Consider the following 115343-nt stretch of genomic DNA (forward strand, 5'->3'; position numbering starts at 1 on the left):
TGGTTAATCATCCCGAAAAGGAAAATCTGAAAGCATCTCATCTGGTACAAACTGCACCAAATACCATTACCGAAAATGACGGTCTGAAAACAGTTTTGGAAAAAATGGAGCAGGAAAATGTATGGATTTTGCCTGTGTTAACCATAAAGAACCAATATTTAGGCTTTGTTTCTAAAACAGCAATCTTTAATAAATACAGGGCTTTGCTGATGAGACAGAATGATTATATGGGATAGATGTTATTTTAATGTTGGAGGGTTGAAACGTTGTAAAGTTGATCAGTTCTATAAAGATGAGTACCTTGATTAATCTTTAAATTACTTTTGAAAATTTGGACCTAAAAACAAATGTTGGAATGCTGTCCGGATAACCTTCAAACATTCCAACTTTTAAACTTTTCAACATAATTAGTGCTATTCGGCTCTTTTCAAACCAAACTTTTCTATTTTACTATATAAATGGCTTCTTTGAATATCAATTTCATCAGCTGTTTTTGATACATTCCAGTTGTTTTTTTCCAATTTGAACTTGATGAATTCGCGTTCTGCATAATCTTTATAATCCTGGAAATTATTGAACGAATCGAAAGAAGAAGCAAGGCCGTTACCTCCGGCAGCCGCAATCTGCGTACTGGTTGCAGCACCAATGTTTGTACCACCCCCCGGATTAGCAAAGGCACGGACATCATTTTCTGTAATAACCTTGTCGCTCAAAATAATCAGGCGTTCAATCATATTGTGCAGCTCGCGTACGTTACCTGTCCATGGTAAAGCTTGCAAGGCCAGCATACCGCCTTCATTTATTTTTTTAACAGGCATTCCATAATCGCTGCAAATGCTTTCTAAAAAGCTCTGGGCAATAACGGGGATATCATCCGTACGTTCAGTTAAATGTGGCACATGGATATTGATTACATTTAAGCGGTGATACAAGTCCATACGGAAGTTACCATCCTCAATTTCTTTCAGTAAGTCTTTATTGGTTGCAGCTAAAACACGAACGTTTACATCAATTTCTTTTTCACCACCCACACGTGTAATCTTATGCTCCTGTAAAGCACGTAAAACTTTTGCCTGGGCAGAGAGGCTCATATCGCCAATCTCATCTAAGAATAACGTTCCACCGTTGGCCAGTTCAAATTTACCGATGCGTTGCTTAACTGCAGAAGTAAAAGAACCTTTTTCATGTCCAAACAGCTCACTTTCTATCAGTTCTGAGGGGATAGCCGCACAGTTTACCTCAATTAAAGGGCTATCGGCACGATTGGATTTTTCGTGTAACCAACGGGCTACCAACTCTTTACCACTACCATTAGCACCGGTAATCAATACCCGGGCTTCGGTTGGCGCAACACGCTCAATGGTCTCCTTAATTTTAGAAATACTTTCCGATTCACCTAAAATTTCCCGGGTTTTACTGGCTTTACGTTTTAGGACCTTGGTTTCGGTAACCAAATTTCCACGGTCTAAACCGTTGCGTACGGTAATTAACAAGCGATTTAAATCAGGTGGTTTCGAAATAAAATCGAAAGCGCCTTTTTTGCTGGCTTCAATGGCAGTTTCAACTGTGCCGTGACCGGATATCATAATAAAAGGCAGATCTGGTTTAATGATCTGTGCCTGCTCCAGCACTTCCATACCATCCATCTTATTCATTTTGATATCGCAAAGAACCAAATCGAAATTTCCTTTTTTGATCATTTCGAGGCCATCGATACCATTATCTATATCTTCAACATCGTAATTTTCATATTCCAGAATTTCACGTAAGGTACTCCTTATTGCCCGCTCATCGTCAATTATTAATAATTTAGCCATTAGAGATGTATTCTTTAATTTTTAAAATGCGAATATATTGTTTTTTAATTAATGTATAGTTTTTTATACAATAATAGGCTATAAAACCTAAATTGAGCTGAAAAGTTTTAATCTCATCAGAAATAATCTTCTAAATATCTATTCCAATCGGTAATGCGTGTTTCCTGAACATCAATTCAACTTCTAAAAACGACTTTTCATTAAGCAAACACAGGGATAATTGTTAGTTAAAATTGTATTTATACATCCATTTTGCATATTGGTTAATTTTATTACTTTTGCGGCGCTTTTGGTTCCCGGTCTTACACCCGGGATTAAAAGGGAATACAGTGTAAATCTGTAACTGTCCCGCAGCTGTAAGCTCCTTAACGGATTTTCAATCAATTTGCCACTGTCCCGATATGTAGGGATGGGAAGGCCGGAAAACCGGGAGTAAGTCAGAAGACCTGCCTTGAGCGATTAATTTCATAGCTTTCGGGGATTGAAGCTAGGATTGAGATATCAACGTTGTTCGTATTTTCATTTCCTTTTCTGATCTGTTGGCTGTGGGCAAAACTCACAATCAAATGAACAAAAAATGTATGCTAACTGTAGCCGGGCTAGGGCTCGCACAGTTAATGATCGGCCAGGTGGCCAATGCGCAAACTCAAGATAGTTTGCAGCTCAAAGATGTTGTCATTTCTGCAACCAAAAACGACCAGAAACAATCACAGACCGGAAAAGTGGTCACCATTATCAGTCGGGAAGTGTTGGAACGCAGTAATGGTAAATCATTGCCGGAACTGATTAGCGAACAGGCTGGAATTATTGTGGCGGGAGCAAGCAGCAACCCAGGATTAAACAAATCGATTTTTTTTAGGGGTGCAGGAAGTGCTTATTCGATAGTTTTAATTGATGGTATCGTTCAGAACGATCCTTCAGGAAACGGAGGTGCTTTCGATTTAAGGTTGATTTCTATTGATCAGATCGATCACATTGAAATTTTAAGAGGCGGTCAGTCTACCATTTATGGTTCTGATGCTGTTGCAGGGGTAATCAATATCATTACCAAAAAAGGTGGCCCAAAAGGAAATACCATTTATGGTGTAGCCAGTGCAGGTAGTTATGAAACCTATAAAGGAACCATTGGGTTAAACGGTGGCGTGGAAGGCTTTTCTTACAATATTAACTATACCCATCATAAAACTGATGGAATTTCTGAAGCAGCTAATCCAAATGGAAATACATCCGTATTTGATAAAGATGGTTTTAAAACCGACGCCTTGAATGCAAACTTCGGAATCAAATTGGATAATCATTTTTCTATAAATCCATTTGTACGTTACTATTATGGCAATTACCAGTTCGATGGTGGTGCCTTTACGGATGCGAACAATTATTCTATTCTGAAAAACTTTGCTACAGGTACCAATGCTAAATATGAATTTGCTACCGGTAAAGTAACGTTAAACTACAGCTTTGAAAGCACCAGGAATGATGCACACAGCCAGTATCCAAGCCTAAATGAAGGCAGGGCATCGTTATTGGATTTATTCTATAACCAGAAATTGGGCAGTAAACTGGATTTATTGTTGGGTATAGATAACCGGGTGATGAAATTATCATCAGCCACGAATAAACCCGAAACCAACATTTTTGCTGCTTATGGATCGTTATTCTTACACGATTTAAGTGTATTTAACCTAGAAGTTGGCGGACGTTATAACAAACACGAACAATATGGCGAAAACTATACCTATTCAGTTACCCCAAGCATCAATATCATCAAGGAAATAAAACTATTCGGAACGGTTTCAACAGCATTTAAAGTACCTACCTTAAACATGCTTTTTGGTCAGTTTGGTGCTAACCTGGCTTTAAAACCAGAAAAATCACAGAATTATGAAGCTGGAGTTAACCTTAGCTTTGCAGATGATCAGTTCAGCTTGCGCCTGGCTGCTTATAAACGTGATTTAACCGATGCAATCATTTATGCTTACCCTAACGGATACATAAACCAGGTAAGTCAGAAAACCAAAGGCTTTGAGATTGAACCGGCTGCTAAATTCAGTGTGTTTAATATCAACGGTTATTATGCTTATGTAGAAGGTAATGAATTCAACTTTGTGGATAATGCCATTGCCGACTATCTTTTCCGCAGGCCAAAGCATACATTTGGTATCACGGCAGGTGCACAGGCTACCCGTAATTTATATGTGAGCGCTAATTTCCGCTATTTCGGTAAACGTACTGACGGTAATTTTGCGACTTATACTGTTGATAATCTACCTGCTTATCAATTGTTAAATGCCTATGCAGAATATGCATTGGCTAAAAAACGTGTAAAACTGTTTTTCGATGCAAAAAATATCCTGAATAAAAAATACAACGAGATTATTGGTTACAATAGTTTAGGTTTCAACTTTAATACAGGGGTAATTTTTAATATACACTAATAAAATTTACCTTTGCACCTTAAATAATAACCAAAATAAAATGGCTCATTTAAAATTTAATCCCCGCACTTTAATATTGCTTTTGATGATCCTTGCCATAACGGCTTTCCGTTTGCTGGTAACATTCAACTCTGATGAATTACAGTTTGCCAATTTTTCATCAATCGGAGCGGTGGCTTTGTTTGGAGGCGCCTATTTTAAAGATCACCTAAAGGCTTTCGCATTTCCTATACTAAGTTTGTTTTTAAGCGATTTCATTCTATCAATCACTATTTTTAGTAAATACAGTAACGGTTTTCTTTACGAAGGCTGGTATTGGACATATATTGCATTTGCTTTAATGGTGTTGGTAGGCAGAATGCTGCTTAAGAACATAAATGTAGTAAATTTATTGGCTTCAACATTGAGCATTGTGCTAATTCACTGGTTGGTTACCGACTTAGGTGTTTGGATTAACAATCCTGCATATACTCAGGATTTGCCTGGTTACTGGAGCTGCCTGATAAAAGCTATTCCGTTCGAAATCAGGTTTTTAGAAGGAACAGTAATTTATGGTACTTTACTTTTCGGAGCTTTTGAGATCTTAAAAGCAAAATATCCGGTATTAAAATTGCAAATGCAAAAGTCATAGTATTTGATTTGGTAGCTCAGCAACCAATCGAAAAATAAACAGAAATCCTCTTTTGATTCGATTCAAAGGGGGATTTTTTTTTAACTTTATAAATCCCGTCATGCTGAATTTAGTTCAGCACCTAATAGAAAGATCCTGAAACAAGTTCAGGATGACGATAAAAAATAATATGAAAGTTGTTTCCTTTTTACCCGCTGCTACGAAAATGATTTATGATATGGGCCTTCAGGATTACCTGTATGGGGTAACTTTTGAATGCCCGAAAGAGGCGGCCGAACAACCGAAAATAGTAAGGTGTATTTTGGAAGGTAAAAACTATTCCAGTATAGAAATCGACAGGATTTTTTCGGCATCCAAAGCGCAGGGGAAAAGTCTTTATTGGGTAGACGATGCCCTTTTAGAAAGCATAGCACCCGATGTGGTTTTTACACAGGACATCTGCGAAGTTTGTAATATCGACACGGTTTGTACCGAAACGGCTGTAATGAAACTGACTAAGCAGCCAACTCTGGTTCCGCTTTCGCCAAATAATCTGGAGGATGTTTTCGAATGCGCGGTTACCATTGCCAGGGCTTTGGGAAAGGAAGAAGTTGCTTTCAGTTATCTGGCAGGTTTACAGCAGAAAACTGATCAGATTCTGGATCGACTACGTGCAAATAAATCACCATTAAAACGGGTAATGCTAATGGAATGGATCGAACCGATCTATAATTGCGGACATTGGATTCCTTTTCAGATTGCTGCAGCTGGTGGTGTTGATATGCTTTCGAACCCTGCGGGAGACTCAATTGTTACGCCATGGGAAAAAATATTAAAATACAATCCCGAGGTTCTGGTAATTGCACCATGTGGTTTCGACCAAAAAAGAAGCCTGGAAGAAATGCCGCTCCTTACTTCAAAACCGGGTTGGGATCATCTTGCAGCAGTAAAAAACAATCAGGTTTATATTGCCGATTTTGACATGTTCACTCAGCCAAGTATTGGTACTTTGGTTGAGGGTATTGAGGCGCTAGCTTGTATGTTTCATCCTGAAATTTTTAAGGCTGATAAAAATATTGCAGATAAATTTATTAATTACGCCCGACTTGTTCGATCGCCACAATCTGTTTAATCATTATATGAGGTTAGTAGTATTAACAGGCGCAGGAATCAGTGCCGAAAGTGGATTAAAAACCTTTAGGGATGCCGACGGTTTATGGGAAGGTTATAATATATATGATGTAGCAACGCCCGAGGCCTGGGAAAGGAATCCGGAATTGGTGCAGGAATTTTATAACGAAAGAAGAAAGCAGGTTTTAGCAGCAAAGCCCAACCGTGCGCACCAGTTGCTGGCTGAACTCGAAAACGATTTTGATGTTGAAATCATTACCCAGAATATCGACGATCTTCATGAAAGAGCGGGTTCAACCAAGGTTACTCACCTCCATGGCGTGATTACCCGGTCGCAGTCCGATCTTAAACCTCATTTAACCTATCCCGTTACAGGTTCAGAAATAAAAATGGGCGAATTGTGCGAATTCGGGTCACAATTGCGGCCCCATGTAGTGTGGTTTGGTGAAGCTGTACCGATGATTGAGGTTGCAGCTAAAATTTGCGGGAAGGCTGATTTATTTGTGCTGATCGGCACTTCATTGGCGGTTTATCCTGCAGCCGGACTTATCGATTTCGTACCGCGTCAAGTCAAAAAATATATTATCGATCCCAAAACTCCGGACGTGAAGCGCTATCAAAACGTGATAAGCATTGAACAAAATGCGGTGACTGGAATGGAGCAGCTAAAAAGCATTTTAATAAATGGATAAAAAAATCTGCATTTTTAACTGGAGTGGTGGTAAAGATAGTACGCTGGCATTACATTACGCTCTCCAAGATCCAACGCTCGAAATCCGTTATCTGGTTACCACCGTCACAGAGCAATATAATCGAGTTTCAATGCATGGAGTAAGGGAAAATTTGCTCATTAAGCAGGCTGAAAGTATTGGCATTCCTTTATATCAGATCCGTTTGGGTGAAATGCCGGATATGGAAACTTACGACAATACCATGCGTATTCATCTGGACAAATTTAAATCAGAAGGAATTTCATATGCTATTTTCGGAGATATTTTTCTCGAAGATCTGCGTAAATACCGGGAAAGCAGGCTGTCTGAGATTGGCATGAAGGCCATATTTCCACTTTGGCATAAAGATACCAGAGCTTTGATCAGCGAATTTATCAATCTGAACTATAAAACCATCATTGTCTGTACCCAGCATAATCTAAAAGACCTATGTGGGAAAATAATTACTGAAGACTTAATCGATCAGCTCCCGCCAGAAATTGATCCCTGTGGGGAAAACGGCGAGTTCCATACTTTTGCCTTTGAGGGGCCAATCTTTAAAGCAAAAGTTGATTTTTCCTTTGGTGAACAGGTATTCAGGACATATAATTCACCTGCAAAAACTACCTCAGTAGATGATGATTCTTGTGCCAAACCTGCACTTTCAGGCTTTTGGTATGTCGATCTGATTGACTAATTTTTTGATTTGCAAAACATTTTGGCATCATTTTTTCTTTAGTAGTGATAATTAACTAAATCATATATCACAAATGAAACTCGTTTGAGTGAGGTTAGGTAGCTAAATGAGTGTCATGCTAAAATTAAAAATTATGAAAAGGATATTGGTAGTAATCGCATTAAGTTCTGTTATGTTTGCTTGTAATAACAAAGCAAAAGAAGAAGCTGCATTGAAACAGCAGGAAGCAGAAAAACAATTAGCCATTAAAGCCGTAAAAGATAGCTTACGCCTGGACAGCTTTAAAAAAGCTGAAGTGGCCAGGGTAGAAAAAGAGAAAGAAGCCCAACACCAGGCAGAATTGGCAGCTGCAAGAAGATCAAGTACTAGCGCCAGAAGATCATATGCCAGTTCTGGCGGAAGCTCAACCAGTGCTTATGGCGGTACACAGCCAACTGCAAAGAAAAAAGGCTGGAGTGATGCAGCTAAGGGCGCGGTAATTGGAGGTGCTGCTGGTGCAGTTGGTGGTGCTTTAATTGATAAGAAAAAAGGAAGAGGTGCTATTATCGGTGGTTTGGTTGGTGCTGGCGGTGGTTACCTGATCGGTAGAGGTGAAGATAAAAAATCCGGACGAGTACAAAACTAAGAAGGTTTCAATCATATTTGAAAGCGTTTCGATTCAAAATCGTAACGCTTTTTTTGTACACCAAAAAATCATTTCTATATTGCAAAAAATAAAATTCGTTATGACAGATCATACTACTGCAGATAAAGGTCAGATTCAGCATTTTGTGATGTTTTGGTTAAAACCACAATTAACCAAAAACGAAATTGCCGATTTTGCCAATTTTTTCGAAAGCTTAAAGCCAATCAAATACATTAAAACATTAAGTTATGGACTGGCGGCCAATACACCGGTACGTCCGGTTACAGACAACTCTTTTACTTATTCACTTACCATTACCTTTGCGAACATTGCAGATCATAATGCCTACCAGGAGGATAAAATACATTTAGATGCGGTAGAAAAATTTTCTAAAAACTGGTACAGGGTAGTGGTGCATGATACGGTAGTTTCTGTTTAAACCCGTTTTTTATTTCTGTTCCAACCGATAAATCTGCTGTTTAACCACAGATGTATACAGGTAACCACAGATTTATTGATCTACAACCTGGCGATACCGTGAAGTCAGGTTTAGAAAAACAAAAAAATCTAATGAGATAAGTACAGATGGATTGTCATTTCGACTGAAACGCATCGAAACGGCTGCCCATGCATGCTGCAGGCACTGCGGTCGAAAGGACGATCGGTGCTGTAGGATAATCTCAACGGTCTTCAATCCTGAACTTGTTTCAGGATCTTTAGACTAAAATATTTGTGGTATCAGATGTCGCCATCTGACGCTCAGAAAATTCGAGTTTAACTTTCGGATGGTAACTTTCAACAGCACGGTAATTTCCCCTGGAATCGTCATCCTGAACTCGTTTCAGGATCTTTGGACTGAAGTAACCGATTACCGATCGTGATAGAGGAGAGGCTGGATTAAGGCAATGCTTCGGTTACTTTCATTTCACAATTCGAGATTTTGACGGCAGCGGAAAATTATCAATTAAATTTCCCCGTTCCATTGCGTTCCAATCGATGAACTATACATAAGTTTTTTTGAAATATTTAATGCTTGTTTCAACCCAAAATCGCTAAACCTCCCATTTATTTGGTTAAATCACATGCCAAATTATATTTTTTGCAGAGATTCAAAATTCTATATATCAATTATTTATGTGGATTTATCTTAATAAAAACTGTCGATAACAACTCCGTTTAGCTCAAAAAATGTATTGAAACTCAGAATATTATTTTGAATGTTGAAATAATACGCTGAATATCAGTATATTGAATTGATTGTCTAATATTGATGCCTGTTGTAAGCTGCAGTAAAATCAGAACGCATCGATTTGAAGCGGGCAATAACGGTCTGGATAAATTCTTCATCAATAATTTCAAAAACATCATTTACGCCACCGCCACTCAGGTCTAGTTCAGCAAGTTTATAACTTTGCTCAAAAGTACCCTGTTCAAATTTTACAATGTATTTTTGGTTCATTGAAAAAATGGTGATCTTACATTCCGGATGCGGAAGTTCTGCTACAACTCTCATTTAGGATATATTTTATTTATAATTCAACTGATGTTCCGTTAAGTGTTCCCCAGCTATCAATAATGGAGAAACGGGCAAAAAGTTCTTCTTTGTACCACTCTCTCGCCCTGGTAAGCTTAATCACATCGGCATGGTCGAAAGTTTTATAGGCATAGTTTTTTACACTCTCAGCATCGTCCCATATCGAGAAAGTGGCCTGGTCAAAAAATGGATTTTCTCCCATACCGGCAGATAGGACAAATCCTGGTGCCGTATGCATCGCATCTGCCGCCCTTTTAATATTATGCCTGAACTCTTTTAGTCGGTTAAATTTAATTGCAGCCCTGGTAATTACAGCAATTTTCACAGAGGGAACTTTGTTTGTCTTATCAACTTTAAAAGGTTGTACTTTTGACCATAAGCCATGACTTGTTAAAGGATTGAGTAAGATGGTAAAGCTTTCTACTGCAAAAAAATTAAACCATTTCATCACTATAGAATTTTGGTTAAAATGATCATAATCTTTATGGTCATTCCAGGTCGTTAATACAGCCCAATGCTTGTAATCCGGAGATAAGTCAACCCTTGCATCTTTGCCACTTCCCATTAATTTCCAAAAACTACACTTTTTATTTAGCCATAAGGGTAACCTTAAAACCGCCATTCCTATAAATGCGAAGGGGATAGTTAGGCCACGGAATTTAGTAATGGTTAAGGCTACGATCATAATAAGCAGTTAAGCGGTCAAAACTAAGCATTTTCAGGATAGGTTCTCATTCAAATTTTTGTCATTAAAAACCATGCTGTCTTACAACTCGCATTTCATTATTAACTTTGAATTTAGAAATAAAACAAATGGCAGAAGATTTAGTTATTACGAGAGATACTTCTAAAGAAGCGCAGTATCAATCCATCATCCCTCAAATTAAAGCGCTATTATATGGCGAAACAGATTTTGTTGCCAATATGGCAAATGTTGCCGCTGCACTTAAAGAGCAGTTTGGTTGGTTTTGGGTTGGCTTTTACCAGGTAAAAAACGATGAGCTTGTTCTTGGACCTTTTCAGGGGCCTGTTGCTTGCACAAGAATAAAAAAGGGTAAGGGCGTTTGTGGTACTTCCTGGGCTGAAGCTCAAACCATTATTGTGCCAGATGTAGAAGAATTTCCTGGCCACATCGCTTGTGCATCAGCCTCAAAATCTGAAATCGTTCTGCCGCTTATTATTAACGGTGAAGTAATCGGAGTGCTAGATATCGATAGTGAAGTGTTGAATAAGTTTGATGAAACAGATCAACTTTATTTAGAGCAGGTTATTGCGATTTTATTAAACAGATAATTTAGATTACAAATTGAAATTAAGTCCTGAATATTATCAGAATGAGGATGTGGTAAGCCTTGCGAAAGATTTACTGGGTAAGGTACTCTATACCAAAATTGGTGAAGAAATTACTGCCGGTATCATTGTAGAAACAGAGGCTTATTTCGGGGTGAAAGATAAAGCATCTCATGCATATGGCGGTCGCCGTACCCAGCGCACTGAAACCATGTATGGTGAAGGCGGTGTTGCTTACGTATATCTCTGTTATGGTATGCATCATCTTTTCAATGTGGTTACATCAGTTAAAGACGACCCACACGCGGTTTTGATCAGGGGGATAGAACCAATGCTGGGATTAGAAATTATAGAACAGCGAAGGAATATGTCTCGTTTAAAAGGTGCTATTTCCGCCGGACCTGGTTCGGCAGCAAAGGCATTGGGGATCGATAAGACTTTTAATGCCAAAAATCTTTCCGATGAGGAAATCTGGATTGAGGACCAGGGTATCCGGTATGCAGAAGAAGATATTGCAGCAACACCACGTGTTGGCATCGCTTATGCCAAAGAGCATGCATTACTACCATGGCGTTTTTTTGTAAAAGGCAATAAATATGTAAGTAAACCAAATAAGGTTTAATTTATAGAAACCTTTTAAGGCGCTTGCTGTTTTTCTCTATAAACAATCAAAAACATGAAAAACGAGAAAAATATAGCCATCTTAAAAGAGATGGCAGAAAGTGTAAGAACCTGTATGTTTACTACCTTTTCTTCAAACGATGAATTTGGAAGCAGGCCAATGGGTACTGCGAAAATTGAGGACGATGGCACCCTGTGGTTTTACACTAACGAGTACTCTTTGAAATCGAAAGAAATTTCAAAAGAAAATAATGTATTGCTGGCTTATAGCGATCCTTCTAAAAATACTTATTTAACGGTAAAAGGTAAAGCTGAACTTGTAGACGATAAAGTACGCAAAGAGGCTTATTTTTCTCCATTTGTAAAAGCCTGGTTTCCTGATGGCGTTGAAGATCCGAGATTAATTTTGATAAAGGTTACCCCTGAAGAAGCAGAATACTGGGATTCATCTTCATCAAAAATTGTGGTGTTGTTTAGTATTTTGAAAGCGGTAGTTACGGGAGATACGCCAGATTTGGGTAAACATGATACAATGAAATTCTAATAAATTTAAAAGAATTGAAAGGCAGGATTGGAAACAATACCTGCTTTTTTGTAATATTGGCTGATGAATTTCGAAAACACACTATCGTTTGCCCAATTACAGGATGAGGCTGATCAGCTTCATCACTTCAGGTCTCAGTTCATATTTCCAAAACATAATGATAAAGATTTTATCTATCTGTGTGGCAATTCATTAGGTCTTCAGCCTAAAGTGGCTGAAGAAGTCCTGAAGGGACAACTTAACAATTGGGCTAACTACGCTGTTGAAGGTTGGTTTGATGGAAACGAGCCCTGGATGTTCTACCACAAGGCGCTTAAAAAGTTAATGGCTCCGATTGTAGGTGCGTTGCCCTCTGAGGTTTGTCCGATGAATACCCTGACCGTAAACCTTCATTTGTTAATGGTTAGCTTTTATCAGCCCAAAGGCAAACGCTTTAAAATCATTATGGAGGGAGGTGCTTTTCCATCCGATCAATATGCAATAGAAAGCCAGGTGAGGTTTCATGGTTTTGACCCTAAAGAAGCGATTATAGAGGTTTTTCCTAAAGAAGGTGAGGAAATACTCCATACCGAAGATATCATAGCTAAAATCAAAGAAAATGATTCTGAAATTGCTTTGGTTTTATTTGGCGGAATAAATTACTACACCGGACAATGGTATGATATGGAAGCCATTACCAAAGCAGGACATGAAATAGGCGCAGTAGTAGGCTGGGATCTGGCGCATGCTGCAGGTAACGTCCCGGTAAAATTGCATGACTGGGATGTTGATTTTGCATGCTGGTGTTCGTACAAATACCAGAATTCAGGTCCTGGTGGAATAAGCGGAATCTTTGTTCATGAAAAACATTTTGGCAACTCCGAACTAAACCGGTTTGCGGGATGGTGGGGCTATCAGGAAAGTAAGCGTTTTAAAATGGAAAAAGGCTTTGTTCCTGAAGCCGGGGCAGACGGGTGGCAAGTAAGCTGTACGCAGGTAATGCCGATGGCATTATACCATGCTTCACTTCAGATTTTTGAAAAAGCAGGATTCATTGAGCCCTTAAGAAAAAAAAGTATCACTTTAACTAAATATCTGGAATTTATTATAAATGAAGTAAATAAAGAAATAGAATTTGAGCAGTACAAAATTATTACGCCAAAGAATCCTGTAGATAGAGGCGCTCAGTTATCCATTATTGCACAGCGCAATGGTAAAGCGATTTTTGACGGCTTAATGGCGAATCACGTACTTGGCGATTGGCGCGAACCTGATGTAATCCGTTTAAGTGCCGTACCGCTTTATAATTCCTATGAAGATGTTTATTTGGCAGGGCAAGCGTTATTAAAAGTTAGTAAAGATATTTTAACGTAGAAAAGAAAAACAATGATTAACTATAACCCTAAAGACTGGAGTACGTTCATTTTTCATATCGATAAAAGTGACACCTTTAGAAAGCTTTGGCCTTTAATGCTTGGTGTAGCTGTATTTTCGGGGCTGGTTGCCTATGCCGAATTGAATTACTTTCAGCTTTCTAAAACGAGCAATGTAACCAATATTGGCATGATGCATAGTTTATTGGGTTTTGTATTGTCGCTTTTACTGGTTTTCAGAACAAATACGGCTTACGACAGGTGGTGGGAAGGCCGGAAATTGCTTGGGTCATTAACCAATGTAAGCCGTAACCTGGCTATAAAGATTAAGGCACTTAAACTGACAGATGAGGATGTTCGCTTTTTTGAATACGGCATCCCTAAATATGCTTTTGCATTAAAAGAACATTTAAGAGAAAAGATGTATTTTGGTAAGAATAGCTTGCTGATCGAAGTTGAAGAAGGTAAACACATTCCAAACCAGATAGCAGGCAGTTTAACCAACAGATTCTATGGACTGCTGGAAAAGGGGGCGATTTCGCAGGAACAGTTTATTGTTCTTTCCAGTGACTTTAATCAGTTCACCGATATCTGTGGTGCCTGCGAAAGAATTAAAAATACGCCAATCCCGTTTTCTTATAGTGCATTTATTAAAAAGTTTATTTTTGTTTATGTGATTACTTTGCCGTTTGGCTGGGTGTTCAGTTTGGGTTATTTTGTGGTGCCAATTGTTCCTTTTATCCTCTATGTATTAGCGAGTTTAGAGCTGATAGCTGAAGAAATAGAGAACCCCTTTGGTTACGATGCGAATGATCTTCCGGTGGATCAGATCTGTACCAATATCGAAAAACACGTAGGAGAAATTTTAGGCTAATGATCAGAATTGCCTGGCATCCGCTCTACGCCCATCCTTTGCCTGAGGGGCACCGTTTTCCGATGCTGAAATATGAACTGATACCGGGGCAGCTTTTACATGAGGGAACTATAACGTCTCAGAATTTATTTAGTCCAGAACCCGTTTCGGAAGAGATTATTCTTCTCTCTCATGAAAAAGCATATTGGGAACAACTGAGGAACTTAACACTTTCTGCTAAAGATCAGAGACGGATTGGATTCCCGTTAAATGTGCAGCTTTTAGAGCGGGAGCTAAGGATTACACAGGGCACAATTGACGGAGTTCATTTCGCTATAGATAATGGTATTGCTTTTAATGTTGCAGGTGGCACCCATCATGCAGGAAGCAATTGGGGTGAGGGTTTTTGTTTGTTAAACGATCAGGCTATCGCTGCTAATTATCTGTTAAACAAAAAATTAATTAATCGCATATTAATAATTGATTTAGATGTACATCAGGGAAATGGTACGGCCGAGATTCTCCAACATGAGCCGAGGGCATTTACTTTCTCCATGCATGGCGAGAAGAATTTCCCGTTTAAAAAAGAAATTTCAAATCTTGATGTCCCTTTAGATGATGGAATAGCTGATGATGAATACCTGTCCATATTAAATGTCAATCTGAAGAAGGCTTTTGAGATAGCCAAACCTGATTTCGTATTTTATCTATCGGGAGTGGATGTACTTTCAACAGATAAGTTGGGTAAACTGGCTTTAAGCAAAGCAGCATGCAAAGAACGTGACAGGATGGTGCTTCAGGCGTGTAAAAATAAAAATCTGCCTTTGCAGGTAAGCATGGGCGGAGGCTACTCAGCAGATATCAAGGATATTGTAGATGCACATTGCAATACCTATCGTCTTGCTTTTGATTTATTTGGATGAGCGCTTTTGCAAAGCCATAATATCATTATCTTCGCGCCTATATGTTGGAGATTATTTATCAGGACGAAAATCTAATTGCGATTAACAAACCTCATGGCTTGTTGGTGCACCAGTCTTCCATCGCCAGAGACGCGACAGAATTTGCCCTGCAATTGTTAAGAGATCAGGTAGGGAAGCATGTTAGTCCCGTACATAGGCTAGACAGAAAAACCAGCGGTATATTGTTGTTTGCTTTTGATAAGGAGTCTGAAGTTGCTATGCATCAGCAATTTATGAATGCTGAAACCGATAAGAAATATTTGGCCATTCTGCGTGGTTTTACACCCGATCAGATGGAAATTGATTATCCTTTAGCCAAAGAAAACGGAACCATGCAGGAAGCTTTAACGTCATTTCGTACACTTCAGAAAGCGGAGGTAGCAGTAGCTTTTGGTAAACATTCAACCTCCCGATATTCACTGGTAGAAGCCACACCTAAAACCGGACGGATGCATCAATTGAGGAGACATTTTAGCCATATCTTACATCCGATTATCGGCGACAGGACACATGGTTGTAACAAACAGAACAAATTTTTTAAAGAACAGTGGGATATGACGACCATGTTGTTACATGCATCAGAGTTAACCTTCGTTCATCCAGCTACAAAAGAAAAAATCCATTTAAAAGCAGGTTTACATGACGAGTTTAAAAGAGTGATGGATTTCATGAAAATGGAACTTTAGCACAATTTTTAACGCCAAAATCTGTTTATATAAACATCTATGATCAAATACCTACGTTTTACACTCCCAGTTTTAGTGCTTTTTGCAGCCAGTTGTTCTTCCGTATATATGCCGAACGTTCCAAATACGCCCATGTTAAGTAAACAGGGTGAATTTAGTGGTGGTGCGCACATCTCTTTAAAAGGCAATGCCAGCGTTAATGGTGCTTATGCGGTTTCTGATCATATAGGCGTGTTATTTAGCGGCTCAAGGATGAACAGTGAAAGAAAAACCAAAGATTTCGGGCACAAACTGATTGAAATCGGAGGAGGTTATTTCGATACTTTTGGTCCGGATGATAACCGCATTATCGAAATTTATGCGGGTGTAGGAAAAGGTTGGAGCGATATTACATTCCGTGATTATAAAAATGATATCCTCGTTAGTTCTGAACTGCAGGAAGTTGATTACAGAAAAACATTCTTGCAGGTAAACTACAGCTCGAAGAAGAAAAATAATTTGCGCTTGTTCGGAACCGATTTCCCCATTAATTATGGTACCGCTCTGAGGATTAGTCATATTAAAATGGATCGGTTCTTTTTAAATGGTGCAGTGCAGCCTAAAGAAGATAATATTTTCTTTGAGCCGGTTTTTTTTACGCGGATGGCGCTCAGCAAAACTTTTCAGCTTCAGTATACCACAAGCAGCAATATAGGCTTAAAGAATCGCAAATATATGTCGGCTGGTAACTCCATTTTTACCATAGGGGTTGTGGTGAATGTTGGGGGAAAATAATTTAGTTGTTCCTTTTTTCTAAAGTCACTTGGTATGACATCAAATAAACGTCGTTATTGCACGCCACAATTACCGTCATTTCGAGTGAAGTGCAACGGAGTCGAGAACCCGAAGGCTCCGAGAAGCTAAATCGATCTCTAGGTTATCTTTGATTATAAGATCTCTCCATTGCGCTGCGCTTCAGTCGAGATGACGATCGTTTAATTCAAACTCCTCGTCTTATTCTGAAACCTTAAAAACAACAGGATAGAGGCTGTTAATAAGCCCAATGTTAATCCATACCAGATTCCATTAACGCCTAAGTTGAAATGAAATCCCAAAACATAGCCAATCGGGATCCCAACTACCCAATAGGCTAAAAAGGTAATTAAGGTTGGCATGTTTACGTCACCCATACCGCGTAAAACCCCCAATCCAACCACCTGTGTGCCATCAAAAAGCTGAAAGAAGCCTGCGATGATTAATAGTTGTGCCGCAATTGGAATTACTGTGGCATCTTCGGTATAGATAAAAGGCATCAAATCATTAGCAATTACAAAAATGACCGCGGTACATGACATAAATAGCAATATTACATGATAGCTGGCGATTGCCGATTTACGAAGGTCATCGAAATTATTTTTACCAAAGTTATTTCCGGTTTTAATGGTTGCTGCCGATGCCACGCCACTGGCGATCATATACGTCATAGCCGCTAAACTAATGGCAATCTGGTGTGCGGCCTGTTCAATCGCACCAATGGTACCGATTAATAGTGCAGCACCACTAAAAGCACTGATTTCAAAAGAATATTGCATCGCTACCGGCATTCCGATTTTAGCGATTTTAACCGCCCTCATCTTATCAAAAAAAGTTGCCTTAAAACCGGTCAGATACTTTTTAAAATGCTTCGAGCGTAATACATAAAAGCACATCACAGCAGCCATCAAAATCCTGTCTATCAGCGTACTTAAACCCACACCGCTAACGCCCATAGATTGGACGCCAAACATGCCTTTCACGAAGATAATTCCTAAAATAATATTAATGGCATTTCCCCAGATGGAAACAAACATGGCTTGTTTGGTAAAGCCTAAACCTTCGGCAAATTGCTTAAATGTCTGGAAAATCAACAAAGGAATAATCGAAACAGATAAAAGGTTGAGATAAGGTTTTGCATAGCGTACTACCTCGGGCGTCTGGTTCAGGCGATCAATAACAAAAAATATCCCCACTTGCACCAGCAAATATAATAATACGCCAACACAAATGTTAATGATCAAACTGTTTGACAAAAGCTTCCCGCATTCATCATAATGTTGCCGGCCGTTTTCCTGTGCAATAAGCGGGGTTAAACCATAAGAGATGCCAAGGCCAATTACGAGAATGAGCATAAAGATACTGTTCACCAGCGAAACAGCAGCTAACTGAATGGTATCGGTAAAATGACCCACAATGATGCTATCGGCCATATGCACCAAAGTATGGCCAACCTGCGAGCCCACAATTGGCAAGGCCAAATGAAGATTTTCTTTATAATAGGGCTTATACCGGTTGTAAATTTTAGAAAACATGAGTTTGCAAAGATCGGTTTTTTAAACCTCATAAAATAGGGATGTAGAAAAGTTAATATATGATGGCCGACCTGGTGACTGAAGTACTTTGAATTTGGAAATTTAGAGAGATAGATTTTTCTTCCGAATTTTCTGGATTGTGCTCAGTTAGAATACTTAGCAAGCGGATCGTCATTCCCAACTTGCTTGGGAATCTTAATGCAATAAGTCTAAAGATTAAGATTCCCGCCTGCGCGGGAATGACGACTAACCTAATTAAATCAACTTATAAAGATACTTAACTACCTCACGGCCGTAAAATACTCTTCCTTTTCGGTGGTATGCGATTTGATTACGTTAGTTAAAATTAAATTAACCAGTACTTTCTGGGCCTTGCGGTACGAACTCCGCAAAAGTTTGCTAAATTCTTTCAGGGTAATCTTTCCATTTTGCTCGAGGTATTCGAGCAATTTTTTTTCATTATCAGAATAGGAGATGAGTACACCATTGTTTTTATCCTCCTGTTTAAGCACTTCGAGAATAATCCGGCTGGCTAAAACGCTTTTATCATCAATGCGGATATATGCCCACCATTTTTTTTGATGATCAAGTGCATAGTGCGGTTTGGTATCACTTTCAGGGATTTCAACCACCAAAACGAGCTTATCATCTACGTAAATCTCTTCAAAATGAGGTTCAATAGCCGGTTTGCAGAACTGATGTGCAGCAGTTAAAATCATGTATTTCTCTTCCTCTTCAGATTTCACTCCCTTAACGGATCCATTATCTGCAATGCCAATTAATAATTTGCCACCTTTATTATTGGCGAAAGCAACCAAACTCTTAGCTATTTTTTCGGTACTCGTAATGGTTTTTTTAAAATCCAGCATCACGCCCTCACCCTGCAAAATTAAATTCTTAATACTCGGCATAATCTAAAAATTAGTAAGCAACTCTTGGTGTTTCGCCCTGGTGCAGGTTTCTGATGTACACTTCATTCATTACGGTTGCACACAATTCGCCTTTTTTATTGGTGATCTCCATAGGGTAGGCTTTTACGAACTTTCCAATGGTTCTTAAAGCATGCTCAGCTTCATTAAGCATGTCATCAGTTACTGTAATGGTGAAATATAAAGTAGAACGTCCGGGTTTTAAATATTGTATAGAAGCACTCTTAAGCCAAACCCGGACTTTAAATCCCCGACGCTGCATCAGCTGATCAAATAAAAGCGCGTAAAATGGATCTGTAGCTGCGTAAATAGTTCCTCCAAAAATAGAACCATTGTAATTTTTATTCAGAAAACTCTTGCTCAGTTTAACCGTACAGCTTCTAAAGTCGTTGTCAAATTTCTGAACCCAAATGCGTTGAAAAAATAGGGGTGGGTAAAAACGCATTACCCATTTAAGGGTGTTTTGAGAAATAATCATATTTACTAATATCAGAAAGTTTTATCACCTTTTAAAGTTTTACCGATCTTGTTTTGGTCATATTTTTCTGAAATGACAGATTCCCTTTTTATGGCATCTCGATCAAGACTTTTGGTTATATAGTTATTTTTGTAGCAGCTTAGCTTATGGTTAAACAGTATTTAGGGAAATAATATACTGGAATGTATGATGATATTATCTCGAAAATTAAAAATGACAATAAATACCGTTTGATCTTCTTCGTTAACGCTCAATAGCTGGTGTTTATTCGCGAAAATATTATCCTTTATCGGATAATATTTAAAACCAAATGATTGTAAGGTTGTTTTGGATGATAGATAACATTAAAAACTATGAAAAAGATAATTTTAAGTCTTGCTTTTGCTGGTTCTCTTATGATAGCCACATCAGCATGCAATTCGTCAAAAAACATGGCTGGTTCTTCAGACAGCACAACAACGGATTCGACAACAACGGCGCCAATGGATACAACATCCAAATCAATGCCAGACACGACAACAAAAATGCCACCCGACACGACAAAACAAAATCCTCCTATGTAGGATCTTAAAAGCCACCCACACAGAGGTGGCTTTTATTTTAGAAATCTATTTTAAATATTTGTGTTAATGCGTACTTTCAGCGATTAAACCAAATAGTTAAATGGATCATCAAGCTAAAACCAACAGCCGTAATGTAATTTTTTTAGTTATTGTAGCTGCTCTGGGCTATTTCGTCGATATTTACGACCTCGTTCTGTTTTCGGTAGTGCGCTTAAAAAGTTTTACCGATATAGGGGTTTCTGCAGCACATATGCGTACCGAAGGGGAATACGTCATCAATATGCAGATGTTTGGCCTGTTGCTTGGAGGCTTACTTTGGGGAATAATAGGCGATAAATTCGGGCGGATCAAAGTATTATTCGGATCAATTTTGATGTATTCATTGGCAAATATAGCCAATGGTTTTGCTACTGATGTGCATACCTATGCCATGATCCGGTTTATAGCAGGCATTGGCTTAGCGGGCGAATTGGGTGCGGGCATTACCCTTGTTACGGAAACCATGGATAAAGAGAAACGTGGTTACGGTACCATGGTGGTGGCTGGCATCGGTTTACTGGGCGCCGCGGCAGCAGCTACCATTGGAAAGCATTTTACCTGGCAAACGTCTTATTTTGTAGGTGGCGGTATGGGCTTGCTGTTATTGCTTTTGCGTGTAGGCACTTTCGAATCGGGTATGTTTAAACATGCTGAGCAGGATAAACAGGTTTCAAAAGGTAATTTCTTTATGCTATTTTCTGATCGGAAAAGATTCTTAAAGTACTTGGCCTGTATCTGTCTCGGCCTTCCGCTCTGGTTTATTGTCGGGATTTTAGTTACCCAGTCACCAGAAATAGGTAAAGCATTGGGCGCTAAGGATGCCTTGAATGCAGGAACCGGCATTATGTATACCTATTTTGGTATTGCCATTGGCGATGTGGTTTGTGGTATTTTAGCACAGGTTTTAAGATCGCGTAAAAAAACAGTACTTATTTTTCAAAGTTTATCGGTAATCACCGTCCTGGTTTATTTAAATAGTACTGGTTTAACAGAAAGTAATTTTATCCTGATCTGCCTTTTTATGGGTTTTGCAGTTGGTTATTGGGCAACGTTTGTGACCATTGCTGCCGAACAGTTTGGTACAAACATCCGCTCAACAGTTACCACTACAGCGCCCAACTTTGTGCGTGGCGCTTTGATTCCGATCACGTTTGTTTTCGAATTTTTTGTGCATCGCTACAACATTGTATCTGCCGGTTTTATTGTGATGGGGATTGTAACTGTCATTGCCATGATTTCTGTTGCCTATTTAAAAGAAAGCTTTAATAAAGACCTTAATTACCTGGAACATTAGCCGCAGGATTCAGGACAGCGGAGATGAAAGACTTCTGGCTAAAAAGCAATGTCAACGCAATGTACTATATAAACATAAATCAATATAGCTGCCTTATTAGCTTTAAATTTGTATGGAAATAGAAAAAATCATCATGTTCAAAGAAGAAGTAGCAGTAAGATATAAGCAAATACAGGATGAAATTTGCAGGGGACTGGAAATTGCAGATGGCAAAGGAAAATTTGAGGAAGAGCTCTGGGAGAGAAATGGCGGGGGAGGCGGGCGTACCCGGATTATGCAAAATGGCGCAATCATCGAAAAGGGTGGCGTTAATTTTTCTGCTGTACATGGTAAGCTGCCGGAAGCGGTAAAAAAAGCCTTCAAGGTTAATGAGGATGATTTTTTTGCTACAGGCGTTTCTATCGTAATCCATCCAAATCATCCACTGGTACCAATCATTCACATGAATATCCGTTATTTTGAACTCAATGAGGAAACGCGTTGGTTTGGTGGTGGTATCGATTTAACACCGCATTATGTTTTCGAGAACGATGCACGTTTCTTTCATCATAAATTAAAGCAGGCATGCGACGATTTCAGCACTGAATTTTATCCAAAATTTAAAACACATGCTGATGATTATTTCTTTATTAAACACCGTGAAGAAACACGCGGTATTGGCGGCATTTTTTACGATCGCTTGAAACCTGAAAACACCAATCTGTCATGGGAACAGATTCTAGATTTCTCTATCAACATTGGTGAAACGTTTTTACCGATTTATACCGAATTAATCGACCGTAACCGGGATAAGGAATTTACCGAAACTCAGAAAGAGTGGCAATACCAACGCCGTAGCCGGTATGTAGAATTTAATTTGGTATACGATTCAGGAACAAAATTTGGCTTGGAAACCAACGGTCGGATCGAGTCGATTTTAATGAGTTTACCGCCACAGGCCAATTGGGGCTACAATGTGCAGCCAGCAATAGATTCAGAAGAATACAAAACGCTGCAATTGCTTAAAAAAGGGATTAACTGGATTTAGGTTGATCGTGTCGTCACCCTGATCCGATAGCTATTGTATTTTTTCAGGGGCTTTCATGCAGAAGATGCTGAACGAGTGCAGCATACTGGCTTTGAGTTAAAATAGCGTTAAGGGTGCAGATACTTCATGAAAACCAGCTTTCAGTTTACCGGTTCTGAAATCGTTTACAATATTGTGCGCCATACGTGTTGGCTCAGGGATTCGGTAATTCCCCACGCAGTTTTTTACAATTTCCAGGCTTTGATAAGCGGTAATTAAATGACCAGCAGATACGTAAACCGGCGCACACTTGATCTTTGTGCGTAAAGCGAAACCTAAGGTTTCGCCATGACTGATAATTTCTGTAGTGCTTAATTTTTTATTTTCAGGAACATGGTTTTCACCGTATAAAAGGCTCTTGGCACAACCTATAGTTGCTTGATTGGCCAAAATCCCAAAATGTGAAGCAACGCCCATTCGCCTCGGGTGTAAAATTCCATTTCCATCCAATACCACAACATCTGGTTTATTTTTAATCAATTCCCAAACTTTTAATAATGCAGGCACTTCTTTAAAACCTAAAAAACCAGGCTTATAAGGGAAACTGGTTTCATAAGTTGCTAACGAGAAAGATTTCAAAACCATATCCGGATAGGTGAGTATTACGATTCCCGCATACATGGTATCGCTGTTTTTGTTAAAAGAAATATCAGCCCCGGCAATCGTTTCAATATTTTGGAGCTGCTGAAACTTTAATTCTTTGGCGAGTTCGGTCTGATAAGCGGTAGCTTCCTCGAAGCTGTAATGGTCGTACATAATTTTAGTACAAGTTGAGGCCATAATTGTTTGCATTAACCTAAAGACAATGAAATTGGGAAGAACTCAAAACAATTTTAATGGTTGATAATCAGCTAAATTAACAGCGTGCGTTCTGGGCGAATTTCTCCAGGTTATTAACCGGTTTTTCTTTGATCCTTCACGATATTGACCATCTACCTGTTCGCTTAAAAAGGAAAATAAGAAAAGATGGTGCTTCGGAAAAACAACTTCCTCATCTTTGATCAGAGGAATTTCATTTAACTGTTTACTGATTTGGCCGATCAAATGAATTGGCTCAGCGCTAAAAATTGGTATATCCTGAAAATGGAGCAGTTTTGCGCGGTCATCGGCAAAAAATTCTACCAAATGATCTGCTTTGTAGTCCAGGGATATTCCTGATCCCCAGAACGTGGTGGAAATATCGTCCCGCTCATTGCCAATAGTTTCCTCTAATGCTTCAATTGCGATTTTTAAATCTTCTTCACTGAAAAATTGGCTGAATTGTTTTACCGTATCCTGAAAATCCTGTTTACGTTGTTCCAGGTTCTCGTGTTCTTCTGCTATGATTTTACCCAAGATTTTATCATATAACTGTACATCTGTTTTCTCGGAGAGAAACGGTATAGGTCCTAAGCCTTTTAGTGGCAATAATTCCCAAAACGAATGTAAATCTAGTTGATCCATAATTTAAATGTAATTAATTAGCGGCGTATGGATTTTTATTTTTTAAAAAGCTTAAATAAAGGTCTAATAACTATTAAAGTAGTATTAAATTTCATTACTTTAACTATTTTAGGAATATGTACCAGAATTAAACCTGAAAATGAACAATATAGCCTTCTTTGATATAGAGCTAAATGCCTCGGGCAAACAATTGCTTGATATTGGCTGTGTGTTGTCAGATGGGCAGGGCTTTCATAAAAATCACCCGGAAGAATTTGTAGATTTTATCAGGAAGTGCGACTTTATTTGTGGACATAATATTGTAAAACATGATCTGGCTTACCTGCAAAAGTATTTTGGTCATGCTGAATGGGGCTTCGATAAAGCTATTGATACCTTGTTATTATCGCCTTTATTGTTTCCGAAACTACCTTATCACCGTTTGTTAAAAGACGACAAAGTTCAAACCGAAGAGCGCAATAATCCTTTTAACGATGCGAAAAAAGCAAAAGACTTATTTTACGATGAATTGAGGGCTTTTACAACGCTTGATGAGCGCTTTAAGTTGATCTTGTATGGTCTGTTGCATGATCAAACCGGTTTTGATAATTTCTTCAGATATTTTAATTATTCCGCACCAGTTAATAAAGAACAGCTTAATACTAATATCAGTATTTTATTTCAAGGTAAGGTTTGCAAAGAATTTGAACTAGATCATTTTATCGATACAACTCCTGTTGCTTTGGCTTATACGCTGGCTTTACTCCATTGCGATGATCGTTTTTCGATTACACCACCCTGGGTATTAAAAAACTATCCAGATGTAGAGCGCCTGCTTTTCCTGATGCGGAACAATCCGTGCTTGCGTGGATGTGATTATTGCAGACTTGCCCACGATCCGATATTGGCATTGAATAAGCATTTTAGTTTTTCCGGGTTTCGTAAGTATGGCGATGAGCCGCTCCAAGAGGATGCCGTTAGGGCTGCTATCCAAGGCGAATCTATTCTGGCAGTATTTCCAACGGGTGGTGGTAAGTCTATTACCTTCCAGGTACCTGCGTTAATGAGCGGCGAAAATGCAAAGGCCTTAACCGTAGTAATTGCTCCCTTACAATCTTTGATGAAAGACCAGGTAGATAACCTGGAAAAGAAAGGGATTACAGAAGCGGTAACCATCAACGGAATGTTAGATCCGATAGATCGTGGCAAAGCGATAGAACGTATAGAAAATGGCTATGCAAGCTTACTTTACATTTCGCCTGAATCGCTTCGTTCAATTACTATCGAAAGGCTGCTGCTTAAAAGGAAGATTGCCAGATTTGTGATCGACGAAGCACATTGTTTCTCATCCTGGGGGCAGGATTTCCGGGTAGACTACCTATATATTGGCGATTTTATCAAAAATCTGCAGCAAAAGAAAGGACTTAATCATACCATTCCGGTGTCGTGCTTCACGGCCACAGCAAGGCAGAAAGTAATTGAAGATATCAGGTCTTATTTTAAAGAGAAATTACAACTTGATTTAAAAGTATTCAGGGCTGATGCTTCACGCACAAACTTATATTACCGTGTTTATCAACGGGATAATGAGGATGAAAAATATAATCAGCTTAGAGATATCATCGAGGAAAAGAATTGTCCTACAATTGTTTACGTATCGCGTACAAAAAGGGCCAGGAATTTGGCCCACAAGCTAACCAAAGATGGATTTGTTGCCAAGGCCTATCATGGCAAAATGGAAAAAGACGAAAAGTCTCAAAATCAAAATGCTTTTATGCGCGGTGAAGTCAACATTATGGTGGCCACTTCCGCATTTGGTATGGGGGTAGACAAAAGTGATGTTGGCGCCGTTATCCATTACGACATTTCCGACTCGCTGGAGAATTATGTACAGGAGGCCGGTAGGGCAGGGCGTGATGAGCAGCTACAGGCCGATTGTTTTGTACTTTTTAGTGGAGAAGACCTGGATAAACATTTCATCCTACTCAACCAAACCAAAATTAGCAGCAAGGAAATAAACCAGATATGGAAAGCCATAAAGGAGTTAACCAGATCAAGGGATAAAGCTTCTAATTCAGCGCTTGAGATAGCAAGGAAAGCAGGCTGGGACGATGGCATCAGTGAGATTGAAACCAGGGTAACCACCGCTATTGCAGCATTGGAAGATGCCGGTTATTTAAAGCGAGGACAAAATATGCCTAGGGTTTTTGCGACCAGCATATTGAGTAAAAATGCACAAGAAGCAATAGAGCGGATTTATGCATCAGAAAAATTTTCCGAAGGTCAGCAGAAACAAGCGGTGCGGATTATTAAAAAACTTTTTTCGAGCAAAAGCAAAAGATTATCAACAGATGAGGTTGCTGAGTCGAGAGTAGATTATATATCCGATCAATTGGGTATGTGCAAAGAAGATGTAATTAGGGCAATTGAATTGATGCGCGAGGAAAAAATACTGGCCCATACCAAAGACCTTACAGCTTTTATTAAAAAGACAGAGTCTGCCAGCAGATCATTGGCCATTGTAGAAAGTTTTAGGAAACAGGAAGAACTCTTGCTGTCACAATTAAAAAACGGGGAAGGAGCTTACTATTTAAAGGAAATCATTGAGGTATTTTTTAATTCCGGTATCAAAGATAGTTCGCTTAACCAGTTAAAGACGATCATTAACTTCTGGGCGATAAAAAAATGGATCAATCGCCGCAATTTAGAACACACGAAAAACCATATGCAGATCGCTTTACTGGTGGATAAAGCAATCTTTAGCGGAAAGCAGGAAAAGCGGCATCTTCTTGCAAGGATGATTACAGAATATCTGCACAGAAAAGCATTGGCACTTGTTAAATCTGATAACAATGAAGAAGAAGAGGTCTTGATTGAATTTTCTGTACAGGAACTTAAAGAGATGGTAAAGAAGGAGCAAGGCATGTTTTCTCTACAAGCTGATATCGATGATATTGAAGACAGTCTTTTTTACCTGTCGCGCATAGACGACATAAAGATAGAAGGCGGGTTCATGGTTGTACATAATAAGCTCACCATTGAGCGGATTGAAAAGAACAACCGTATACAATATAAAGAAAGTGATTACGACAAACTGAAACTGTTTTATCAGCAAAAAGTGCAACAGATCCATATTGTTGGAGAATACGCCCAGAAAATGATCCGCAACTATAATGAAGCGCTAAAATTTGTCGACGATTATTTTAAACTAAACTATCCTTCTTTTCTCTCGAAATATTTTCCCGGCAGCAGGCAGGATGAAATAAAACGCAGCCTTACGCCTGCAAAATTTATGAAATTATTTGGTGCGCTTTCACCAACACAGCTAAAGATCATTAATGATACAAGCAGCCAGTACATCGTTGTAGCTGCCGGACCCGGAAGTGGCAAAACAAAGTTATTGGTACATAAGTTAGCCTCTTTACTAATGGCTGAGGATGTAAAACATGAACAGTTGTTAATGCTTACATTCTCGCGTGCAGCGGCAACAGAATTCAAGAAACGGTTGATGGAACTCATTGGTAACGCTGCCCATTATACCGAAATCAAGACTTTCCATTCGTACTGCTTTGATTTGTTAGGCAGGGTAGGAAGCCTTACGGCTTCTGAAAATATTATCCAAGCGGCGGTTGACAAAATTAGGGTTGGGGAGATGGAGCCTTTCAGGATTACAAAATCCGTATTGGTGGTGGATGAGGCTCAGGACATGAATAAAGAAGAGTATGAACTGGTACAAGCCCTGATGCAGCAAAATGAAGATATGCGGGTAATATTGGTTGGCGATGATGACCAGAATATATATGGTTTTCGCGGAGCAGATGCCGCCTACATGCAAGCCTTTATTACTGAAAAAGATGCTGTTAAATATGAGCTTACGCTAAATTACCGTAGCAAAAACAATATCGTATCGTTAGCCAACCAGTGGGCAGAAACCATCAGCGGCAGGCTCAAAACTGAACCTTGTTTTGCAAGCCAACATCAAAACGGACTGATCAATATTATTGAGTATGCCAAAAACCCAATTATCGTTTCCCTGGTTGATAATTTAAGCGCAGCGGAACTTTCCGGATCTACCTGTGTGCTTACACATACCAATGAAGAAGCCGTGTTACTCTGTGGCCTGCTTTTGCAAAAAGGAGTAAAGGCTCAGCTAATACAGTCAAACGATGGCTTTAACTTGCAAAATCTTTACGAGCTACGCCTTTTCTCTGATATGATCAATGCCTTTTCAGACAGTCCACTGGTAGCAGATGAAGAATGGAGTGAGGCCAGTCGGCGTTTAATGGGTTATATTGAAACAAGTGCCCAGAAAAACATTGCTATTTCTGCAATACGTAAGTTTGAGGAGGTGAATAATGCTAAAAAATATAAAAGTGACTGGAAAGCTTTTCTTTTTGAATCTAAAGTAGAAGATTTCGTGGATATTGATGCAGTAGTAGTATATGTTTCTACGATCCATAAAGCCAAAGGTAAAGAATTTGACAATTTATATCTATTATTACAGCATTTTAAACCCCTTAATGATGAGTAGAAGCGACAATTTTATGTAGCCGTTACCAGAGCTAAAACCAACCTTAATATATACTATCAAGGCAGTTATCTCCGGCATTTTGTCGCAAACGGACTTATATATGCCAAAGATGATAACCAATACCCTGAGCCGCAACAAATAACCATGCATCTTACGCTTAGAGATGTACAGCTTGGTTATTTCGAACATATACAGAATCGCATTAATTCAAGCTTTAGCGGTTTACGTCTGCAGCCGTCAGATCAAGGATTAAAAAATGGTCATGGTGAACTCATCGTGAAATATTCACAAAAATTCAAAAACATTCTACAGGAGCGTTTTGACCAGGGATTTAAAATAGCTGCTGCGAAAATAAATTTTATAGTGTACTGGAAAGACGAGGAGAAACAAAAAGAATCAAAGATTGTGTTGCCATCATTATTGCTGAAAAAAGGATGAGGATGATATATTTAATTTTGTGGAGATCAAAAACGATTTACTTTCTTACAATTTATATGTCTTATAATTAATATTATGTTAAGTTGTATATTGCAACAGTACCCTATCGCTTTAAATTTAAAACTCTTCTATAATTCCTGAAGTCTGCGGTTAAGTTCCTGTACTTTGTTTGTTGCTCCTTTTTTATTGTAGATATCGATCAGCAACTGCACGGTTTTTTTATCGTTCGGATTAATTTCGTTGGCGCGCTGCAAAGCAAACTGGGCACGGTTAATTAAACCTTTATATTTTTCGGTTTTATCTGCGTCGCTTTTACGCAGCGTTTCATTTGCGGTATTGATGTAGGCCAGACTTAATTGGTACAAAGCGTCAAAATAATTCTGATCGGTAGACAATGCTTTATCATATGCTAAAATTGCCGTAGCGTTATTGCCGCCAATCTGCTGCAGGTATCCATAAAGGAAATAAAGTAACTTATTGCCTTTTTCTACCTTTAAATTGCTTTCGATTAATCCCTGTGCTTTACTATAGTTTTCGGTATCCAGCAACAGGTTGATATAGTCGTTGGTTAAAAAACGGTTAAAAGGATTAAGTGCCAATCCTTCTTCAAGGGTTTTAATGGCGGTTTCAGTTTCCGATTTAACAACATACATCTGTGCCATTTTCTGAAAAACTGATGGATTTTTGATCCCGTTTTCTTTCGCACGTTTAAAATAAGTTAAAGCTTCATCGTAAGCCTGGATGTTTAAGGCGCAAATGGCGGTATTCAGTGCCAACGTGGTATCAGCAGGGAAATTATCGCCTACCTCCTTCAAATCTGCAAATGCCTCCTTAAAATCGTTGTTAAAAAAAGCTTCATTGCCCTTTTCTTGTTTTTTGATCAGGATATTGTGGTTGGAAGCCTTAATTAAGCCTGAATTGTCGTCGTAGCGGTCGAGCGATTTTGCCTTTGCAGCAGCATCAATCGCATTATCATAATACTTATTGGCATTATTCGGATCGGTATCTATTAAGCTCGCGAAAGACATCAGATAAGATTTGATCGACCAGGTTTCTGCCCATTTTTTTGTTTTATTATCTTTTTCTGCAGATTCAATAGCTTTTAAACCTTCGTTAATAATAGCCAATTGCTTTTTTTCATTTTCTTTATTGGCGATAGATGCCTGCAATTTACCTACTGCGTTTCGGGCAATCAGGATCTGACTTTTTTGGGCAACAGCATTAAAAGAGACGAAAATTAAGACAATCAATGATATTTTAAAGCAATTTTGCATAAGCTAGATATGTAGTAAACCGTAATAAACCATAAAAATAAACATAAAAAAAAGAGCCCCGAAATTTCAGGGCTCTTTTTTTAAATTGGTATCATAATTATTCTTTAGGCAAAGCGTCTAAACGTTTTTTGATATCTTCGTAATTTTTAGTATCGTTTCTGAACGCATAGATGGTTTTCAACGTTTCCAAAGCTCCTTGATTTTTAGCATCAATTTCTAAAGCTTTTTTGTAAAAAGGAAGAGATTTATCCAACAAAGCATTCATTTTACCCGTTACTTCGTTAAATTCTTTCACTTTTTTGGAGTCGATTTTATTTCTGTCGGCTTGTAATTTTAACGCCTGACTGAAATAGATATTGCCTAATAAAACCTGATAACTGGCATTGTTTGGCTCCTTAGCGGCCAATGCTGTTAACATCTGCTCAGATTTTGCTGCGTCACCCCTATCAATATAAATCTGTGTTTCAGTTTTGATCCAGTCAGTATTTTCAGGAAATTTTGCAGTAGCTTCCTTGATTAGCGCTAATGCGGCCGTAGTATCTTTTTGCTTACTTAAAGTAGCATTCAGTATCTCAGAATATAAATCTTTAGATTGAGGTGAATTTAAAGAGATCACTTTTTTAAACTGAGTAATCATCGCGGGATAATCCTCTATATTTCTCGCTGCAATACCAGCGTTCAGATACATCGCAGTATCTTGTGGGTTAATCACAGTTGCTGCCACAAATTTCTCGTAAGCAGTTTTGTAATCTTTTTTATTATAGGCAATTACGCCAGCATTTCTGACAGCGTTGCTGACATTGGTTTCTGCTAAGCTGATGTTATCTTTTTCATTACCCTTGGTATCTAATTTCTTTGCTTCAACAATTGCATCCTGGGCAATTTTTAAATTCGCATCAGCATTTGCAGCACTGGTAGAATCCAAAATTGCTGCAGAGGAAGCAAATAGTGCACGGTATGACCATGCTTCAGGCATTACTTTAGATTTCTCATCAGCAATAGCTTTATCTGTATGGGCTAAACCTTTTGCCAAAGCTTCAAGTTTCTTAGCTAGTGGAGTTGTTGAACTGGAATTGGTGATCTGGAACAAATTCCAATCGTTTTTTGCGGCATTAACTTCACTTTTCTGAGCAAATGCAGCGCTTACCGCACCTGCTAAAACTATACTTAGAAATACTTTTTTCATAATTTTTATGCTAATCTTATTTTTAGTTTAATTTTCTTCTTCTTCCGCTTCGTTATCTGATTCCCCCTCTTCTTCTTCAGTCTCAGTATCATCAGTGTCAGGTGAAGTATCCGCTTCCAGCTCTTCGCCGTCTGTAACTACCACATCAGTTAAATCTACTGTTTCCTCTTCATCTTCCTCATGGTCGATTTTTGTTACTGAAGCAATCTCGTCATCGCCTTTTAATGAGATTAAACGAACCCCTTGTGTGGCGCGTCCCATTACCCTTAATGCTGAAACCGGAATTCTGATGACAATTCCTGAGCGGTTAATGATCATCAGATCTTCGCTATCAGTAACGTCTTTTATAGAAACCAATTGTCCGGTTTTTTCAGTAACGTTAATCGTTTTTACCCCTTTACCACCACGGTTGGTTACACGGTAATCTTCAATATCGGTACGTTTACCATATCCTTTTTCTGATACTACTAACACCGTAACCTCAGGATTGTTTACAGCAATCATGCCAACAACTTCATCCTGATCATGCGCAAGCCTGACACCACGTACACCGGTAGCGGTTCTACCCATCGGACGAACGGTTTTTTCGTTGAAACGGATGGCCCTGCCTGAACGCAATGCCATTACAATTTCGCTTTCGCCATTGGTTAAACAAGCCTCCAGCAAGATATCGCCTTCGTTAATGTTAATGGCATTGATACCATTAACACGCGGACGTGAATATGCTTCAAGAGAAGTTTTCTTAATGGTACCTTTTTTAGTACACATAATGATGAAATTGTTCTCTAAATATTCCTGGTCTTTAAGGTTTTTAACTTTGATATAAGCTTTGATTTTCTCTTCTTTCGGAATATTAATGATATTCTGTATCGCTCTTCCCTTACTGGTTCTTGAACCTTCCGGAATTTCGTACACCCTCAGCCAGAAACACCTTCCTGCTTCGGTAAAGAATAACATATAATTGTGGTTGGTGGCCACCAGCATGTGCTCAATAAAATCTTCATTTCTTGAGGTACTGCCTTTAGAACCTTTTCCGCCCCTGCCCTGTGCTTTAAATTCGCTTGCCGGCGTGCGTTTAACATAACCTTCATGAGATATGGTAATCACCACTTCTTCGTCATCGATGAAATCTTCCATGCTCATATCTTCAGCCGAGTGAACGATGGTGGTTTTACGCTCATCGCCAAACTTCTGTTTTACTTCTTCCAGCTCGTCTTTAATGATTTTCATCCTTAAACCTTCATCTGCTAGGATAGATTTCAAATATTCGATGGTTTTCATCAGTTCGGCATATTCTTCTTTGATCTTATCACGCTCTAGTCCGGTTAAACGGCGTAGAGTCATATCAAGGATAGCACGTGCCTGAAGGTCGCTCAGCCCGAATTTCTCCATCAGGCCTAAACGGGCCTCATCTGGTGTTTCGGAAGCACGTATTAATTTAATTACTTCATCTAAATGATCCAAAGCAATTAAATAACCCTCTAAAATATGTGCCCGTTTTTCAGCCTCAGCCAGTTCGTATTTGGTACGACGAACGATTACATCATGGCGGTGATCCACAAAATGTACAATCAAATCCTTAAGATTCAACATTTGTGGACGTCCCTTTACCAGTGCAATATTATTTACGCTGAAAGAGGTTTGTAAGGCCGTATATTTATATAGGTTGTTTAAAACGATTGAGGCATTGGCATCGCGTTTAATTTCGTACACGATACGGATACCATCTTTGTTCGATTCGTCTTTAATGTTGGCAATGCCCTCCAGTTTTTTCTCGCCTACCAATTCAGCAGTACGCTCAATCATCTGGGCTTTGTTTACCTGGTAAGGAATTTCGGTAACTATAATAACCTCCCGGTCTTTAATGCTTTCTATTTCAGCTTTTGCACGCATTACAATACGTCCGCGGCCGGTTTCGAACGCTTCTTTAACGCCGGTATATCCATAAATGATACCGCCGGTAGGGAAATCAGGAGCTTTTACAAACTTCATTAATTCCTCTATGGTAATATCCCTATTGTCAATATAATTTACCACCCCATCAATTACTTCTGTTAAATTGTGTGGTGCCATATTAGTGGCCATACCTACTGCAATACCAGAAGATCCGTTAACCAATAAGTTAGGGATTTTTGCAGGTAAAACGGTTGGTTCTTGTAGCGTATCATCAAAGTTTAACTGAAAATCTACCGTATCTTTGTTAATATCGGCAAGCATTTCTTCAGCGATTTTCGAAAAACGCGCCTCCGTATAACGCATTGCCGCCGGAGAATCGCCGTCAATGTGGCCAAAGTTTCCCTGACCATCTACCATAGGATAGCGCAAGCTCCAATCCTGGGCCATACGTACCATGGTAAAATATACTGATGCATCACCATGTGGGTGATACTTACCTAAAACCTCCCCTACAATACGGGCAGATTTTTTATGTGGTTTATTGCTGGTTACACCAAGATCAAGCATACCATATAAAACACGGCGGTGTACCGGTTTTAATCCATCGCGTACATCAGGCAATGCCCTCGATACGATAACCGACATTGAATAATCAATGTAGGCCGATTTCATCTGCTCTTCTATGTTAATTGGAATGATTTTGTCGTTCTGCTGATTCTCTAAATCTTCTGCCATAAATTATTATTCTCGCTACTTGAAACGATATTAAAAAAGGGTGTTATTATAACCTTGCGAATTTAGCAAAATTTAGCCGGATTAAGGCATTGTGGAAAATTTTTGACCGTTGCCATAGGTTTTTTACTCTCGGCCGGATTTTAAGTTATTGAAGGCCAGTTTAAGGGTTTTTAATCTAAAACCTGTCAGGTTTTGAAATCTGACAGGTCTGCCTGCTTGGATTGATGATTTTTTTGAAAATGTAGGGTGCTGTTTTAGCGGCGGTCTGCAGTCCTGCTACCACTTCATGTCCTCGCTCGTAGCTCGCTGTGGGCTATCCGCTATATCAGGTTTATAAACAGTGATTGTGTATGATATGCTGATTTAGACCGCTCAGTTTTCTGGAACTAAAATTTACATTCTTAAGTAATTCTGATACTTTTGTTTTTCAACCTTTTAAAGATGGCAAACAATAAGAAATCTGCAATGAGTTTCATTATGGTCACCCTCCTGATTGATTTTACAGGTTTTGGGATCATTATCCCTGTGTTACCGAAGCTTATACAGGATTTGACCGGCAGCGGTTTCGGTTTGGCCGCAGAATACGGGGGCTGGCTTACACTGGCCTATGCATCAGTACAATTTATAAGCGCTCCAATTATCGGTTCATTGAGCGATCGTTACGGAAGAAGACCCGTATTGTTAAGCTCTTTGTTTGGTTTAGGTATCGATTATATCTTTTTGGCCTTCGCTCCTTCCATTATATGGTTGTTCGTAGGACGTATCATTGCAGGTATTACAGGTGCGAGTTTTACTACCGCCCAGGCATACATTGCAGATATTTCAGCTCCCGAAAAAAGGGCGCAGAATTTTGGGTTGGTTGGCGCTGCATTCGGTGTTGGTTTTATTTTAGGTCCCGTTTTAGGTGGTATTTTTAGCCATTTTGGCACCCGGGTACCATTTATGATCGCTGCAGGCTTGTCCCTAGTGAACTGGCTTTATGGTTATTTTATATTGCCGGAATCGTTACCTGTTGAGAAACGCAGGGCTTTTGACTGGAAAAGGGCCAACCCCATTGGCTCATTACGGAGTATTGGTAAATATCCGGCATTGGCGGGCTTAATGGCTACCTTATTTTTGCTGTATTTTTCCAGTCATTCAGTTCAATCCAACTGGACATTTTATACCATGGAGAAATTTAACTGGGATGCGGCATGGGTGGGTTATTCATTAGGCTTTGTGGGGTTGGTTATCGGAATTGTACAGGGTGGATTAATCAGGATAATTTTACCAAAAATAGGTGAAAAGAAAGCAGTTTACTTCGGTCTTATTTTATATGTAATCGGCTTTGTAGCCTTTGCCTTCGCATCTAAAGGCTGGATGATGTTTGCGTTTATGCTTCCTTACGGTTTGGCCGGAATTGGCGGACCTGCTATGCAAGGACTGATTTCGAATCAGGTGCCTGCCAATGCGCAGGGCGAAATGCAAGGTGTTTTAACCGGTTTACAAAGTTTGGCAGCCATATTTGCGCCCTGGGTAATGACACATATATTTGCGTATTTTATAGAAGGGAAAGCACCGGTTTATTTCCCCGGGGCACCGTTCATATTAAGCGCGGTGTTAACTTTGATTGGATTGTTTATTTGTTTGAGAAGTTTGAAGAAATATCATTAATTGCAAATGAAGCTGTATATCTAATAAGAAAAATCGTCATCTCGACTGAAGCGCAGTCCCGAATATTCGGGAGAGAGATCTACCTCCTAGATAGATTTCTCGACTTCGTTACACTCCGCTCGAAATGACGATCATTTGGTTGGGAGTAGAAATATTACAATAACTCATTTGCCAGATTAGCCAACTCGCTCCGCTCTCCTTTTTGTAAGGTAATATGCGCATATAGCGGATGTTTTTTTGCGTTTTCGATTAAATAAGATAACCCATTACTTTCCGAATCGAGGTAAGGTGTATCAATCTGATAAATATCACCAGTGAAAACAATTTTAGTATGCTCCCCTGCCCTTGAAATGATGGTTTTAACTTCGTGCGGTGTTAAGTTCTGTGCCTCATCAATGATGAAGAAGATTTTGGTGAGGGTTCTGCCCCTGATAAATGCCAGGGGTGCGATGGCTATTTTTTCAGTTGTAATCAGTTCATCAATCTTTTCCGACATTTTATCATCTCCAATAAACTGCTCTTTAATAAACCGCAGATTATCCCAAATGGGTGACATAAAAGGATCTGTTTTAGATTTTGCATCGCCCGGCAGGAAACCAATATCTTTATTGCTCAGTGAAACAATGGGCCGGGTGACATAAATCTGCCTGAAATTTTTACGCTGTTCCAGCGCACTGGCCAGGGCCAATAGTGTTTTACCAGTTCCGGCATTGCCCTGTATGCTTACCAGTTTAATTTCCGGATCTAAAAGTGCGTGGATGGCAAATGCCTGCTCGATATTTTTCGGTTTTATTTTAAAGATTGCATCGGTTGAGACAGCCGAAATCGTTTTTAAACGATGGTTATAAAATACACTGGCCGTTTTTCTTTTGTTTTTTAGAACGTAAAAGTGATTGGCGTTTTTGGGTGGTAGTGTTATTTCGCCTGCATCGATAAATGATTGTTTTTTTACCTTCTCAATGATGTCAATAGGAAAATTATCCAATTCGGTCTTGCCGGCGTAGAGTTCATCTACATTTTTAATCTTGCCTGTTTCGTAATCTTCAGCATTTAAATCCAAAGCCTTTGCTTTTAACCTCAGGCAGATGTCTTTAGATACCAGTATTACTTTTTTATCTGGGTATTCTTCTTTTAAACTTAATGCTGCGTTTAAAATTTTATGGTCGGTTTTGCCTTTTCCATAAACCTCTTCTGCATTTACAGTTAATGACTTTTCATTTAAAACGACCTTAAATTTACCTAAATCGTGACTTTTTAGTGAAATCCAATCGCTGATGAGTTTTTGCTTTGAGGTTTCATCAATAAGGCGGATAAAACTTCTGGCTTCGAAATTTCGGGTATCATTACCACTTTTAAAATGATCGAGTTCTTCTAAAACCTGGATGGGAATGGCTACATCATGCTCCTGAAAGTTGTTGATCGCGTCATGATCGTATAAAATAACCGAGGTATCAAGAACGAATATCTTTTTTGACAGACCGGAGAATGATTTACCTTTTTTAGCCATTTGGTAAATTTAATGTTTAAGCATTAAATAAAGGAAATTCCTTGATTTTTATACAATGGATGCTACCTCAGGATGCGCCAGCACCTGGGTTCAAAATAAAAACGGGGACCTTCTTCTTTCGATTGAGTTCCCCGTTTTAACTTTAAAATAACCGTAGTTACATTTAAAGCATCAAATCTTATTTACTTTGATTTTTCCGTTCTCGTTAGGTTTTTCAACTTTTACGATTCGTGAAAATTTATTTCCAGCTCATCCGTCCGTAAACTTCGTAGCTTTCTATAAGCGCTGTTTGGGCCTGTGCGATTTTCTTATTGTCCAATCAATCGATGTTAATATATATTCTTACTCGGTTTTACCCTTTCTGAAATTAATCGTTTTCCCTGTAAACGATCCGAAATAATTCTCCTTTCGGTTCTTTATCTCTTTTGGATTGTTTTGTCAGCATTCAAAGTACTCCGTATTTGATATGATCTAATTTAGGACATAAAACCTTAATTATCAAGTATAAAGTAAATGTTTTTATGAACAATGTTATCCACTTAAAAACACTGGTTATCAACAGGTTGAATTTAACTAAACTTCGAATTTATGGTTGCTTGCGGCATTTTTTGAGTTTGTCAACAATGGACATTAATGCACTTATTAACATCCTTGCAGGTGTTTAGTAATCAGTTGATTATCGTTTTTCTGCCCAAGGATAGTAAAAAAACAAAAAACTTAATTTTAATCCCAACAAAAAACATCCCTATTATGTTATTTTTGTAACATGCAGATCAGGCAACCCATTAGAAATATACAAGACTTTTTATTGAGTACGTATTTTGCCGATGGTCTCCGTATTACCATAGGTGTACTACTCCCCTCTTTAATCTTTGCCCAGTTTAGCTTATTAAAATACGGCATGACTCTATCTTTGGGCGCTTTATGTGTCAGTGTGGTTGATAGTCCGGGACCGATGGTACACCGCCGAAATGCCATGCTGATTACCACGGCACTCATTTTTACCTTCTCCATCATCACTGGCCTAACCAATAAAAATCATTACTTTATAGGCTTTTTATTGGCCGTATCAAGTTTTGTATTTTCAATGTTTTATATCTATGGCATCAGGGCGGCATCAGTAGGTACCGCAGTATTGTTGATTATGGTACTGAGTATTGATGATATCCGGCCATGGCAGGAGGTATTGTTACATGCCGCTTTCGTGCTGGCTGGTAGCCTATGGTATACAGGTTTAAGCTATTTTGTGTATCGTTTACGTCCTTTTCGTTTGGTACAGCAATCGCTAAGTGATTCTATTTTAGAGGTGGCAGAATTTCTTCGCGAAAAAGCCAAATTTTATCATCAGAATAATAACTACGATAAAACCTATTCAGAACTGTTACAACTTCAGGTCTCCGTGCATGAAAAGCAAGATGCGGTAAGGGAATTATTATTCAGAACCCGCGAAATTGTGAGGGATTCGACTCCTGAAGGCAGATTTTTATTATTGGTGTTTGTAGATATGGTAGACCTGTTTGAGCAGGTGATGTCTACCTATTATAATTACCAGCAGTTACACGACCAGTTTGATAAGGCCGGTATCTTATCAGATTATGAAATGGCCATCAAGCGGATTTCGTATGCCCTTGATGATATTGCATTTGCCCTGAAAAGCGGAGGCATACCTGTTATTTCGAAGCGTTTACTGATTGAGATCGAAAGGTTAAAGATCAAAATCAATCATCTGGAAAAAAACAACCAAAACCAGGAATACAATACCCTGGGCATTATCGCCTTGAAAAATATCGAGGTGAACATCGAAAATATCCTGGCAAGGGTTAAAACTATTTTCAGCTACTTTAAAATCAGAAACAGCAAAGATATCAGAAAGGCTGAGGTAGATACAGAGAAATTTATCACCAGGCAAAAATTCGATTTCAACCTGTTTACAGAGAATTTAACCTATACCTCTTCTACCTTCAGGCATTCGTTACGGGTTACCGTGGTGATGTTGCTGGGTTTTATTGTGGCTCAGATTCTTGATTTTTCACATAGTTACTGGATTCTTCTCACCATCCTGGTGATTTCTAAACCGGGATTCAGTTTAACCAAAGAGCGTAATTATCAGCGTTTAATCGGTACCACGGTCGGGGCTTTTATCGGTATGGGGGTAATTACCTATATCCATGACCGGAATACACTGTTCGTTATTCTTTTAATCTGCATGATCGGCTGCTACAGCTTCCAAAGAAAAAATTATGTAGTCAGCGTACTCTTTATGACGCCTTATATCTTAATTCTGTTCGATTTTCTGGGAATGGGATCAATCGCTTTGGCACGTGAGAGGATTTACGATACCTTTATAGGCTCTGGTATTGCTCTGTTAGCCAGTTATTCCTTATTCCCAACCTGGGAACATGAAAAGCTGAAAGAAGCTATGGTAGACATGCTGAAAGCAAATAAAGCGTATTATGAACATGTGATTAAACTGTATTTTGAAAAAAATTACAACAGAACGGAATATAAGCTGGCCCGTAAAGAAGTGTATGTAAGTACTGCGAATTTAGCTTCATTATTTCAAAGGATGTTCTCTGAACCCAAAAGCAAACAGCTGTTTATTAAAGAGGTTCATCAGTTTACCGCACTAAGCCATTTATTGTCATCTTATGTTGCAACACTTTCGCTATATAATAAAGAACACCAGTTTATCTTCGAGAGTTTCGAGACCTTAAAGCCGATCGCCAATAATACCAACTATTTATTAGATGCATCTATTGATAATCTGGAGCAGGGAAAGGACGCTATAGATAATGTACCTTTGATCAGGTTAAACGATAATGGAGTTGCAATAAAAAAAGGAGAAGACCTGGTTCCTGAGCAGTTTGACCTGATCCAGAAAGTGGCTTACGATATTTACAAATTATCGGTAAAAATACGGCTTTAATTGATAACCGGAATTAACTTCCAATTTCACCCTTAGACGTTTCAGCAGGCCGTATTTACGGATGCCTGAAACAAAGGCCAGTATAATTTGTTAAACCTAATCAATTAAAAAAATGATGATGGAAAAGTTATATACGGCTGAAGTTACAGCTACCGGAGGAAGAGACGGACACATTAAATCGGGTGACGGAATTTTAGATTTAGATCTGAGAAAACCAAAAGAGTTAGGTGGCCAGGGTGGAGCAACGAATCCTGAAGAATTATTTGCAGCAGCATGGGGACCTTGCTACTTAGGTGCCTTAGGCTCTATTGCCGAACGCGAAGGCGTTGATGTTAGCGGAGCTAATGTTAAGGTACTTGTTTCGTTTAATAAGGATGGAAATGCATTTGCACTTTCGGCAGATCTTGATGTTCACATTCCAGGGATTTCGCATGAGGAAGCCCAGGCGCTAGCAGATAAAGCTCATCGTGCCTGTCCATATTCGAAAGCAACCAAAGGTAATATTGAGGTAAGGGTAACAGCGGTATAGACAAATTTCCCTCGTGCTGTCGGATGTTACCATCCGACAGGTAGATAGATTTCAGACCAAAGTATTATAAACAAGAAAGTCCAGGATTAAAATCCGGGACTTTCTTGTTTATAGCATTATTTGCATTTTCAGTTGGAAACAACTGACAGCACAGATGTTTTATGAATTATGTTAAACGGCTTCCTGTTCAATTATGGTATTGGCAGGTCTGCCATTTTTAAACGCATCGCGGGTTTTCAATCCTAATAATTCAAACATGGCCATATCGTCAACAAATGCCGGATTTGGCGTGGTTAATAATTTATCGCCTGCAAAGATAGAACTCGCACCAGCCATAAAACAAAAGGCCTGTTCCAGTGTAGTCATTTCATTTCTGCCAGCTGATAAACGCACGACCGAATTTGGCATTACGATACGAGCAGTTGCAATCATCCTGACCATATCCCAGATCGGAACACGTGGCTGATCGGCTAAAGGTGTTCCTTTTACCGGTACCAAAGCATTAACGGGTACTGATTCGGGATGTTTTTCCATGTTTGATAAGGTTTGCAGCATCGAAACCCGGTCCTCTACTGTTTCACCTAGACCGATAATACCGCCACTACATACGGTTAGTTTAGCTTTCCTTACATTTTGGATCGTATTTAAACGGTCATCATAAGTTCTGGTAGATATAATCCGCTTGTAATCATCTTCAGAAGTATCGATATTATGATTATAGGCATACAAACCCGCATCAGCTAAGCGCTGTGCCTGGCTTTCAGTAAGCATGCCCAATGTGCAGCAAACTTCCATATCCATGTCATTCACGGCTTTAACCATTTCAATCACACGGTCAAAATCGCGGTTATCGCGTACTTCGCGCCAGGCAGCGCCCATACATAAACGAGATGCTCCACCCTCTTTGGCTTTAACGGCAGCGCTAACTACCTGGCTCACCTGCATCAGGGGCTGTACTTCTAAATCAGTATGGTAGCGGGCTGCCTGCGGGCAATAGCTACAATCTTCTGCACAGCCACCGGTTTTAATGGAAATTAATGAACTCACCTGAACTTCATTATAATCTTTATTTTCGCGGTGAATGGTTGCGGCTTCATAAACCAGATCCAAAAACGGTCTATTATAAATTTCGTATATTTCTTCTTTTGTCCAATCGTGTCTTGTTGTTTGCATCGGGATCAGATTTTGCAGATAATTTTGTTGTTTTAATTAATTAACAGCCATTCCAGTTTGGTTTTGCCCTAATCCTGGTCTTGCTGGTTTATAGTAAAAGTTTGCTGGCCAATCCTAAAATTAACAGGAATCCAAAAACATCGGTAAAAGTAGTAATAATTATAGATGATGCAATGGCAGGATCAATACCTACACGTTTTAAAATAAGCGGAATACCTGCGCCTGTTATACCTGCAATAATCAGATTACCGGTCATAGCCAGGAAGATAACCAGACCGAGCATGGGATTTCCATCAAAAAAGAAAGCAAAAATAAATACGATCAAACCATTAGCTGCACCGTTAATTAAGCCTACCGTAAATTCTTTCAATACCGTTCTGTAAGCTTGCTTATCCGTCAAGTCATAGAGCGATATACGTCTCACCGTTACCGCAAGTGCCTGGGTAGCTGCATTTCCGCCCATGCCGGCAATAATGGTCATGTACGCCGCTAATGATGGAATCAGCTTAATGGTGGGGTCGAAATAACGTACTACTGAAGAAGCAAGGAAAGCCGTGCCCAGGTTGATAATTAACCAGGGTAAACGTGATTTTACAGCTTCAACCCAGTTACCGCTCAATTCCTCATCTTCCGATACCCCTGAAATTTTCAGGATATCCTCGGTACTTTCCGCTTCCATCACATCAATCACATCATCGAAAGTTACCCTGCCAAGCAGTTTTTGATTTTCATCTATTACCGGGATACTGGTTAAGTTATACTGTGAAATCAAATTGGCTACTTCTTCCTGATCTGTATTAGGATGTACATAAACCGCATCTATTTTAACCAGTTCCGTTATTTTGGCATTGTGTTTTGCCTTAATGATATCTTTTAAGGAAACAATGCCTTTAAAAGCTTCCTCATCATCCACCACATAAATGGTATAAAACTCCTCCATTTCCTCGCTCTGGCGGATAATCTCATCAATAGCATCCTTTTTGGTGAGGTTAATGTTTACACAGATCAGTTCTGTGTTCATTAAACCACCTGCAGTTTTTTCGTCGTAGGTTAAGAGGTTTCGGATTTCTGAAGCATGGTCTTCGGTCAGGTCTTCCAGAATTTCTTTCTGCTCATGGTCTTCCAGTTGCGAAATAATATCTGTAGCATCATCATAATCCAGCTCTTCAACAATCTCTGTACGTTTGTCAGGGTGAAGCTCAAAAAGTAGCTCCTCTGGATGGGATTCTTCATCCATTTCCGAGATAATCTCGGAAGCAATTTCTGCAGGAAGAAGGTTTATGATATGCCGTTGTTCAGATTTATCCAAACGTTCGAACAAAATCGCGATTTCGGAGGCATGGTACTCCTCTAAAACCATTTTTAAAGTTTCATCGCCAGCTAAAATTGCATTTTTAACCTTGAGTACGTCGCTTTTATCTATTTCGAATGACTGCATCTATAACCTAAACCAAAATGCCCTAAAGCTACGAATATTAACAATTGATTTTTACAGAAACTGACATCTAATATTCTTCATTTACAGGTATAACTAAAGGTCTGTCAAGTTAGCTCTTAAATCCATCTTATCATGTAAAATCCTAACTATTTCGATTTCTACATTATCAATTATCAGATAGAAAATGATATATTCGCCAGCTTTGAATCCTAATATGTTTTGGTTCGTCTCTCTATAATTTCTACCTTTTTCAGGTTTCTTAGCAATCTGATTACAAAATTCAATGAATAACTTATAATATTTGTCAGCTTAATTTTCTGACCAAACATCATAGGTACAATCCCAAATTTCACTTAAGTCTTGAAGTGCTTTATTACTAAAAAAGAACTTAGCCATTTGTCCTCTTCTTGGCTTTCAAAATTTCAATATGTTTTTTCGGATCGAAATCCTTTACCCTTCCACTATCAATTCCTACCTGAAGTGCTTCTCTTAAAATTTTGATTTTGTTTTCTTCATCTTCCAGTAGTCTTAGTCCCGCCCGAATAACCTCGCTTGCATTTTTAAATCTTCCTTCAGAAATTCTTTCCTCAACAAAGTTTTCAAAATGATCTCTCAAAGCCATAGAGGTATTTCGTCCCATTGTCTTAATATTTTAATATTATTAAAGTTACCAAAAAAGGTATATTATTAAAATAATGTTTTATTTAAACCATCCTTTACGCCAAAAATAAATCACCTGTATAATGGCAATCACTGCCATTACCAGCCAGGTGTATAAGTATCCATGCTCTGCATACAATTCTGGCATATTATCCTTCAATATCTTTCCTGTTGCCGGATCTTCTCTGCTGAAATTCATTCCATAAATTCCGGCAATAAAAGTTAACGGAATAAAAATGGACGAAATAATGGTCAATACTTTCATGATTTCGTTCATTCGGTTACTGATAATCGATAGATTCATGTCGATATTGGCAGAAGCAATCTCCTTTAAGGATTCGATGAAATCGATAATCTGGATGCAATGGTCGTAAGCATCTTTCATATAGGTTTTGGTCAGATCTGATATTAATGGACTGTCTGAGCGGATAATGTCATTTAATTTATCCCTTTCTGGCCAGGTTACTTTTCTAATGGTGATCAAAGATCTTTTAATGGCCTGTGTATCGTACATGATCCTTCTATCCGGATGGTCGTATAACCGGTCTTCAATCGCATCTAATTCTTCTCCCCAAAAATTCAGAAGTGCAAAATAGTTATCTACAATTACATCCATGATGGCGTACATTAAGTAACTACTGCCGCCAATTCGGATGTTGCCCTTTCCTATTTCCAAACGTTTCCTTACCGGCTCAAAACAATCTGCATAGGTTTCCTGGAAAGTGATTAATGTACGCTCTGATAAGATAAAAGAAATCTGATCATTACAGAGCACATTTTCATCGCTTAAATATAAATGCCTGCTTACTGAAAAAATGTATTTATCGTTATCATATTCATCCAGTTTGGGCCGCTGATAAGAACTGGTAATGTCTTCCAGTACAAGCCTGCTGATATCTAATTTAGCATATAAAGTTTCAAATATATTGGGGTCAGCCAGGCCTTTAATATCAAACCAGTAAAAAAAATCTTTGTTTTCGATCAGTTTATCGATGTTATTGATGTTTTCCAGTTCTGTTTTCTTATAACTCTTATCGTTATAAGCATGCAGTACAATAACTGGCTTTAAGGCATCTTCATCAATGGCGTATAAACCCGGACTGGTGCCGGGAGCTGGGACTTTGTAGTGCTTATGACGGTTACGTGGCTTGCTTTTTCCCATATGTTATAAATATAGCCGGGCTTGTGGACCCTGGTTAAATAACAGATCAACAATACTTAAGTTGGGTAAAAATTGATGTTTATCTTCAAAAACCTGATAATAGGGTTTATTGTTTACAATATCTTCAGGTTTTTTAGGGTTCATGGCTGAGCGGAAATCAAGTGCAGGTTGGATGTTATCAAAATACTCGCCTGTGAGTTCAAAGCGTTTATTTAGTTTTAATTTTTTATTCAGCCACATTAAAAGTTCGAGGTTGTAATCGAACAGAAATTCAAATTTATCGGTATAGAAACGATTAAGTTCATCTTCATAAAACTCAAAATAGGCAGAGCTGCGGTAACAGCTTTCTAGGCTTAACCAATGTAAACGTTGCCAGTTAAAATCGTAACTGATCCGAACATCTTTCATTTTTGTATGTGTTTTTGAACCTTTAACCAACGGAACAGTAATATCTAATTTGCCATTAGGTGAGTAAATGCTGGCCCTGTTACGGTAAGTCTGTTTGGCTAAATGCTCATGTTGTTCTATTAAAAAATCTTCTCCCAGCTGTTGCAATAAACTAAAATAACCTACTGGTGGAAGATAAAATAATGGAAGTATAGCTGTATTCTGCATTTGAAAATTTATGTTTGTAGCTGAAACGTTTTAAAAATAATGATTAAGAAAGGGATTGCGCATGTAGGCGTATTTTTTTTGTACCTGTTATCGCTGCTCCCCCTGCCCTTTTTGTTTTTTTTTGCAAGATTACTATATTATCTTCTTTATTACGTAATTGGCTATCGAAAAAAAGTTGTCAGACAGAATTTGACGCAATCCTTTCCTGAAAAATCTGCTGCCGAAATAAAAGTCATTGAGAAAAAATTCTTTATATACCTGGCAGAACTCATCTTTGAAATCATCAAAATGACGAGTATTTCAAAATCGGAAGTTTTAAAAAGGGTAACGTTTACGGGATTGGAACAATTAGAGTCGCATTTTAAAGCCGGAGAAAGCGTACTGGCCTGCACCGGTCATTACGGAAACTGGGAATTGGGTACCCTGGCGCTTGGATTAAGCATATCTGCCAAAACCCTGGTTATTTTTAAGCCCATCAAAAATAAAATCTTCGAAACGTGGTTTGACTGCATGAGGACAAAGTTCGGTAATGTTTTTATTGCCATGAGGCAAACCCTGCGGGGAATAGCTGCTTATAAAAACGAACCTACCCTATTGTGCTTTGCTAGCGACCAGTCGCCCACCAGGGAGGAAGCCAGATACTTTACAGATTTTTTAAATCAACCCACAGCTGCACTTTTGGGCGTAGAAAAGATTGCAAAATCGACCAGAAGACCGATATATTATTTCAAAGTAAGTGTAGTCAAAAAAGGTTATTACCATGTAGAAGTAATACCCATGTGTCTCGATCCGGAAAGCATACACGAATTTGGGATAACTGACCTGCATTTTAAATTTTTAGAAAACATTATAAAAGATCAGCCCCAATACTGGCTATGGAGCCATAAGCGCTGGAAATTTAAACCCGAACAAAAAGAATGAACCCATCAGTAGCCGTTGTAATTTTAAACTGGAATGGAAAGGCATATTTAAAGCAGTTTTTACCCGGAATCCTGCTTTCCGAATATGACAACCTGCAGATTGTTGTGGGCGATAATGCTTCGACCGACGATTCAGTTTCATTTTTACAAGAAAACTTTCCAACTGTTAAAATTATTCAGAACGACCAGAATTATGGATTTGCGGGAGGCTACAACAAAGTTTTAGAACGCGTTGAAGCAGATTATTTTGTTTTGCTTAATTCTGACGTAGAAGTAACTCCAAATTGGATCAAGCCTGTGGTTGATTTGATGGAAAGCGACATGCGTATTGCTTCGGCACAGCCTAAAATTAAATGGCAGTTAAACAAAAAACAATTTGAATATGCAGGTGCTGCGGGCGGATATCTTGATATTTATTCGTTTCCATTCTGTCGCGGCAGACTTTTTAATGTATATGAGCTTGACAATGGTCAGTACAATGACGCAAGGGAGGTTTTTTGGGCAAGCGGGGCGGCATTTTTTATCAAAAGTAAATGCTGGATTGAGGCCGGAGGATTGGACGCCGATCTTTTTGCACATATGGAAGAAATAGATCTTTGCTGGCGATTGAAAAACCTCAATTATAAAATCATGTACTGTCCGGAAGCTGAAGTATACCACGTAGGCGGCGGAACGTTACAAACTGAAAATCCTTTTAAAACTTACCTTAATTTCAGGAATAACCTGATCATTATGCAAAAAAACCTCCCGGCAGGTGATGCAATTTTTAGGATTACCATCCGGATGTTTATTGATTTTGTTGCCTGGTGGCATTTTTTACTGACCGGAAAACCAAAATTTACGATGGCCGTGACCAAAGGCCACTGGCATTTCCTTAAATCACTTTTAAAAACCAGCAAAAAACGGAAAGCGTTTCAGAAAGATTATGCTAAACATACCGGGGTGTATAATAACAGTATTGTTTGGGCATTTTTTATTAAGAAAGTTAAATATTTTTCGGAGTTAAAATAAAGCATTTCGTCCTTTCGAGTGAAGCGAACAGATATTCATCAATAGCGAAATATTTAAACTTGCTTAAAAGATTTCTCGACTACGTTGCACTTCGCTCGAAATGACGAATCGATCTTCCCAATATTACCTGACGCTACCTGTGATAGTTTTAAGACTAACAAATTATATTACGCCAATAAACTTTCAATAGCCAGGCGGTAGCCTTTCATGCCAAAGCCGGTTAACACCCCCTGGCAGTTTTTTCCGGTTAAGGAAACATGGCGGTATTCTTCACGGGCGTAAATATTAGAAATATGGACCTCAACCACCGGCGTTTTAATAGCGGCAATGGCGTCTGCAATGGCAACCGAGGTATGTGTATAACCGCCAGCATTTAGCACTACTCCATCATAACTAAAACCAACCGCATGTAATTTATTGATAATCTCACCCTCAACATTACTTTGATAGTATTCGATTTCGATATCCGGATAAGCCGTTCTTAGTTCTTTAATATAATCTTCTATACTGGTATTTCCATAGATAGATGGCTCACGGACACCTAATAAGTTTAAGTTTGGGCCGTTAATAATTTGTATTTTCATCATATAATGTTGTAACGTTGCAATGTTATAAAAAATCTCAAATAAAAGCATGCTTTGGTCATCATATATTAAAGGATTTAAATCGTATTTGAAACTGGAACGGTCATTATCTGGAAATTCAATTGATGCCTATCTCAACGATCTCAATAAACTGATCCAGTATTTTCAATCGTTAAATGCAGAACCAAAACTTAATGAAATTACAATAACCCATCTAAAATCTTTCATTTCATGGTTAAATGAACTTGGGATGCTACCGAGTACGCAAGCCAGGGTAATATCGGGTTTAAAGGCTTTCTTCGCCTACTTAATGATTGAAGATTTGATTTTAAATGATCCGACAACATTATTGGAAGCGCCAAAGCTCAGCAGAAAATTACCGGATACGCTGAATATTTATGAAATTAATGCGCTTATAGCTGCTATAGACGCTTCCAGACCTGATGGGATGCGCAACAAAGCCATTATAGAGGTACTGTATGGTTGTGGTTTAAGGGTAACTGAATTAACCGAATTAAGGATATCAAATGTGTTTGATAAAATCGAATTTATCAAGGTTATTGGGAAAGGTAATAAAGAACGTCTGGTACCCATCGGTAGTGTAGCGCTTAAACTAATTAATATTTACCTGAATGAAGTTCGGGTACATGCTAATATTAAAAAAGGAAACGAAGATTTTATTTTTCTAAACCGTTTTGGGGCGAAACTTTCACGTATTTCGATATTTAACCTTATTAAAAGCCTTGCTATCTCCGCAGGAATAAAAAAGACGATCAGTCCACATACGCTAAGACATTCATTCGCGACTCATTTAATTGAAGGTGGTGCTGATTTACGTGCGGTACAGGAAATGCTGGGTCACTCGAGCATTACCACTACCGAGATTTATACACATATTGATCGGGATTATTTAAGGGAGGTGATTACTCAATTTCATCCGAGAGCTTAATTATAGACAAATTTAAATATGATTAAAGTTACAGTTCCATTTGATAAAAGCATTTTCATTAAAAGTAATAAACTCAAATTTAGATTAGAATATAAGCAGAGTTATATAAAATTGCTCGTTTATGTTATGCTAACAATGGGATTAATAATTTTAGTTATTACAGATAAAGGGCCATCCTCATCTTTTTATGGGGTAGCTGGAATGATACTTTTCATATTGACCTTTAATTATATCTTAAGAATTATAAATTTAAGAACAATTTTTTTTAGAGAAATGGATGCCCTGAGTGAGAAACATGAGAAACAGAATTTCATTTATACTTACGAATTTACTAATGATGAATTTAGTTATTCTGATAATGAAAAAAGATTTCATTTTAATTGGGGAGCCTTCTCAAATTATTCGGTTATCAATGATTTCTTTATATTGTTTATTGACAAAAGAATATTTCTCATGCTGCACAAATCTGAAACAAGTGAGTCACAATTTAACAATATCATTGAATTAACTAATTCAAAGCTGGGTTTTAAAAAAAATTAGTCATCATAGCCTTACCTAAAACAGCTAATTTTCCGTGCATTATTTTTAAGCACTACGGCATAAATTTGAATTAGAGTGTTTTTGCTGCTTTATGTTTCTTGACTTTCGGACGCCTGACTTGGTGATATCTTCCTTATCATTAAGAAGTTGAGGATATTAAGAATTCTGGATGAGTCCTATAGCTATAGAAATTGATCATTGTTATTGGTTTAGATTCCATCATCCATTTTTCATCGCATCTCTAACATCAAGCCCTGCTTTTACCATCCTATCTTTACCTTGCATGTCTTGTCTTAACTCTATATTTATAAAACCTTTATCTTCCAGCATCTCGATAGTTTCTTTACCAAGATATTCGTTTATTTCGAAGTAAAGTTGTCCGCCAGGTTTTAGGTTTGTTTTTGCAAATGCTGCAATAGCCTTGTAAAATAGCAGCGGGTTGTCGTCACTTACAAATAATGCCAGGTGTGGTTCGTGTAGTAACACATTGTGATGCATATCTTCTTTTTCTAAATATCTGATATAGGGAGGATTACTAACGATAATGTCAAATTTTTTTTCAGACTGGAAAGTTAAAATATCAGCCTCCTTAAAATTAATTTCGACACCAATTGTATTGGCATTCTGTTTGGCGACTGCGATAGCTTCAGGGGAAACGTCAAGGGTAGATACTTTAGCATTTGGGAGGTATTTTTTTAAAGTAATGGGGATGCAACCAGATCCGGTTCCAATATCAAGTATGCTTAGGGCTTTGGAATATGCCAAGCCATTAACTGAAAACTGTTTACTGCAAACCGAGATGATCCAATCTACCAATTCCTCCGTTTCGGGCCGGGGTATCAACACATTTTCATCAACTTTAAAAACCAGTCCATAAAAATGTGCTTCTGCCAAAATATGCTGAATTGGCTTTCCAATCTGCAAATCGTTTAAGATACTCAAAAGTTTTTGCTGATTGATAAAATCGACTTCCCGGTCTTTTGCCATCATCAGTTTACTGCGAGACAGGTTTAAAACCTGTTCGGCAGCCAGACTAAAAAGCCATTTGGCCTCCTCGCTGTCGTAAAACGGCACCAATTCCAATTTATAATGCTCTTCAAGCGATCCTATTTTCATGTCAGACAAAATTACTTATTTGCGACGATAACCATTCTCTTTTGATCGGCCTGTGATGCTTTTTTTACTACTTTTGCGCTAATGAGTGATGAATTTTATATCAAACGATGCCTTGATCTGGCTACCTTAGCTTCACGGAATGTTAGCCCTAATCCCATGGTTGGTTGCGTGATTGTTGCAGACGGGAAAATTATCGGGGAAGGTTATCATCAGGAATATGGAAAGGCACATGCAGAACCCAATGCGGTTAAAGCTGTATTTGATGCTTATGGCAAAGAGGCCGGGAAGCTATTAAAACGAGCTACAGCGTATGTTAATCTGGAGCCTTGTGCACATTTTGGCAAAACTCCCCCATGTGCTGATTTATTGGTAAAACATCAGCTAAACAAAGTAGTTATTGGCAATAGAGATCCTTTTTCAGGTGTTGACGGCAAAGGCATAGAGCGACTCAAAAATGCAGGTATTGAAGTGGTGAGCGGGATTTTAGATGATGAATGCCATCATTTCAACAGAAGATTTTTTACCAGGATAAAAAAACAAAGACCTTATATTATTTTAAAATGGGCCGAAACCGCTAATGGCTATTTCGCTACGAAGGATGGTCATCAGAAATGGATCAGCGGTGCCCTGGCTAAACGTCTGGCACACCAATGGAGAAGTGAAGAGGATGCAATCCTGGTTGGCAAGCAGACCGCGATAATGGATAATCCGCAGTTGACGTCCCGCGAGTGGCCGGGTAAAAATCCTGTCCGTTTGGTAATTGATAAAAACCTGCAGGTACCACTGTCCAATCATATTTTTAATAATGAAGCCAAAACCATCATTTTTAATGAAATTAAAACCGATGTTGTTGATAATATTCATTATATCCAGATGGAAGATATGCACTTTTATCTGGCACAAAAAATAGCTTTCCAGCTTTACCTAATGGATATACAGTCGGTTATTATTGAAGGTGGTGCCAAGATTTTAAGTCAGTTTTTAAGTACTAACCTGTGGGATGAAGCCCGTATTTTTACCTCATCCAGCAGTTGGAGCGATGGCGTACCTTCTCCAAATATTAATGGAAACCTTCAAGAAACCGTACAGGTTGGAGACGACAAACTCTCGATCTATTTAAACGACATCCGATAAAATGATTTATATTATTTTAAGCATTTGCTGCAGCGTTACGGTAGCTGTTTTATTAAAGCTGGCCAAACGATACCATATTAGCGTTATTCAAGCCGTTACGGTCAATTACTTTATCGCATTAAGCTTATGTTTACTTTTTTTTAAGCCTGATGTTAAGCTGATCACCTACGCCGCCCCATGGCCCATTTATATTGCACTGGCTATTCTACTGCCATCCATATTTTTGTTTCTTGCCGCGTCAGTAAAGAAACTTGGTATTGTTAAAACCGACATTGCCCAACGTTTATCGCTATTTATTCCGATACTGGCGGCTTATTTTCTCTTTAAGGAGGATTTTAATCAGTTCAAAGTTATTGGCCTGGCGATAGGGTTCGTTGCTATTGTTTTAACATTCCTCCGAAAATCTGATCATCAGAAAACCGGGAAAAAAAGTTTGCTCTATCCGATTATGGTTTTTGTTGGTTTTGGCGTCATTGATGTGCTCTTTAAACAAATTGCGCTTTACAAAGAATTACCCTATACCGCCTCACTTTTTACTGTTTTTGGTCTGGCCTTTATTGTTTCGATAATATTGGTAATTGCCATGGTGGTGGCTGGTAAAACAAAACTGCAATTGATAAATGTAGTTTGTGGATTCATTTTAGGCTTGTTTAATTTTGGCAATATCCTTTTTTATATGAAAGCGCATAAGGCATTGGCAAACAATCCATCTACCGTTTTTGCCGCGATGAATTTGGGGGTAATTATTGTAGGCACTTTAATCGGGCTGATTGTGTTTAAAGAGAAACTGAGTAAATTAAATTATGCGGGGATAATTTTGGCCATTGCGGCTGTTATCTTCATTACCTTATCACAACATGCTGTTCGATGATTCTTATAAAACAATCGAAAATACTTCAGAGGGTATATTTCGAGATAAGGGGAGCAAATTTATTGCATATGCCTACCCCATCCGTGGCGAGGAAGAAGTAAAACCGATTATAATGAACCTGCGGTCTGCAAATCCTAAGGCCAATCATTTTTGTTATGCTTATCGTTTAACACCAAACCGTTCGGTTTTTAGGGTAAGCGATGATGGTGAACCATCCGGTACTGCAGGCAGGCCAATACTGAACTGCCTTTTATCTGAAGATCTTACCAATATACTCATTGTAGTGGTACGTTATTTTGGCGGCACCCTACTGGGCGTTCCTGGTTTAATTAATGCCTATAAAAATGCTGGCATAGAGGCTATTAAAGCTTCAAAGATCATTTCCAAAACGGTTAATGATGTGTATGAGGCTCACTTTGAATACCTGCAGATGAACGATGTAATGAAGTTAAGCAAAGAAGAAAATCTGCAGATTTTAGCACAGCAATTTGATATCAATTGCATCTTGAAATTTGAAGTGAGAAAAGCACAACTTAATCAGGTTTTAAGTAAATTTGATAAGATTGATGGTGTCAAGCTAAAATATTTATACACCAGTTAGTCACCACAGGTATTAGCCCACCGAAATCTGCATGAAAAATACCATGTAAAGAACTTAATCAGTAGCTGCAGATTTGGATATTACAGCGATAAATCTGTTTCAGCCAAATCTGTTGGGATAAAATAAACCAAATATGAAAATATCAGAAAGCGACCTAATCATCAATCCTGACGGCAGCATATATCACCTCAATCTTTTACCAGGAGATATTGCCGAAACCATCATCACTGTTGGTGATCCTGACCGCGTTGGTGAGGTCAGTAAATATTTTGATCAGATAGAATTTAAAAAAGGTAAACGGGAATTTGTTACCCACACCGGGTATGTAGGCAAAAAACGCGTTACCGTACTCTCAACAGGAATCGGAACGGATAATATAGACATCGTTTTCAATGAGTTGGATGCACTTGTTAATGTTGATTTTGAAACGCGTGAAGTAAAAAAATCGCTTACTTCTTTAAATATAATCAGAGTAGGTACATCTGGTGCGGTCCAGCCAGATATCCCGATGGGAACCATTTTAGCTTCATCGTATGGCTTAGGAATGGATGCTTTAATGAATTATTATGTTCATCAATTATCTCCTGATGAACAACTGTTGCTGGATGACGTAAAAACTCACTTTGGTCAACTTAAACATATTAACCCTTATCTAACTGCTGCGGATGATGGCCTGCTACATACCATTGGTAAAGACATGATTCACGGTATCACCATTACTGCTCCTGGTTTTTACGCGCCACAAGGCAGAATCGTAAGGGCAAAAAATTCAGTTACAGATTTCATTGGTTTAATTAACAGTTTTCAGCGTAACCAGCACCGTATTACTAATTTAGAAATGGAAACTGCCGGTATTTACGCTTTAGCTAAAGTTTTGGGGCATAAAGCACTGTCAATTAATGCTATTTTGGCCAGCAGGGTAAAGTTTGAATTTAGCAATGAACCGAATAAAATTGTAGAGCAAGCAATTAAAATGGTACTGGAAAGGGTTTAGTTATTATCGTTTAATATTAGTTTTTCGATCAGCTTAAGTATTTTTAAATTAAGCCGGGCGTCACCCTGACCTGTCAAGCGGAAAGCTACGCAGTAAACCGAGCCTTCTGCGAGCTCACCGAAGGTAATTTATTTCAGGGTCTCCCCAGCTAAAAGATGTTAACCACGGGTGCTGAGCTTGCCGAAGTATCAAAACGCTTTTAGGGAATTTCAAACATGATCCTTCGACAAGCTCAGGATGACACTTTTACTTAAAATATAGTCTTTGTATATTTCTAAACCGCAGGAATAGTTTCCTTTACCAGTTCATTTCCCTCGGCATCTAAATAAGTACAGGTCATTTCATCCAGGTCTGTAACCCATTTTTCTACACCCGCGTCTGCCGCCTGTTTACAAAAGCTGATGTAATCTGTTTCACCTTGTTGATGTACTTTTAAAGCGTGCTCCAATTTTCCTGCAGAAGACTCCTCATTAATGACCAATGTTGGATATTCATCAGGACTTACCTGCTGTGCATTGTCTTCATCATCGAAATAGATCGATAAGCCATTGCTGACGTAAACATCATTCCGTTTAACCCCCAATTTCTTAATTTCCTTTATAAACTTCGGAAAATCTGAACCGGATTTGATTTTTGACGCTGCGGCCTGTATATGTTCAATAGTAAACATAAATTATTTATTTAATGAAACTTTGTAAATGGTTGTTTGCGTATACAATTCATCCGGCCTTAAAATCGTATTAGGGAATGTTGGGATATTAACTGCATTTGGATGATGCTGGGTTTCGACACAAAAGGCATCAAAGCTGTTGTAATCCTTACCCCCCTTTCCATTCTTTACATCTAAATATTTCGCAGTATATAAATGAGCTACCGGTTCTGTGGTGTAAACGCTTAATACTAAACCGCTTTCTTCTTCAATTGTTTTGCTTGCCAGCGACAAATCGCCATAAATTTTATCCAAAACGAAACTCTGATCATAACCTTCATCCTTATTCCAGTCTTGCCCTATTGCTTTAGGTTTGGTAAAATCCAGAGGCGTGCCCGCAACAGCGATAAGGTTGCCCGTTACAGAATAATTATCATCCTGCTCTAAATAGTGTGAAGCAAAAATCTGTTGTTTATGATTTTCGACACTTCCCCCATTAGAAGCCAGATTAAAATAACCATGATGAGTTAAGTTTATTGCGGTGGCCTGATCTGTTTCTGCTTCATAACTTAAAATCAACTCATCATTTTCGGTGAGTTCGAATGTCAGATCAATCACCAGGTTTCCAGGAAAACCCTCTTCTCCATCCACGCTTTCATATTGCAAGGTAACCGAAGGTTGAGCGCCATCATTGATTTCAATAATATCCCAAACCTTTTTATCAAAACCTACAAGGCCACCGTGCAGCGTATTATCACCGGCATTTTGGGGCAACTGATAGTCCTCCCCGTCTATACTGAATCTTCCATTTTTTATCCGATTGGCATATCTGCCAATTATGGCCCCTAAATATGGATAATTTGTAAGATAACCCGGACTCAGGTATTCATCAAATGTATCGAAGCCGAGAACAATATCCTGCTTTTCACCCCTGGCATTTGTGACTATAAATTTATTGATAATAGCACCATAATTAAATATTTTGACGTAAGTGCCTTTGCTATTGGTGAGTTCGATTGCGATAACTTCATCGCCATCAATAATTTTTCCGGTGGGTATTTGCTGTACGCTCATAAATTGTAACTTAGGGCTTTTGTTTTCAAAACAAACATAGCATTATTAATGCTTTTTATAAATATATTTTAACCCAATGAACATCAGCCTGCAGGAAAAATTCGCCCAGCAATACCATAAAAATGCCGAAGCTATTTATTTTACACCTGGACGGGTTAATCTGATCGGAGAGCATATTGATTATAATGGCGGTTTGGTTATGCCCTGCGCCATCTCTTTAGGAACCTGGGTAGCCATTGCCCCGAACAATGATGGGCAGTTCAGGTTTAAAAGTTTAAACTTTGATATTGAAACGGTAGTAACCAGTAATACGGTTAATGAAAAGAATGGCAGCACCTGGACGAATTATCCTATTGGGGTAATCAATGAATTTATAAAAGACGGTAAGGATATCAACGGCCTGGATTTTCTATTTTATGGAAATATTCCAATCGGATCTGGACTATCATCTTCAGCTTCAATAGAAATAGCCACTGCTTATGCCCTGAATACCTATTATAATTTAGGCTACGATAAATTAGCGCTTGTTAAAATCGCCAAGCGTGTTGAGAATGATTTTATTGGTCTAAATTCGGGCATTATGGATCAATTTGCGGTTACTTTCGGAGAAAAAGACAAAGCCATTGTGTTGGATTGTGAAACCGTAAAATACAAAATGGTTGATGTTGACCTGGGCAATTATGTGCTGGCCATCATTAATACCAATAAACCGCGGGAACTGGCAGATTCAAAGTACAACGAACGGGTTGCAGAATGCCAAATAGCCCTGAAACAATTAAACAAAGAAATTACGCTCAACTATCTTTGTGAACTTAATGCAGAAAAGTTTGCCCTGCACAGTCATTTAATCAGTGATGAAACCATACTAAACAGGGCTACACATGTGATTAAGGAGAATGATCGTGTACATTTAGCCGCTAAAGCATTAAATGGAGGAGATTTAACAATATTTGGCCGCTTGATGTACGCTTCTCATGAATCTTTGCGTACCTTATACGAAGTAAGCGGAAAAGAGTTAGATACAGTAGTAGATTTCTGTTCGGGCTACGATCATGTAATTGGTGCACGTATGACGGGTGCAGGATTTGGGGGCTGTGCCATTGCGATTTTAGAGAAAGGCTATGAAGAAGATTTTGCTAAACACTTAACTGGTTATTATCTTGAAAGAATAGGTTATTCAGCTGCAATTTATATCAGTGAAATTGGTGGCGGACCATCTAGTTTATAAAAACAATTGCCACAAGATGCATAATATGGAAATACAGATTCGATAATAGATTCAATCTGTGTAATCCTGCCTCCTGTGAAATCATTTTAAAAAATAATGAGAAAATTAAAATTAGACGAGTTAAACCGTCCGGATATTGAAGCATTTAAAACACAGGAAAAATTACCTGTTGTGGTGGTTTTAGATAATGTGCGCAGCATGCACAATGTAGGTTCTATATTCCGTACTGCAGATGGTTTTGCGCTTGAGAAAGTAATACTCTGTGGAATTACCGCACAACCACCCCATCGTGAGATTGAAAAAACGGCCTTAGGTGCAACGCAATCTGTTGATTGGATTCATTACACTGATACCCTACAAGCTGTTGACGCCCTGCGGAGCCTGGGTTATGAAATAGTGGCCATTGAGCAGGCTGAAAACAGTACCATGCTGAATACTTTCAATCCCGATCCCAAGAAAAAGTATGCTCTGATATTTGGAAATGAGGTTGACGGTGTTAGTGATGAGGTAATGGCCAAAATTGATGAATGTATTGAAATTCCACAGTTTGGCACCAAACATTCGTTTAACATCGTCATTTCTGCCGGGATCGTATTCTGGGATTTCTTCGCGAAATTAAGATTGTAATATCTTCAACTTTATTTCAGGCCAATGCGACTGAACACCGCGTGTAAAGTCTTCTATTTTAATTTTCATCTAAAAATGCTGCACAATTTCATATATAAGAGCAAAAACCGAAGCTGAGAATTGGCTCGGGTTATCTTTCTGTAAGAAAACATAGTTGAGCACTAAGTTATGTGAAATCTAAAAGTTGCTCTATTTTGTATAGTATTGTATACAACAATATCCGTAGTATCCACTGTTACGTAACTTTTTTGTGAAATAAATTTAACATCTTAATCTGCTGATAATATGTTATTTGTGTGCAAAATTCGGTATTTGGCAAGATTTTTTCTTATTAGCTTCAAAACAGTAGGATAAAAAAACTGTTAAGACACTAATATTTAAAAATAGAAGAAAATGAATACTAGAATTACAAAATCAACAATGTTGGTTGCCTTATTGGGATTATCATCACAATTATTTGCACAGGATACACCAATGACTACAGGTACTACCGCAGAACGCTTTTCTCCTAAAGAATTCCGTACTTGGAGTATCGGTGTTCACGGAGGTTTGCTAACGCCAAGAACTATTTTTGGCAACTCTAATCACCAATTTCAAACGCCCGTAGAACATATTGGTTACGGTGGTTATATTAAAAAGCAAATTTTACCTCAATTAGGTATCCAGGCTGATTTTTTAGCTGGCAAAGTTGAAGCTTTAAGAATTTATGATTCTTACGATCTTGATGGCAATAGAACCTATACAAATAATACCGCTACAAAAACGAATATTCAATGGTCCGCGGCTTTATCAGCAGTATGGAATGTTGCAAGCATCAATATCAACCAAGAGAATTCAATTTTAACCCCTTATTTAAAAGCTGGCGCAGGTTATATGTCATCAGGAGCAACACTAACAAATGTTAATACAAATGGCGGTGCAGGTTCTTACCGTGAAGGATGGTTTGTACCAGTTGGTGCCGGTGTTAAATTAGGCGTTGCCAAAGGTATTAATGTAGATTTAGGTTATGATGTTAACTTTGTAAAGTCGGATAAATTTGATGGTGTTAATGGTTTAAACGATAGATTTGCTTATGCACACGCAGGTTTAGAATTTGCTTTAGGCAGTAAAGAAAAACCTCAGTTACAAAATTACAGCTCATTAGCGAACTTACGTAAAGAAAGTGCTGAAGAAAGTGCTGAATTAAGAAGAGCCTTATCAACTGCTGAACAAAATGCGCAACGCGATAGAGAGCAATATGCTAAAGATTTAGCTGATGATGATAACGATGGTGTAGCAAACAAATTCGATAAATGCCCTGGAACTCCTTCAGGAACAGTTGTTGATGGTTCTGGTTGTCCAATCAAAGTTCAACGTGAAATCATTAAAGAAACTAAGGTAATTACTGAAGAAGACCGTAAAGTGGTTAAAGATGCAATTTCTAACTTAGAATTTGATTTAGGAAAATCAACCATCCGTTCTAAATCATATGCTACCTTAAACCGTGTTGCTGCATTATTGGTAGATAAAAACTTTAGCCTGAAATTAGCTGGCCATACTGATAACACCGGTGGTAGAGAGTTAAACTTACGTTTATCTAAAGAAAGAGCCGAATCAGTTAAAGCTTATTTAGTATCTCAAGGTGCAAATGCATCAAGAATTGAAGCTACAGGTTACGGACCTGACCAACCAATTGCAACAAACAAAACTGCAGCAGGCCGTCAAGAAAACCGTCGTGTAGAGTTTACTTTATACTAATCGTAAATAACGGTTAAATAAAAAGCTCCTCAGATTAATTTCTAAGGAGCTTTTTTATCTATTAGAAATCGCCATCCTGAACTTGTTTCAGGATTTTTATTGCCAAAATAGACGTTGAAGTTCAGCGTAACGCCCCTTGTTAAGACAATCCCTTTTTATTCTTATAGGTCATTTTAGCTTTAGCGCCTGCACTATAATTGTAATTTTTTAAGTTGCTGGCCTTCTTTTCGTGAAACGCTGCACCCCTTTCATAAGATTCATCATCCTCAGTACCTTTCTTTTTCTTTGGTTTATCAGCAGCATCAACCACCTTTAAATCTTCAGGCAACTCTATTACCTCCAGTTTCTGACCAATAGCCTGCTCGATCTTTTTTACTTCAATCAATTCAATATCTGTAGAAAAAGTGATGGCTACCACATCTTCATTACCGTGCTTGACAATACGTTTAATTAAGGTTTCTTTTTGTTCTGGCAATTCGAAATGAAAAATGAAAGGAATTCCTTCAATATTGAGTTCGCCCGAATTTTCATTAGCCACAATTAATATCCTGGCCTCTGGGGTATCTTTAAATTCGTTAATATCATCAAAACCCCTATCATCAAAAAACAATGGGCGGTAAATGCTAATTTCGCCCTCTTTATGCTGGTTAAAGTTTTTATACACGGTTTGTGCGGTTAAACGCGTATTAACAAAAACCACAGCCTTATCAAAAACTTCAGCATCATTTAGTAGCAAGGTTAATAAATTTAGCTTTGTCCTGAAATTGGGTACCTGATAAAGCATCTGATGGTAAACTTCTGCCTGCTTCTCGCCAATCTCGTCTACCTCAATGGTTGCTGCCGAATCTTTCATGAAAGGGGCAATCATGTGTTTAAGTTTGTCGTGCAGTACCTCTGTAAACACCACATGTTGAGACTTATAGGCGCTATTTGCTAACTCTACAACTGGTAACTGCAGACCTTTTTTAACAATAAGTTCTGCATTATCTACGATAAACAATTGTATTTTATTGGTGTTTAAAGCTAGCTTTAAATACAATGCACGGGCACGATCGGGTACGGCAACAATGATATCACAGCCATCGGTAACCTCATTCATTTGCGTTTCAATGGTGCCCCGGCTGTCAATTCCTAAAATCCTGAAAGTATTGTTGCGGTTCAATAGTTTAAATTGTTCCAAAACATGGTCAACATGTTCAATGTCAGGCACTAAAATCAATGCTCTTGGCGCCTCCTCAAATGCATATTTCAACTTCATTAAAGTAGCTAAAACATAAGTAGTAGTTTTTCCTGAGCCCTCTGGTCCAACCGCTATAACATCCTGACCACCTAATATACGCGACATCGTTCTGGTCTGGATTTCTTTTGGTGTTAAAAATCCCGCATCCGTCATGGCCGCTACAAGTGGTTTGCTAAGTTTCAATTTATCTAAAGACACAATTACTATTTTAATGTTTGAAATGCAAATATCCTTAAAATAATTATCTTTTCTGAAATTGAATTCAAAGGGATGTAAAAGCGCCTGTTAAAATATGCTTACACCTCGCTTATTTCAGCAAAATAGCAGCTTTTTTAGTTCAGAAATCAACTTCAATAGATATTTTATACATAGTAAAATTTTTATTATTCTGTAAATGAGGTAATTGAATCTGTTTTAAAATAAATAACTACAAAACCTATAGATATTATATGCTAATTTATATATTTGTCTAAATCTAAGTGTTACATTGTTGAACGATTAATATTATAAATCATGTCGATTTATTTTCAATACCCTGCTATAGATGAATATCCTCAATTGCTTGATTCTTTGCAAACAGAAGCAAAAAAAATAGAAATTGATCAGGATGAAGATAATTTAAATAGAGAACAGATTTTGGCGCTAAGAGATTATTTAACACTAAAGCAATTGTAAAAACACGGCCAGTTGACCGATTGGAAGGTGGAGTTTCATAAACTCTTTATAGTGGTTCGAATCCATTACTAGGCCGCAAAGTGTATCTCATAGCACTTTATCCTGATTCTGCTCAATCAGGTAAGATTTGGTTATCTTATATTTGTTTTGTTGTTAGCAAGGCTATTCGCGATGAATAGCCTTACTTTTTATTAGACGCTGTTACCCTACGTGCAACGAAGAATCTTGACCAATTTAGCACGATTGCTTGTTTTTAGAAGCGCAGTTTCAGTGCTGTTGGCAGAGGTTTGGTCCTGCTGTACACTTCAATCTTTTTGGGAAAATTAAGAAAAGACAACACGTCTTTGCCAAAAAGGATTTCCGTTTCCATCAGGGCTATACAGCAGGTATAGTGGTTTAAAATTATTTGGGACGGAATCAAATTGTTAGATATGCAAAATAAATGAGTTGGTAAAAGATTTTATGTATTGTTCTACGCGGCAAATATTTTTAAAATCTCAAAACATTTTATTTCAAATGCGGTTATTTATATAATTCACATTATACTAATCTTTTACAGATTAATTTGTTTGGTTTAAAAAAGGGATTTATGGATATAAATCCCTTTTCTTTTATGCAATTAATTTTAACTCTATATTTAGCCGTATTAATTCCACTATCTGTTTTAGATGAATAGAAAACATTTCCTTTCTTCGTTTATTGCATCAGCTACGATGTTGCCCGCCTTTAGCGCTTTAGCTATGGAAAGCGAAAGTTCGGCATTTAAAATCCCGCCCTATTTAAAACCTGGAGATACTATCGGAATAACCAGTCCGGCGGGATACATTACCCTGGAACAGATTCAGTCTGCGATTTTGCAGATGCAGGGTTGGGGATTTAACATTAAGGTAGGCGAAACCATCGGCAAGCGTGATTTTACCTACGGCGGAACAGATGAAGAAAGGCTGGCTGATTTCCAGAAAATGCTAAATGATCCCGATATTAAAGCCATTATGTGTGCGCGTGGCGGTTATGGTTTTATACGCATTATTGATCAGCTTGATTTTTCCTTTTTTAAAAGAAATCCTAAATGGATTATTGGTTTCAGCGATATTACTGTACTACATTGCCATCTGGCCAAAAAATTTGGCATTGCTTCGATCCATGCCAAAATGTGCAACAGTTTTCCGGATGATTGGGCTAAAGCTGAACCTATACAGATAGAAACAATCCTCTCCATAAAGAATGCTTTGACAGGTGAAGAATTGGGTTATACTGCTCCGGTAAATAGCAATAACCGTTTTGGGAATACGGATGCAATATTGGTTGGCGGGAACCTGAGCATTATTGAAACACTTGCCGGCAGCTCATCAGACTTAGATACTAAAGATAAAATTTTATTTATAGAAGATACCGGCGAATACCTGTACAGCATCGATAGGATGTTGTGGAACTTAAAACGTAGCGGCAAACTTAAACACCTGAAGGGACTGATTGTGGGTGGGTTTAAAGTGAAACCAGACGATGCAGGCGAAGAATTTGGAAAAAATATTTATGATATCGTACTGGAGAAAGTAAAAGAATATTCCTACCCGGTGGCATTTGATTTTCCTGTTGGTCACCAACGCAATAACTTTGCACTCAAATGTGGTGCAAATCATACGCTTATGGTAAATGAAAACGGCTCGGCCTTGCGCACGATTTAATTTTTTTATATAACTTTTTGTCCTTCTGAAAGTTATGATGAACCTAAGAACGGTAGATTTAATTCTTTAAGTAAGAATACGCTTTTAAACGAGCAATAGAAAACTTAAATTTTGCTATAATGTAAAGATTCTTCGTTCATACCTTTGAAACAATCCAATAATGTGGTCGTCATTCTCGCGCATGCGGGAATCTTAAAACGGCTTGCATTAAGATTCCCAATCAAGTTGGGAATGACGATCTTTCAAGTGATATTATCAACTTGAAATTTATCTAACAATAATATCGATTTACACGCAAAAAGATATCATTAGAATGACAGGATATAGGTACTAAGCCGTTTTCACTTCATCCTCGCTATAATCCTTGATATCAGTAATGTAACCGTTAATCAAGAGAAAATCGAACAATGGTTTGGCTTCTGGTGTAATCGGCATATTCTCCGTTGTAATGACCTGATTGGTTTTTTTGTCGAGAAAAGGGTAAGCAAATAACCGCACATTGGTATTAAACATGTCGTTTACGTAACTCAACAGTTGACCGGAATAATTTTCGCCACTGAAGTTTTTAGCATTGAATACGAACTTTAAGTTGTTGATGTTTGTAGCTAAGCCAACACTTTTTGGCTTACACCGTGCCAGGTATTTGGCAAGTCGGTTATGACGGGTAAAATTAGAAACAATCACCGTGTTTCCGGTATCGCACATCTCCTGGGTACGTTTAGCTACTGTTTCTAAATCGATATCATCAGGTGTTTCCTGTGCATCTGTTAAAACATTGGTTGCCAAAACTTCAATCATTACAGCAAGATTTCCCTCCTCTACTTTATTGGTACGTTTAAACTGCTCGGTAGCTTTGTTAAACAGGTTAAAGTTAGGCAATGATTTTTGCCCGTATTTAGTCCGTAAAATCATGATATCTTTCTTGTACAAAAGGTCCTTGGCCTGTCGTGGATGCGCATCAGCATCGAAAATGGCAGCAGCCGAGAAATCTTTCATAATCATGTACAGATTGAGTAAGATATTATCTACTCCAGGAAATGCTGGTCCTTTAACCGAAATCAAATCAATTTCTACTGATCCGATGGTTAAATTGTCAGCCAGCGATTCTACCATAATCTTAGGATCCTTGTTATAATAGAAAGCTGCATAAAGCAAGTTTACGCCGATGATACCCAGCACGCGCTGTTGCATATTTACATCAGTATCTAACAAGCGGACATGAAAGAATATTTCATTAGGGAAGCCCCCGGCTCATTTTGGAACCTGATTCCAACCCAGCCGTGGGGTTCGTTGGTACGTTTATAATTCAAAGTAGTTACGGTATCAGCAAAAGCAAAAAAGGTGCGGCTTTCGTACTTTTCGCCTGATAAACGCTCATTAAGCAATCCAAATTCATGGTCAAGCATCTGTAAAAGCCTGTTTTGACTAACGTACCGTCCATTTGCTTCTGCTCCATAAATAGCATCACTAAAAGTCATATCGTAGGCCGACATGGTTTTTGCTACTGTTCCAGATGCAGCTCCGGCATTAAAAAATTTCTTGAAACTTCCTGTCCAGCACCAATTTCAGCAAAAGTGCCGTAAATTCTTGGGTCAAGATTTATTTTGAGTGCTTTGCGTTTCGTATCCAGAATTTCTCTTTCCATACCGCGAAAATACAAAAAATTGAGGTTAAGCTAATTTTAAGTATGTAACTTAAAATCGATCTAAATACCTAGCGACTCCAAGGTCAATACCTAGAGCCATTTAGATTGAAATCTTGCAGAATGCAGAATCTGATTCCGTTGTCAACTAGATAGATTTCTCCACTTCGGTCGAAATGGACGATCCGTATAAAAAATAAGGTTAATGCCATCCGGCATTAACCTCATAAAACCTAAACCTAAACTTAATGATTACGAAATCTGCATCAGTCACCAATCAACTTCATCTTTAACCCTACTGATGCAGGTTTCATAATACTTAAAAAGTAAACTATTATGAAAAATCCTCTTCCGAGAATGCTTTATTACGATACTACAATTTCTCTGTGCTGTAATTTCGCTGTATCTTTTTTGCTGATGTTGATCGATAAAATGCCATCTTTATATTCGGCTGTGATTTTATCCCCATCAGCAGTATCAGGTAAATTAAATGATCTGGCAAATGAGCTGTAATCAAATTCTTTACGGGTAAAATCTTTAGCTACCTGGTTTTCATCTTTTTTTACTTCCGCCCAAACAGAAAGCGTGTCTTTTTTTAAATTGATTTGAAAGTCTTCTTTTTTCAATCCCGGGGCAGCCAGCTCAATTACATATGCCGCCTCATTTTCATGAATATTCACATTCGGTGATTTATCAACCATTTTGTTTTTACTTACAGCGTCGCTAAACAATGAGTCAAAAACATTGTTAAAGTAAGGAGCAGTGTTACGGGTTCTGTTGTTAAAATTTACAAGTGTCATATCGCTTATTCTTTATTTTTTCTAATTTTTAAATTGATAATTCATTCTATTCAACTTATATACCAATCCAGATATTTATGATTTTTAAGACATTTTGGCAAAATAAATCGAAATCAAAAGACAAATTGACAGAAATTAAGGCTTTTTCAGACAAATTCAATTATAAAACAAATATTCATCTGCGCTTTGTTGATTTTGATATGATGGGGCATGTAAACAATTCTGTTTACTTCACCTATCTGGAGATCGCCAGAACTAAATACTGGGAAGAAATTATTAAATGGAATTGGAAAAAGACGGGGATAGTGATTGCGCACGCAGAATTAGACTATATTTTACCCATCGTAATGAACGATAAAATTGCTGTCCACGTGAAAACATCAAGGATTGGTAATACAAGCTTCGATCTTGAGTACCAGATTGTAAAGCTGAAGGGAAGTGAAGAAGTAATCTGCAGTAAAGGAAAAACAGTTTGTATAGCCGTTGACTATGCCACAGGTAAACCTACGGCAATTCCTGAAGAAGAAAAACAAAAAATGCTGTGTTTTGAGCAATTGAGTAGTCAATAATCATCCTGCTGGACTTGTTTCACTGAGTTATAGACTCAGGTTATTAATGAGTCCGTAGAGTTGCTGTGCTTAACTCTACGGACAGAAAGGTATAAACTCACAGAAAGGTATAAACTCAGGTTTATTGATGAGTCCGTAGAGCCGCTGTGCTTAACTCTACGGACAGAAAGGGGTTTTTACTGAGTTATAAACTCAGTTTTATTCATCAATCCGTAGAGCCGCCGTGCTTAACTCTACGGATAGAAAGGGATGCCGTGAAACAAGTTCAGGGTAACGGATAAATAAATCAATCTGGCATAATCTTTCCCGGATTTAATATTCCATTAGGATCGAAAACATTTTTAATTCCCCTCATTAAATTAAGGTGTATTTCTGAGTACTTTATGGGCATAAATTCTTTCTGAACCAGGCCAATGCCATGTTCTCCTGAAAGGGTGCCGCCTAAAGCGGTGGTGAGTTCAAATATCTCAGCGATACCCGATTTGAGTTTGTTTTTCCAGTCCTCGTCACTCATCCCTGCCTTAATAATGTTTACGTGCAGATTTCCATCGCCCGCGTGTCCGTAACAAACACTTTCAAATCCATATCTGGCGCCAATCTCTTTAATACCACTTACGAGTTTAGGTAAAGCCGCGCGGGGAACGACGGTATCTTCTTCCTTATAAACCGAATTAGATTTAACTGATTCGGCCATTGTTCTGCGCATCCGCCACAATTCCTCTTTTTGAGCAGCTGTATCAGCAAATAAAACTTCCGTACAGTGGTGTTCTTCTAAAACGATGTTGGTTTTCTCGCAATTTTTAAAAATATCATCCAGGTCATCGCCATCAAATTCAATCATCAATAAAGCAGCCACATCATCTTTCAAATCAAATTTAATATCATCAAATTTGATTACCCATTCTACGCCTTTCCGCTCCATAAACTCAAGGGCTGATGGTGTTACGCCGGCCCTGAAAATGGCTGAAACTGCAGCACAGGCAGCTTCGTTAGTGCTAAAAGATCCCATCATTAAAACCGATTGACCAGGCTTAGGCAATAGCTTGGTTACGATTTTAGTCACCACACCTAAGGTGCCTTCCGAGCCGATCATCAATTGCGTTAAATTATATCCTGAAGCATATTTCAAGGTATTTGCTCCTGTCCAGAAGATATCGCCGTTGGGCAACACCACTTCCAGATTTAAAATGTATTCGCGTATGGTGCCATATTTTACTACTCTTGGGCCACCGGAGCCGTGCGCCACATTACCTCCAATAAAACAAGATCCTTTACTGCTGGGATCAACCGGGTACAAGAGGCCTTTTTCTGCTACTGCATTAATAAATTCTTCGGTAATTACCCCGGGCTCAACAGTTGCCTGTAAGTTTTCGGTATCAATATCCAGAATAGCCTTAAACTTTTCCATTGATAGCGAAACCCCGCCATAAATGGGCAAGGCAGCGCCACTTAAGCCTGTTCCACCTCCACGCGGTGTAACCGGAACATGATGGGCATTGCAGATTTTCAATAAGGCCGAAACCTCTTCCGGCGTAGTGGGCTTAACCACCACCTCCGGCTGATAGCGTAAATCTTCAGTTTCATCATGGCTATATTTTTCGAGGTTTTCGGTGTCTGTGAAAACTTTATCGGCACCAATTGCTGAGGTGATAGCTGCTAAAATTTCGTTATTTATAGGGGTAAAATTCATTTTAATTTGTTGCTGAATAACTAAGTTGAACAAAAGAATGGCCGATCTGTCCGGGCATTGGCGGATGAAGCTTTTTTATGCCTACGTCAATCTTTTCTACAAAGGGGTATTTTTCAATTACTTTTGAGATGATATTATTCAAAACGGTTTCTAATAGCTTTTGGGTATTTTTCATCTCCGCAATAATAATATTGTTCAAATCTTCGTAATTAACGGTCTGCACTAGTTCGTCATCAAAACCCCTTGGCGTAAATTCGGTTGTTAAATCGATAATAAAATGATTTCCAGTCAGTTGCTCTTCAGGGTAATAACCATGCAAAGCAAAACATTTCACATCTTTTAAAGCTACAGTTTGTTTGAAATGGCTCATGTATGTTCTTTAAGCTGTAAAATTAAATTTTTATTCATGAATTTAATGCCCATTACCGTAAATTGTTACCTTTGAAATGAACGCGGTTTTTTAACCAGATAATACAAAATTACATGAGCAAATCAGTGAAAAAAGACCTGTATGAGGCGCCAGACTATTATTTATTAGATGAATTAGTAACCGATGAACACAAATTAATCCGTGCTACGGCCAGAGATTGGGTAAAAAAGGAAGTAAGCCCTATTATTGAGGATTATGCTCAAAAGGCAGAATTCCCTAAACATTTAATAAAAGGATTGGCCGATATCGGTGCTTTCGGACCTACCATTCCGGTTGAGTATGGTGGTGCCGGACTGGATTATACTGCTTATGGAATTCTGATGCAGGAAATAGAACGGGGCGATTCGGGCATCCGCTCTACCGCATCTGTTCAGGGTTCGTTGGTGATGTACCCTATTTATGCCTATGGAACTGAAGAACAGCGCAAAAAGTACCTTCCTAAATTGGCCAGTGGTGAAATGATGGGCTGTTTTGGCTTAACGGAACCGGATCATGGCTCCAATCCGGGCGGCATGGTTACCCATATTAAAGATGCCGGAAGTCACTATATTTTAAACGGTGCAAAAATGTGGATCAGTAATGCCCCCTTTGCCGATATTGCTGTGGTTTGGGCAAAAGATGAATCAGGCAAAATCAGAGGAATGGTGATAGAACGTGGAATGGAAGGTTTTTCTACACCAGAGACCCATAATAAATGGAGTTTACGCGCATCGGCAACCGGTGAGCTTGTTTTTGATAATGTTAAAGTGCCAAAGGAGAATGTTTTTCCTGAGATCAGCGGATTAAAAGGTCCGTTGGGTTGCTTAAACCAGGCACGTTATGGTATTGCCTGGGGTGCTTTGGGCGCAGCAATGGACTGTTATGATACTGCTTTGCGCTACTCGAAAGAGCGTATTCAATTTGGAAAGCCGATCGGTGGTTTCCAGCTGCAACAAAAAAAACTGGCCGAAATGGTAACCGAAATTACGAAAGGTCAGCTGTTGGTTTGGCGTTTGGGTGTACTTAAAAGCGAAAACAGGGCTACAGCCGAACAAATATCTATGGCGAAAAGAAATAGTGTAGAAATTGCCCTGGATATTGCCCGTAACGCACGCCAAATGCTTGGTGGAATGGGTATTACCGGCGAATACTCTATTATGCGTCATATGATGAACTTAGAATCTGTAGTTACTTATGAAGGTACACATGACATACACCTATTGATCACGGGCATGGATGTGACCGGCTTGAATGCCTTTAAGTAAGAAAGGATTAAAAAGATTTTAAAATTTTAATGATAAGGAATACCAGATCAGATACATGGATATTTAAGATTTAACTTGTCGAATAACTTTTAAAAGAGAAGCTGAAAAGAAATTTTGATGAGGGCTTGATTTTTGGAAAAAGCCCTACCCTTTGTTATTAATAATCTATTAACTTTAGAGCTTAAGGCGCACAAATTTAGAAAACTATCATCCGGCAGAGGCTAAAAATTTTATTGTAGCTTATAATTTCAATGTCGGATTATTGATTAATTTTGGCGCAATAAGTCTCCAGTTTAAAAAGATTTACAATACTGGAATGAATATAGATCAGGATTGAACAAAGTCTAATGATTGGGATGATACTATATACTTAATCTTAACGAATAAATAATCGGATTTGATTTTCCTGAGCTTTGATCATTAAAATCATTAAATCCTAAAAATAATGATACAGAATGGACTTTAAAAAATATACCTACATACCTGCCCCACCCGAAGAAGTTTATTTAGCGCTGACCAAGGATATCAGCATAAAATTATGGACCGGTGCCGAAGTGGAGTTTGAAGAAGTACCCGGAACCGAATTTTCTTTCTGGGATGGCGATATTACCGGTAAAAACATCGAATTTGTTTATGGAAAGCAGATTGTACAACAATGGTATTTTGGAGAAGAAAATGAACCATCCATCGTAATCATTAAACTGCACGAAGATAAAAAAGGAACATCACTTGAATTTAGGCAAACCAATATTCCTGATGAGGATTATAAAGATTTTACGGAAGGAATTCAGGAGTATTTTTTAGGTGGTCTGGTCGATTTTTTTGAGGAGTAACAATAGCATCAATGAAAGCTCCAATTAATACTCTCCTTTTTTCTTTTTTGCTAATTGTCTTTTTATCAAGTTCCTGCAGAACCTACCTAAGCCCAGCTTTACCTGGAAATAATATGGGTTATCTGCCACGTCAGATGGAGGCCGATAGCATTAAATCGTTAACACATGCATCAGCCAGTTATGCCGGGGCGTCCTCTCCTGGAAATGGTAGCGTTTCATTTAAAATGGGTATGTTAAACATTAACCGTGCGCATACTTTTAAGGGGTTTAATGTTGCTTATGGTGTGTTGGGTTATTTAGGAAATGCTGAACATCTTTATTCAAATAATAGGAATGATGCTAATGGCGATTACCCGCCCGCTTTTAACAAAAAAATGTACGGTTTTGGTTTAAGAACTTCTGTCGGTTTCCACAGTACTTCCATAAATGGAAATACCGATTTCAGATTTATAAACTGGGAAAACGCACTAAGTACCGAAAATGGAGCATATGCTGATTTCAGGGATGAAATTTATAATGGTAAAGTTTACAATTATGCGGGTGTTTCAAACAGGAAAAGATTTTGGACAACCGGACTTTCAACCGAGGTAATTTTCAGGGCCAGGCGCAACCATGATATCAAACACGCTTTCAGGCTGTTCATTGGTGGAACTCCGGGACTGGCCAACAGTTTTAAATACGGCCAACTCGCAGATCTTGATAAAGTAATCAACAGTTCCTCTGCATGGAATTTTAACTACTTTTTAAGCGTAAAAAGATTTACACTTTCACTTGAAATAGCGGAAAATATAAATCTCGCCAGTAAGATTTCTCTTGGGTATAAATTACAATAAAAACATATCAATGCCAGAGCTGTTCTAATATAAATTAAAAGCAATATTATGAACAGAACATTAGGAATTGTATTGATTGTTGTGGGCATTGCCATGCTCATCTGGACTGGTTTCTCTTATACTAAAAAAGAAAAAATTGTGGATGCAGGTCCCATTCAAATATCAGCAGATAAAGAAAAATCTGTAAACTGGCCTCCGTATGCCGGTGGTATTATTTTAATAGCGGGTGTAATTGTTTTTGCGACTTCGAAGAACAAGAAATAATATTGAAAATCCTTTCTGGCTATTATTTTAATTGAGTTAAATTATAATCTGGTTGAGCCGGTTAATACATTCAATAATATATTGATTTTCAATTGCTTGTAATTTATAAATTGTATTTATGCAATTGATTAACTCAGTGCTGTTGCAACCGGGGATAAGCCGAAACCCCGTAACCACCTGGACAAAATATTGCGGGCAAAACCAGGGTAAACAATGTGGTTTTTGGCACTAACTACGAGCAAAGCAAAAAATTTTAGCCTACATTGCAGAGGTGAAGACGATTTCAGATAGTAAAATCGTTATTGCATGAATGTTTTTTCAAAAAAAATCGTCATCTCGACTGAAACGCAGTGGAATGGAGAGATCTATCAAATAGATTTCTCAACTTTGCTGCACTTCGCTCGAAATGACGAGTTTTTAAAAATCTATATCTCGTAACTATATACCGATCTTATCGCATCCCTGAGGTTATATTTTGATGCCATCACTTCTCCGTAAGCACCCGCACTTCTGATAGCAAAAATATCCCCTCTAAACGATTCGGGTTGTTCTACCTCTTTGCCAAAACAATCGGTACTCTCACAAATTGGACCGACGATATCGTATTTTACGACTTCGGACTCTGGGCTCCGGACTCCGGACTGACTAAGATTCTCTATTTTATGATAAGCCTGATACAATGCGGGACGCATCAGTTCGGTCATCCCTGCATCTAAAACAACAAAGTTTTTCTTCTTTCCGTTTTTAATATATAGTACACGGGTAATTAATGATGCTGATTGACCAACCAAAGCCCTGCCCAGTTCAAAATGCACTTCCTGACCAGGTTTAATGGTTAAGAATTCATTGAAAATTTTAAAGTAAGATCCGAAATCAGGAATTTGATGATCGGGATTGTGGTAGTCGATCCCTAAACCTCCACCTACATTCAATACCTGAAGTTTAAATCCCTTATCTTCAAACCATGCGGCAAATTCATTTACACGAACGCAAAGGTTTTTATATACATCCAGATTGGTAATCTGCGAGCCGATGTGAAAATGAATACCGATAAACTTAAGGTTTTCTGAAGCTTTTAGGGCATCGGCACATTCAGGTAAATCCCATGAATTGATCCCGAATTTATTTTCATCTAAACCTGTTGTAATATTATGATGGGTATGTGCATCAACATTTGGATTAATGCGGATGGCAACCTGAGCGGTTTTACCTTTTTTAGCCGCCAGTTCATTTAATACCGCTAATTCCTGGATAGATTCTACATTAAAGCAGAAGATATCAAGATCCAGGGCCTCATTAATTTCTTTGTCAGATTTACCCACGCCGGCAAAAACAATTTTTTTATTGTCGAAACCAACCTCTACTGCTCTTTTAACCTCGCCGGCACTCACACAATCTGCACCGAAACCAATTTCTTTGATCTGTTTTAACACTACAGGATTGAAATTTGCCTTTAATGCATAATGGATGTGAAATTGATAAGGAGCTGCTGCATCTGCACAAGTTTGCAGGGTTTTTTGCAACAGATCGGTATCATAGTAGTAAAAAGGCGTTTCAATATTGTTAAACTTTGATATATCTTTATCGGCGAACATGTTCAAATTCCTTGTTATAATTTTAATTTTATTCTTTGCGCTAATTTATTTGGGTAACTACCTCGATTTAAAGCATGGAAGAATTACCCGGAAACAATACAATGGGAAAATCCGATTTTTTATCGTATTGCTATTATTGTTACTGTTTCTTTTATTTATAAAAAAATGAAGATAGCGGCCGCCATATTTATTGTTCTTATTCTTTCTGCAGGATTATTTAATTCTTACAAAAAATATAAAAACGGTTTGTTACCAGCAAACTTTCTGGCTTTTCATTGCCTTGTCGGCTTGCTGGTTGTAATCGGCGCCTTTTTCTTATTATTCGAATAACCTGTTGTGTAAGCTTCTCAAAGCCTCTGTTTTATATTCGCTTAAAATTAAAAGCGAAACGTTATAGTTACTTCCACCATAAGAAATCATACGGATCGGAATGTGTTTTAATCCTTCTAAAACCCTACTGGCGAAACCGTGTTTCTCTGAACCGAAATCTCCCACTACACATACAATACTGTGATTGGTATCTACTTCAACAGTTCCAAAACTTTCCAGTTCTTCAATAATCTGTGGCAAATGCGCGGTTTCATCAATGGTTAAAGATACGGCAACCTCAGAAGTGGTAATCATATCAATCGGTGTTTTGTAACGTTCAAAAACCTCAAAAACCCTGCGTAAGAAACCATAGGCCAGCAACATCCGGCTGGATTGGATGCGGATTGCCGTAATACCATCTTTAGCGGCTATTGATTTAATTTTACCCTTTTCGCTATTATGGGTAATTAAAGTGCCGGCAGCAGAAGGTTCCATGGTATTCAGCAAACGAACCGGTATCTTATATTTCTGTGCAGGAAAAACAGATTGAGGGTGTAAAATTTTAGCCCCAAAATAAGCCAGCTCAGCTGCTTCATCAAATGATAACTGCGCAATTGGTTTGGTTCCTTTAACAATACGAGGATCGTTATTATGCATCCCGTCTATATCTGTCCAGATCTGAACTTCTTCGGCCATAATTGCCGCGCCTAATAAAGATGCGGTATAATCACTACCGCCACGGCGCAGGTTATCAACTTCACCAAAACTGTTGCGACAGATGTAACCTTGTGTAATGAAGAGTTTATTGTCTTTATGTTGTTCCAGCAACGGCATTAAGTGCTTTGTGGTAAACGGAATGTCAGGTTCATTATCCTCATCCGTTTTCATAAAATCCAAAGCAGGCAATAGTACAGACGGTACGCCGATGGATTTTAAATAAATATGGTATAAAGTGGTTGATAAAAGCTCCCCTTGTGCCAATACCACTTTCTCTTCAATCGATGTGAAAATATCATTGGCTAAACCTGCCAAAAAGTTGAAGTGATAATCGATTACTTCATTGCCTTGTTCCTGAAATTCGGCAGCAGGCAATAACTCAATCACAAACGTTTTATATTTTTGATACAGGTTTTCTACGGCTTCGCTTCCCTTCTTTTTGTCGCCAGCTAAAAAATGAGTTGCAATTTCTACTAAACTATTTGTAGTTCCAGACACGGCTGATAAAACTACAATCTGCTCTTCATTTGGATTAATGATATCCAACAATTTCGTCATGCGCTCAGGACTACCTACAGAAGTACCCCCAAATTTTAATATTTTCATTTACTTGCTAATGGTTTTAAAAGGTAACGAAACGTTCAGTTTTTTTATCCCAGTGCTTGGTTTAAAAGTTTATGATGATTTCGTTTATTTATAAACTGTTTCTAATCCATGATTATGCGAGGAGAACCTTAGTGATTTTGCAACGATTATGAAAAAAGTTAAAATCGCCTCACATTAATAATGGATTTTCTTTATTATTGTATCGGGGCGTGAAATTAAACAAAAGCAGCTTAAAAGCAACACCCTCAACAAAATAAAATTTGGATGAATTGAAATAAATATCTTCAAACCAAACCTCATCCATTAAAATTTGTTCATCACGAGATATTAAACTAAAAAAAACAGCTCAATGCAGGCAATTGACCAATCAACGCAAGCCACCATTAATCAATGGTTAAATGGAAATTATGATGAAGATACCAAGGCTGAAATCCAGTCCCTTGTAGATAAAAATGCAACAACCGAACTAACTGATGCATTTTACAGAAGTTTGGAGTTCGGAACTGGCGGTTTACGTGGTATTATGGGTGCAGGTTCTAACCGTATAAACAAATACACCATAGGAACGGCTACACAGGGATTAGCCAACTACCTAAACAATAAATATCCAAACGAACAGATCAAAGTAGCGATTGCGCACGATAGTCGCAATAATTCGGATTACTTTGCAAAAATCACTGCCGATGTGTTCTCGGCCAATGGCATATACGTATATTTCTTCTCTGGATTAAGACCAACGCCAGAGCTTTCTTTTGCTGTACGTCATTTTGGTTGCAAAAGTGGTGTAATGTTAACGGCATCGCATAACCCAAAAGAGTATAATGGTTACAAAGCTTACGGTGCTGATGGAGGTCAGTTTACTTCTCCCGATGATAAATTGGTGATTGATGAAGTAAATAAAATTAAAAGCATAGATGAAGTAAAATTTGATCGCGTTGATGCAAACATTCAATTGATTGGTGAGGAGGTTGATCAGTTATATCTGGATGGCATTACAGCACTTTCAATTTCCCCTGATGCGATTAAAAGACAGCAGGATTTAAAAATTGTATACTCCCCTATTCATGGAACTGGAATTACATTGGTTCCTAAAGCTTTAGCGCAGTTTGGCTTTACGAACGTAACCATTGTTGAAGAGCAAAGTACGCCTGATGGTAATTTTCCAACTGTGGTGTATCCTAACCCGGAAGAAAAAGATGCATTGACTTTAGCGATGAACAAAGCTAAAGAAATAGATGCTGATTTAGTTCTGGCAACCGACCCTGATGCTGACCGCGTGGGTATTGCCGTAAAAAACAATAATGGCGAATGGGTATTGCTTAACGGTAACCAAACAGGCAGTTTGTTGATTAATTATTTGTTATCTGCATGGCAGGATAGCGGTAAATTGGATGGCAATCAGTTTATTGTAAAAACCATTGTAACCTCTAACCTGATCGAAGAAATTGCCAAAAAGAAAAATGTAACCTACTATAATACGTTAACCGGATTTAAATATATCGGACAGTTAATGACCGAACTTGAAGGCAAAAAGTATTTTATCGGTGGTGGTGAAGAAAGCTATGGCTACCTGATTGGTGATTTGGTACGCGATAAAGATGCTGTGGTTTCTGCCGCTTTCATTTCTGAAATGACGGCGTATTATAAAGATAAAGTTGCTAGTTTATACAATGCCCTGTTGGATATGTATGTAGAGTATGGTCTTTATAAAGAAGACCTGGTTTCGCTAACCAAAAAAGGTAAATCCGGTGCTGAAGAAATCAAAGCCATGATGGTTAAATTTAGAGAAAATCCGCCTGCAACTTTGGGTGGTTCTAAAGTATCGGTATTAAAAGATTATGAATTAGGACAGGAAACAGATTTATCAACGGGAAAGATAACCAAACTGGATTATCCTACCTCTGATGTTTTACAGTTTATTACTGAAGATGGCAGTATTGTTTCAGCCCGCCCGAGTGGTACAGAGCCTAAAATCAAATTCTATTGCAGTGTAAATGCACCTTTAGCCGATAGAAAAGATTTTGATTCGGTTAATGCAAAGCTTGAAGAGAAGATCAAAACGGTTATGGCCGATTTACAGGCATAATTTTAATACTTAATTATAGTTCTAGTTGTCACATCGAGCTTGCCGAAACGCCTTTTAAACATCCACAAGAGGTTCTTCGGCAAGCTACTATTGACATGATCTTTAGGTAGATCATCATCCGATAGCAATCGGATCTCGCGCATGCGGAAATCACCTACTACTGGTCTTAGCGTCTCGCTAAGACCTTATTATAAGGGACGGATTAGTACGGAGGATTTCGATCAATGCCATTTTACCTTATGTTTCCAATAGTAAGCGTTATAATTTTTATACTTCTCTTATATCGGGACTTGGTGATGTAAATTTATTTGTCAGAAGCCAGGAGACCTAGTCAGCAGGTATAAAGCCGACAATTTTGAACGCCGGACTTCTGAGGTTTTAGGTAATGAATAAGGCAAGAGTTCAAGAACTATTGCTGAAAGATATGATGCATATGTTCTGACCGCTCAAACTTCCTACTTTCGGACATCTGACCCAGGACTTTTCCAAACATTAAAGATCTAAATAAATACCTTGTATATTTACATCTTTAAAATAAGATCATGAATAAAATCACAATTTATTTAGCTACGTCCCTGCTAGCTGTTTCTATATTTTCGGCTTGTAAACAAGAAAGAAAGCTTCCATTTTATGGGGAACGCCATGCAGAAACCGTTAAAGATGCTGCAGGTGTGGAGAAAATTGACACCGTTTATCAAACCATTCCTGCCTGGTCTTTCCTGAACCAGGATAGTGTGATCACCACAAATAAAGCTACTGATGGAAAGGTTTATGTCGCCGATTTCTTTTTTACTTCCTGCACCACCATCTGCCCTACCATGCACCGCAATTTAATGACGGTTTACAATGATTTTAAGGCCAATCCAGATGTAATGTTTGTATCACACACGATTGATTTTAAATATGATAAGCCTCATGTTCTGAAAAAATATGCTCAGAAGTTAGGTGTTGATGGTCCTAAATGGTTATTTCTCTATGGCACCAAAGATAGCGTATATACCTTGGCCGAAAAGAACTACTTAGTTGCTGTTGGCGAAGACAGTACGGCTAAAGATGGTTATATCCACCAGGGTTATCTGGTTTTGATTGATAAAGACAGACGGATTCGCGGCGCTTATGATGGTACTAAATCAGACCAGGTAGCGCAATTGAAAAAAGATATTCCGGTTTTACTGGCAGAGTATAAAAAGTAATCATCAGTCTTCATCCCTATCCGTTAGGGATGAAGATTTTACAATAAACATCCATGCGTAAGTACATTATCAATGCACTCTTTTTTATCTCACTGGTTGCCATTATCGTTTCCTGCCAAAATCAGGAAACCATCGATCTGCAAAATTATATGTCGAATGGAAAAGATATCTATAAAACTAAATGTCAGAACTGCCATGGTGAAAATGGTGAAGGTTTGGGCCAGCTCGCTCCCCCGTTAACTGATTCTGTGTTTTTAAAGACAAATAAATCCCGTTTAGCGTGTTTCATTAAAAATGGAGTAAATGAATCATTAGTTGTTAACGGTAAAGAATACAAGGAAAAAATGCCTGCTTTTCCAGAACTGGCTGATATTGATGTGGCGCAGGTAATGGTTTACATTACCAATTCATTTGGCAATAAGCAGGGATTTGTGCCTTACTCGCAGGTTTCAACAGATTTGGAGAATTGCAAGTAAATATTATTACGTATATTTAAAGTGACAACGATAACTCTTCAAGTTCCAGATAGCTTAGGTAGGCATGAGCATGATACGGTACATTTTATCGCAGCAAAGCTGTATGAATCTGGAAAATTATCATTGGGTCAAGCTGCTGCTATGGCTGACTTATCTGTACGTATCTTTTCTGAATTACTTTCAGATTATGATGTTCGTTAATCAATTATTCTGTTTCAGAAATGTTAAAAGATGCAGGAAAAATATGAAATCGTAATCGCTGATACAACCTGTTTCATTTTATTGGAAAATATCGGAGAGCTTAATCTTTTAAAATCTCTTAGTCAACACAACTATAATCGCAAAGGAATTTGGTTCCCCTTTGCCGGATTGGATTGAAATCAGAACACCAAAAAACATTTCATTTCAAAATTCCCTGGATCTCGAGGCTGGTGAAGCAAGTGCTATTGCATTAGCAACAGAATCAGAAAGTTCTCTTCTCATTTTAGATGATAATAAGGGGAAAAAAGCAGCCGAACGGTTACAGCTTCTTTACACGGGTACCTTAGGCATAATTTTAAAGGCAAAAAATGTTGGTTTGATTACTTCAGTTAAACCTGTCTTTCAAAAAATACAAAGGACAAATTTTAGATTTTCTCAAAAGGTGCTAAATGAAATATATGCACTCGCTAATGAATAGTATTATGACTATTGTAATAAAAAACCCATCTTTGCGCAAAATGCAGGTTGTTCTATCGCTGTTCCGAATAAAATCGGAAGAGAGGAAAGTCCGGGCAACGCAGGGCATCCCGCTTTCTAACGGAAAGGGGTTCAGGAATGAAAACCTGGACCACGGATTAGTGCAACAGAAAATATACCGTCCCGGTTTTACATCGGGATAAGGGTGAAAACGTGCGGTAAGAGCGCACGAGCATTGCAGGCGACTGCAGTGGTTTGTAAACCCCGGGAGTTGAAAGACCAAATAGGCTAACATCCTGACTTACCGTCGGGATAAAGGGCTGCCCGTCCGATGTTAGTGGGTAGGTCGTTAGAGATAAACGGCAACGTTTATAGTAGATAAATGATAGAAATCCTGAGCAATCAGGAGACAGAACCCGGCTTATAGACCTGCATTTTTTTTACTCACTTAATAAAATGCGCTTGGCTTCGCCAAGTCTAGCGTCTTCCGCCTCACCTAATACAGGAAATTTCAAATCGAGGCTTTTTAATTTGTCTTCAATAATTTCGCTAATTGCCAGCCTGGCGAACCATTTTTTATCAGCAGGAATAATGTGCCAGGGCGATTCCGGTGTGCTGGTTTCGTTAATTGCACGTTCGTAGGCATTCATATATTGATCCCATAATGCCCTTTCTTCAATGTCTCCTGAAGAAAATTTCCAGTTTTTGGTGGGGTCATCAATACGTTCTAAAAAGCGTTTTTTTTGCTCATCCCGGCTTACATTTAAAAAAAACTTTAAAACAACTGTTCCATTGGCGGATAAATGTTCTTCGAAATTTTTAATACTCTTATAACGCTGTTGCCAAAAATTTTTGCTGATCTTTTTAACATCACTAAGGCCTGGTATATTTTCGTTTAAAATATATTCGGGATGCACCTTGCAAACCAATACATTTTCATAGTGGGAACGGTTATGGATCCCGATTCGTCCACGTTCAGGCAGCGCCTTATAATGTCGCCACAAAAAATCGTGCTCATATTCTTTTTGCGTAGGCGTTTTAAAGCTATAAACCTGACATCCCTGTGGGTTTAGCCCACTCATTACATGCTCAATAGCGCTATCTTTACCGGCAGCATCCATAGCCTGGAAAATAATCAGTACCGCATGTTTCGCGGAGGCATACAATTTTTCCTGTAAATGACTCAGCGATATTTTCGAGTTTACCAGGGCATCTTTCGCTTTTTCTTTGTTATAACCGCCTGTAAAATCAGTTTTATGGTTTTTTAAGGAAAATTTCTTATCTCCCCGTACAATTAAGCCTTTAAATTCGTTTTTCATCATTAAATTATTTCCAGGTAAACCGATGCGTAGATAATTTAAATATAGAACTAAAAAATAAGTAAATTAAATCCGTTAATTTGCATACAGAGTTTTTTATATTTAACGCCACAGCTTTTACCTTAAGATTATCTTATCCAATATGTTTAAAGAGATAAAAAACAAGTACTTACGTTATTTTGCCATAGTTTTATTTTTTATAATAATTTTCTTTTCCGCTCTGCAATTAAACTTTTTATGGTTGTTTGGCTATTCACCAAGTGTTCGGGATATTAAAGCACCTACGCTACGTGTGGGTTCTGAACTTTACACTGCAGACGGCAAACTAATTGGAAGATACTTTAAAGAGAACAGAACGCCTGTAAATTACAATGATATTGCACCGAGTGTAATACATGCGCTGGTTGCTACTGAAGATGTACGTTTTTATAAACATTGGGGAATTGATGTGCAGGCCGTAGGGCGGGCAGTTGCTGGCTTAGGGAAAGATGGTGGTGCCAGTACCATTACCCAGCAATTGGCCAAAAACCTCTACCGTACGCGTTACAATAAATCGCAGGGATTATTGATTAAGATACCTTTGGTGAGAACTTTGATTGTAAAGTTAAAGGAATGGATGACGGCGGTAAAATTAGAAGCCAACTATTCTAAAAACGATATCATTACCATGTATCTGAATACCGTTTCTTTCGGTAACAATGCTTACGGCATAAAAACGGCCAGTAGGATTTACTTTGATAAAGAAACCAAAGACCTGGCCACTACAGATGCAGCGATGCTTGTAGGGATGTTGAAAGGAACTACCTTATATAATCCAACCAAAAATCCTGAAAAAGCTTTGGAAAGAAGAAATGTAGTGTTGGCACAAATGAACAAGTACAACTACCTTAGCAAAGATAGTTTGACCCAATTATCAAAGGAGCCTGTTAAATTAAAGGAAGGTAAAATGCAGGATGGCAGCGACGGCGATTCTTATCTGAGGGCAGCTGTGGCAAAATATTTAGAGAAATGGTGTACTGATAATGGTTACGACCTGTATGAGGATGGACTAAAAATTTACACCACTATCGATTCAAAACTACAGAAATATGCTGAAGAAGCTGTTGCCGATCAGATGAGAATTTTGCAGCGCAGGTTTTACAGCGTTTGGGGCAATGAAGATCCATGGTACGATTCGGAAAAACACAAAGTTGATTATCCGGATAGAGCAATGAAAAACCTGCCGATTTATGCACTTTTGCAAAAAAAGTTCCCCAACCATCCGGATTCTGTTACGGCCTATTTCAATAAAAAGAAAAGGATGCAGGTTTTTACCTATAAAGGCGATCGTGATACTTTGTTCTCTACTCTGGATTCGATCCGTTATTACGGAAAAATCATGAATACCGGAATGATGACCATGGAGCCCGCAAGTGGAAAAATTAAAGTTTGGGTTGGTGGTATCGATCACAAATTCTTCAAATACGATCACGTTAATCAGGCTAAACGCCAGGCAGGTTCTACCTTTAAGCCATTTGCTTATTTAACAGCTTTAGAACAAGGGATGAGTCCTTGCGATAAATTTACCGATAAACCGGTTAAAATTGCTTATCAGGACAAAGGTGAAACCAAATATTGGGAACCGAAAAATGCCGATTATAGTGTTTCTTACCGTGAAATGAGTTTGCGCTGGGCAATGGCTAAATCGGTAAATACCATTACTGCACAGGTAACCGAAAAGGTGGGTTGGGATAATGTAGTTAAGTATGCACACGAATGCGGGATTGACAGCCATTTGGAGTCTGTACCTTCCGTAAGTTTAGGTTCGAATGATGTTACCGTTTACGAAATGGTAAAGGCTTATGCTACCTTTATGAATAAGGGGATTAAAACAGATCCCATTTTAGTGGAAAAAATTACCGATCAGGATAATAACCTGATTGACGAGTTTAAGCCTAAAACAAAAAGGGTTCTGTCAGAAGAAATCGCCTGGTTAATGACCTATATGTTCCGTGGTGGTATGGAAGAACCTGAAGGTACCTCACAGGCATTGTGGGAATGGCCAGACTTGTTCAGAAAAAATAATCAGATTGGCGGTAAAACAGGTACCTCATCCGATTATGTAGATGCCTGGTACATGGGCTTAACCAAAGATCTGGTAACCGGGGTTTGGGTGGGTTGCGACGAAAGAACCGCACACTTCAAAAATGGTGAACAGGGAGAAGGATCAAGAACGGCACTACCTATTTTTGCCAAGTTTATGGAAAAGGTATACCTCGACCCAAATTCAGGTTATACTTATGGCCCTTTTCCAAAAGCTACCGTTGATATTACCCGTACTTACAATTGTCCTAGTCCGAGAGTTGTTAGGGATACTACATCAACTGATAGTGTAGCTGTTGATTCTACTGATTTTACCGTCCCTACCGAATTGCCGGTTACTACTGAGCCTGTAAACAATGAACCTGAAGTTAAAAAAGAAGAAAAGAAGACAGATCCTGTTCAAAATCCCGTTACTCCTACCGTTCCACTTACCAGAAAAGAAGAACGTGAACTGAGAAGAAAACAACGTCAGGAAGAGAAGGAGAAAAAGAAAAACGAAGAAACTAATCAGCAATAGTTTGTTGGACAGAAATAACAAAAATAGTTTACCATACGTGTAAAATAGCGAGTATAATTTTAAAAAAGTGTTAAATTTTTAATACTCTTTTAAACAATTGCTACTTTTATTTCCAGAACTTTTTACCATTTCATTTTCATAATTTTTTGAACAGACATCACTAAAACCACATATATGAAAATAGGCTCTACTTTATTTAGGCGATATTCTCCTTTGTTGCTCCTGCTTATTCTTTCTTTTTCAGTTAAGGCCCAATACTTTGGACAAAATAAGGTTAGATATAAAAAACTCGACTTCAAAGTTTTACAAACGCCTCATTTTGAGATCTATTATTATATCAAGAACGATAAACTTTTAAAACGTTTTTCGCAGGAAGCCGAAACCTGGTACAAAATGCACCAGGAAGTTTTTAGAGATACTTTTTTAAAGAAAAATCCTATCATTCTATATAACAACCATCCCGATTTCCAGCAAACAACGGTACTTAACGGAGAAATTGGAATCGGTACCGGTGGGGTTACCGAGGCGTTAAAAAACCGTGTAATTATGCCTGTTATGGAGTTGAATAGCCAAACCAGACACGTTTTAGGCCATGAGCTGGTTCATGCTTTTCAATATCATTTGCTGTTAGAGAAAGATTCGATCAGTTTAGAAAACGTCGGACAAACGCCACTATGGATGGTTGAAGGGATGGCTGAGTATTTATCCATCGGAAAAAAAGATGCATTTACTTCCATGTGGATGCGCGATGCCATGTTGAACCGTGATATACCTTCGTTAAAAGATTTAACCAATTCCAATAAATATTTTCCTTACCGTTATGGTCAGGCATTTTGGACTTACATCGGTTCCCAATATGGCGATACCACCATTGTTCCGCTATTTAAGAATACGGCAAAATATGGTTATGAAAATGCCATAAGGTATACTTTCGGGTATGATGATAAAACATTATCGGGTTTATGGAAAAATTCCATTGATGCACATTATAAGCCGATGTTGAAAGCAGATAGTTCGCAGATTAAAATTACCGGTACAAAAATTATCGACAATAAAAATGCCGGCAATATGAACGTCGCCCCTGCCCTAAGTCCGGATGGAAAATATTTGGCATTTATGTCTGAGAAAGATCTTTTTGGTATAGATTTATTTCTCGCCGATGCCAAAACCGGTAAGATTATCAGAAAACTCAGCAGCCAGATCTCCAATGGGCATATTGATGATTTCAATTTTATAGAATCGGCTGGCGCATGGTCGCCGGATAGCAAACAATTTGCTTTTAGCATCTTCAGTCATGGTAAAAACCAGATGATGATTATCGATGTTTCAAACGGATCTACCATATCTCAAACGGCCATGGGGCAGGTACAACAGTTTGGTAATTTAACCTGGTCACCAAATGGAAAAGATATTGCTTTTTCAGGTATGGTTGAAGGGCAAAGTGATATCTTTTCTTATAATCTGGATACCAAAGCAGTAACTCAGATTACCAATGACGTTTATTCTGATTATGCCCCAAATTACTCGCCTGACGGTAAGAAACTGGTGTTTTCGTCTGATAGAGCAGCCATTCAGGCCAATACAATTAATGCCGTGCTGCCTATAAACCTTGCTGTTTATGATATTGCTACTAAAACGGTAAGTAATTTAGATGTTTTCCCTGGAGCTAACAACCTGAATGCCCAGTTCTCATCAAATAGCCAAAATATCTATTTTTTATCAAATAGAGATGGGTTTAGGAATTTGTATAAATACAACTTTGCTGATCATTCGGTTGATCAGTTAACCGATTATTTTACTGGAATTAGTGGGATTACCGAATTTTCTCCTGCCATTTCGGTATCGGCAACCGATGATATTGTTTATAGTTATTATCGCTATCAGCGTTATACCCTTTATAATGCTAAATTAAGCAGCTTTACAGCGAAAAGAATTGGTAATCACCAAGAAAATTTTGATGCTGCTATTCTTCCTCCAATGGAAAACATTGGCGTAAATATTATCAATTCTAATTTAAATAATTTCGACCGTTTCGAAAAAATAGTTGCCGATTCCATGAAAACGGTACCTTATAAACCAAAATTCAGGTTAGATTATTTAGCAAATAGCGGTGTTGGTGTTTCAACCAGTCGTTTTGGAACCGGCGTTGCTGGCGGAATTGTAGGCATGTTCAGCGATATTCTGGGTACCAATCAAATTATTGCCAATATTTCTGTAAATGGTGAAATTTACGATGCTGGTGGATTAGTTGGTTACATTAATCAGAAAAGCAGGATAAACTGGGGGGCAGCCGTTTCGCATATCCCTTACGTATCTGGTTTTAGGTCTTATGGCTATCAAAACATACCCACAGGAGATAATACTACCATTAATGCACTGGCAGACCGGACAGATATTATCAGGACCTTTGAAGATCAGTTTCAGGTTTTTGGGGCTTATCCATTTAGTAAAATACATCGTTTTGAGTTAGGCGGTTCATTTTCGCATTATGGCTATAGGATTGATCGATATAGCAATTACTATAACGCTGACGGTTACTACATTGGTTCAGATCGGAGCCGGATTTCTAACGATGTAGCTTCTAATGATTATGGAATTCCATTTAATTCTTTTACACTGTATCAATTAAATGCCGGATTTGTAGGTGATAATTCAATATTCGGTCTTACCGGTCCGCTTGATGGTTTCAGGTACCGTGTAAGCGGCGAAAAATATTTAGGCACTTACAACTTCGCCGGTGTAACAGCAGATCTCCGTAAATACTGGAGGGCTAAGCCGGTAACATTTGCGGTAAGGAGTTATAATACCTTAAGAATTGGTAAAGATGCAGACAGGCTTTACCCAATGTATGTCGGTTATCCCTATCTGATCAGGGGGTATGAATCAAACTCCATTTACAAAAGCACTTCTGCACAGTCTTCAGAATCTTTTGATATTAACCAGTTAACAGGAAGTAAAATAGCTGTTTTTAATTTCGAAGTACGACTGCCATTTACAGGGCCTAAAAAATTAACAGCTATACCTTCTAAGTTTTTATTCTCAGATTTGAATTTATTCTTCGATGCAGGATTGGCCTGGACGAATGATACCCAGGTAAAATTTAAAGGTGAACCAACTTATACAACTCAACCTGTTTTGGACGCAAATAAAAAACCGGTTGTTGATGAAAAGGGAAATCCGGTTACCTATCAGGCTACAACAGAGCGTGTGCCCGCTATGAGTGTCGGTATATCTTTAAGGGTTAATGTTTTTGGCTATTTTGTACTCGAACCTTATTACGCGATCCCTTTTCAAAGAAAAGATGTTAAAACCGGAGTATTCGGTTTAACGTTTGCGCCAGGTTGGTAAATTGAATTAGGAGGTCGATTTAATAATCGAATCAGTTAATCATCTGTTAGCCTTTAGATTATAAATATTAATTTTAGCTTGAACGATCAGGGGGACCAATCCTGATCATTCAAGCATTTTTATATTTATAGATCATGATTCATATTCAATCGGCAAGCGTTAAAGCTTAAACCTGGCTAAGAGAGGCTTGTAAATGAGAGTTTAACCTGATTGTTGATATTGCGGTGTAGCAGAATATTTTCGAAATCAAGACCAATGGTTAAATCAATCCAATCCGGATTACAGGACCTTACCAAACGTTCTTTTTGCATACGTGTAAAGCGGCTGATTGATTTAAAGCGTACCAAAGCCTGTGCTTCAGTTTTAAATTCCTCAAAATAAACCAAACGGGTTAATTGCTGACCGTTATCAAAAAACAAGTTTGGCATCTGTTTGTAGAAATCAAGGGTTTTGATCAAATCTGAACTCATGCCTACGTGCATACTTGTACGGTTTCTGTCGGTAACGATATAAACAAATTTTTTCATGATCTTATGTTTAAAATTTAAAACTAAACTATTTAGTATACTTTCTTGCAAATCAAAATAATATTACTAACTTTATGAGCATAAAATTACTAACTATTTTAGTAATTCCAAATTTATTTTAAAATTTATTTTTATGTCAAATATTTCAAATAATTTAAAGTACCTCAGGAAGAAAAAAGGCCATACACAGCAAAATTTCGCTGATATTATGGAAATTAAGAGATCGCTTATCGGGGCTTACGAGGAAGACCGGGCTGAACCTAAATATGATTTGCTAAAAAAAATAGCTGAATACTTTGATCTGACCATTGATGAATTCATTAATGAAAAAATATCTGACAGCTGGAAACCCAAGCCAAAAAGCCAGGGATCTAACCTTCGGGTGCTAAGCATTTCTGTAGATCAGAACGACCGCGAAAACATCGAATTGGTTCCGGTTAAAGCAAGTGCAGGTTATTTGAACGGGTTTTCAGATCCTCAATACATTAGCGATTTGCCCAAATTTCAACTTCCATTGCCTGCGTTAAGACAAGGTACTTTCAGGGCTTTTGAAATCATGGGCGATAGTATGTTACCGGTACAACCGGGAAGCATCATTATCGGTGAGTACCTCGATAACTGGAATGAAGTAAAAACCGGTGAAACCTATATTGTGATCAGTAAAAATGAAGGCGTGGTATATAAAAGAGCAGGTAACCGTTTCAGGGAAAATAAGGATTTGAAACTGATATCAGATAATAAAGTATATGACCCTTACACCATTGCAGCAGATGATATTCTGGAAATATGGAAAGCCAAGGCATATATATCTACATCATTACCCGAGCCTGCCCCAGATCCGACGATGGAAACACTCACCCAAATGATGGCGCAGATGCAGAAATCAATTTCTCAATTGAATAAGAATTAACATTTTTTTAACAAGTGCCAATTAAACTGTTTGTAATTTTTTATATCTATTGATTTAAAAACACATAAAAAAAACATAACATGAAAAAGGCAATTTTAACAGTGGCAATTGCGGTAATGGGTTTAACCGCTACATTTGCGCAAGACACAACAAAACACGCAAGACGGGCAATGCCTAAAATGACGGCTGAACAAAGAGCAGAAAAGGTGACCTCAAGATTGGAAAAACAGCTTAACCTGACCGCTGATCAAAAAAGTAAGATTTACGCTATTGAGTTGGAAAATGCAAAGAAATTGGAAGCCTGGAGATCTGCTGATAAAGGCGATATGAAAGGCAAGATGAAAGAACGTAAAGCAGCAATGGATGAGCAAAAATCTAAAATAGATGCTGTTTTAACTGCTGATCAGAAAACTAAAATGGATGCTTTCCGTGCAGAGGCGAAAGAACGAGTTGAGAAAATGAGAAAAAGCATGGGTACAAGAGGAAAAAGAGATAACGAACCTGTCGTTTCCAATCCTCCTGCACAAGGGTAAATAGTAAAGTAGTAATTAATTATATTTTGGAAAGCGTTTCGATTATTCGGGACGCTTTTTTTACTTTTGGGCGATGCGTAAAGTTGAACAGTTTATTAGCGGTAAGCTTCAGGAACGGAAAGATAAACTTTCGATCAGGAATTTATCGATAAACATCCCTCCTGTTGATTTTTGTTCCAACGATTATCTGGGTTTTGCCAGATCTGGTGAATTAAAGGATAGCATGAATATTACCCTCGCCTCCATGCCACATCACCTGAACGGCGCCGGTGGTTCAAGATTATTGAGCGGAAATACCAGGTTTACCGAAGATACAGAGCAGTTCATCGCCGATTTTCACCAGGCCGAAAGCGGATTGATCTTTAATTCAGGGTATGATGCCAATGTAGGGCTGTTATCCAGTGTACCACAACGGGGCGATACTATAATTACAGATGAGCTGATTCATGCAAGTATCATCGATGGCTGTAGGTTAAGCCATGCTACACGATTTAAATTTTATCATAACGATATAAACGATCTGGAAAGCAAACTGAAACTGGCAAAAGGAAACATATTCGTTGTGGTAGAAAGCGTTTATTCTATGGACGGGGATATAGCCCCTTTACCGGCGATATCAAATCTTTGTGAGCGGTATGATGCTAATCTGATTGTAGATGAAGCCCACTCCACCGGTATTTTTGGCGCAAAAGGTCAGGGATTAATCAATCACTTTAACTTAACTGACGGTGTATTTGCGCGTATTGTAACATTCGGTAAAGCACTGGGGGTACACGGAGCGGTCGTTTTAGGAAGTAAAAACCTTCGGCACTATCTTATTAATTTTGCCAGATCATTTATTTACACTACAGCTGCGCCCATTCATAATATCGTTGCGGTTAACTGCGCATATCAATATTTGCGTGAAATTGATCATCAGTTAATTCATCAAAAAATTACCGTATTCAGAAAAGCATTAAAGGAACATCATATTAAAGCACTTGATAGCGAAAGCACCATCCAGGGAGTTTTATTTTCATCAAATGAAGCAACCAAAAAATCCGCCGCCAGCTTACAAAGCAAAGGCTTTGATGTAAGGGCAATATTGAGTCCTACAGTAGCGCCAGGTAAAGAAAGGCTCCGGATCTGCCTTCATACGTATAATACCGACCAAGAAATTAAGTTACTGGTTAATTACCTTAAAGAATTAAATTAAATGAATAAATATTTTATTACCGGCATTGGGACAGGTATCGGAAAAACATTGGTTAGTGCTATTTTGACTGAAAAATTAAAAGCCGATTATTGGAAACCCATTCAGTCTGGAGATTTGGAAACCAGCGATAGCATAACAATAAATAGTTTAGTGAGTAATAGCCGTACCGTTATACATCCTGAAAGCTACAGATTAACACAGCCCCTATCACCACATTTATCCGCCAGATTAGATGGTATTGAAATAGACCTTAATCAAATTAATCTTCCTGAAACGAACAACAACTTAATTATTGAGGGTGCTGGCGGATTAATGGTACCTTTAAACGAAACGGAGCTGATTGTAGACCTGATCAAAAAACTGGAAGTAGAAGTAATATTGGTTTCACAAAATTATCTGGGCAGTATTAACCACACCTTACTATCGGTCAATTTACTCAGGCAATACGAAATTCCTGTTAAAGGAATCATTTTTAATGGTACTGAGAATGAAGAAACCGAAAGATATATCCTTCAATATACCAAAATAAAAAAGCTAGGTTACATACCTGGCTTAGATCAGATTGATAAAGCGCATATTGCTTCAGTCGGAGAAAATATAGTGATTTAATGATCAGCATTGGTCGAGATCTGTTCGATCTCGACCAATAAACATTTAATCTGCTATTAATCAGTAATCCCAACAAGCAATTATTTTGCCTGCACTAAAATATCCGGATAATCAGAAATAATTCCGTCTACCTGTAAAGCCTTTAGTTTCTGAATATCGGCCAGGGTATTTGCCGTCCATGGAATAATTTTGACACCATCTGCATGTGCCTTTTTAACCAGTTCTTCGTTTACCATTTGCCATAGCGGACTTAATATAAATGGTTTAAATCCCAGATCGGCAATATTTTCTTCATATGTTTTTTTATTGGCTACCAAAAAAGAAGTTTTAATTTTTGGGTATTTATCATGGATAATCTGAATTGTCCTTTTATCAAAAGATTGTATTACCACGAAATCTGAAATCTTTTTCTTGATGATTACATCCATCAAAAGCTTGACAAATTTATCCGGATCAGGATTGGTTACCCCATCACCACCTTGGCTGCACTTCGTTTCGATGTTATAGAAAAACTGTTTGCGTTTGTTATGTTTAATATCGTTTTGTACGGCGTCAATCAAATCAGAAAGTAAAGGTAAATGTGTCTTTATTTTCTGCTGTTGCGGGAATTGCGCAAAATATTTAGTGCCCAGGTCAAACTGTTTAATGTCGGCATAATCCATTCCAAAAATGCAGTATTTTCTGGCATCTGTTTCCGGAATATCTTTTCCATCAGGTGTAAGCATAAAAGCCGGGCTCAGGTAATCATCATGTGTAACCACCACCTTACCATCTTTGGAAATATGTGTATCCATTTCCAAAGTGGTAATGCCATCAATTTTCATTGCATTTAACATCGCCTCAATGCTGTTCTCTGGCATTAAACCCCGTCCACCCCGGTGTGCTTCGGCACTGAATGCCGGAAATTTAACTTCTTGGCCTTGCGATTTTATGGCCAATGAAGCCAGAAGAATAACTACTGCTGTTTTTTTAAGGTTCATATCAAAAAAGGAATTTTAAAAGGTCTTAGTAACTTAATTAGCTGTCGGATGGCAACATCCAACAGCACGATAATTAATTTTTAGTGGCGTCAGATGTTATCATCTGACGGGATTGATTAAAAAAAGATTCTAATTTAAAGAGGACTAATTGTCGGTACCGCTTTCCGGATGGCTGGCATGACGACTAAGCATCAGCTTCGGCTTCAAATTTTTCTCCAAAACGATCCGTGGCCACTACTTTTACCTTTTTAACCGATGGGCTAAAATGGGCTAAAAACAAATGGTCTGTAGACACTGGCTCAACAAATGGTCTGGGGTTTGGCAATTTATCACCCTGGTACAATTTTACCGATAAAGGATCGAATCCATCCTGAATGGCCAGAGCGCCCATCGCCTTTCCGTCTAAAAAGTATTCTACTTTCCATTCAGGATCATAATTCCAAACATTTGCGATTAGTCTTTTTTGATTGGTAAGCGTATCTACGTAGATACTCAACTGTTTTTTACGGTCTTCACCGGTTGACTTATAATACCATTTCAACGCCGTTCCATCTACCTCATAAACACCATAACCACGCGGTGTCCCGTCGCCACAAATGGGACCTGTCCACCAGCCACCACATACTGTACCATGGTTATGTTCATAAATGCCGTTTTTAATTACATTTTTATTAAAGTGTGTATGGCCTGACATGATATGCACATTTTTGAAATCTTTTAAAACAGCATAAAAATCATCGTTGTTTTTTACCGAGTTATGTACCGGAATATGTAGGCAAACAATAAGGAGAGCATCTTTCGGAACAAACTGTAAATCTTTAGCCAGCCATGCTAATTGGGTTGGGGTAATGTAACCATCATAAGTCCGCTCTACACCAAGGTAACGCACGTCATCTAAAATTACATAGTGGGCCTTTCCCCTATTAAAAGAGTAATAGGTTGGCCCGTAATGCGCCTGAAATGTACGGTCTGAAGTATCATCATCCCCCATGCGGTAATCCATATCATGGTTACCCAGGCATTGAAAAAACGGAATACCAATCTGCGCAATTGCCTCATCATACGCTGGAAAAAGCGCTAAGTTGTCCCATACCAGGTCACCTACACCAATGCCATGAACAGGTGTTTTTCCCATTCCTTTTACTACCTCACGCGTATCTGGCACCGAAGTTTCCATCATTTGTTGCACATCTTTTTTGGTTTTTACCTGTGGATCGGCCCAAATGATAAAATTGTGTTTGTTATCATTCTGTTTTAGTGGTTTGAGATCGAAGTTTAGTTTACCTGCCGTATCCGGCTTATAATAATGGCGGGCAATGCTGCTTTCGGTCTTAAATTCATAACCTGATGGTGTACTGATCCATACAAAACGGGCCAGTTCGTGAAGTTTTAGTTCGTAATTACCACTTTTGTCAGTTTGTACTACGCTATAGCCGTCAGAAATGACAACGCCGGCCACGGCTTTACCTTTACTGGTTACAGTACCGCTTACCAGGCCATCAACAGCGAATAACGATGAGGGAAAGGATTTTAAGCTAACAAATAAAGTGGAGGTTAATAAAGTTGATTTTTGTATAAATGATCTTCTGTTCATGTTGACGTAAAATTGGGATTACAAGCCACAAAGAAAACCCAGGGCTTTCTTTGTGGTTAGGATAGTTTATTTCAATCTGGTTGGCGGAATGGTGTCTGTGCGAATATATTCTCCGGTTACCGCATTTATAATTCTCACCAAAGATGTGCCTTCAATATCTTCGAGGGTTGATGAAGTATTAAGGTCAATATCCGATTGGCTTCTGGCTTTGACCCATTTACCCAATGATGGGTTGTAAATACCACCAAGTTTATTCCAGAAACCTTGATCGGCAGGGAGCTGATAATTGAAGCACAACGTATTTTCACCGCTTCTGTAATATGGTTGAGGGGCAAGTGTAATCGGATTGATCTTATCGTAAAAGTCGGTATTGGCAATTTTGTAGCCTGCCGAAGGCGCATTGTACAAACTGCCGCCACTACCTATAAAAATCACATCTATTGGTGCCGTATTCACGTTAACCGTTGTACCTTCAAAAATGGCAAAGCCTGAGGCATTTCCCGAGTTGGCAAATAACCCAGATGTATATAAACCAAAACCATCTCCATTACCTGCAGGTGCTTCAGCAGGAGTGGCTAAAGTATAATTTTTAGCCTTGATCCAATTGGCGGATGCAATTGATTTTGATTTTGATCCATTGATCATTTTAGAAGACCCGCCTACATAAAAGAATGTGCCTTTTGCTGCTTTACCAGAAGTTAAATCAAATTTATAGGTTCTCGCTACTAATCCTGTCGGGTTTTTCAATGCGTCAGCACCGGTTGCCCACCCTTTTATCGGGAACACGCCTGTTGGCGATGATGCACCTGCGTTGTTTGTTACTACTATGCAAAAAGGAGTCACCGAAAAATCAATATCCCTGGTGGCCATAAATTGCATGTATTCATAATTTCCATCACCGCCTTCAGCATCAGCCATATAACCTGTTATAATAGCCGAAGCAATATCTGGTGTAGAACTTAAAGCAACCGCATCTTTGATGGTACGCATTCTATGGTGCGGTTTTAACGTTCCGTTTGCGGTAACGGTGTTAAAAATGATTCCGTAATAATTTCCGTTGAAATTAAGTCCGCCCGTGTTGGCAAAAGTGGCCGTTGCCTCCGTGTGCAGGGTAAAATTATCAAAACCGTCGTTGATGGTTTTATCACCCGCATAAGTATCATTAGGGCCGGCGCCAGGCTCAAATCCAGCTTTTACAATCGCAACCAGGGTACTTTCGTAATCGTTAGGTTTGGCCAGGATAAAACTACTTCCTACCCGGTTGGGTGGAATCGGCACATTGGATGCGATTTTGGTAACCGCACTGGCCGGAACACCCGTCACCTGCAAAATCCCATCTACCCTTTTTAAAACTCCGCCTTCAATTCTTATCCCAACAGAGTCGCCCGGAACATATTTCGAGGCATCAGCACCGATGGCAACAGAGATACCTCTAATTAAGCCTAAACGTCGCCTGTCCTGTATAATAAGTAAGCCTTCAGGCAGGTTTTTACCCGAATGGTCTGATATCACTACGCCGGTTATGCTGCTCGATCCAAACATGTTCTCATTGGTAAGCGTAACATCTGATCCTTTATAAAGGTTCCTTAAATCATATAGTGGTACATAATCACCGATAACACCACCAGGATAATTTGATTTTTTACATCCAGACCATGTTAAGGCCAGTGACAGAAAAGTTAAGCTATAGAATATTATCTTTTTCATTTTAATCATTTTTAATTGTGTGTTAAGGTTTTTGCCACCATACGTTGGTATTGATTGCGTCAGGTCCCTGCTCTGCTACGGCCAGTTGGTAATTTGTTGGATTTGCAGACTGTACATACACCGGATAAGTCATCCGTGCCGGCATTACCCCGCCGTTTCTTAACCCCGGTCCCTTTGGCAGAACCGGATGACCGGTACGGCGGTATTCGAACCATTGCTGCATATCAACAAGAAATAGCGCGAAGTATTTCTGCAGGTGTAACTGCTCCATTTTACCTTCCGTAGATTGGGTATTGTCCCAATCGATATCCGCATCGGTAACATATTTGGTAAATGCTGCTGATGTAGTTGAAGTGGTAAATGCAGGTACCCAATAGTTAATGGCATTGGCAATGCCAGCATTATAATAATTGGCGGCTGACCCTTTGATCCAACCTTTTACTGCAGCTTCAGCCAGAATAAACTGAAGCTCCGCATAGTTCATCAAAATGCCTGTTTTAGGCGATTGCTGTAAAGATCTGGCACCATAAGTGCTGCTGCCAAGGGCCTGATCATATGAATAAAAATAAGCCTGTTTTACCACCCCGGCACCAACGGCATAACCGCTTGGCACACCTGAATATCCTTGTGGCCCCTGCGCAATTCCTAACCGGTTTGCTCCTCCATCACCATTTGGCGAATTGGCATCAATACGCGGATCAGCCCAGTCTCTTAAGTGCTCGATAAAAAAGCTTCCAATTGCCGGAGATCTGAAATCCTGTACCCTAACCCCATTTACATAAGGATTTACATAAGGATCTGTTCCGGTTAAACCAGTCCATGGTAAAGTTGCCGATTCGCTATTGTTTGCCATTACCGGATAATTACCAGGATTGGTATCTACAATTTCCTTGATCTTGGCAATTGCCTGTGCCGAAACTTCCGGTTTGCCCGATACCCTAAGCAATAATCTTAAATACAGTGAATTACAGAATTTCCGCCATTTGGCTATATTCCCTTTAAATACCGGATCGCTTGACGGGGTTATCGCAACGCCTGAACTTAACAAGGTATTGGCTTCCTCCAGTTTCTTAAACATATCCAGATAAATATCTTTCTGTTTATCAAACTTAGGCTCTAAAACGCCGCTGCTGCCCTCGTTGGATTGAAAATATGGGATATCGCCATAAGTGTCTGATAACATGGAGTAAACCCAGGATTGGCAAACCAACGAAATGCCCTGATATGATTTGTTTTCCATGCCGGGTTTACTTGCTAATTTGTAAATATCTTTAAAGTTGGTAAGCTGAACATACCAGGCATTCCATAAATAGTCAGAAAAGGTGCTTCTGTATTCGTACCTAAAAACGGTTCCGTCACCATCGCTGATGCTGACCGTTACCTGCATCAGTTCGTTATTAAAATTACGGTTACGAACCATTCCGTTGGTTAAAGTATTCACCAGTGCCGGAGCCAATAATTTATCCGGTGTGGTGGACAGGATATTGATCGGATCGGTGTTAACTTCCTGAAAGTTTTTATCGCATGATGAAAGTGTAGTAGCCGATACCATTAAACCTGCAATAATTTTATATAGATTCTTTTTCATGTTTTAAAAGATTATATGCCAATTGATAAATTGAAACCAAAAGTTCTGGTTGATGGGAACTGACCGATCTCAAAACCGGTAACGATATCAGAACCGCTAAGTGTTCCAAACTCCGGATCAAACATCGGCCATGGCGACCAGATGAAAAGATTACGGCCATAAACCCCAAAAGTTGCGGAGGAGAGACCAATCCTTTTGAGAAAACGTGGATTGAATCTGTAATTTAAAGAAGCTTCCCTAAATTTAATAAAATCGGTACTGAAAGTACTGCCCTCTGCGTTATCCGTACCGGCATGCGAGCGGTAATATTCATCAATATCATAAGCAACTGTTGTATTTGGCACATAAGAGCCATCTGCCAGCTGAACTACACCATTACCTATAATACCATTATATCTTCCCGGCAGTGTGCTGGTTAATTTACCCTGCTCAACCATTTTGTAGTTTAATAAAGAGTGTGCAACTGCACCTACCTGCGCATCGAACAGCACGTTTAAACTGATATTTCTATAAGCAAAAGTACTTCCGATACTGAATTTGTATTTAGGCATGGTATTGCCGAGGTAAACCACGTCATTGGTGATTTTGGCAAATCCTGTGGTAGCATCGTAAACTACATTACCCTGTGGGTCGCGCACATAGCCCCTGCCATATAAATCACCCATACTACCGCCCACCTTAGCCACAATCTGGCCACCTGCAACCGGACCGGTACGCAGGATAATCGAACTATCTGTTAAGGCTTTAATTACATTTCTGTTCGACGCAAAAGTGGCATTCATGGTCCATTTAAAACCGCTTTTAGTAACAACAGGTGTTCCATTTAAGGCTACTTCAACACCACTATTGTTTACCTGCCCTGCATTGATCAATGCCTGGTTATAGCCTGTTGAACGGTCAATAATTCTGGTTAGAATCTGGTTTTTGGTATTTCCGGCGTAAACAGCAACATCAAAACCTAACCTGCCCTTAAATAAACTTACTTCAGTGCCTACTTCATAGGTGGTAGTTTTAAGCGGTTTTAAGTTTTCGTTTGGTAAAATGGTTGGATTTACAAGTGAGCTATCAGGATAAGTGCCATTAGACGCCAGTGAATAGGTATAGGCTGTACGATAAGGCGTGGTGCCACCGCTACCAACCTGCGAAACTGATGCCCTTAACTTAGCAAAGCTAACTGCTTTAGGCAGTTTGAAGAATTCTGAAAGCACAAAACTCGTGCTGATTGCCGGATAGAAAAACCCAACATTATCTGTCCTGGTGGCTGTAGCCAATACACTGCTCCAGTCTTTACGTCCGGTAAGCTCCACATACCAGTAGTTTTTGTAGTTGGTAGATAAGACTCCATAAAAACTATTGATTCTATATCGGCTGGTATCTGGAATAGAAATTAAAGGATACAGATTGTTGGTTAATTCGTAAATATCCGGTACGATCAAACCATCGGCGCGTAAATCTGATTTGTTATATTTATTTCTTAACTCACTTCCACCAAAAGAAGCATTGATACTAAAGTTTTTATTGATTTTTTTATCGTACCTCAACAAGAAATCGATGTTGGTTTCCTGCGCATTGATGTGTTGTTGCCGGGTTGAACCTTTAGGTAAACGGCTACCGGCATCGTATGGACGATCCTGCGCGCGCCTTTCGTTTGAATAATCAATACTGGACCTTAATAATAGGCTCAGTTCCTTTGTAAACTGATAGCTCGCCTGAATATTCGCCGTGATGTTATTACGTCTTGTCCTATTGATAAACTCGTTAACAACTGCATAAGGGTTCTCAGGAAATGAACTGAACGGATATTTGATGACCTTATTTTCCTGTCCGTTTGCCCAATAGTTTTTGATCCAGTCCAAACTTGCATTCGGTTGCCAGAAAATAAACCAATACATTAACGATTGATTACCATAACCTGCACCAGGTAAGTTATCGCTAAAGCGGTTGCCATAATTTATTTTCGTGGCGATTTTTAATTTAGAGGTTACATCGGTATTGGTAGATAAGGTAAGCGTGGTACGCTCTATGCCAGTGTTGGGTACAATCCACGTATTGTTCTGGTTGGTAACCGAAAAACGGGCTGTGGTATTTTTATAGCGGCCATCTAAACTCAGGGAATTGGTTAAATTATCGCCGGTGGTGAAGAAATCCCTGATCTGGTTTTTATAAGGTACCCAGGGTGTTCTGGTTTTACCTGCAGTTTGTGTAACCGGATCGTACTGGAAAAACATCTGGCCATCAAAACGCGGTCCATAGGCAGAGCTGGTTCCGCTTGTACTTGCACCATCGGCACTTGCACCATAAGAATAATAGGCTGCACCATCTAATCCCTGGCCATATTCATATTGCATATCAGGCCAACGGTTTACCTGTTCAAAAGACCCGTTAGAAGTGAATCTGATGTTTACTTTCTTGTGTTTTGAACTTCCTGATTTGGTGGTGATAATAATGGCACCATTGGCGCCGCGCTGGCCGTATAAGGCGGCAGCTCCTGGTCCTTTCAATACCGTTACACTTTCAATATCTTCTGGGTTGATGTCGTTAATAGAGCTTCCGTAATCAGCCGGCATATTATCACTCCCGGTTCCATACACCCCATCAGAACTGTTGGCCGTACGTCTACCGCCGGAATTGTTGATTACTACTCCATCCAGCACAATCAAGGCTTCGTTATCACCTGTCAGGTTGTTTTCGCCCCTTAAAATGATTTTGTTTGAACCCGCCGGGCCGCTGTTGGATCTGATCAGGTTTAAACCGGCAACCTTGCCCGAAAGTGCATCTGTCCAGTTGGTAGAAACGGCTTCCGTTAACTGGTTGCTATCGATTTTTGTTACTGCATAGCCTAATGCTTTCTCCTGCCTTTTTATACCTAAAGCGGTAACTACCACCTCATTTAACGAATTGTCAGCTTGTACCAATTTAAAATTAACACGGGTAGTTGTGCCAACGTTAACCTTTACCTGCTGCTTTCTGGCAACTTCATAAGAAATAAATCTTGCTTCAACAGTATAAATGCCTTCGGCTACATTCAGGTTATATTCACCGTTGTTATTGGTTTGTCCAAGGATATTCAGTTCAACAATTTTAATGGTAGCAGCAGGAATAGGTTCGTTGTTTTCATCAACAACCTTACCGCTAACTTTACCGGTGTTGGTGTTTTTTGCCGTAATAATGATATTCCCTGTAGAACTGGCTTTATAGGTAAAGGGCATTCCTTTTAGCAGCAGATCAAGTATTTCAAAAAGCGATCTTGTCCCTCTGGACACATAAATCTTTTTCTGATCGTTGAGCTGGTTATTGTTATATGCAATATGATTGCCGCTCAGCTTTTCTAAATTCTCGAAAGCTTTTTTTAAGGTAATGCCGTCCGCTTCGAATAAAAATTTCTTGTCGCTTTGTGCATAGGTATTTAGAGAGAAAGAGAGCAGATTTAACATGATTATGGCCATTATTACCATAATTCTTGTGGGATACTGATGGAAAATTTTAATCCATCGGGTATTAATTTTCATATCTTTACTAAGTTTTACTTTGTCAAATGAGTATACAGTTTTCAGGGCTTGAAATGTGTCCAGCATTTCGAGCCAATTTTCGGTTTAGTAATTTTATATCATATCTATCTTTATAGTTTGCCGTTAATAAATGATTAGTTTATTTTCATAGATGGTATATTTTGAGTCGGAAAGCTTAGCAATTACATCCATAATCTGCTTAACTGAACATTTATCAAATTTTGCAGTAAGTTTTACGCCTTTTAAAGCCTCCTTTTTAATTTCGATATCAAGATCATACTCGCGGGCGATCACCTCTGCTATTTCGATCAGGGGTTTATCGTGAAAAAAGATTTTGTATTCCCTCCAGCTGTCATAATCAACCGCATTTACCTGATGTTTATTAGCCTGTCCGTTACTGCTGTTGATGCTGAGTTGTTGATTTGGTAAAAGGAACTGTACTGGGGCGGCTTTACGTTTATCCTTAAATACAACTCCCACTTTACCCGTTTGTACGGTGATGGCGATATTTCCTGAGGACGGATAGGCATTGATATTAAATGAGGTGCCCAGCACAGTGGTGCTTACTTTTCCTGTATGTACAATAAAAGGCTGCTTGCTGCGGTGCTGTACATCAAAAAAAGCTTCACCCGATAGGTAAACAATACGTTTACCGGTATTAAAATTTAAAGCATACCGGATTTTACTATCCCCGTTTAAATAGATGTTGGAACCGTCGGGTAAAGTCACCAGTCTTTTCTGTCCACGTGGATTGTAAATTTCATGGTAAGCAATGGTTGCGGTTTTTTTTGGGTGAGAACGGGTAAGATAAAGTATTGGCAATACCGTAATCACCAGAATTGCAGCAGCTATTTTAAGATAACGGTGGTATTTAATTTTCTTGATTAGCGGTGGTTGTTCAGTATTACGTTCAATATGTTGTTGTATGGCCAACCAGCTTTTTTGCTGGTTAACAGGTTTGTTAAGCGAATGATCTGCCGCTTCAAAAGCTTTTAGGGTTTCCCTGAAAATCTGCTGGTTTTCCTGGCTACTTTCTACCCAGGTCAATAAATCAGTTAAATCTTCTGTGCCGATGGTTTTCTTGCTGTAATCTTCTATTAATCTGTAGTAACGTTCGTCCATTTAGTGATGCGGTTCTGAATGTAAGACAGATTAATGCCTGCCGATACGTAGCGAAAAAGATCAAGTTATTGTTAACAAATCGTTAAGTATAAAGGGTTGCATATCGACCCAAATCAGTTCATGAGTTGAAGGCGTATTTCATCAGGTAATATGAATGTTTTCGGTTTGGAAATGAAAGGTCAGCAATTCATAGCCCCTGTCGACCTACAATTAATGGGCACCTACATGGGTGAAATAAACCCGGTTGTCGGGAGGAGAGCTTCCGATTCCTAGTTGGGACTTGTACAAAATAGCGTGGCTGAAGACCCCTATGGAAAACTGAACCGGCCTTTCCAAAAACTAATGCAAATAATATTTGGATGAATGATCTTTTTAGGACGATTGCGTTCAATCCTATGCTTCTCCAGAAATAAAGAAATAGAATTAAATAGCCGATCGGTCCGCAGTAAGCAATCTGAAGTTTTTCACTGCCTGGTATAGTAAGGTCTCTACCGTTCTGGTCGTTATTCCGAGTAAATCGGCGATTATGCTTTTTTCCATCATATCTATGCGGCTCATTAAAAGCACCTCCCGTTGTCGGTCGGGCAACAGTTTAATCAAATCCATAATCTCGGAGTAAGATTCCCTGCTGGTAAGCTGCTCATGCGGGTTTAGATAAGTATCTGGATAATCAAGGGTCTCTTCACGGTCGTTAATACTTAATATATGGAATTTTATACGTTGAACTTCATTAAAGGCTAAGTTTTTTGCAGCAGTAAAAAGGTATTTTTTGATGGATCTGATCTGCAAATCGTGTTTTTTGTCCCAGAGTTTCATAAAAAGATCCGCAATAAGCTCTTCGGCCCTATTGTAGTCTTTAATATAGATGGAGGTAAATTTGCATAAAGCAGGATAATACCTGTTAAAAAGCGCTTCAAATGCCAGGCTATCTCTATTGATCATCAGAGACATTAAATCTTCATCACTTTTGCTTAAATATACATCCTTCATCTTGCGAGCAAAAGTAGCCCGCTAACGTTACGGTAATATTAAGCAAACTTTTACTTTAGGTTACCTATGTATTAATTGTGTTGGATTGGTAGTTGAAAAAGTGTTTCTTATACAGTCTGTTCAAAGAAAAATGACGCTCCAGAATGATCAATCCTACAACAGGGAATATCAGGAGTTCGATAATGTTAAAAATGTAGAAGAGATAACCAATTACCAGTATTAACCTGAAGCATTCCAGATAATAAATCCATTTGCGCTGTTCCAGTAATGCCCCTAAATTAATCAGCGTAAGCAGAATAAATGTAGATATGGCTACTTTGTTTACCGAAGTTAACGAGTTGTAAAACATGGTAGTGCCTGTAAGCATGGCAACAATGCCAATCAACTGTATATTTAAATAGGTTTTAAACCTGGGTTTGCCCTGATGGTATTTTTTTTGCTGAGCGTAACGTTCCTCCAAAACAGGCCTGATAGTTTGATCCATTAATGCCGGACTGCCAAAAATAGCATTCCACTTGGCTTTAAACCCGTTTGCACGCTTGTAGGCCTCTCCTATTTCCAGGTAATAATGAAAATGCTGCCAAAGGAAACTATAACTTTTGATAGGATGGGTTAAGCCATATTTTGGGGCCTCTTCTTCTTTTTGGAAAGTACCAAAAAGTTTATCCCAAAAAACAAACACATCACCATAATTTTTATCCAGGTATTTCTCATCGGACGCATGATGAACGCCATGTAAAGAAGGCGTAATCAATATATTTTCCAGCCAGCCTAATTTACCCACTAATTGTGTGTGTGTGAAAAATGAGTAGGCCCCGTGAGCTAAAAGTATGGTAATGATCATATTCGGGTGAAAACCCAATAAGGGTAATATACACCAGAATACATTACGGAAAATGGCCTGGATGGTGGTAATCCTCGCGGCTGCCGACAAATTAAATTCTTCGCTCTGGTGATGTACAATATGTGCAGCCCATAAGAAATTAATTTCATGCCCCAACCTATGGTACCAATACCAGACAAAATCGGTTGAGAGCAGCAGCAATATCCATACATACCAGTGAGTAGAAATCTCCAAAATCGCATAGTTGGTATACACCCAGTTATAGACCTGGTAAAAACTGGCCGCAATAAACAAATTCAATAACCTTTCGGCAATGCCAACACTAAAATTTGCCACCGTACTCTCATATTTGAAGATTTTAGCTTTCTTTTGGTATTTGGCAATCTTAAATTCAATAAATACAAAAATAAAAAAAGCTGGAATAGCAAAGGCAAGGTAATTTACCGTCATAGAGTTTATATCTTTTTATGTTAACGGAACAAACATAAATATATTCTATAAAATATATAGACTTTATAGTTTATTTTACTGTGTAAATCAATCTTCATTTAATGTTTGCCATTTTAATTTATTTGTAGAACTTCGGAATTATAAATAAAGCGGTATGGCTACAGAGAAAAAAATTGAAAACAACAATATATTATCGATAGATATTGGTGGTACGAGTATCAAAACCGTTCTTTTGGATGAAAGCGGCAATATGCTTAATGAATATGTAAAAAGTAAAACACCGCCCGAAGCTACACCAAAGGATATCGTGAACGGAATTGTGGATCTTGTTAAGCCTTTTCCGCAAACTTATAACCGCATTTCCATTGGTTTTCCGGGCTATGTTAAAAATGGTATCGTTAAAACTGCACCGAACCTGGCCAAAAATAAATGGGAAGATGTAGATCTTGCACAGCGTGTTGCTGATGTACTGGGGCATCCCGTGCGCCTGGTAAACGATGCCGATCAGCAAGGCTTAGGTGTAGTGGATGGAAAAGGTTTTGAAATTGTTTTTACTGTAGGAACAGGTTTTGGAACAGCACTATTATTTGATGGTGAACTACTGCCGCATTTGGAACTGGCGCATTTCCCGATTAACAAAGAAGAAGATTACGATGATTATATCGGGAATAAAGCTTTTGAAAAAATTGGCGCTGAGCGCTGGAATAAGCGGTTGAAAAAGATCATCGAAATTTATAAAACAGTTTTTAATTACGATACGCTCTATATTGGCGGCGGCAATTCTAAACACATCGATTTTAAATTAGAAAACAACATCAAACTCGTAACCAACAGAGACGGGATTAAAGGAGGTGCTAAACTTTGGAAACTGGCCGATAAGTACAATATTTTCACCGTCGAACCTAAAAAATAATAACCTTTTATTACAATCTTTTAACAACAATAAGTCCGATATTAATTTGTAAACCCTAATTTTGGGTATATTCTAAAACACAAAAAATGGCAAATAACGATTCTGAAAAATATAAGTTGGGAATGATCGGTTTAGGCACAATGGGCCGAAACCTATTGTTGAACATGGCTGATAAAGGCTTTTCCGTAACGGGGTATGATAAAGATAGCAAAATGATTGCTAAACTTGAAGAAGAAGGTAAAGCACATCAGCTGGAAGGCTTTAATGATATTGAAAGTTTTATCTTTAGTTTACAAACCCCACGTACCCTGATTTTATTGGTACCCGCAGGCCCGATTGTAGATAGCGTTATTGCCGAATTAAAACCGCTTTTAAGCAAGGGAGACATCATCATTGATAGCGGAAATTCACATTTTACCGATACCAACCGCCGTGTTGATGAGTTAGAGAAAGATGGCTTACATTTCTTCGGAATGGGTATTTCTGGTGGTGAAGAAGGTGCACGCTTCGGTCCAAGTATGATGCCGGGTGGCGATAAACAAGCATACAATGTGGTTAAGGATGTTTTTGAAGCTGTAGCTGCTAAAGTAGGTACCGATCCCTGCGTTACCTACATTGGCCCTGGTGCTTCCGGCCACTTTGTTAAAATGGTACACAATGGTATCGAATATGCTATTATGGAACTTATTGCAGAAGTTTATGGCATCCTTAAAAATGGCTTAGGTTATTCAAATGAAGAAATTTATAAGGTATTCAAAAAATGGAACGAAGGTAGGTTGCAATCATTCTTATTGGAAATTACTGCTGAGATCTTCTTGTTTAAAGATACAGAGACAAAAAATGACCTGCTAGACCAGATTAAAGATGAAGCGCGTTCAAAAGGCACCGGAAAGTGGACTTCGGAAGTTTCAATGGAACTTCAGTTACCTATACCAACCATTAACGAAGCTGTTTCTAACCGCGATTTATCTAAATTTAAAGCCTTAAGGGTTTCTTTAGAAGAAGCATTTGGTAAAAATGATACCAAAATTGCGGTTACCGTTGAGGAGCTTGAAGATGCATTTTACTTTTCAATGATCAGTGCTTATGCACAAGGGATGCATTTGTTGGTGCAGGCATCAAAAGAATATGAATACGATTTACAATTGCAGGAAATTGCCAAAATCTGGCGTGGTGGCTGTATCATCCGGGCTAAATTCTTGGAAGATATTTATCAGGCTTATGATAAAAACAATGCTCTGGAACATTTATTCGGTGATGCAGGTATTCAAAATATCATTAAAGATACTTTAGAGGGTACCCGTAATACAATTTGTGCCAGCATAAATGCTGGTTTAGGCATCCCTGCTTTTGCATCTACCCTAACCTACTTTGATACTATTACTACCGGCAGAATGCCTTCAAATTTAATCCAGGCACAACGAGATTTCTTTGGTGCGCATACTTTTGAGCGTATTGATAAAGATGGCGTTTTCCATGCCGATTGGAATAAATTATCTTAACCTAATAGACACACGAACAAAATATAAGATGAAAGCCAAAACCGCATTAAACCCCACCATTTTTGTAATATTTGGTGGAACAGGCGATTTAAATAAAAGAAAATTAGCACCAGCGCTATATAACCTGTTTATGGAGGGCTATATGCCTGAAAAATTTGCCGTTATAGGTACCGGAAGAACAGAATTTACCGATGACAGTTATAAAACTGCACTGGAAGAAGCGGTAAATGAGTTTTCTCGTAGCGGGAAAGTTAAAAAAGACAAATGGGAAGATTTCGGAAATACGATCCATTATTGCCCTACCGATTTTGCTGAACCGAAAACTTTCGAAAATCTAAAAGCTGCCGTAGAAAAATATCAAAAAGAGTTTGGTGCTGGTACACAGGTCATTTACTATCTGGCAGTGGCGCCAAATTTCTTCCCTATTATCGCGGAGTGTTTGCAGAAATATAAATTAACGCAAGATGAAGATAATAGCCGCATCGTTATCGAAAAACCTTTTGGCCATGATTTAGAATCAGCAAAAGAGTTAAACGCATTGTTAAGCACCATTTTTACCGAAAAACAGATTTATCGTATCGATCATTATCTCGGCAAAGAAACCGTGCAAAACATGATGGCTTTCCGTTTTGCCAATGCTTTGTTCGAACCATTATGGAACAGATCTTATATCGATCATGTCCAGATTTCAGTAACCGAACAGTTAGGTGTGGGCGATCGTGGAGGTTATTACGAAGGTTCGGGTGCTTTAAGGGACATGATCCAAAACCACTTGTTACAATTGCTCTGTTTGGTTGGAATGGAAGCGCCAATTAATTTTGATGCCGATGAAATCAGAAACCGCAAGGTAGAGGTATTAAAAGCAATGCGTCCTTTTTCTGCTGAAGATATACGTTTTCATACGGTTCGCGGCCAGTATAGCAAAGGTTGGGTTGAAGGCAAGGAAGTTCCCGGCTACCGTCAGGAAAAAGGTGTTGATTCGCACTCTAATACCGAAACTTTTGCGGCAGTTAAATTCCATATCGATAACTGGAGATGGCAGGGTATTCCTTTCTATTTAAGAACAGGAAAACGCTTAAACCAAACCTCATCATTAATAACGATCCAGTTTAGAGATGTGCCACATCAGATTTTCTCTTCAGATGTAACTGAAAATTGGCAGCAGAACAGGTTGGTGATCAGCATCCAGCCGGAAATGAGTATCCGCATGCAGGTGCAGGCCAAAAGACCTGGATTAGACATGGTATTGAACCCTGTTGATATGGTATTTGATTATAAAGGCACTTACGAGGGTGATACACCGGAAGCTTATGAAACCTTGTTGTTGGATGCCATGATGGGCGATCAAACCCTGTTTATGCGAGGCGATCAGGTAGAAGCAGCCTGGGAACTGGTGATGCCGATTTTAAACACATGGGAAAGCAAAAAATCGATCAACTTCCCTAACTATCCGGCTGATAGCTGGGGACCTGAAGAAGCAGAAGCACTTATTGCAAGAGACGGTTTCCATTGGTTTAACCTGCCATTAAAGAACAAGGAATAATAAGTTAATGGCTTAAACAACTGTTGAATAGCCATAAACAAATTGTCATTCTGAGTCTGTCGAAAATTTATGATAAGGTGTTTCGACAAGCTCAACATGACATTATTTAATATATAAAAATGAATCTACTTATATACAAAACATTAGAAGAACTAAACCAGGATCTGGCAGATTATGTAATCAAAATTGCGGAAATGTCTATCGAAGAAAACGATCGTTTTAATTTCGTACTTACTGGTGGTAGTTCTCCTAAAGCACTTTACCATTTTTTAGCTTCCGAAGGGCAGCACAGGATCGATTGGGAAAAAGTATATTTTTTCTTTGGCGATGAGCGCAACGTTCCGGCCAGTGATGATAACTACAATGGATTAATGGCCAAGAAAACTATTTTAGATCCGTTGGGTATTAAAGAGGATCATATTTTTTATGTAGATACTACTTTGGCACCGGAAAAAGCGGCTATTGAATATAAAAAAGCAATTGATCAGCATTTTAATGGCGAAGACACTGTTTTCGATTTAATCCTGCTAGGCATGGGCGATGACGCACATACCGCTTCGATTTTTCCGCACACTACATTGGTGAAGGATGAAGAAGTGAATGTAGCGGCTGTGTATGTGGAAAAACTAGATACTTATCGCATTAGTTTTACTGCACCATTAATTAATAAAGCAGATAATGTTGCTTTTCTGGTTTTTGGAGAGAATAAAGCCGAAGCACTTAAACATGTAATTGGTGATACAGAAAAAAATCCTGATCTGTATCCTTCTCAGCTAATCGATCCGATTGACGGTAAATTAACCTGGTTTGTAGATGTAGCTGCGACTAAATTGCTGGAAGATTAATGAAATGTGCATTCGGATGTTACCATCTGAATGTATAGCCAGGATTTTATGAGTGTCAGATGGTAACATCTGACACCATAGATAATGTGCTGTCGGATGTTACCATCCGACAGTTCTTAAAACCAGACTGGTAAGGGTATCAGACGGAAACATCTGACACTTTGGTTACCTAATCCAACTTATCTTCAATCAGCAATTTAATAATCCCATCAGCCATACCCACCTTAGGTACATAGATCTGTTTTATACCTGTCCACTTCATTAAGGTTAAATAAATCTCGCAGGCCGGGATAATCACATCTGCACGATCGGGATTTAAACCCAATACATGAATCCTTTCTTTCAGTGAATAACTGGTTAATTTATTATACATCGAATTTAGTTTCTGCAACGATAAAGGTGCATTTTCCTTTTCATCAGACATGCGGAACAATTTATTGATATTGCCACCTGTACCTATGCCTGCTAAATGTTTATAGGCTTTGGTATGCTCCTTAACCCAATCTTTCATCTCTTCCCAGGTTTCTTCCTTATCCTGGTTATCAAGCATTCTGATCGTACCAATATTAAATGATCTCGATGCCTCCGGCACACCTTTTACAAAAACAGATAACTCGGTACTACCGCCGCCCACATCAATATACAGGTAATTTTTATTTTCATCTAATGCTTCTTCAATGTGGTTGGCGTATATGATATTGGCTTCGCGTTGTCCCTCAATAATTTCTAAAGTAATGTCTGCTTCTTTTTTAATCAGTTTAACAATATCTTCACCATTTTGGGCCTCGCGCATGGCAGAGGTTGCACAGGCCAGGTATTCAGAAACATGGTAAACATCCATCAGGTTTTTAAAAGCAATCATCGTTTTTACCAGATCGGCTGATTTTTTCTCCGAAATATGTTGATCCAGAAATGCATCATCGCCTAATCGTAGGGGCACACGTATAAGGGTATTCTTTTTATATTTATATTTCCCGTCTTGTTTGTTAATATCGGCAATGAGTAACCTCACCGCGTTAGAGCCGATATCGATAGCTGCGTATCTTAACATTATGATTGATGCTTGGTTTTTAAATAGTTATAAATATCCACCTGCGCCCTTATTTTTTTACTTAATCTGTTTTTATGATATTTATTGCTGTTAGTGGCGTTTATTTGTCTTGATTTGGTATTATCTTGCAGCTGCAGATCAATGATATCTTGTATTTCCTGTTTAATATCATGATCTAGCACCGGAAAGCCAACCTCAACACGATGTTCAAAGTTTCTGCTCATTAAATCTGCAGATGATAAATACATGTCGTTTTTGCCGTTATTTCCAAAAATATATACCCTTGCATGCTCCAAAAACTTATCGATAATACTAACCGCAGTAATATTTTCACTAAACCCCTTTACTCCCGGCACCAGGCAACAAATGCCGCGGATAATAAGCTGGATTTTAACCCCGGCATTGCTCGCATCATAAAGTTTTGATATAATGCCTTCATCGGCCAAACTGTTTACTTTTAACATAATATAAGCAAGTTTACCTTGTTTGGCATTTCTGATTTCGCGGTTGATAAAATTAACCAGTTTAGAACGGCTCTCCAATGGAGAAACAATCAAATGCTTGAAACCTTTGGTTACGGTACGCTTATTTAGTGCATCAAAAAGTTTAACCAGGTCGTTGGTGATCTCTTTCCTGGCCGTGAAAATGCTATGATCGCAGTATAACCCTGCGGTTTTTTCATTGAAATTCCCTGTTGCCAGGTTTGCATAGTATACCGCTTTATCTTTTTCTATCCGTTTAACCAAGCAGATTTTAGAATGTACCTTATAATCTGTTAAACCATAATTTACTTTAACACCTTCTTCCATTAACCGGCTTGTCCAGTAGATATTGGCCTGTTCATCAAAACGAGCTTTAAGTTCTAACAGAACAGAAACGTTTTTGCCATTTTTAGCGGCATTGATTAAGGCGTTGATTACTTTTGAGTTTTCGGCTAAACGATATAGGGTGATCTGTATCTCCGTTACTTTCGGATCAATGGCAGCTTCACGTAAGAACAAAATAATATAATCGTACGATTGATAAGGTAAATTGACCAAATAATCGCGCTGTGCAACTTTATTGAACATACTTTGCGTTCTATGCAGATCGTGAACCTTTAACGGTACATTTGGTGCATACTCCAATTCCTTTTTGCCCACATTCGGGAAAGCAATAAAGTCGCCGAATTTATGGTAGCGGTTACCCGGAATCAAACTTTCGGCTTCCAGTTTAAGCTTGTTTACCAACACGGTAAGCATATTCAGTGGCATGGCCGAATCGTAAAGCAAGCGCATAGGCTTTCCTTTTTTTCGTTTCTCTAAGCTGTTTTTTAAATCATCAATAAACTTGTCACTAATGTTTTTATCAATATCCAATTCAGCATCGCGCGTCAACTGAATGGAGTATGCTTCCAGATTATCGTAAGTGAAAACATAAAAAATATCGTCTAAACAATATCTGATGATATCTTCGGCAAGAATAATAAACTTTAAATCGTTTGTTTCGGGTAGTACCAAAAAACGGGGTAAATTGGGCGGAATTTCAATAAGTGCATATTTCTCTTTAACTTTTGTATCCTTTTTAGAAAGTTTAACAAAAAAGTAAAGGTACCGGTCTTTCAATTCCGGAAAAGGTTTATCCATATCCAGCATGATCGGAACCAGGTTGGATAAAATCTTATCTCTGAAATGATTTTTAACAAATTCTCCCCTGCTTACATTTAGCTGTGTGTCGTTTAAAATAAAAATCCTGTTTTGAGCAAGTTCGTTAATTAAAGTAGCCTGGAACAGCTGGTCGAATTTTCTTTCCTGTTTAACAACAATATTTTTAATTTCATTCAGAATTTTTTTCGGGTTAAATCCTAAAAGTGCTTTGGCTTTATCGTTCAGATTGGTGAGCCGGCTTATAGTGGCTACCCTAACCCGATAAAACTCTTCTAAATTGGAAGAATATATAGATAAAAATTTAATCCGTTCAATCAGCGGAACTGTTTCATCGGCTGCTTCCTGAAGTACGCGTTCATTAAAGTAAAGCCAACTGATTTCGCGGTTAAAAAATGGAATCTTCTTATTGCTCATCTAAAAAAATAAAAAATCCCTGCCAAAACAGGGATGTTCAAAACTGCAAATTATTTTGTTAAATCGATGTTAATTCATTTACACGTTAACGTTAACAAATTTATTTCTTGGTTAGTGTTTTTACATTTTTCTTTGCTTCAGAACTGTCTTTAACAGCTGTTTTGTTCAGCGTTTCAGGTGTTTTTTCCGGTGCTTTATCTGCTGCTTTTTTGATTGTTTTAACTGTTTCATTTACGGCTGTTTTTGACTTATTCAATGGCTTTGCCAATACCTTTTCGGCCTTCTCTTCGGTCTCTATTGCGGCAACTTTAACACTTTGTACCACAGGTTTTGCTTTAGCTATAGCTTTTTTAACCACTTTTTCAGCAGATTTTTCAGATTTACTTACCGCTTTGGCAACAGGCTTTTTTACTTCTTTTGCTTTTTCTTGCGAGGCATGTAACAAACCATCAATTTTTTGACCCACATCAGACTTAACAATGGTAAATTTTTTGGTTAATTTTCTAGCGACCCGCTTACTTGCTTTACCCACCTCCGTACTGATTTCAGATACATCATGACCTAAGCTTTTAATCACATCTAAAAATTGAGTAGTAATAGACTGTTCAAGCTGTTTTTTGGCTTCCTTTTTTATAATCTTTTTTTGAGACTTCGGCTTAGGGGTTTTCATATTATTTTCGTTTTTTTGTGAGAATGGATTAATTTCTATTAAATCTACTTATTTTTTTACTTTAAAGCTAAAACCATGCCTTCTTTTGATATTGTAAGTAAAGTTGATGCGCAGACATTAGACAATGCCATTAACAATGCTAAAAAAGAAATACTGAACCGATTCGACTTTAACGGATCAAAAAGCACAATCGATCTGGATAAAAAAACAAATGTGATAACCATTGTGACTGAAGACGATATGCGTTTGAAAGCTATTGAAGGATCTATCATTTCCCGGATGATGAAGCAGAATTTGGATCCAAAAAGTTTAAACTTCGGCGATGAACACCAGGCCTCGGGTAACATGATCAGAAAAGAAATCAGCATCAAAGAGGGGTTGGATAAAGAAGCGGCGAAAAAAGTGGTAGCCAAAATCAAAGCGAGCGGGTTAAAAGTTCAGCCTGCCATTATGGATGATCAGGTTCGGGTTACGGCCAAAAAAATTGATGATTTACAAGCTGTCATCAGTCTTTGCAGAAACGAAGATTTTGATCAGCCATTACAGTTTATCAATATGCGTAATTAGTTTAACTGGTTAACTGTTAAAATCGGTCAATTATAAATAATAATCTGATAATTAAATGGTTAGCCAAATTTAAACAATTAACTGATATCAATTATGGAAATCAGCGAAAACGGTTTTATATTTTCTGATCAAAAAGAACGCTTAGATCTCGAAGCTATCCACCAGTATTTAAGTGTCGAATCCTATTGGGCGAAAGGCATTCCTATAGCTACCGTAAAACGATCCATAGAAAATTCATTATGTTTTGGTATTTATAAAGATCATGTGCAGGTAGGTTTTGCCCGTTGGGTAACCGATAAAGCAACATTTGCCTGGCTTTGCGATGTTTACATTAACGAGAATTACCGTGGGTTGGGCTTGTCAAAAAAAATGATGTCATTTATGATTTTCCATCCGGATTTGCAGGGCCTGAGGCGTTACCAATTGGCTACTTTAGACGCCCATGGCCTCTATGAACAATTTGGGTTTTCAGCTATTCAAAATCCCGAAAGGCAAATGGGCATTGTGATTCAAAATGCATATCGTTAAGGGCCAGCAGAGATATCAAAAACCTTTTTTCGAGTATCTTGTTTGTCATACATATTAAACATTGAGAAAACATGAAAAAGATATTTCTATTGTCGACAGCTTTTGCCCTGGCACTTTCTTTTGAGGCCTGCCAGACTGCAGATAAAAAATCAGCAACTACTAAAGACAGCGTTGCTGGCGACACCACTATGGTAAACGGTAATCACGTTGCCGGATCAGAAAGTACTGAATCTGGAGTGGATGAAGCAGGTGCTACTTTTTTAAGAAAAGCGGCCGTTGGCGGTATTATGGAAGTTGAAGCGGCTAAGATTGCAGCCCAGAATGCTAAAAGTGCAGAGGTGAAAGAGTTTGCGGCTAAAATGCTTGCCGACCATGAAAAAGCCAATGCAGAATTAAAAGCATTGGCTGTAAATAAAAAAGTAATTACCCCTGATGCCTTACCAGCTGATGAACAGATTCATTTAGATGGTATGAAAAAAATGACTGGTGCTGCGTTTGATAAACACTATATGGATATGATGGTTACCGATCACGAAAAAACGGTAGCATTATTCAAAAAAGGTACCGAAAACCGCGATCAAAGTATTAAAGAATGGGCTGCGAATACTTTAAAAGTAATCGAATCGCATAACGAGATGGCTCAGAAAATTGCCGCAGGCTTAAAATAGGTTATCAAGTTAACCTACATTTAACTAGTCGTCGTTTCGAACCTGGTATAACGAAGTCGGGAAATCTTTTCAGATAGATTTCTCTATTCCGTAGAAACCGGTCCTGAACGACGACTTTTTTCATTGTCAACGGCCTTAATTGTTATAAAAAGCACATCAATATCAATTTAATTTAAACACAATTTCTTTCAACAAAAAATTAAAATTAACTTTCGCCGTTTAATACAAAAATATATAAATGAACAAGAGTAGAATTTTTAGAACATTGTTGGGTATTGCAATTGTAAGTGCAGTACCAACTTTGGCTCATGCGCAAAAAGCCAATTGGCAAAACCTCGACCTAAAAAGCGATAGCACATTCGGAATCAGTACGGAGAAAGCATATAAAGAACTTTTAAAGGGTAAAAGATCCGTAAAAGTTATCGTGGCTGTAAATGACGGTGGTGTAGAAGCTACACACGAAGATCTGAAACGGATTATGTGGGTAAATACCAAAGAGAAACCAGGCAATGGTAAAGATGATGATAAAAATGGCTACATCGACGATATTAACGGCTGGAATTTTATTGGAGGACCAAAGGGATCTGTAAATTTTGAAACCTTAGAGCTGACCCGTTTGGTTCGTCGGGATCAGGCACGCTTTGCCAATACTACAGATGCAAATGTAGCAGAAAAGGATAAAAAGGATTTTGAAGCGTTTAAAGCTGAAAGGGCCGAGTTGGAACAAAAACTGGCTGAAGCAAAAGAAAACTTAGCGGGTATTACAGGTTTTAAAACAGCTTTAGATGCTGTAGTACAGAAAATTGGTAAAGAAAATCCAACAGCAGAAGATTTTAAAAACTTTAAGCCATCTACGGCGATTGAAGGCCGTATCCAGGGAATATTGATCCAACAACTGGAAAAAGGCAGTTTTAAAGATTTTTACGAAGACCAGATTAAAGAAGGATTGGATTATTATACACGCCAGGCCGAATATAACTTAAATCTTGATTATGATCCACGTTCAATAGTTGGTGATGATCCAAATAATGATAAAGAACGGTTTTATGGCAATAACGATGTTGCAGGCCCTGATGCGATGCACGGTACACACGTAGCAGGTATTATTGCAGCAGATAGAACCAACAAAATTGGAATTTTAGGTGTAGCCGATAATGTAGCTATTATGGGCGTGCGTTGTACGCCAAACGGTGATGAAAGGGATAAAGATGTAGCAAATGCAATCCGCTATGCAGTTGATAATGGCGCTAAAGTAATCAACATGAGTTTTGGTAAAGCTTATAGCTGGAATAAAGCAGTTGTTAACGAAGCAATGAAATATGCCGCATCTAAAGATGTATTGATTGTTCAGGCCGCAGGTAACGAGAACAAAAATATTGATGTTGAAAATAATTTCCCTAACCACAAGGATTTAGATGAGAAAACTATTGCATCATGGATTACCGTTGGTGCTTCAGGTCCTAAAGATGATGAGACTTTGAAAGCTAGTTTCTCTAACTATGGTAAAAACCAGGTTGATGTTTTCGCGCCAGGTGTACAGATTTATTCCACCGTACCTGGTTCCAAATACAAAAACTTGGATGGAACCAGTATGGCCTCTCCGGTTGTGGCTGGCCTGGCTGGCTTAATCCGTTCTTATTATCCAAAATTAACGGCAGCGCAGGTAAAAGAAACTATCGTTAAATCGGTTACCAAAGTAAACCACAATGTAGAATACGCGAAAGGCGAAGGTCCTGATGCCGAAAAAGTTTCTGTTCCTTTTTCTGATCTTTGTATCAGCGGCGGAATTGTAAATGCTTACAATGCATTAAAATTAGCAGCAACTTATTCAGGTAAGTAAGTTGCTAAGTAATTTTTTCAGATT

At 38.5% G+C, this 115343-nt stretch carries 102 protein-coding genes, 1 other RNA gene, 1 pseudogene and 1 riboswitch; of the genes and pseudogenes, 62 read left to right on the forward strand and 42 right to left on the reverse strand.

Features of this window, described 5'->3' with window-relative positions; translation table 11 throughout:
- Window positions 1-95: 95 nt before the first annotated feature.
- The gene (locus DV942_RS24200) at window positions 96-236 is read left to right on the forward strand and encodes a hypothetical protein (protein WP_450091374.1); all 141 of its coding nucleotides are present in this window, start codon (window positions 96-98) and stop codon (window positions 234-236) included.
- A gap of 177 nt (window positions 237-413) precedes the next feature.
- Here DV942_RS24200 and DV942_RS00010 read toward each other — a convergent pair whose 3' ends face one another.
- Window positions 414-1817, reverse strand: a complete 1404-nt coding sequence (locus DV942_RS00010; RefSeq protein WP_090987265.1) for a sigma-54-dependent transcriptional regulator — start codon at window positions 1815-1817, stop codon at window positions 414-416.
- A 273-nt stretch (window positions 1818-2090) separates the two neighbouring features.
- Window positions 2091-2285: riboswitch (cobalamin riboswitch) on the forward strand.
- Window positions 2286-2383: 98 nt separating this feature from the next.
- On the opposite strand from DV942_RS00010, the gene DV942_RS00015 reads away from it, so the two are divergent.
- From DV942_RS00015 to DV942_RS00045, 7 genes are all read left to right on the forward strand, one after another.
- Entirely contained in the window at window positions 2384-4252 is a 1869-nt protein-coding gene (locus tag DV942_RS00015) for a TonB-dependent receptor plug domain-containing protein (protein ID WP_145854220.1), read from the forward strand.
- Between the two features lie 40 nt (window positions 4253-4292).
- A complete protein-coding gene (locus tag DV942_RS00020; RefSeq protein ID WP_090987261.1) occupies window positions 4293-4883 on the forward strand; it encodes a DUF6580 family putative transport protein in 591 nt (196 codons plus the stop codon).
- 151 nt (window positions 4884-5034) lie between these two features.
- Complete coding sequence (locus DV942_RS00025; RefSeq protein ID WP_244950783.1) at window positions 5035-5994, forward strand: ABC transporter substrate-binding protein; 960 nt, start codon at window positions 5035-5037, stop codon at window positions 5992-5994.
- 7 nt (window positions 5995-6001) lie between these two features.
- Entirely contained in the window at window positions 6002-6685 is a 684-nt protein-coding gene (locus tag DV942_RS00030) for an SIR2 family NAD-dependent protein deacylase (RefSeq protein ID WP_145854222.1), read from the forward strand.
- Window positions 6678-7400 carry a Dph6-related ATP pyrophosphatase gene (locus DV942_RS00035; RefSeq protein WP_145854224.1) on the forward strand — a complete coding sequence of 241 codons (723 nt, stop codon included), beginning with the start codon at window positions 6678-6680 and terminating at the stop codon, window positions 7398-7400. The genes DV942_RS00030 and DV942_RS00035 overlap by 8 nt, the downstream gene beginning before the upstream one ends.
- A 133-nt stretch (window positions 7401-7533) precedes the next feature.
- A complete protein-coding gene (locus tag DV942_RS00040; protein ID WP_090987439.1) occupies window positions 7534-8025 on the forward strand; it encodes a YMGG-like glycine zipper-containing protein in 492 nt (163 codons plus the stop codon).
- A 100-nt stretch (window positions 8026-8125) separates the two neighbouring features.
- Window positions 8126-8464 (forward strand): Dabb family protein, encoded by a 339-nt coding sequence (locus tag DV942_RS00045; protein ID WP_145854226.1) that lies wholly within the window; start codon window positions 8126-8128, stop codon window positions 8462-8464.
- 822 nt (window positions 8465-9286) lie between these two features.
- Here the strand turns inward: DV942_RS00045 and DV942_RS00050 are convergent.
- Both DV942_RS00050 and DV942_RS00055 read right to left on the reverse strand, forming a co-directional pair.
- Entirely contained in the window at window positions 9287-9538 is a 252-nt protein-coding gene (locus DV942_RS00050; protein WP_090987251.1) for a hypothetical protein, read from the reverse strand.
- Window positions 9539-9554: 16 nt separating this feature from the next.
- Window positions 9555-10244 (reverse strand): DUF3291 domain-containing protein, encoded by a 690-nt coding sequence (locus DV942_RS00055; RefSeq protein WP_145854228.1) that lies wholly within the window; start codon window positions 10242-10244, stop codon window positions 9555-9557.
- 128 nt (window positions 10245-10372) lie between these two features.
- On the opposite strand from DV942_RS00055, the gene DV942_RS00060 reads away from it, so the two are divergent.
- The 8 genes from DV942_RS00060 (at window position 10373) to DV942_RS00095 (ending at window position 16641) form a co-directional block, all read left to right on the forward strand.
- Entirely contained in the window at window positions 10373-10852 is a 480-nt protein-coding gene (locus tag DV942_RS00060; RefSeq protein ID WP_145854230.1) for a GAF domain-containing protein, read from the forward strand.
- A gap of 13 nt (window positions 10853-10865) precedes the next feature.
- Window positions 10866-11471: a DNA-3-methyladenine glycosylase gene (locus tag DV942_RS00065; protein ID WP_145854232.1), complete on the forward strand. Its 606-nt coding sequence runs from the start codon at window positions 10866-10868 to the stop codon at window positions 11469-11471.
- Between the two features lie 54 nt (window positions 11472-11525).
- Window positions 11526-12014, forward strand: a complete 489-nt coding sequence (locus DV942_RS00070) for a pyridoxamine 5'-phosphate oxidase family protein (protein ID WP_145854234.1) — start codon at window positions 11526-11528, stop codon at window positions 12012-12014.
- A 63-nt stretch (window positions 12015-12077) separates the two neighbouring features.
- Complete coding sequence (kynU, locus tag DV942_RS00075; RefSeq protein WP_145854236.1) at window positions 12078-13367, forward strand: kynureninase; 1290 nt, start codon at window positions 12078-12080, stop codon at window positions 13365-13367.
- Between the two features lie 12 nt (window positions 13368-13379).
- Entirely contained in the window at window positions 13380-14240 is an 861-nt protein-coding gene (locus tag DV942_RS00080) for a bestrophin family protein (protein WP_145854238.1), read from the forward strand.
- The gene (locus DV942_RS00085; protein ID WP_145854239.1) at window positions 14240-15142 is read left to right on the forward strand and encodes a histone deacetylase family protein; all 903 of its coding nucleotides are present in this window, start codon (window positions 14240-14242) and stop codon (window positions 15140-15142) included. Before DV942_RS00080 ends, DV942_RS00085 begins: the two co-directional genes overlap by 1 nt.
- Window positions 15143-15183: 41 nt before the next feature.
- Window positions 15184-15867 carry a pseudouridine synthase gene (locus DV942_RS00090; protein WP_145854241.1) on the forward strand — a complete coding sequence of 228 codons (684 nt, stop codon included), beginning with the start codon at window positions 15184-15186 and terminating at the stop codon, window positions 15865-15867.
- 39 nt (window positions 15868-15906) lie between these two features.
- Window positions 15907-16641, forward strand: coding sequence for a hypothetical protein (locus DV942_RS00095; RefSeq protein ID WP_145854243.1), 735 nt, complete (start codon window positions 15907-15909; stop codon window positions 16639-16641).
- Window positions 16642-16841: 200 nt separating this feature from the next.
- Here the strand turns inward: DV942_RS00095 and DV942_RS00100 are convergent, their stop codons facing one another.
- The 3 genes from DV942_RS00100 to DV942_RS00110 form a co-directional block, all read right to left on the reverse strand.
- A complete protein-coding gene (locus DV942_RS00100) occupies window positions 16842-18194 on the reverse strand; it encodes an MATE family efflux transporter (protein WP_145854244.1) in 1353 nt (450 codons plus the stop codon).
- Between the two features lie 281 nt (window positions 18195-18475).
- Window positions 18476-19105: an AlbA family DNA-binding domain-containing protein gene (locus DV942_RS00105; protein ID WP_145854246.1), complete on the reverse strand. Its 630-nt coding sequence runs from the start codon at window positions 19103-19105 to the stop codon at window positions 18476-18478.
- A gap of 10 nt (window positions 19106-19115) precedes the next feature.
- A complete protein-coding gene (locus DV942_RS00110; RefSeq protein WP_145854248.1) occupies window positions 19116-19601 on the reverse strand; it encodes a DUF4442 domain-containing protein in 486 nt (161 codons plus the stop codon).
- Between the two features lie 310 nt (window positions 19602-19911).
- Between DV942_RS00110 and DV942_RS00115 the strand changes: the two genes are divergently transcribed.
- The 3 genes from DV942_RS00115 (at window position 19912) to hemF (ending at window position 22524) form a co-directional block, all read left to right on the forward strand.
- The gene (locus DV942_RS00115; protein WP_186462383.1) at window positions 19912-20172 is read left to right on the forward strand and encodes a hypothetical protein; all 261 of its coding nucleotides are present in this window, start codon (window positions 19912-19914) and stop codon (window positions 20170-20172) included.
- A gap of 92 nt (window positions 20173-20264) precedes the next feature.
- A complete protein-coding gene (locus DV942_RS00120) occupies window positions 20265-21497 on the forward strand; it encodes an MFS transporter (RefSeq protein ID WP_145854253.1) in 1233 nt (410 codons plus the stop codon).
- Window positions 21498-21609: 112 nt separating this feature from the next.
- Window positions 21610-22524 carry an oxygen-dependent coproporphyrinogen oxidase gene (gene hemF / locus DV942_RS00125; protein WP_403001257.1) on the forward strand — a complete coding sequence of 305 codons (915 nt, stop codon included), beginning with the start codon at window positions 21610-21612 and terminating at the stop codon, window positions 22522-22524.
- Window positions 22525-22620: 96 nt separating this feature from the next.
- On the opposite strand, the gene nfi is transcribed toward hemF, so the two are convergent.
- Both nfi and DV942_RS00135 read right to left on the reverse strand, forming a co-directional pair.
- Window positions 22621-23319, reverse strand: coding sequence for a deoxyribonuclease V (gene nfi / locus DV942_RS00130; RefSeq protein ID WP_145861505.1), 699 nt, complete (start codon window positions 23317-23319; stop codon window positions 22621-22623).
- Between the two features lie 66 nt (window positions 23320-23385).
- Entirely contained in the window at window positions 23386-24006 is a 621-nt protein-coding gene (locus DV942_RS00135; protein WP_145854255.1) for a hypothetical protein, read from the reverse strand.
- A gap of 139 nt (window positions 24007-24145) precedes the next feature.
- Here DV942_RS00135 and DV942_RS00140 point away from each other — a divergent pair, with 139 nt between their 5' ends.
- Window positions 24146-28516: a RecQ family ATP-dependent DNA helicase gene (locus tag DV942_RS00140; protein ID WP_222431138.1), complete on the forward strand. Its 4371-nt coding sequence runs from the start codon at window positions 24146-24148 to the stop codon at window positions 28514-28516.
- Between the two features lie 144 nt (window positions 28517-28660).
- On the forward strand, window positions 28661-28954 hold the full coding sequence (locus tag DV942_RS23605) for a hypothetical protein (RefSeq protein WP_222431139.1): 294 nt from the start codon (window positions 28661-28663) through the stop codon (window positions 28952-28954).
- A 128-nt stretch (window positions 28955-29082) separates the two neighbouring features.
- On the opposite strand, the gene DV942_RS00145 is transcribed toward DV942_RS23605, so the two are convergent.
- The 3 genes from DV942_RS00145 to gyrA form a co-directional block, all read right to left on the reverse strand.
- Window positions 29083-30204 (reverse strand): tetratricopeptide repeat protein, encoded by a 1122-nt coding sequence (locus DV942_RS00145; protein WP_244950784.1) that lies wholly within the window; start codon window positions 30202-30204, stop codon window positions 29083-29085.
- Between the two features lie 121 nt (window positions 30205-30325).
- Entirely contained in the window at window positions 30326-31414 is a 1089-nt protein-coding gene (locus DV942_RS00150) for a tetratricopeptide repeat protein (protein WP_145854259.1), read from the reverse strand.
- Between the two features lie 27 nt (window positions 31415-31441).
- Window positions 31442-34045, reverse strand: coding sequence for a DNA gyrase subunit A (gene gyrA / locus DV942_RS00155; RefSeq protein ID WP_145854261.1), 2604 nt, complete (start codon window positions 34043-34045; stop codon window positions 31442-31444).
- Window positions 34046-34486: 441 nt separating this feature from the next.
- Between gyrA and DV942_RS00160 the strand changes: the two genes are divergently transcribed.
- Window positions 34487-35698: a TCR/Tet family MFS transporter gene (locus DV942_RS00160; protein ID WP_145854263.1), complete on the forward strand. Its 1212-nt coding sequence runs from the start codon at window positions 34487-34489 to the stop codon at window positions 35696-35698.
- Between the two features lie 154 nt (window positions 35699-35852).
- Here DV942_RS00160 and DV942_RS00165 read toward each other — a convergent pair whose 3' ends face one another.
- Window positions 35853-37205 carry a PhoH family protein gene (locus tag DV942_RS00165; protein ID WP_145854265.1) on the reverse strand — a complete coding sequence of 451 codons (1353 nt, stop codon included), beginning with the start codon at window positions 37203-37205 and terminating at the stop codon, window positions 35853-35855.
- A 766-nt stretch (window positions 37206-37971) separates the two neighbouring features.
- Between DV942_RS00165 and DV942_RS00170 the strand changes: the two genes are divergently transcribed.
- On the forward strand, window positions 37972-40131 hold the full coding sequence (locus tag DV942_RS00170; RefSeq protein WP_145854267.1) for an FUSC family protein: 2160 nt from the start codon (window positions 37972-37974) through the stop codon (window positions 40129-40131).
- 118 nt (window positions 40132-40249) lie between these two features.
- Window positions 40250-40660 (forward strand): organic hydroperoxide resistance protein, encoded by a 411-nt coding sequence (locus tag DV942_RS00175; protein WP_145854269.1) that lies wholly within the window; start codon window positions 40250-40252, stop codon window positions 40658-40660.
- Between the two features lie 171 nt (window positions 40661-40831).
- On the opposite strand, the gene bioB is transcribed toward DV942_RS00175, so the two are convergent.
- From bioB to DV942_RS00205, 6 genes are all read right to left on the reverse strand, one after another.
- Window positions 40832-41833, reverse strand: a complete 1002-nt coding sequence (bioB, locus tag DV942_RS00180) for a biotin synthase BioB (RefSeq protein ID WP_145854271.1) — start codon at window positions 41831-41833, stop codon at window positions 40832-40834.
- An 88-nt stretch (window positions 41834-41921) separates the two neighbouring features.
- Window positions 41922-43271 carry a magnesium transporter gene (gene mgtE, locus DV942_RS00185; protein ID WP_090978865.1) on the reverse strand — a complete coding sequence of 450 codons (1350 nt, stop codon included), beginning with the start codon at window positions 43269-43271 and terminating at the stop codon, window positions 41922-41924.
- Window positions 43272-43364: 93 nt separating this feature from the next.
- Window positions 43365-43556, reverse strand: coding sequence for a type II toxin-antitoxin system RelE/ParE family toxin (locus tag DV942_RS24110; protein ID WP_222431187.1), 192 nt, complete (start codon window positions 43554-43556; stop codon window positions 43365-43367).
- 103 nt (window positions 43557-43659) lie between these two features.
- Entirely contained in the window at window positions 43660-43911 is a 252-nt protein-coding gene (locus DV942_RS00195) for a type II toxin-antitoxin system ParD family antitoxin (RefSeq protein WP_145854273.1), read from the reverse strand.
- 60 nt (window positions 43912-43971) lie between these two features.
- Entirely contained in the window at window positions 43972-45093 is a 1122-nt protein-coding gene (gene corA / locus DV942_RS00200) for a magnesium/cobalt transporter CorA (RefSeq protein WP_166672288.1), read from the reverse strand.
- 3 nt (window positions 45094-45096) lie between these two features.
- Complete coding sequence (locus DV942_RS00205) at window positions 45097-45708, reverse strand: WbqC family protein (RefSeq protein ID WP_145854275.1); 612 nt, start codon at window positions 45706-45708, stop codon at window positions 45097-45099.
- 39 nt (window positions 45709-45747) lie between these two features.
- Here DV942_RS00205 and DV942_RS00210 point away from each other — a divergent pair, with 39 nt between their 5' ends.
- Together DV942_RS00210 and DV942_RS00215 are read left to right on the forward strand one after the other, a co-directional pair.
- Complete coding sequence (locus DV942_RS00210) at window positions 45748-46629, forward strand: lysophospholipid acyltransferase family protein (RefSeq protein ID WP_145854277.1); 882 nt, start codon at window positions 45748-45750, stop codon at window positions 46627-46629.
- Entirely contained in the window at window positions 46626-47639 is a 1014-nt protein-coding gene (locus DV942_RS00215; protein WP_145854279.1) for a glycosyltransferase family 2 protein, read from the forward strand. The genes DV942_RS00210 and DV942_RS00215 overlap by 4 nt, the downstream gene beginning before the upstream one ends.
- Before the next feature lie 167 nt (window positions 47640-47806).
- On the opposite strand, the gene aroQ is transcribed toward DV942_RS00215, so the two are convergent.
- Window positions 47807-48223, reverse strand: coding sequence for a type II 3-dehydroquinate dehydratase (aroQ, locus tag DV942_RS00220; protein WP_145861507.1), 417 nt, complete (start codon window positions 48221-48223; stop codon window positions 47807-47809).
- A gap of 49 nt (window positions 48224-48272) precedes the next feature.
- On the opposite strand from aroQ, the gene xerD reads away from it, so the two are divergent.
- Window positions 48273-49172, forward strand: a complete 900-nt coding sequence (gene xerD / locus DV942_RS00225; RefSeq protein WP_145854281.1) for a site-specific tyrosine recombinase XerD — start codon at window positions 48273-48275, stop codon at window positions 49170-49172.
- Window positions 49173-49190: 18 nt separating this feature from the next.
- Window positions 49191-49712 carry a YcxB family protein gene (locus DV942_RS00230; RefSeq protein ID WP_145854283.1) on the forward strand — a complete coding sequence of 174 codons (522 nt, stop codon included), beginning with the start codon at window positions 49191-49193 and terminating at the stop codon, window positions 49710-49712.
- A gap of 219 nt (window positions 49713-49931) precedes the next feature.
- Here the strand turns inward: DV942_RS00230 and prmC are convergent, their stop codons facing one another.
- Window positions 49932-50828 (reverse strand): peptide chain release factor N(5)-glutamine methyltransferase, encoded by an 897-nt coding sequence (prmC, locus tag DV942_RS00235; RefSeq protein ID WP_145854285.1) that lies wholly within the window; start codon window positions 50826-50828, stop codon window positions 49932-49934.
- A gap of 81 nt (window positions 50829-50909) precedes the next feature.
- On the opposite strand from prmC, the gene ribD reads away from it, so the two are divergent.
- From ribD to DV942_RS00255, 4 genes are all read left to right on the forward strand, one after another.
- Entirely contained in the window at window positions 50910-51962 is a 1053-nt protein-coding gene (gene ribD / locus DV942_RS00240; RefSeq protein ID WP_145854287.1) for a bifunctional diaminohydroxyphosphoribosylaminopyrimidine deaminase/5-amino-6-(5-phosphoribosylamino)uracil reductase RibD, read from the forward strand.
- 1 nt (window position 51963) lies between these two features.
- Window positions 51964-52833 carry a DMT family transporter gene (locus tag DV942_RS00245; protein ID WP_145854290.1) on the forward strand — a complete coding sequence of 290 codons (870 nt, stop codon included), beginning with the start codon at window positions 51964-51966 and terminating at the stop codon, window positions 52831-52833.
- Window positions 52820-53434: an IMPACT family protein gene (locus DV942_RS00250; RefSeq protein ID WP_145854292.1), complete on the forward strand. Its 615-nt coding sequence runs from the start codon at window positions 52820-52822 to the stop codon at window positions 53432-53434. The genes DV942_RS00245 and DV942_RS00250 overlap by 14 nt, the downstream gene beginning before the upstream one ends.
- 133 nt (window positions 53435-53567) lie before the next feature.
- The gene (locus tag DV942_RS00255) at window positions 53568-54428 is read left to right on the forward strand and encodes a nucleoside phosphorylase (protein WP_145854294.1); all 861 of its coding nucleotides are present in this window, start codon (window positions 53568-53570) and stop codon (window positions 54426-54428) included.
- Window positions 54429-54702: 274 nt separating this feature from the next.
- Here the strand turns inward: DV942_RS00255 and DV942_RS00260 are convergent, their stop codons facing one another.
- Window positions 54703-55098, reverse strand: a complete 396-nt coding sequence (locus DV942_RS00260; protein WP_145854296.1) for a DUF1398 domain-containing protein — start codon at window positions 55096-55098, stop codon at window positions 54703-54705.
- 3 nt (window positions 55099-55101) lie between these two features.
- Window positions 55102-56151, reverse strand: a complete 1050-nt coding sequence (locus DV942_RS00265; RefSeq protein ID WP_145854298.1) for an aldose epimerase family protein — start codon at window positions 56149-56151, stop codon at window positions 55102-55104.
- Window positions 56152-56227: 76 nt separating this feature from the next.
- On the opposite strand from DV942_RS00265, the gene DV942_RS00270 reads away from it, so the two are divergent.
- The 3 genes from DV942_RS00270 to DV942_RS00280 all read left to right on the forward strand — a co-directional run bounded on the left by DV942_RS00270 (window position 56228) and on the right by DV942_RS00280 (window position 59743).
- A complete protein-coding gene (locus tag DV942_RS00270; RefSeq protein WP_145854300.1) occupies window positions 56228-57379 on the forward strand; it encodes a galactokinase in 1152 nt (383 codons plus the stop codon).
- A gap of 96 nt (window positions 57380-57475) precedes the next feature.
- The gene (locus DV942_RS00275) at window positions 57476-58006 is read left to right on the forward strand and encodes an RNA methyltransferase (protein ID WP_145854301.1); all 531 of its coding nucleotides are present in this window, start codon (window positions 57476-57478) and stop codon (window positions 58004-58006) included.
- A 393-nt stretch (window positions 58007-58399) separates the two neighbouring features.
- Complete coding sequence (locus DV942_RS00280; protein WP_145854304.1) at window positions 58400-59743, forward strand: OmpA family protein; 1344 nt, start codon at window positions 58400-58402, stop codon at window positions 59741-59743.
- 139 nt (window positions 59744-59882) lie between these two features.
- On the opposite strand, the gene DV942_RS00285 is transcribed toward DV942_RS00280, so the two are convergent.
- On the reverse strand, window positions 59883-61181 hold the full coding sequence (locus DV942_RS00285; RefSeq protein ID WP_145854306.1) for a DEAD/DEAH box helicase: 1299 nt from the start codon (window positions 61179-61181) through the stop codon (window positions 59883-59885).
- 315 nt (window positions 61182-61496) lie between these two features.
- On the opposite strand from DV942_RS00285, the gene DV942_RS23360 reads away from it, so the two are divergent.
- Both DV942_RS23360 and DV942_RS00290 read left to right on the forward strand, forming a co-directional pair.
- Entirely contained in the window at window positions 61497-61658 is a 162-nt protein-coding gene (locus DV942_RS23360) for a hypothetical protein (RefSeq protein ID WP_186462384.1), read from the forward strand.
- Window positions 61659-62326: 668 nt separating this feature from the next.
- Complete coding sequence (locus DV942_RS00290) at window positions 62327-63343, forward strand: S66 peptidase family protein (RefSeq protein ID WP_145854308.1); 1017 nt, start codon at window positions 62327-62329, stop codon at window positions 63341-63343.
- Between the two features lie 330 nt (window positions 63344-63673).
- Here DV942_RS00290 and DV942_RS00295 read toward each other — a convergent pair.
- Window positions 63674-64988 (reverse strand): annotated as a pseudogene (locus DV942_RS00295) (nicotinamide mononucleotide adenylyltransferase).
- Window positions 64989-65350: 362 nt separating this feature from the next.
- Window positions 65351-65785 (reverse strand): Hsp20/alpha crystallin family protein, encoded by a 435-nt coding sequence (locus DV942_RS00300; protein ID WP_090978936.1) that lies wholly within the window; start codon window positions 65783-65785, stop codon window positions 65351-65353.
- Between the two features lie 77 nt (window positions 65786-65862).
- Here DV942_RS00300 and DV942_RS00305 point away from each other — a divergent pair, with 77 nt between their 5' ends.
- Window positions 65863-66354, forward strand: coding sequence for an acyl-CoA thioesterase (locus DV942_RS00305; protein ID WP_090978939.1), 492 nt, complete (start codon window positions 65863-65865; stop codon window positions 66352-66354).
- 286 nt (window positions 66355-66640) lie between these two features.
- Here the strand turns inward: DV942_RS00305 and DV942_RS00310 are convergent, their stop codons facing one another.
- Both DV942_RS00310 and DV942_RS00315 read right to left on the reverse strand, forming a co-directional pair.
- On the reverse strand, window positions 66641-68044 hold the full coding sequence (locus DV942_RS00310; protein ID WP_145854310.1) for an FAD-binding oxidoreductase: 1404 nt from the start codon (window positions 68042-68044) through the stop codon (window positions 66641-66643).
- A gap of 1 nt (window position 68045) precedes the next feature.
- Window positions 68046-68414 (reverse strand): dihydroneopterin aldolase, encoded by a 369-nt coding sequence (locus DV942_RS00315; RefSeq protein WP_090978947.1) that lies wholly within the window; start codon window positions 68412-68414, stop codon window positions 68046-68048.
- 113 nt (window positions 68415-68527) lie between these two features.
- Here DV942_RS00315 and DV942_RS00320 point away from each other — a divergent pair, with 113 nt between their 5' ends.
- From DV942_RS00320 to DV942_RS00340, 4 genes are all read left to right on the forward strand, one after another.
- Complete coding sequence (locus DV942_RS00320) at window positions 68528-69718, forward strand: acyl-CoA dehydrogenase family protein (RefSeq protein WP_222431140.1); 1191 nt, start codon at window positions 68528-68530, stop codon at window positions 69716-69718.
- A 455-nt stretch (window positions 69719-70173) separates the two neighbouring features.
- The gene (locus tag DV942_RS00330; protein WP_145854312.1) at window positions 70174-70551 is read left to right on the forward strand and encodes an SRPBCC domain-containing protein; all 378 of its coding nucleotides are present in this window, start codon (window positions 70174-70176) and stop codon (window positions 70549-70551) included.
- Window positions 70552-70664: 113 nt separating this feature from the next.
- Window positions 70665-71384, forward strand: coding sequence for a hypothetical protein (locus DV942_RS00335; RefSeq protein ID WP_145854314.1), 720 nt, complete (start codon window positions 70665-70667; stop codon window positions 71382-71384).
- Window positions 71385-71432: 48 nt separating this feature from the next.
- Window positions 71433-71648: a hypothetical protein gene (locus tag DV942_RS00340; RefSeq protein ID WP_090978957.1), complete on the forward strand. Its 216-nt coding sequence runs from the start codon at window positions 71433-71435 to the stop codon at window positions 71646-71648.
- Window positions 71649-72073: 425 nt separating this feature from the next.
- Here the strand turns inward: DV942_RS00340 and lysA are convergent, their stop codons facing one another.
- The gene (gene lysA / locus DV942_RS00345) at window positions 72074-73243 is read right to left on the reverse strand and encodes a diaminopimelate decarboxylase (protein WP_145854316.1); all 1170 of its coding nucleotides are present in this window, start codon (window positions 73241-73243) and stop codon (window positions 72074-72076) included.
- A 318-nt stretch (window positions 73244-73561) separates the two neighbouring features.
- On the reverse strand, window positions 73562-74875 hold the full coding sequence (locus DV942_RS00350) for an aspartate kinase (protein WP_090978966.1): 1314 nt from the start codon (window positions 74873-74875) through the stop codon (window positions 73562-73564).
- 349 nt (window positions 74876-75224) lie between these two features.
- On the opposite strand from DV942_RS00350, the gene DV942_RS00355 reads away from it, so the two are divergent.
- The 6 genes from DV942_RS00355 to rnpB all read left to right on the forward strand — a co-directional run bounded on the left by DV942_RS00355 (window position 75225) and on the right by rnpB (window position 79748).
- Window positions 75225-76961, forward strand: a complete 1737-nt coding sequence (locus DV942_RS00355; RefSeq protein ID WP_145854318.1) for a phospho-sugar mutase — start codon at window positions 75225-75227, stop codon at window positions 76959-76961.
- Window positions 76962-77503: 542 nt separating this feature from the next.
- Window positions 77504-78154: an SCO family protein gene (locus DV942_RS00360; RefSeq protein WP_145854320.1), complete on the forward strand. Its 651-nt coding sequence runs from the start codon at window positions 77504-77506 to the stop codon at window positions 78152-78154.
- A gap of 53 nt (window positions 78155-78207) precedes the next feature.
- Window positions 78208-78630, forward strand: a complete 423-nt coding sequence (locus DV942_RS00365; RefSeq protein WP_145854322.1) for a c-type cytochrome — start codon at window positions 78208-78210, stop codon at window positions 78628-78630.
- 21 nt (window positions 78631-78651) lie between these two features.
- A complete protein-coding gene (locus tag DV942_RS00370) occupies window positions 78652-78831 on the forward strand; it encodes a UPF0175 family protein (protein ID WP_208864304.1) in 180 nt (59 codons plus the stop codon).
- A gap of 376 nt (window positions 78832-79207) precedes the next feature.
- A complete protein-coding gene (locus tag DV942_RS24115) occupies window positions 79208-79309 on the forward strand; it encodes a DUF3368 domain-containing protein (RefSeq protein WP_403001951.1) in 102 nt (33 codons plus the stop codon).
- 39 nt (window positions 79310-79348) lie between these two features.
- Window positions 79349-79748, forward strand: an RNA gene (gene rnpB, locus DV942_RS00380) — RNase P RNA component class A.
- Here the strand turns inward: rnpB and DV942_RS00385 are convergent.
- Window positions 79749-80630, reverse strand: a complete 882-nt coding sequence (locus tag DV942_RS00385; RefSeq protein ID WP_244950785.1) for a polyphosphate kinase 2 family protein — start codon at window positions 80628-80630, stop codon at window positions 79749-79751.
- Window positions 80631-80769: 139 nt separating this feature from the next.
- Here DV942_RS00385 and DV942_RS00390 point away from each other — a divergent pair, with 139 nt between their 5' ends.
- Window positions 80770-83226 carry a transglycosylase domain-containing protein gene (locus DV942_RS00390; protein WP_090978982.1) on the forward strand — a complete coding sequence of 819 codons (2457 nt, stop codon included), beginning with the start codon at window positions 80770-80772 and terminating at the stop codon, window positions 83224-83226.
- A 174-nt stretch (window positions 83227-83400) separates the two neighbouring features.
- A complete protein-coding gene (locus DV942_RS00395; RefSeq protein WP_145854324.1) occupies window positions 83401-86574 on the forward strand; it encodes a peptidase MA family metallohydrolase in 3174 nt (1057 codons plus the stop codon).
- 176 nt (window positions 86575-86750) lie between these two features.
- Here DV942_RS00395 and DV942_RS00400 read toward each other — a convergent pair whose 3' ends face one another.
- On the reverse strand, window positions 86751-87101 hold the full coding sequence (locus DV942_RS00400) for a GIY-YIG nuclease family protein (protein WP_090496344.1): 351 nt from the start codon (window positions 87099-87101) through the stop codon (window positions 86751-86753).
- A gap of 133 nt (window positions 87102-87234) precedes the next feature.
- Between DV942_RS00400 and DV942_RS00405 the strand changes: the two genes are divergently transcribed.
- The 4 genes from DV942_RS00405 to bioD all read left to right on the forward strand — a co-directional run bounded on the left by DV942_RS00405 (window position 87235) and on the right by bioD (window position 90348).
- Window positions 87235-88011: an XRE family transcriptional regulator gene (locus tag DV942_RS00405; RefSeq protein WP_145854326.1), complete on the forward strand. Its 777-nt coding sequence runs from the start codon at window positions 87235-87237 to the stop codon at window positions 88009-88011.
- 80 nt (window positions 88012-88091) lie between these two features.
- Entirely contained in the window at window positions 88092-88544 is a 453-nt protein-coding gene (locus tag DV942_RS00410) for a hypothetical protein (RefSeq protein WP_145854327.1), read from the forward strand.
- Between the two features lie 73 nt (window positions 88545-88617).
- On the forward strand, window positions 88618-89739 hold the full coding sequence (locus DV942_RS00415; protein ID WP_145854329.1) for an aminotransferase class I/II-fold pyridoxal phosphate-dependent enzyme: 1122 nt from the start codon (window positions 88618-88620) through the stop codon (window positions 89737-89739).
- Window positions 89740-90348 (forward strand): dethiobiotin synthase, encoded by a 609-nt coding sequence (gene bioD, locus DV942_RS00420; protein ID WP_145854331.1) that lies wholly within the window; start codon window positions 89740-89742, stop codon window positions 90346-90348.
- 80 nt (window positions 90349-90428) lie between these two features.
- Here bioD and DV942_RS00425 read toward each other — a convergent pair whose 3' ends face one another.
- The 8 genes from DV942_RS00425 to DV942_RS00460 all read right to left on the reverse strand — a co-directional run bounded on the left by DV942_RS00425 (window position 90429) and on the right by DV942_RS00460 (window position 103132).
- Window positions 90429-91328: a glycerophosphodiester phosphodiesterase family protein gene (locus DV942_RS00425; RefSeq protein WP_145854334.1), complete on the reverse strand. Its 900-nt coding sequence runs from the start codon at window positions 91326-91328 to the stop codon at window positions 90429-90431.
- Window positions 91329-91512: 184 nt separating this feature from the next.
- Window positions 91513-92922: a calcineurin-like phosphoesterase C-terminal domain-containing protein gene (locus DV942_RS00430; protein ID WP_145854335.1), complete on the reverse strand. Its 1410-nt coding sequence runs from the start codon at window positions 92920-92922 to the stop codon at window positions 91513-91515.
- Window positions 92923-92988: 66 nt separating this feature from the next.
- Window positions 92989-94629 (reverse strand): DUF5689 domain-containing protein, encoded by a 1641-nt coding sequence (locus DV942_RS00435; protein ID WP_145854337.1) that lies wholly within the window; start codon window positions 94627-94629, stop codon window positions 92989-92991.
- A 22-nt stretch (window positions 94630-94651) separates the two neighbouring features.
- Window positions 94652-96217 (reverse strand): SusD/RagB family nutrient-binding outer membrane lipoprotein, encoded by a 1566-nt coding sequence (locus DV942_RS00440; protein ID WP_145854339.1) that lies wholly within the window; start codon window positions 96215-96217, stop codon window positions 94652-94654.
- Between the two features lie 11 nt (window positions 96218-96228).
- The gene (locus DV942_RS00445; RefSeq protein WP_244950786.1) at window positions 96229-99726 is read right to left on the reverse strand and encodes a SusC/RagA family TonB-linked outer membrane protein; all 3498 of its coding nucleotides are present in this window, start codon (window positions 99724-99726) and stop codon (window positions 96229-96231) included.
- A gap of 123 nt (window positions 99727-99849) precedes the next feature.
- Window positions 99850-100848 carry a FecR family protein gene (locus DV942_RS00450; RefSeq protein WP_145854341.1) on the reverse strand — a complete coding sequence of 333 codons (999 nt, stop codon included), beginning with the start codon at window positions 100846-100848 and terminating at the stop codon, window positions 99850-99852.
- A 423-nt stretch (window positions 100849-101271) separates the two neighbouring features.
- Window positions 101272-101838, reverse strand: a complete 567-nt coding sequence (locus tag DV942_RS00455; RefSeq protein ID WP_134203530.1) for an RNA polymerase sigma factor — start codon at window positions 101836-101838, stop codon at window positions 101272-101274.
- 64 nt (window positions 101839-101902) lie between these two features.
- Window positions 101903-103132 carry a sterol desaturase family protein gene (locus DV942_RS00460; protein ID WP_145854343.1) on the reverse strand — a complete coding sequence of 410 codons (1230 nt, stop codon included), beginning with the start codon at window positions 103130-103132 and terminating at the stop codon, window positions 101903-101905.
- Window positions 103133-103286: 154 nt separating this feature from the next.
- On the opposite strand from DV942_RS00460, the gene DV942_RS00465 reads away from it, so the two are divergent.
- The 4 genes from DV942_RS00465 (at window position 103287) to pgl (ending at window position 107935) form a co-directional block, all read left to right on the forward strand.
- Entirely contained in the window at window positions 103287-104045 is a 759-nt protein-coding gene (locus DV942_RS00465; RefSeq protein ID WP_134203531.1) for an ROK family protein, read from the forward strand.
- A gap of 86 nt (window positions 104046-104131) precedes the next feature.
- Window positions 104132-105547: an NADP-dependent phosphogluconate dehydrogenase gene (gene gndA / locus DV942_RS00470; protein WP_145854345.1), complete on the forward strand. Its 1416-nt coding sequence runs from the start codon at window positions 104132-104134 to the stop codon at window positions 105545-105547.
- A 28-nt stretch (window positions 105548-105575) separates the two neighbouring features.
- A complete protein-coding gene (gene zwf, locus DV942_RS00475) occupies window positions 105576-107090 on the forward strand; it encodes a glucose-6-phosphate dehydrogenase (protein WP_145854346.1) in 1515 nt (504 codons plus the stop codon).
- A 119-nt stretch (window positions 107091-107209) separates the two neighbouring features.
- Complete coding sequence (gene pgl / locus DV942_RS00480) at window positions 107210-107935, forward strand: 6-phosphogluconolactonase (protein ID WP_145854348.1); 726 nt, start codon at window positions 107210-107212, stop codon at window positions 107933-107935.
- A gap of 169 nt (window positions 107936-108104) precedes the next feature.
- On the opposite strand, the gene DV942_RS00485 is transcribed toward pgl, so the two are convergent.
- The 3 genes from DV942_RS00485 to DV942_RS00495 form a co-directional block, all read right to left on the reverse strand.
- Window positions 108105-108986: a Ppx/GppA phosphatase family protein gene (locus tag DV942_RS00485; protein WP_145854350.1), complete on the reverse strand. Its 882-nt coding sequence runs from the start codon at window positions 108984-108986 to the stop codon at window positions 108105-108107.
- Window positions 108986-111046 (reverse strand): polyphosphate kinase 1, encoded by a 2061-nt coding sequence (gene ppk1 / locus DV942_RS00490; RefSeq protein ID WP_090979036.1) that lies wholly within the window; start codon window positions 111044-111046, stop codon window positions 108986-108988. The genes DV942_RS00485 and ppk1 overlap by 1 nt, the downstream gene beginning before the upstream one ends.
- 100 nt (window positions 111047-111146) lie before the next feature.
- Entirely contained in the window at window positions 111147-111716 is a 570-nt protein-coding gene (locus DV942_RS00495) for a hypothetical protein (RefSeq protein WP_145854352.1), read from the reverse strand.
- 75 nt (window positions 111717-111791) lie between these two features.
- Between DV942_RS00495 and DV942_RS00500 the strand changes: the two genes are divergently transcribed.
- The 4 genes from DV942_RS00500 (at window position 111792) to DV942_RS00515 (ending at window position 115319) form a co-directional block, all read left to right on the forward strand.
- A complete protein-coding gene (locus tag DV942_RS00500) occupies window positions 111792-112283 on the forward strand; it encodes a YajQ family cyclic di-GMP-binding protein (RefSeq protein WP_090979043.1) in 492 nt (163 codons plus the stop codon).
- A 93-nt stretch (window positions 112284-112376) separates the two neighbouring features.
- On the forward strand, window positions 112377-112811 hold the full coding sequence (locus tag DV942_RS00505; RefSeq protein WP_145854354.1) for a GNAT family N-acetyltransferase: 435 nt from the start codon (window positions 112377-112379) through the stop codon (window positions 112809-112811).
- 71 nt (window positions 112812-112882) lie between these two features.
- The gene (locus tag DV942_RS00510) at window positions 112883-113479 is read left to right on the forward strand and encodes a DUF4142 domain-containing protein (RefSeq protein ID WP_090979050.1); all 597 of its coding nucleotides are present in this window, start codon (window positions 112883-112885) and stop codon (window positions 113477-113479) included.
- Window positions 113480-113717: 238 nt separating this feature from the next.
- Window positions 113718-115319 (forward strand): S8 family peptidase, encoded by a 1602-nt coding sequence (locus DV942_RS00515; protein WP_145854355.1) that lies wholly within the window; start codon window positions 113718-113720, stop codon window positions 115317-115319.
- Window positions 115320-115343: the final 24 nt, after the last annotated feature.

Source organism: Pedobacter suwonensis (assembly GCF_007833675.1).
Classification (GTDB): Bacteria; Bacteroidota; Bacteroidia; order Sphingobacteriales; family Sphingobacteriaceae; genus Pedobacter; species Pedobacter suwonensis.

Bases quoted from the DNA above. Each gene is read 5' to 3' on its own strand.
- DV942_RS00010 (WP_090987265.1), bottom strand. From the start codon at position 1,817: ATGGCTAAATTATTAATAATTGACGATGAGCGGGCAATAAGGAGTACC.
- DV942_RS00015 (WP_145854220.1), top strand. From the start codon at position 2,384: ATGAACAAAAAATGTATGCTAACTGTAGCCGGGCTAGGGCTCGCACAG.
- DV942_RS00020 (WP_090987261.1), top strand. From the start codon at position 4,293: ATGGCTCATTTAAAATTTAATCCCCGCACTTTAATATTGCTTTTGATG.
- DV942_RS00025 (WP_244950783.1), top strand. From the start codon at position 5,035: ATGACGATAAAAAATAATATGAAAGTTGTTTCCTTTTTACCCGCTGCT.
- DV942_RS00030 (WP_145854222.1), top strand. From the start codon at position 6,002: ATGAGGTTAGTAGTATTAACAGGCGCAGGAATCAGTGCCGAAAGTGGA.
- DV942_RS00035 (WP_145854224.1), top strand. From the start codon at position 6,678: ATGGATAAAAAAATCTGCATTTTTAACTGGAGTGGTGGTAAAGATAGT.
- DV942_RS00040 (WP_090987439.1), top strand. From the start codon at position 7,534: ATGAAAAGGATATTGGTAGTAATCGCATTAAGTTCTGTTATGTTTGCT.
- DV942_RS00045 (WP_145854226.1), top strand. From the start codon at position 8,126: ATGACAGATCATACTACTGCAGATAAAGGTCAGATTCAGCATTTTGTG.
- DV942_RS00050 (WP_090987251.1), bottom strand. From the start codon at position 9,538: ATGAGAGTTGTAGCAGAACTTCCGCATCCGGAATGTAAGATCACCATT.
- DV942_RS00055 (WP_145854228.1), bottom strand. From the start codon at position 10,244: ATGATCGTAGCCTTAACCATTACTAAATTCCGTGGCCTAACTATCCCC.
- DV942_RS00060 (WP_145854230.1), top strand. From the start codon at position 10,373: ATGGCAGAAGATTTAGTTATTACGAGAGATACTTCTAAAGAAGCGCAG.
- DV942_RS00070 (WP_145854234.1), top strand. From the start codon at position 11,526: ATGAAAAACGAGAAAAATATAGCCATCTTAAAAGAGATGGCAGAAAGT.
- kynU (WP_145854236.1), top strand. From the start codon at position 12,078: ATGAATTTCGAAAACACACTATCGTTTGCCCAATTACAGGATGAGGCT.
- DV942_RS00080 (WP_145854238.1), top strand. From the start codon at position 13,380: ATGATTAACTATAACCCTAAAGACTGGAGTACGTTCATTTTTCATATC.
- DV942_RS00085 (WP_145854239.1), top strand. From the start codon at position 14,240: ATGATCAGAATTGCCTGGCATCCGCTCTACGCCCATCCTTTGCCTGAG.
- DV942_RS00090 (WP_145854241.1), top strand. From the start codon at position 15,184: ATGTTGGAGATTATTTATCAGGACGAAAATCTAATTGCGATTAACAAA.
- DV942_RS00095 (WP_145854243.1), top strand. From the start codon at position 15,907: ATGATCAAATACCTACGTTTTACACTCCCAGTTTTAGTGCTTTTTGCA.
- DV942_RS00100 (WP_145854244.1), bottom strand. From the start codon at position 18,194: ATGTTTTCTAAAATTTACAACCGGTATAAGCCCTATTATAAAGAAAAT.
- DV942_RS00105 (WP_145854246.1), bottom strand. From the start codon at position 19,105: ATGCCGAGTATTAAGAATTTAATTTTGCAGGGTGAGGGCGTGATGCTG.
- DV942_RS00110 (WP_145854248.1), bottom strand. From the start codon at position 19,601: ATGATTATTTCTCAAAACACCCTTAAATGGGTAATGCGTTTTTACCCA.
- DV942_RS00115 (WP_186462383.1), top strand. From the start codon at position 19,912: ATGATTGTAAGGTTGTTTTGGATGATAGATAACATTAAAAACTATGAA.
- DV942_RS00120 (WP_145854253.1), top strand. From the start codon at position 20,265: ATGGATCATCAAGCTAAAACCAACAGCCGTAATGTAATTTTTTTAGTT.
- hemF (WP_403001257.1), top strand. From the start codon at position 21,610: ATGGAAATAGAAAAAATCATCATGTTCAAAGAAGAAGTAGCAGTAAGA.
- nfi (WP_145861505.1), bottom strand. From the start codon at position 23,319: ATGTACGACCATTACAGCTTCGAGGAAGCTACCGCTTATCAGACCGAA.
- DV942_RS00135 (WP_145854255.1), bottom strand. From the start codon at position 24,006: ATGGATCAACTAGATTTACATTCGTTTTGGGAATTATTGCCACTAAAA.
- DV942_RS00140 (WP_222431138.1), top strand. From the start codon at position 24,146: ATGAACAATATAGCCTTCTTTGATATAGAGCTAAATGCCTCGGGCAAA.
- DV942_RS23605 (WP_222431139.1), top strand. From the start codon at position 28,661: ATGCATCTTACGCTTAGAGATGTACAGCTTGGTTATTTCGAACATATA.
- DV942_RS00150 (WP_145854259.1), bottom strand. From the start codon at position 31,414: ATGAAAAAAGTATTTCTAAGTATAGTTTTAGCAGGTGCGGTAAGCGCT.
- gyrA (WP_145854261.1), bottom strand. From the start codon at position 34,045: ATGGCAGAAGATTTAGAGAATCAGCAGAACGACAAAATCATTCCAATT.
- DV942_RS00160 (WP_145854263.1), top strand. From the start codon at position 34,487: ATGGCAAACAATAAGAAATCTGCAATGAGTTTCATTATGGTCACCCTC.
- DV942_RS00165 (WP_145854265.1), bottom strand. From the start codon at position 37,205: ATGGCTAAAAAAGGTAAATCATTCTCCGGTCTGTCAAAAAAGATATTC.
- DV942_RS00170 (WP_145854267.1), top strand. From the start codon at position 37,972: ATGCAGATCAGGCAACCCATTAGAAATATACAAGACTTTTTATTGAGT.
- DV942_RS00175 (WP_145854269.1), top strand. From the start codon at position 40,250: ATGGAAAAGTTATATACGGCTGAAGTTACAGCTACCGGAGGAAGAGAC.
- bioB (WP_145854271.1), bottom strand. From the start codon at position 41,833: ATGCAAACAACAAGACACGATTGGACAAAAGAAGAAATATACGAAATT.
- mgtE (WP_090978865.1), bottom strand. From the start codon at position 43,271: ATGCAGTCATTCGAAATAGATAAAAGCGACGTACTCAAGGTTAAAAAT.
- DV942_RS00195 (WP_145854273.1), bottom strand. From the start codon at position 43,911: ATGGGACGAAATACCTCTATGGCTTTGAGAGATCATTTTGAAAACTTT.
- corA (WP_166672288.1), bottom strand. From the start codon at position 45,093: ATGGGAAAAAGCAAGCCACGTAACCGTCATAAGCACTACAAAGTCCCA.
- DV942_RS00205 (WP_145854275.1), bottom strand. From the start codon at position 45,708: ATGCAGAATACAGCTATACTTCCATTATTTTATCTTCCACCAGTAGGT.
- DV942_RS00210 (WP_145854277.1), top strand. From the start codon at position 45,748: ATGATTAAGAAAGGGATTGCGCATGTAGGCGTATTTTTTTTGTACCTG.
- DV942_RS00215 (WP_145854279.1), top strand. From the start codon at position 46,626: ATGAACCCATCAGTAGCCGTTGTAATTTTAAACTGGAATGGAAAGGCA.
- aroQ (WP_145861507.1), bottom strand. From the start codon at position 48,223: ATGAAAATACAAATTATTAACGGCCCAAACTTAAACTTATTAGGTGTC.
- xerD (WP_145854281.1), top strand. From the start codon at position 48,273: ATGCTTTGGTCATCATATATTAAAGGATTTAAATCGTATTTGAAACTG.
- DV942_RS00230 (WP_145854283.1), top strand. From the start codon at position 49,191: ATGATTAAAGTTACAGTTCCATTTGATAAAAGCATTTTCATTAAAAGT.
- prmC (WP_145854285.1), bottom strand. From the start codon at position 50,828: ATGAAAATAGGATCGCTTGAAGAGCATTATAAATTGGAATTGGTGCCG.
- ribD (WP_145854287.1), top strand. From the start codon at position 50,910: ATGAGTGATGAATTTTATATCAAACGATGCCTTGATCTGGCTACCTTA.
- DV942_RS00245 (WP_145854290.1), top strand. From the start codon at position 51,964: ATGATTTATATTATTTTAAGCATTTGCTGCAGCGTTACGGTAGCTGTT.
- DV942_RS00250 (WP_145854292.1), top strand. From the start codon at position 52,820: ATGCTGTTCGATGATTCTTATAAAACAATCGAAAATACTTCAGAGGGT.
- DV942_RS00255 (WP_145854294.1), top strand. From the start codon at position 53,568: ATGAAAATATCAGAAAGCGACCTAATCATCAATCCTGACGGCAGCATA.
- DV942_RS00260 (WP_145854296.1), bottom strand. From the start codon at position 55,098: ATGTTTACTATTGAACATATACAGGCCGCAGCGTCAAAAATCAAATCC.
- DV942_RS00265 (WP_145854298.1), bottom strand. From the start codon at position 56,151: ATGAGCGTACAGCAAATACCCACCGGAAAAATTATTGATGGCGATGAA.
- DV942_RS00270 (WP_145854300.1), top strand. From the start codon at position 56,228: ATGAACATCAGCCTGCAGGAAAAATTCGCCCAGCAATACCATAAAAAT.
- DV942_RS00275 (WP_145854301.1), top strand. From the start codon at position 57,476: ATGAGAAAATTAAAATTAGACGAGTTAAACCGTCCGGATATTGAAGCA.
- DV942_RS00280 (WP_145854304.1), top strand. From the start codon at position 58,400: ATGAATACTAGAATTACAAAATCAACAATGTTGGTTGCCTTATTGGGA.
- DV942_RS23360 (WP_186462384.1), top strand. From the start codon at position 61,497: ATGTCGATTTATTTTCAATACCCTGCTATAGATGAATATCCTCAATTG.
- DV942_RS00290 (WP_145854308.1), top strand. From the start codon at position 62,327: ATGAATAGAAAACATTTCCTTTCTTCGTTTATTGCATCAGCTACGATG.
- DV942_RS00300 (WP_090978936.1), bottom strand. From the start codon at position 65,785: ATGACACTTGTAAATTTTAACAACAGAACCCGTAACACTGCTCCTTAC.
- DV942_RS00305 (WP_090978939.1), top strand. From the start codon at position 65,863: ATGATTTTTAAGACATTTTGGCAAAATAAATCGAAATCAAAAGACAAA.
- DV942_RS00310 (WP_145854310.1), bottom strand. From the start codon at position 68,044: ATGAATTTTACCCCTATAAATAACGAAATTTTAGCAGCTATCACCTCA.
- DV942_RS00315 (WP_090978947.1), bottom strand. From the start codon at position 68,414: ATGAGCCATTTCAAACAAACTGTAGCTTTAAAAGATGTGAAATGTTTT.
- DV942_RS00320 (WP_222431140.1), top strand. From the start codon at position 68,528: ATGAGCAAATCAGTGAAAAAAGACCTGTATGAGGCGCCAGACTATTAT.
- DV942_RS00330 (WP_145854312.1), top strand. From the start codon at position 70,174: ATGGACTTTAAAAAATATACCTACATACCTGCCCCACCCGAAGAAGTT.
- DV942_RS00335 (WP_145854314.1), top strand. From the start codon at position 70,665: ATGGGTTATCTGCCACGTCAGATGGAGGCCGATAGCATTAAATCGTTA.
- DV942_RS00340 (WP_090978957.1), top strand. From the start codon at position 71,433: ATGAACAGAACATTAGGAATTGTATTGATTGTTGTGGGCATTGCCATG.
- lysA (WP_145854316.1), bottom strand. From the start codon at position 73,243: ATGTTCGCCGATAAAGATATATCAAAGTTTAACAATATTGAAACGCCT.
- DV942_RS00350 (WP_090978966.1), bottom strand. From the start codon at position 74,875: ATGAAAATATTAAAATTTGGGGGTACTTCTGTAGGTAGTCCTGAGCGC.
- DV942_RS00355 (WP_145854318.1), top strand. From the start codon at position 75,225: ATGCAGGCAATTGACCAATCAACGCAAGCCACCATTAATCAATGGTTA.
- DV942_RS00360 (WP_145854320.1), top strand. From the start codon at position 77,504: ATGAATAAAATCACAATTTATTTAGCTACGTCCCTGCTAGCTGTTTCT.
- DV942_RS00365 (WP_145854322.1), top strand. From the start codon at position 78,208: ATGCGTAAGTACATTATCAATGCACTCTTTTTTATCTCACTGGTTGCC.
- DV942_RS00385 (WP_244950785.1), bottom strand. From the start codon at position 80,630: ATGATGAAAAACGAATTTAAAGGCTTAATTGTACGGGGAGATAAGAAA.
- DV942_RS00390 (WP_090978982.1), top strand. From the start codon at position 80,770: ATGTTTAAAGAGATAAAAAACAAGTACTTACGTTATTTTGCCATAGTT.
- DV942_RS00395 (WP_145854324.1), top strand. From the start codon at position 83,401: ATGAAAATAGGCTCTACTTTATTTAGGCGATATTCTCCTTTGTTGCTC.
- DV942_RS00400 (WP_090496344.1), bottom strand. From the start codon at position 87,101: ATGAAAAAATTTGTTTATATCGTTACCGACAGAAACCGTACAAGTATG.
- DV942_RS00405 (WP_145854326.1), top strand. From the start codon at position 87,235: ATGTCAAATATTTCAAATAATTTAAAGTACCTCAGGAAGAAAAAAGGC.
- DV942_RS00410 (WP_145854327.1), top strand. From the start codon at position 88,092: ATGAAAAAGGCAATTTTAACAGTGGCAATTGCGGTAATGGGTTTAACC.
- DV942_RS00415 (WP_145854329.1), top strand. From the start codon at position 88,618: ATGCGTAAAGTTGAACAGTTTATTAGCGGTAAGCTTCAGGAACGGAAA.
- bioD (WP_145854331.1), top strand. From the start codon at position 89,740: ATGAATAAATATTTTATTACCGGCATTGGGACAGGTATCGGAAAAACA.
- DV942_RS00425 (WP_145854334.1), bottom strand. From the start codon at position 91,328: ATGAACCTTAAAAAAACAGCAGTAGTTATTCTTCTGGCTTCATTGGCC.
- DV942_RS00430 (WP_145854335.1), bottom strand. From the start codon at position 92,922: ATGAACAGAAGATCATTTATACAAAAATCAACTTTATTAACCTCCACT.
- DV942_RS00435 (WP_145854337.1), bottom strand. From the start codon at position 94,629: ATGAAAAAGATAATATTCTATAGCTTAACTTTTCTGTCACTGGCCTTA.
- DV942_RS00440 (WP_145854339.1), bottom strand. From the start codon at position 96,217: ATGAAAAAGAATCTATATAAAATTATTGCAGGTTTAATGGTATCGGCT.
- DV942_RS00445 (WP_244950786.1), bottom strand. From the start codon at position 99,726: ATGAAAATTAATACCCGATGGATTAAAATTTTCCATCAGTATCCCACA.
- DV942_RS00450 (WP_145854341.1), bottom strand. From the start codon at position 100,848: ATGGACGAACGTTACTACAGATTAATAGAAGATTACAGCAAGAAAACC.
- DV942_RS00455 (WP_134203530.1), bottom strand. From the start codon at position 101,838: ATGAAGGATGTATATTTAAGCAAAAGTGATGAAGATTTAATGTCTCTG.
- DV942_RS00460 (WP_145854343.1), bottom strand. From the start codon at position 103,132: ATGACGGTAAATTACCTTGCCTTTGCTATTCCAGCTTTTTTTATTTTT.
- DV942_RS00465 (WP_134203531.1), top strand. From the start codon at position 103,287: ATGGCTACAGAGAAAAAAATTGAAAACAACAATATATTATCGATAGAT.
- gndA (WP_145854345.1), top strand. From the start codon at position 104,132: ATGGCAAATAACGATTCTGAAAAATATAAGTTGGGAATGATCGGTTTA.
- zwf (WP_145854346.1), top strand. From the start codon at position 105,576: ATGAAAGCCAAAACCGCATTAAACCCCACCATTTTTGTAATATTTGGT.
- pgl (WP_145854348.1), top strand. From the start codon at position 107,210: ATGAATCTACTTATATACAAAACATTAGAAGAACTAAACCAGGATCTG.
- DV942_RS00485 (WP_145854350.1), bottom strand. From the start codon at position 108,986: ATGTTAAGATACGCAGCTATCGATATCGGCTCTAACGCGGTGAGGTTA.
- ppk1 (WP_090979036.1), bottom strand. From the start codon at position 111,046: ATGAGCAATAAGAAGATTCCATTTTTTAACCGCGAAATCAGTTGGCTT.
- DV942_RS00495 (WP_145854352.1), bottom strand. From the start codon at position 111,716: ATGAAAACCCCTAAGCCGAAGTCTCAAAAAAAGATTATAAAAAAGGAA.
- DV942_RS00500 (WP_090979043.1), top strand. From the start codon at position 111,792: ATGCCTTCTTTTGATATTGTAAGTAAAGTTGATGCGCAGACATTAGAC.
- DV942_RS00505 (WP_145854354.1), top strand. From the start codon at position 112,377: ATGGAAATCAGCGAAAACGGTTTTATATTTTCTGATCAAAAAGAACGC.
- DV942_RS00510 (WP_090979050.1), top strand. From the start codon at position 112,883: ATGAAAAAGATATTTCTATTGTCGACAGCTTTTGCCCTGGCACTTTCT.
- DV942_RS00515 (WP_145854355.1), top strand. From the start codon at position 113,718: ATGAACAAGAGTAGAATTTTTAGAACATTGTTGGGTATTGCAATTGTA.